The sequence below is a fragment of the Actinomadura sp. GTD37 genome, assembly GCF_041951365.1.
Lineage (GTDB): Bacteria > Actinomycetota > Actinomycetes > Streptosporangiales > Streptosporangiaceae > Spirillospora.
In genome coordinates this window covers 2677957-2792190 of the sequence record NZ_JBGNUS010000001.1, presented here as the reverse complement: position 1 = coordinate 2792190, position 114234 = coordinate 2677957, and the positions used below count along the sequence as shown (strand labels likewise).

Genomic DNA, 114234 nt, shown 5'->3' with positions numbered 1-114234 from the left:
GCTCTCCAGCAGCACCGCGCCCGGGGTCGGGACGAACGCGCCGAGCTCCACCAGGGCCGGGCGCAGGTGGACGTCCACGGCGAGCGCGTGCCGCGGGTCGCTCAGGACCAGCAGCGGCAGCGCCACGGACCCGGTCAGCGCTCCGCCGGGAAGCCGGTCGAGGAAGGTCTTCAGCAGCCCGGAGTAGGTGCCCCGGTGGGACGGGCTCGCCACCACCAGGACGTCGGCCTCGGCGACCATCTCCACCGCCGTCTCCACCACGGCGGAGGCCGAGGCCGAGCCGAGCGGGGCCGCCAGCGCCGACAGGTCGAGGATCTCCTGGTCGGCGGGGCCGACGCGCCCGCCGACGGACTTGGCGGCGAGGGCGGCGGCGGCGCGGGTCTGCGATCGCGGCCGCGGGTCGCCGATCAGCGTGACGATGCGCGGCGTCACCACTGGCCCGCCTCCTCGGTGGCGCGCCGCACCGGGCGGCCGTCCACGAGGTCGTAGCGGTTCATGTGGGCCAGCGGCGGCGAGTAGACGTGCACGCTGACGGCCGGGGCGGACGAGACGTTGCGCACCTCGTGGACGTAGTCGGCCCCGAAGGCGCGGGGGCTGCCGGCCGTCACCGTCCGGACCGCGCTCAGGTCGGCCTCCTCCAGCGCGCCGAGCGCCACGGCGAACGCGCCGCGCGAGCCGCCGTGGTCGTGCAGGCCGGTGCTCTGCCCGGGCAGCCAGCTGATCAGCCAGATCTCCCGGTCGCCGTCGCGGTGCAGCCGTTCGTACCAGCGCCCCTCCGGGCTGAGCCGCACGCGCGGCAGCCACTCGTCGCAGCGTTCCGCCAGGTCGGCCGCCGCCGCGGCCAGTGCGGCGCCGGCGGGGGCGATCGTGCTCGTCGTCATCTGTTCCCTCTCCTGAGTCGTCGGATGCTGCCGCCACGCGTCACTGGGACGGGGCGGGACGACACAGGCCGCTCGCCAGCCGACCCAGATCGACGTGCGGTCGCGTCCACAGAGAGGGCCCCTGGTTCATGCGAACAGCATGGACCCTATTTCCTACTTAGTCAATCGGAATTATTCCAATGGCTGCTCGCCGGCCTGGAGGCCGGGCGGCTCACCGGACGCGCCGTGATCGTGCCCGGCTGAGGCGGTCAGGGGTGCGGCGCGGGCTCCGGGCAGGGGGTCTCCAGGAGCCGCATCTGGGCCACCTGGAGCCGGTCGACGACGAGTTCGGTGAAACGGCGGGTGAGTTCGTAGCCGAGCGCGGGATCGACGGCGCAGAGGGTGCGGATCAGCCTGCCGTCGAACTCGATCGCCCGGACGTCCGTCAGCGCCGTCGCGCCGAAACGCCACCGGTACGGGCGGAAGAGCCAGGACCAGCCGAGGACGGAGCCGGGCCCGAACGTGTCCACGACGACCGGGCCGCGCTCGGGGACGCGGAGATCGAGGGCCACCGATCCGTCCTGGACCAGCCAGAACCGCTCCGCCGGCGCGGACTCGGCGATGATCCGCCGGCCGGCCGGGATCTCGGCGGCGCGGGCGGCGGTCGCCAGCCTGGCCAGGTCGGCGCCCCGCATCCCGCGCAGGAACGCCTGCCGCGCCAGGTCCGCCGCGGTAATGCTGCTCACCGGATTCGCCCCCGATCGTGTGGTCGACGTTCTCCCGCGTCCCATCCCACCCCCTACGTGATCGGCGACACAGGGCCGAAGGGCCCTTGGCGGGGGGACCTCCGCCCGGTCTCCCCCGCGGGCGGGCCGCCCCGCCCGGGGCGGACACCCGATTCGGGACCTTGGTCCCTTCAATGGCGGGACGTCCGATGCGTGTGACCGTGTACGGGTAGCGGGTAACGTCCAGTCCGTCAGCGACGAGGTGAAGGACGATGCCATGACCGGCGAGGCCGGCAAGACGATCCGGGTGTTCCTCTTGGACGACCACGAGGTCGTCCGCCGCGGGGTGGCCGCACTCCTGTCGGCCGAGGACGACATCGAGATCGTGGGCGAGGCCGGGACCGCCGAGCACGCGCTCGCGCGCATCCCCGCCGCGCGTCCCGACGTGGCGGTACTGGACGTCCGGCTCCCCGACGGCGACGGCGTCACCGTCTGCCGCGAACTCCGCTCCCAGATGCCCGACCTTGCCTGCCTCATGCTGACATCCTTCGACGACGAGGACGCCCTCTTCGAAGCCGTCATGGCAGGCGCCTCCGGCTACGTCCTCAAACAGATCCACGGCTCGGACCTGGTCGGCGCCGTCCGCACCGTCGCCACCGGGCAATCCCTGCTCGACCCCCGCTCCACCGCCCGGATGCTCCAACGCCTCCGCGACCGCCAAGAGAAGCAAGACCCCCTCAAGGGCCTCACCGACCAGGAACGCCACATCTTCGACCTCATCGGCGAGGGCCTCACCAACCGGCAGATCGGCGAACGCCTCTTCCTCGCCGAGAAGACCGTCAAGAACTACATCTCCAACATCTTCGCCAAACTCGGCATGAGCCGCCGCACCCAGGCCGCCGCCCTCGCCGCCCAGCTCAAGGCCGGCCGCCGGAACCCCCGCCCCTGAACCGTCCCCGCGCGTCGCGGCCCCGTTCAGGGGCATGGTCCGAAGATCCACGGGACCTCCGGCCCTGGCGACGCCGAGGCGGGCACCGGAGGGTGAAGGCGACAGGAGGCATGGGATGACGACGGCACTCGCGCCCTACCGCAGACCCGCCGAGGACGTCGTGCGCGACCTCGGCGGCGACGCGTCCCGGGGGCTGGCCTCCGCCGAGGCGGCCGCCCGGCTGGAGCGGGAGGGGCCGAACACCCTGCCCGCCGCGCGCGGGCGCGGCCCGGTGCTGCGGTTCCTGCTCCAGTTCAACAGCCCGCTGATCTACGTCCTGCTGGCCGCGGCGCTGGTCACGGGACTGCTCGGCGAGCACGTGGACGCGCTCGTGATCCTCGGCGTGGTGGTCGTGAACGCGATCGTCGGGTTCGTCCAGGAGTCGCGCGCGGAGAAGGCGCTGACCGCGCTGGCGGCGATGGCGCGGACGACGGCGGTGGCCGTCCGGGACGGCGCGCCGGTCGAGGTCCCGGCGGCGGAGCTGGTCCGCGGCGACCTGGTCGCGCTGGAGGCCGGCGACAAGGTCCCGGCCGACCTGCGGCTGCTGCGCACCGACGAGCTGGCGGTGGACGAGTCGGCGCTGACCGGCGAGTCGGCGCCCGTCGCGAAGGACCCGGCGGCGCTGCCCGAGGCGGCGCTCGCCGACCGCACCGGCATGGCGTTCTCCGGGACGCTGGTGACCGCGGGCGCGGGCGCCGGGCTGGTCGTGGCGACCGGCGCGGACACCGAACTCGGCGGCATCAACCGGCTGGTGCAGACGACGGCGGCGGTGCGGACGCCGCTCACCCGCAAGATCGCGCGGTTCAGCGAGGTCGTGACGGTGGCGATCCTGGTGCTGGCCGCGCTCACCTTCGTGATCGGGATCCTGCGCGGCCGGGACGCGACCGAGATGCTGACCGCCGCCGTCGCGCTCGCGGTCGGCGCGATCCCCGAGGGCCTGCCCGCCGTCGTGACGATCACGCTGGCGCTCGGCGTGGCCCGGATGGTGCGGCACGGCGCCATCGTCCGGCGGCTGCCCGCCGTGGAGACGCTCGGCGGCACCACCGTCATCTGCAGCGACAAGACCGGCACGCTCACCCAGAACCAGATGACCGTCACCGCGATCACCGCGGGCGGACGCGACTACACCCTCACCGGCACCGGCTACGCCCCGGACGGCGCGATCGAGCGGGACGGCCGCCCGGTCGCCCTCGCCGACCACCCCGCCCTCCGGGAGACGCTGCTGACCGGGCTCGGCTGCAACGACGCGCGGCTCGCCGCGAAGGACGGCGGCTGGACGATCACCGGCGACCCGACCGAGGGAGCCCTCGTCACCAGCGCCGCCAAGGCCGGGCTCGACCGCGTACCGCCGCGCACCGCCACGCTGCCGTTCAGCTCCGAGCGCCGCTACATGGCGACCCTGCACGAGGACGGCGCCGTCTACGTCAAGGGCCCGGTCGAGCGGCTGCTGGAGCTGTGCGACGACGCCGCCGGACCGGACGGCGCGCCCGTCCCCCTGGACCCGGCCGCCGTCACCGCCCGCGCCGAGGCGTACGGGGCGCGGGCCCTGCGCGTGATGGCCTTCGCCCGCGGGCGCGCCGAGACGCTGGACGAGCTGCCCCGGCTGACGTTCCTCGGCCTCCAGGCCATGCTGGATCCGCCCCGCGAGGACGCCGCGCGCGCCATCCGGACCTGCCACGACGCGGGCATCCAGGTCAAGATGATCACCGGGGACCACGCGGCGACCGCCGCCGCCATCGGCGCCCGCGTCGGCCTTGAGGGCGAGGTCATGACCGGCGCGGACCTCACCGGCGACCTCTCCCCCGAGCGCCTGCACGCCACCACCGTCTTCGCCCGCGTCTCCCCCGAGCAGAAGCTCCGCCTCGTCCAGGCGCTGCAGACGTCCGGGCACGTCATCGCGATGACCGGCGACGGGGTCAACGACGCGCCCGCCCTCAAGCAGGCCGACATCGGCGTGGCCATGGGCCGCACCGGCACCGACGCCGCCAAGGAGTCGGCCGACATGGTGCTCACCGACGACGACTTCACCTCCATCGAGCGGGCCGTCGAGGAGGGGCGCGGCGTCTTCGACAACCTGGTGAAGTTCATCGTGTGGGCGCTGCCGTCCAACATCGGGCTCGGCCTGGTCCTCGTCGCCGCGATCGTCGCCGGAACCGCGCTGCCGATCCTGCCGCTCCAGGTGCTGTGGCTGAACATGACCGCGGTGCTCGTCCTCGGGCTGCCGTTCGCCGTCGAGCCGAAGGACGAGCACATCATGCGCCGCCCGCCGCGCGACCCGGCGCTGCCGCTGCTCACCCGCGCGATGACCGTCCGGATCCTGCTGGTCTCGGGGATCCTGCTCGCCGGCTCCTTCGGCCTCCAGCATTGGGAACGCGCCCACGGCGCGTCCCCGGCGGCCGCGCAGACGATCGTCGTCAACGTGTTCGCGCTGACGCTGCTGACCTACATGTTCAACTGCCTGTCGCTGGACCGGCCGCTGCTGTGGGGCGGCGTCCGCCGCAACCCGTGGGTGGCCGTCAGCGTCGTCGCCCTCGCCGCGCTCCAAGCGTTCTACACGTACACGCCCTTCATGAACGACGTGTTCGGGTCCGCGCCGCTCGGCGGTGCCGCCTGGGCGCGCATCGCGGTCATCGCCGTCGCGTCCTACCTCGTGGTGGAGGCGCTGAAACTCCTCCAGCGCACCCGCTGACGCGGGTCCGGCGACCGGCCGCCGGGCCGCTTCACGTGTCCGAGCCGTCCCGCGGGCCGGTCTCCGCTTCGACGCGGCGGAGGAGTTCGCCGAGGACCTCTTCGGCCTGGGCGGGGTCGAAGTCCTCGCCCAGGCGCTTGCGGACGCCCGCGTCGCTGAGCCGGTGGTGGACGTCCGGGGTCACGTCGTGCCGGGCGAGGCAGTGGCGGGCGCACTCCAGCGCGCACCCGTCGATCGCGATGACCGTGCGTCCGCTGGTGGCCTTGCGGACCAGGCTGCGCACGTCGCCGCCCACCCCCGCGATGCAGGACATCTCGGCGGCGCCGCGCCGGTCGAGCTGGACCGCCAGCCAGTTCGTCATCTGGGCGGCGCTGGAGCAGCCGGAGCACGAGTAGACGAGCGGGCGGTCACGGCGGTCGGTCATGGGATTCCCCTCAGGTGCTGGGCAGTGCGGTGGCGACGAGGACGATGCCGACGGAGCCGATGAGCGAGGCGATCGCCATGGCCCGCGCGAAGGACGGATGCCGGGAACTGGCCCAGCCGTGCACGCCGGCGACCGCGATGACGGCGCCGAACAGCAGCAGCTTCGCCCCGAGGATGCGGCCGTAGCCGGGCTGGACGAGCGACGCCCAGGTCACCCCCTTGTGCCAGGCCATGGCCACGCCCGTGCTGATCTGCACCGGCAGGAAGACGGCGCCGGTGAAGATGCCGAAGCGGCGTCCGACCTCGCGCGCCACCTGGGCGCACTGCTCCCCGGCGAGCATCCGGCGCGCGAGCGGCAGCAGGACCAGGGAGATGGTGAGCTGCCCGCCCACCCACAGCGCCGCCGCCGTCACGTGGAAGAAGCGGATGGCCGACCACCAGGTCATCCGGTCACCTTCAGGATGCCGTGGGCGCCGGATTCGGCGTGGCGCATGTCGTGGTCGACGAACGGATAATGCCCGGGTTCGGGGACGACGGTCTCGACGAAGCCGCCCTGACCCGGTGCCAGGTCGAGGATCTGCGCGCCGCCCGGATCACCCTTGCGCAGCAGATACGCGCCCTCCTTGTAGACCGTGTCGAACTGGGCGCCGACGATATGGAACGCCGTGCCGTCGGACGGGCCCGCGTCCACCACCCACACCCGCACCCGATCACCCGCACGCGCCACCAACGGTGCATGGTCGTAACCGGCGGCGGTCCCGTTGAACATCCACCCGTCCGGACGCCCCTCGCGCATCCTGGCCACCTGCCCCACAGAACCCGGCGCACCCAGATACAACTCGCCCTGCACCAGCACATACTCACGGTCCACGCGGGGCAGATCGGGCGGGTCGATGACGACCGCGCCGTACATACCGTTCGCGATGTGCTGCAACATCGGCATCGTCGAGCAGTGATACAACCACGCCCCCGCATGCTCGGCCGTGAACCGATACGTCAACCGCTCCCCCGGCCCGATCGTCCGCATCGGCACATCCGGCGCCAACGTCGAAGCATGAAAATCAATCCCATGACCCATACCGGCGTCATTGACCAACGTGATCACAAACACGTCCCCGACCCTGCCGCGCAGCACCGGACCCGGCACCGAACCACCGAACGTCCACATCGCCTGCCGCACCCCCGGCGCCACCTCCAACACCCCATCGGCCGCACGCAACTCCACCCGATGCTCCCTACCACCCGGAGCAGGCTTGAGCACCGCGTCATAGGGCTTCCAACCCGGGGAAGGGTGCGCGGACAGATCGAGTTGGCCCGAACCCATCGCCTGGTGGTCCATCGACGGTGACACCGACGGCGCGGCAGACCCCCCGACCGGCTTGATCTGCATCGTCATCCCGGCCGCGCGATGACCCGGCACCGTGCACCAGCCCTCGATCACGCCCCGCACCGAGGGCACCGTCAACGTCGCCGACTCACCCGCGTCCAGCATCGGCGTCGCCTGACCCGACGCCAACCGCAGATCATGACGCATCGCGTCCTTATTGGTCACCCGCAGCACCACCCGCGCGTCCGGCGCCACCTCCACCGTCCCCGGACGGATCCGCATACCGACCAGACTCACCTCCACCACCCGCGCCCCCGACGCCGCCACCGTCTGGGCGGGCGTCCCGGTCTGGCCGCTCGTCGCGTACCCGACCGCGAGCGCGGTCAGCAGGCAGCCGACCAGCACCCCGGCGACGGGCGGGGACGGCCGCAGGGACAGCCGGGCGATCGCGGCGGCGGCGAACCGGGAGGCGCGCGGGCGGAGGAGGGTCACGCTCCCAGGGTTACGGCCGGGCCCGCCGCGCGAGGAGGGTCCAAAGTCCCGGCGGCCCGGACCGAAGGGCCCGTCGTGGCGGTATCGGCGCACGTACCGTCCTTGGTCCCGCCGCCCGCGGGACCTTCGGCCCTGGGGCGGCCGGCCCGGCGGGCGGGAGCCTGTGGAGTACAGCGGCAGCACAAGGAGGTGCGGCATGCTCCATCCGTTCGCCACGCACGTCGGGGTCCGGCGGCTGGTGACCGCGGCGGTCGCGGCGCCGTCCGTGCACAACACCCAGCCCTGGCGGTTCCGGCTCGACGAGGACGCGTCCGTCATGGACCTGCGCGCCGACCTGGACCGCGGGCTCCCGGTCATCGATCCGCGCGGCCGGGCCCTGCATCTCAGCTGCGGCGCCGCCCTGTTCAACCTGCGGCTCGCGATCCGGGTGACCGGGCACCGGCCGGTCGTCACCGCGTTCCCGGACGCCGCGGGCGAGCCGGCGCTGCTGGCGTCCGTCCGGGCGGTGGACGCGGCGATGCCGTCGCCGGGCGAGGCGGAGCTGTACGCGACGATCCCGCACCGGCGCACCAACCGCCGGCCGTTCGGGGCGAAGCGGGTGCCGCAGGTCGTCCGGGACGAGCTGGTGACCGCGGCCCGCGAGGAGGGGGCGGCGCTGAGCCTCCCCGGCCCGCAGACCACGGCGTACCTGCTCGGCCTGATCGCCGCGGCGGACGCGCAACTCGCCGCCGACCCCGCCTACCGCGCCGAGCTGGCCCGCTGGACGCCGGACCGCGCCCGCGGCGACGGCATCCCCTGGTACGCCTTCGGCCCGCGGCCGACCGGGCGGGGGCTGCCGCTGCGCGACTTCGGCCTCGGCGCGCCGGACGCCGGACGCGAGGCCGACGACTTCGACGCCCGCCCGCAGCTCGCCGTCCTGCTCACCCGGGGCGACGGGCCGCCGGACTGGCTGCGCGCCGGGCAGGCGCTGCAGCGGGTCCTGCTCACCGCCGCGCGGCGCGGCGTGTCGGCCTCGCCGCTCTCCCAGCTCCTGGACGCCCGCGCCGCCGGGCCCGCCGAGCCCCGGCCGTACGGCCACATCCAGGCGGTCATCCGGCTCGGCTACGGCCGGCTCGTGCCCGGCACGCCCCGCCGCCCCTTCCCCGAAGTCCTCGAACGCGTCTGACGACCCGCGCAAGAAAGGCGAACGATGCCAACCCTCGTCCAAGAGTTCACCGACGTGTTCCGCACGGAGCACCGCGGTGTCCGCGACCTCCTGCTCGACCTGGTGGAGGCGTTCCGGCTCCGCGACACCGAGCGGGTGCGGGAGCTGGTCGCGGCCGTGGACGCCGCGACCGGCCCGCACTTCCGCTACGAGGAGGAGTCGATGTATCCGCAGCTCGTCGCCATCTTCGGCGCCGAGTACGTGGCCAAGCTGCTCGCCGACCACGACGGCGCGATCCGCAACGTCCAGCGGCTCTACACGCTCACCGGGCACGACCGGCTGACGCCCCGCCAGGCCGAGCGGGGGATCGAGCTGACCCGGCAGATCCTCCCGCACGTCAGCGACTGCGACGGGCTGTCCATCATGGTGGAGACCCTCCCGGAGGACACGGTCGACGCCATCCTGACGACCCGGCGCCACGCCCGCGCCGCCGGCCTGAGCCTGCTGACGTGGGCGGCGACGGCGCGGGAGCGGAATGTCTGAGACGGACACGCCGCGCATCGTCCAGGGCGGCATGGGCGCGGGCGTCTCGGGATGGCGGCTGGCGAGCGCCGTCGCCCGGACGGGACAGCTCGGCGTCGTCTCCGGGGTCGCGCTGGACGCCCTGCTCGCCCGCGGGCTCCAGGCCGGGGACGAGGGCGGGCACCTGCGCCGCGCCCTCGCCCACCTGCCGCTGCCCGGGGTGGCCGAGCGCGTCCTGGAGCGCTACTTCGTCCCCGGCGGGATCGAGCCCGGGGAGCGGTTCCGGCCGGTGCCGAAGCTCGGCCTGCGCCCGAACCGGACCCGCGACGAGCTGACCGTCGCCGGGAACTTCGCCGAGGTCTGGCTCGCCAAGCAGGGCCACGGCGGCCCGGTCGGGATCAACTACCTGGAGAAGATCCAGCTCGCCACACCGGCCGCCGCCTACGGGGCGATGCTGGCGGGCGTCGACTACGTCCTGATGGGCGCGGGCATCCCCACCGAGATCCCCGCCCTGCTGGACTCGCTCGCCGCCGGGTGGCCCGGCCGGGTGACGATCACGGTCGCGGGCGCGGAGGAGGGCCGCGAGTTCTCCTTCGACCCCGCGTCGCTGGCCGGGCCCGGGACGCAGGCGGAGGCGCCCCGGCCCCGGTTCCTGGCGATCGTGTCGTCGTCCGTCCTCGCGATGTACCTGCACCGGTCGCCCGCCACCCGCCCGGACGGGTTCGTGCTGGAGTCCGCGGTCGCGGGCGGGCACAGCGCGCCGCCGCGCGGCCGGCTCCGCCTGGACGACGGCGGCGAGCCGGTCTACGGGCAGCGCGACCGGATCGACCCGGCGAAGGTCGCCGTGCTCGGCCTGCCGTTCTGGGTGGCGGGCGGCCGCGCCCGGCCCGGCACGGTGGCCGAGGCGCGCGCGGCGGGCGCCGCCGGCATCCAGGCCGGCAGCGTGTTCGCGCTGTGCCGGGAGTCCGGCCTCGAACCCGGCATGCGCAAGGAGCTCGTCCAGCGGGCGCTGGACGGCACGCTCCGCGTGCGCAACGACCCGCGCGCCTCGCCGACCGGGTTCCCGTTCAAGGTCGCCGCCCTGCCGGGGACGCTGTCCGAGCCGGACGTCTACGCCGAGCGCCCCCGGCTGTGCGACCTGAGCTACCTGCGGACCCCCTACCTCAAGGAGAACGGGACGGTCGGCTACCGCTGCCCGGCCGAACCCGTCGACGCCTACGTCCGCAAGGGCGGGACCGCCGCGGAGACGGCCGGGCGCCGCTGCCTGTGCAACGCGCTCGTCGCGAACATCGGCCACGGCCAGCACCGCCCGGAAGGCTACGTGGAGCCGCCGCTGCTCACCCTCGGCCAGGACCTCGGCTTCCTGCCCGACCTCGTCCGCGCGACCGGCGGCGACTACTCCGCCGCCGACGCCATCGACTACCTGCTGCGAACGTGAGACCGCCGTGACCGTGAAACAGATCCGCGTGCCCCGCCACGACACCGCCGACCGGCCGTTCATCGTGATCTGGGAGGCGACGCAGGCGTGCCCGCTGGCCTGCCGGCACTGCCGCGCCGAGGCCCGGCCCGACCGGGACGCCGGGGAGCTGAGCACGGCCGAGGCGTTCGACCTCATCGAGCAGGTGGCGGCGTTCGGCAGCCCGCCGCCGCTGTTCGTCATCACCGGCGGCGACCCGTTCCAGCGGCCGGACCTGTTCGACCTCGTCCGGCACGGCGACCGCGTCGGCCTGCCGGTCGCGGTCTCCCCGTCGGGCACGCCGACGCTCACCGAGGCCGCCCTCGCCGGGCTGCGGGACGCGGGCGCGCGGGCCGTCTCGCTCAGCCTGGACGGGTCGGACGCGCGGATCCACGACGACTTCCGCGCCACGCCCGGCGTCTACCGCTGGACGCTGGACGCCTGGCGGGCCGCCCGCGGCCTCGGCCTGAAGGTGCAGATCAACACCACCGTCACCGGGCACAACCTGACCGACCTGCCGGAGATCGTGCGGGTCGTCCAGGAGATGGGGGCGCTCACGTGGAGCGCGTTCCTGCTCGTCCCGACCGGGCGCGGCAAGCTGCTGCCCGGCCTCGACCCGCACCAGGTCGAGGACGTCCTCAACTTCGTCTACGACGCGGGCGCCCACATCCCCGCGCGGACGACCGAGGCCCACCATTTCCGGCGCGTCGCCGTCCAGCGGGAGATCCTGCGGCGGCACGGCGCCGACCATACGGCCGCGCTCGGCCTCGGCCCGCTCTACGCGAGCCTGCGGGACCGGCTCGCCGAGATGGACCTGCCGCTGCGGCGCGCCCGGCGCCCGCCCATGGACGTCGGCTCGGCACGCGGGTTCGTGTTCGTCTCGCACCGCGGAACCGTCCACCCCAGCGGGTTCCTGCCGACGCCCGCGGGGAACGTGCGCGGCGGGCGGCTGCCCGACATCTACCGGACCTCGCCCCTGTTCGTCGGCCTGCGCGACCCCGCCAACCTCACCGGGAAGTGCGGCGCCTGCGAGTTCCGGACGCTCTGCGGCGGATCGCGCTCCCGGGCCACGGCCGTGTCCGGCGATCCCTACGCCGCGGAGCCCTGGTGCTCCTACTCCCCCGGTTCGTTCCCCTACCAGGACGAACTCGCCGCCCACGGCGCCGTCCCGCCCGCGTGAGAACCCGTCCCGCCAGCCGGACATATCCCCTGCGAGCTGGGTAGATGAGGCTTGTCAGGGCTTCCGTTCCAAGGGCTGGACAGTGCACATGTTCGAGATCGAGGACATCCGGGAGTGGCGCGGCCGGACGGTGATCGACGAGTCCGGAAGCAAGATCGGTGAGCTGGAGGCCGTCTACGTCGACACCCTCACCGACGAGCCCGCCTTCGCCACCGTCAAGATGGGCATGCCGATGCGGCAGCGGCTCGTGTTCGCGCCGCTCGACGGGGCGACGGTCGGGCCGGACCACGTGCGGCTCGCCCGCTCGAAGAAGCAGATCAAGAACGCCCCCGCGATCGACACGGACGGGGAGCTCCTCGCCGGCGAGGAGGACGCCGTCTTCGCCCACTACGACCTGGCCTACGAGGCAGCGCCCGACGAGCGCCGGCTCGCACGCCGCTGACCATCGACCCGCCAGGGAGGGACGCGCCGTGGCACTGTTCCTGTTCATCCTGCTCATCGCGGTGGCGCTCGGCATCGTCGGCGTCGTCGTGAAGGGCCTGTTCTACCTGCTGATCATCGGCATCGTGGTGCTGGTCGTCGACCTCGTGCTGAGCGGGATACGGCTCGGCCGCCGCGGCCGGTCCCGCCCCGCACGCTAGGTCGGGCGTTCCGCGCGGCCCGCCTCTCACAGCGCCCGGGGGCGCAGTTAGAGGCGGGCCGCGCCGGGTAGCCCGTAGCGCGACGGCCGGACGTGCCGGCGAGCCATTCGACACCGGGGGGCAGCGATGACCACGCCTGAGGAGAACGCGCCGAAGACCCACGACACCGACCAGGTGGTGGCGAAACCGGGCGGCGACCCGGACCGGGATCCGGATCGGGAGCCCCGGCGGCGCCCGGACGACCGGACCGAGCTCGGCGCGGAACTCGAGGACAAGATGGCCGAGAAGGGCCTGTCCCGGGACGACTTCAGCGAATCCTGAACCCGGCGGGGACCGATCGCCCGGCCCCTCCCCGGCACGTCGCGAGCCCGCGGCCGGCGAGGCCGCGGGCTCGCCCGGTCGCGCGCCCGGACCCGTCCGCGCCGTACACGGGCCCGCCCTCGGATGTTTGCGTTAACCACGTCCGCTGTCAAGAGGTGCACAAGCGAACACCCAGGTTGACGGAGATTCGCCCGACTTTCCGGGTGCGCCGCATTGGGGGCCCGGAGAGTGTTGACGAGCAGGTTGGTAACGCTAACAATCGGTGAACGGGCCCGTCCGGGTGCGGGGTCACGGTTGTGGCGCGGCGGGCGGCGGGCTCTTGACATCGCAGTGTGACCGGTAACAGTGTGTCCCGGGACACCGGCACCACCCCCGAGGTGAGACGTGAAGCGTAGGAAGCTCGTCAGCCTGGCGCTGGGCCTCGGCCTCGCGTTCGGCATGACCGCGTGCGGCTCGACGGAGAAGACCGTCGACAAGGAGAAGGCCGAGAACAAGCCGGCGGCCGGCGCCCTCATCGGCGTCACGATGCCGACCCGCTCGTCCGAGCGCTGGATCCACGACGGCGACAACCTGAAGAAGCAGCTGGAGCAGCTCGGCTACAAGGTCGACCTCCAGTACGCCGAGAACGACATCCCCACCCAGGCCAACCAGATCGACAACCAGATCACCAAGGGCGCCCGGCTGCTGATCGTCGCGTCCATCGACGGCACCGCGCTCACCACGCAGCTGCAGAAGGCCGCCGACAAGGACGTCCCGGTCATCGCCTACGACCGGCTGATCCGCAACTCCCCGAACGTCGACTACTACGCCACCTTCGACAACTACAAGGTCGGCGTGCAGCAGGCGACGTCCCTGCTCGTCGGGCTCGGGCTGAAGAAGCCGGACGGGTCGGAGGGCACGGCGAAGGGCCCCTTCAACATCGAGGTGTTCGCCGGCTCCCCCGACGACAACAACGCGACGTTCTTCTACAACGGCGCGATGGACACCCTCAAGCCCTACCTCGACAAGAAGACCCTCGTCGTCAAGAGCGGCCAGAAGGACTTCAAGACCATCGCCACGCTGCGCTGGGACCCGGAGCGCGCGCAGAAGCGCATGGAGGACCTCCTCACCCGCTCCTACGGCGGCGGGACGAAGGTCCAGGGCGTCCTGTCCCCCTACGACGGCCTGTCGATCGGGATCCTGTCGGCGCTCAAGTCCAGCGGCTACGGGACGCCCGGCCAGCCCTACCCGATCGTGACCGGGCAGGACGCGGAGGTCGCGTCGGTCAAGTCGATCATCGCGGGCGAGCAGTACTCGACCATCTACAAGGACACGCGGCAGCTCGCCTCGGTCACGGTGAAGATGGCCGACGCGGTGCTGAAGGGCGGCAAGCCCGAGGTGAACAACACCAAGGACTACGACAACGGCGAGAAGGTCGTGCCGTCCTACCTGCTCAACCCGGTGATCGTGAACAAGGACAACTACCAGAAGGAACTCGTCGACACCGGCTACTACACCGACGCCCAGCTGAAGTAGCGGACGGACGGACGGGCGGGCGCCGCCGCTCCCCCGCGGAGCGGGGCGCCCGCCGGCCCGGAGGAGGACCATGACCGACGCGATACTGCGCATGCGCGGCATCACCAAGACCTTCCCCGCGGTCAAGGCCCTCCAGGACGTGAACCTGGAGGTGCGGCGGGGCGAGATCCACGCGATCTGCGGCGAGAACGGAGCCGGCAAGTCGACGCTGATGAAGGTGCTGTCCGGGGTGTACCCGCACGGCGACTACAGCGGCGAGATCGAGTTCGAGGGCGAGCCGTGCCGGTTCTCCGGCATCCGCGACAGCGAGCAGCGCGGCATCGTCATCATCCACCAGGAGCTGGCGCTCAGCCCGTACCTGTCGATCGCGGAGAACATCTACCTCGGCAACGAGCGCCGGGGGCGGTTCGGGCTCATCGACTGGAACCGGACGAACGCCGACGCGGCCGAACTGCTGGAGCGGGTCGGGCTGCACGAGAACCCGGTGACGCCGGCGATGGACCTCGGCGTCGGCAAGCAGCAGCTCGTGGAGATCGCGAAGGCGCTGTCGAAGCGGGTGCGGCTGCTCATCCTGGACGAGCCGACCGCCGCGCTGAACGACGCCGACTCCGCGCACCTGCTCGACCTGCTGCGCGGGCTGCGCGACGAGGGCATCACCTGCGTGATCATCTCGCACAAGCTGAACGAGATCCGCGCGATCGCCGACTCCACCACGATCCTGCGCGACGGCCGGACGATCGAGACGCTCGACATGGGCGGCGACGTGTCCGAGGACCGCATCATCTCCGGCATGGTCGGCCGCGACCTGGAGCACCGGTTCCCCGACCGCGTCCCCGCCGTCGGCGAGGAGGTGCTGCGGATCGAGGACTGGACCGTCCACTCCCCCACCCAGCGCGGCCGGGTCGTCGTGGACCGCGCCGCGCTCACCCTGCGCCGCGGCGAGATCGTCGGGCTCGCCGGCCTGATGGGCGCGGGCCGGACGGAACTGGCGATGAGCGTGTTCGGCCGCAGCTACGGCACCGGGATCACCGGCCGGATCTACAAGGACGGCCGGGAGATCTCCGTCCGCACGGTCACCGACGCGATCCGGCACGGGCTCGCGTACGCGACCGAGGACCGCAAGACCTACGGGCTGAACCTCATCGAGGACGTCAAGCGGAACGTCTCCGCGGCCGGGCTGCGCGGCCTCGCCAGGGCCGGCTGGGTGGACGACAACCGCGAGTTCGAGGTCGCCGAGCGGTTCCGCAAGGAGATGAACATCAAGGCGCCGAGCGTCCTGTCGGTGACCGGGCAGCTGAGCGGCGGCAACCAGCAGAAGGTCGTCCTGTCGAAGTGGATCTTCACCGACGCGGACGTGCTGATCCTGGACGAGCCGACCCGCGGCATCGACGTGGGCGCCAAGTACGAGATCTATTCGATCATCAACCGGATGGCCGACCAGGGCCGGGCGGTGCTGGTGATCTCGTCCGAGCTGCCGGAGCTGATCGGGATCTGCGACCGCCTGTACGCGATGGCGGGCGGCCGGATCACCGGCGAGGTGAGCCGCGCGGACGCGACCCCCGAGCGGCTGATGCACTACATGACCCAGACCGAGGAGACCAGAACATGAGCAGCGTGGCGCCGGCCGACCGGGCCGTGTCCCCGCCGCCGGCGGAGAAGCCGGCCCCGCGCCGGGGCCTGCCGGTCAACCTGCGGCAGAGCGGGATCTACATCGCGTTCGGGCTGATCGTGGCGCTGTTCGCGGTGCTCACCGACGGGCAGCTGCTGTCCCCGCAGAACATCTCCAACATCATCGTCCAGAACTCCTACATCCTGATCCTGGCCATCGGCATGATCCTGATCATCATCGGCGGGCACATCGACCTGTCGGTCGGGTCGGTGGTCGCCGTGACGGGCGCGATCGCGGCCGTGCTGATGGTCGAGCACAGCGTGCCGTGGCCGCTCGCGGTGCTGCTGACGATCCTCGCCGGCGCCGCGATCGGCGCGTGGCAGGGCTACTGGATCGCCTACTTCGAGATCCCGGCGTTCATCGTGACGCTGGCCGGGATGCTGGTGTTCCGGGCGCTGACCCTGACCGTCCTCGGCAACCAGGGCATCGGCCCGTTCCCGGACGAGGTGCGGACGATCGCCAACGGCTTCCTGTCCGGCTACCTCGGCAACGTCGCGCTCGGGCCGCTCGGCGGCGCCGACCTGTTCACGCTGCTCGCCGCGCTGGCCCTGGTCGGCGGGTACGTCGGGCTCGGCTGGCGGAACCGGCAGGGGCGCATCGGCTACGGGCAGAAGGTCGAGCCGCTCACCGTGTTCGCGCTGCGGAACGCGCTCGCCGTCGTGGTCGTCATGTTCATGGCCGTGCAGCTCGCCCGGTTCAAGAACATGCCGTGGGTGCTCGTCCTGCTGGGCGTGCTCGTCCTCGGCTCCACGCTGGTGATGAACCGGGCCGTGTTCGGCCGGCACGTGTACGCGCTCGGCGGCAACCCGCTCGCGGCGCGGCTGTCCGGCATCAAGGTGAAGTCGGTGTCGTTCTGGCTGTTCGTGAACATGGGCGTCCTGTCGGCCGTCGCCGGGATCGTGTTCGCCGGACGGCTCAACCAGGCGGGCCCGACCGCCGGGAACATGTTCGAGCTGGACGCGATCGCGGCGGCGTTCATCGGCGGCGCGGCCGTGCAGGGCGGCGTCGGCAAGGTGGTCGGCGCGATCACCGGCGGCCTGATCATGGGCGTGATCAACAACGGGATGTCGCTGCTCGGCGCGCCGAGCGAGCGGGTCATGCTGATCAAGGGCCTGGTGCTGCTGGCGGCGGTCGCGTTCGACATCTGGACGAAGCGGCGCGCCGGGACGTCCCGCTGACCGGGCCGCCGCGGACGGCGGACCCGGTATGTTCCGAGGAGACATGACCGCCACCCCACCGCCGGCCCGGCCCGGGCTCCGCGACGTCGCCCGGCTCGCCGGGGTCTCGCACCAGACCGTGTCGCGGGTGTTCAAGAACCATCCGATGGTCAGCCCGAAGACCCGCGACCGGGTGCTGGCCGCGGCCGCGCAGCTCGACTTCCGGCCGAACGCGGCGGCGCGGGCCCTCGCCACCGGCCGGTCCCGGACGCTCGGCGTGGTCAGCTTCGACACGGCGCTGTTCGGCCCGGCGTCGATCATCGCGGCGATCGAGCGGACCGCCCGCGCCGCCGAGTTCTTCACCAGCGTCGCGAGCCTGGAGTCGCCGGGGCACGGCGCGGTGGCGGGGGCGGTCGACCGGTTCCGCGACCAGGGCGTGGACGGCATCATCATGATCCCCGGGCACGTCCCGCCGGACGAGGCGCTGCGGCACCTGCCCGGCGACCTGCCGACCGTCCTGCTGGGGCCGGCGGCCGCCGTGCCGACCGTGTCCGCCGACCACTACCTGGCGCCCCGCGAGGCGGTCCGGTACCTCCTCGGGCTCGGGCACCGGACCGTCCACCACGTGCCGGGCCCGGCCGACTGGTCGGAGGCGACCGAGCGCACCCGCGGCTGGCGGGACGCCCTCGCCGAGGCCGGCGCCGCCGTCCCGGACTGCGCGCCCGGCGACTGGAGCGCCCGGTCCGGCTACGAGCGCGGCCGGCTGCTCGCCGCCGACGGCGACGTCACGGCGGTGTTCGCGGCGAACGACCAGATCGCGCTGGGCCTGCTGTGGGCGATCCACGAGAGCGGCCGCCGGGTGCCCGACGACGTCAGCGTGATCGGGTTCGACGACATCCCGGAGGCGGCGTTCCTCACCCCGCCGCTCACCACCGTCCGGCAGGACTTCACCGCCCTCGGCCGCCACTGCGTCGAACTGCTGATAGCGCAACTCACGGGCGAGCCCCCGGCATCAGACGACCCGAAACTCGTCCCCAGCCGCCTGGTCATCCGCCGCAGCACCGCCCCCGCCCGTTGACCTGCGGCGTGTTGTTGTTTTGAGGGGCCCCATAACAACAACACGCCGCAGGTCAACGGAGGGCGCGGAGGCGGTGCATGATCGCGCCGTCGGCGAAGTGGTCGTGGAGGCCGCGGTAGATCTCGTAGAGGGCGTCGTAGGCGTCGGCGCGGGCCCGGTCGGGGACGTAGGCGGACGGCACGCGGCGCCCCATCGCGGCGGCGGCCGAGGTGATGTCGGGGTGGGCGCCGGCGGCGACGGCGGCGTGGACGGCGGAGCCGAGCGCCGGGCCCTGCGCCGACCCGATGACCGACAGCGGGCGGCGCAGCACGTCCGCGTACACCTGCATGAGGAAGGCGTTCTTCACCAGGCCGCCCGCGACGACGAACTCCTCGACGGGGACGCCGGACGCCTCGAACGTCTCCACGATCATCCGGGCGCCGAACGCGGTGGCCTCGATCAGCGCCCGGTAGACGTCCTCGGGTTTCGTGGCGAGCGTCTGGCCGACGATCAGGCCGGACAGGTCGTGGTCGACGAGGACCGAGCGGTTCCCGTTGTGCCAGTCGAGCGCGACGAGGCCGTGCCGTCCGACCGGCTGGGCCTCGGCGAGCGCGGTCAAGTGTTCGTGGACGGTCCGCCCCGCGGCGGCGGCGACCTGGTTGTAGTAGGCGGGCACGCAGTTGTCGACGAACCAGCCGAAGATGTCGCCGACGCCGGACTGCCCGGCCTCGTACCCCCACAGGCCGGGCACGATGCCGTCGGCGACGACGCCGCACATGCCGGGGACCTCGGCGAGCAGGCCGGACGACATGACGTGGCAGGTGGACGTCCCCATGATCGCGACCATCTGGCCGGGGCGGACGGCGTCGGCCGCGGCGGCGGTGACGTGCGCGTCGACGTTGCCGACCGCGACGGCGATGCCCGCGGGCAGGCCCGTCCAGGCGGCGGCCTCCGCGGTCAGCGTCCCGGCGAGGCCGCCGAGCGGCGCGAGGTCGTGGCCGAGCTTGGCGGGGAAGCCGGCGAAGCCGGGGTGGAGCGCGCCGAGGAACTCCCGCGACGGGTACCGTCCGTCCTGGTAGATGCCCTTGTACCCGGCCGTGCAGACGTTGCGGGACTCGGCGCCGGTGAGCCGCCAGACGATCCAGTCGGCGGCCTCGATCCAGCGGTCGGCCTCCGCGTACAGCTCCGGGTCCTCTTCGAGCAGCTGCAGGGCCTTCGCGAACTCCCACTCCGAGGAGATCTTGCCGCCGTAGCGGCGCAGCCACGGCTCGCCGCGCTCGGCGGCCAGGGCGTTGATCCGGTCGGCCTGCGGCTGCGCGGCGTGGTGCTTCCACAGCTTCGGCCAGGCGTGCGGACGGTCCGGGTACCGCTCGCAGAGGGGCGTGCCGTCCGCCGTCGCGGGCAGGACGGTGCAGGCGGTGAAGTCGGTGCCGATCCCGATGACCCGCGAGGCCGGGACGCCCGCGACGGCGAGCGCCTTCGGGACGGCGAAGCGCAGCACGTCCACCCAGTCCCCGGGGGCCTGGAGGGCCCAGTCGGGCGGCAGGCCGGCGCCGGACGGCAGCGCCTCGTCGATCACCCCGTGGCCGTACTCGTGGACGCCGTCGCCGAGTTCGGCGCCGTCCCGGACGCGGACGACCACCGCCCGCCCCGACAGCGTGCCGAAGTCGACCCCGACGACGTACCGCTCGTCCGCGCTCATGCGCCTCTCCTCCAGGACCTGCTCGTCACAGACCGCGGGCCAGGCGATGGTACGCCTGGTTCCAGCGGATCTCCTTGGTGAACTGACGCAGCGTGGTGCCGGCGTCGATGGTGAGCAGCTCGACCCCGGCCATCTCGGCGAGGTCGTCCAGCTCGTCCGCGCCGAGCGCCGCGGACAGGACGGTGTGGTGCGGCGCGCCCGCGGTCAGCCACGCCTCGGTGGACGTGCGCAGGTCGGGCAGCGGGCGCCACACCGCGCGGGCGACGGGCAGCCGCGGCAGCGGCTCCGGCGGCGCGACGACCTGGATCTCGTTCGCGACGAGCCGGAACCGGTCGCCCATGTCGGCGAGGCCCGCCACGACCGCGCGGCCGGGTTCGGCGTCGAAGACGAGCCGCACCGGGTCCTCGCGCCCGCCGATGGACAGCGGGTGGATCTCCAGCGACGGGCGCCCGGCCGCGATGGACGGGCAGACCTCCAGCATGTGCGCGCCGAGGATCAGCTCGTTGCCGGGCTCCAGGTGGTAGGTGTAGTCCTCCATGAACGAGGTGCCGCCGGGCAGCCCGGCGGCCGCGGCCTTCAGCGTGCGCAGCAGCGCCGCCGTCTTCCAGTCGCCCTCGCCGCCGAAGCCGTAGCCGTCCGCCATCAGCCGCTGCACGGCGAGGCCGGGCAGCTGCCGCAGCCCGCCGAGGTCCTCGAAGTTCGTGGTGAACGCCTTGAAGCCGCCCTCGCCGAGGAACGTCCGCAGCCCCAGCTCGACGCGGGCGCCGTAGCGCAGCGACGCGTGCCGCTCGCCGCCCGCGCGCAGCGCCGCGGCGACGTCGTAGACGTCCTCGTACTCCTTGACCAGCTCGGTGACGTCGACGTCCGGGACGGCGTCCACCACGTCGACCAGGTCGTTCACGCCGTAGGTGTTGACGGAGACGCCGAACCGGAGCTGCGCCTCGACCTTGTCGCCCTCGGTGACCGCGACGTCCCGCATGTTGTCGCCGAACCGGGCGAGCTTCAGCGTGCGCAGCTCGTGGTGCCCGGCCGCCGCCCGCGCCCACCCGGCGACGCGCGCGCCCACCGCCGGGTCGGCGACGTGCCCGGCGACGGTCTTGCGGGCGACGCCGAGCCGCGACTGGACGTAGCCGAACTCCCGGTCGCCGTGCGCCGCCTGGTTGAGGTTCATGAAGTCCATGTCGATCGAGTGCCAGGGCAGCTCGACGTTCGCCTGCGTGTGCAGGTGCAGGAGCGGCTTGGCCAGCGCGTCCAGGCCGGCGATCCACATCTTCGCCGGGGAGAACGTGTGCATCCACGCGATGAGGCCGATGCAGGAGTCGTCGGCGCTCGCGTCCAGGCACGTCCGGCGGATCGCGTCCGCGTCGGTCAGGACGGGCATCCAGCGGAGCGCGACGGGCAGCGCCTCGCCGAGCCGCGCGGCGATCGCCCCGGACTGCTCGGCGACCTGGCGGAGGGTGTCGGCGCCGTACAGGCCCTGGCTGCCGGTGAGGAACCAGATCTCGCGGTTCGGAAAGCTCATGGTCGGCCCCTCTGCCCGTAGACGTTCTGGTAGCGGTCGTACAGCCGGTCGACGTCGCCGGCGTCCATCGGCAGCGGGTCGCCGAGCTGGCGGGACAGGTGGACGGTGCGGGCGGCGTCCTCGCACATCACGGCCGCCTTGACCGCGGCGCGGGCGTCGGCGCCGATGGTGAACACGCCGTGGTTGCGCATGAGGACGGCCGGGCTGCGGTGCCCGGCGAGCGTCTCGACGATGCCGCGGCCGATGTCGTCGCCGCCGATGAGCGCGAACGGGCCGACCGGGATCTCGCCGCCGAACTCGTCCGCCATCGCCGTCAGCACGCACGGGATCGGCTCGTCGCGCGCCGCCCACGCCGTCGCGTAGGTGGAGTGCGTGTGCACCACTCCCCCGACGTCGGGGCGGTGCCGGTACACGTACGCGTGGGCGAACACGTCGCTGGACGGCCTGAGCGGCGCCTCGCCGATCGGCGCGCCCTCCAGGTCGCACAGCACCATCGACTCGGGGGCGAGGTCGGCGTAGGCGACGCCGCTCGGCTTGATCAGGAAGGCGTCGCCGCTCACCCGGGCGGAGACGTTCCCGGCCGTCCACACGACGAGCCCGCATTCGACGAGCATCCTGTGCAGGTCGGCGAGTTCGGTGCGGAGCGCGGTGTGCTCCGAGCGCCCTCCGGGCGAAGCCCCGGGGGTCTGGGGGTCCGCCCCCAGGGGGGACTCTGTCATGTCCGCTCCTCTGTTAGCGCTAACATCAACGGGACGACGAAGGGGCTCTCCGGTACCGGCGGGGGTCAGGTGCGGCGGCGCACCCCGGTGCTCTCCCGGACGACGAGCTCGGGTTCGACCACGCGGCGGGCGCCGGACGGCTCGGGAACCGGCCGGGAGGCCCCCTCGATCCGGTCCAGCAGCAGGGCGAACGCGCGCCGCCCCACCTCGCCGAAGTTCTGCCGGACGGTGGTCAGCGGCGGCGGGAAGTAGGCGGCCTCGGGGACGTCGTCGAAGCCGACGACGCTGACGTCGCCCGGCACGTCGCGGCCGGCCTCGCGCAGCGCGCGCAGCAGGCCGAGGGCCATCGCGTCGTTGGCCGCGAAAACGGCGGTGACCTCGGGGTCAGCGGCGATCTGCCGGCCGTGCTCGTAGCCGGACCTGGCGCTCCAGTCGCCCGCCGGCATGGCGGGGACGGCGCGGCCCGCGGCCTCCAGCGCGGCGCGCCAGCCGGCCGCGCGGCCGCTCGCGTCCACCCAGTCGGCGGGGCCGCCGAGGTGCACGACGGTGTCGTGCCCGAGGCTGAGCAGGTGCCGGACGGCGCGCTCGGCGCCGTCCCGGTGGTCGACCGCCACGGCGGGGAACGGGACGTCCCCGGCCGCGCCGACCGCGACCAGCGGGGTGTCGGAGGGCAGTTCCCGCAGCCCGTCGGCCGCCGACTGGTGCGGGGCCACCACCATGATCCCGTCGGCGGACTGGGCGCGCAGCCGCTCCACGCCCTCGCCGATCGAGCGCCGGTTCAGCGAGCTGAGGCTGACGATGCTGACGTTGTAGCCGTGCTCGCGGGCGGCCTGCTCGATGCTGAACACCGTGGACGCGGGCCCGTACAGCGTGGTGTCGAAGCTGACCACGCCGAGCACCCCGGACCGGCCGGTGGCGAGCACCCTCGCCGCCGAGTTCGGCCGGTAGTCGAGGGCCTGCACCGCCGCCATCACCCGGGCGCGCGTCTGCGGCCGCACCTTCTCGGGCGTGTTCAGCACGCGCGACACGGTCATCGCCGAGACGCCGGCCATCGCGGCCACGTCCTCCATCACCGCCAGCCGCCGGCCGTCGGGCGCCTCCGGTGATTCGGCGGCCACATCGCCTCCCCGAGCCGAGCCATCACTACGACCCGAATGTTTGCGCTAACTCAGCAGAATGTCAACAGGCGGACGGCGCGCGGCGGCGCCGTCCACCAGTCATCTCTCCAGGCGGCGGACGGCGAGTCCGGCGAGGACGGCCGCGGCGCGCGGGCGTCCGAGACGGCGCCGCGGACCTGGGACGACCCCGGTACCGAGGGCGGGCCGGACGCGCTCGCCGCCCGGCCGCGCGCCGGGCCGCCCCGGGCCGTCGCGCCGCGCCGCCCCTAACCTCTATCGTGGGGTACCGCCCGCGACCGCACCGCCCGATCACGGCCGGGACGAGCCGCGGCGATGCCGCCGGGGGCGAGGCGGGCGCCCGCGGGCGCCGGCCCGCCGAAGAGGACTCCGTGCGAAAGGCCGAGGGTGTGAGTCAGCGACGACCGCGGCCGCCGGGCGACGAGCCGGCGGGCGAGGGGACGGGCGGCGTCCCGGACGATGTCGCGGCCGCCGTGGAGCGGGTGCTGAGCACGACGGCGCTGCTGTGGAGCCGCGCGGAGCAGGGGCTCGAACCCGCGATCTCGCCGATCCAGCTGCGCGCCGTCGAGGCGATCTCGCGCGCCGGGCAGCTGAACCTCGGCGGGCTGGCCGAGGAGCTCGGCGCCATCCCCTCGTCGACGAGCCGGCTGTGCGACCGACTGGAGGCCGCCGGGCTGATCATGCGCGAGCCCGCCCGCGCCGACCGGCGGGAGATCATCGTCCGGCTCAGCGACCAGGGCGAGCAGTTGCACGCGCAGCTGGTCCGGCGGCGGCGCGCGGCCGTGCGGGACGTGCTGGTGCTGCTGTCGCCGGGGTCCCGGGCCCGGCTGATCGACGCGCTGACGGAGTTCGGCCAGGCGTCCGAGCGGCGGGCGCCGGGCGGCGGGCGGGCGGTCGACTCCCGGACGGCCTGACCCCCGCGGATCCCCGTGGTTTCGCCCGGTTTCAGGGCGTCCGTCCACAGCTCGACGTCAAGTATTTGCTATAGGGCAAACTCTTTGACAGTCTTCCCCCTGCGGTCCACGGCCCCCGCCTACGCACAGGCGCGGGACGGCCGCATCATGGAGATGGGGTCGCGATGAGCACGCAGGGCCGCCCGGCCGGGGCTGAGCAGGGCCGTCCGGCCGGGGCCGAGCAGGGGGGACGCGCGGCGGGCGGGCACGGCCCGGCCGGGATCGAGCGGGTGCTGCGGGCGGCGCCCGCGCACGCGGTGCCCGAGGCGCTGGCGGGCGCGATCGTCCGGGAGTACCCGCAGGTCTCGCGGGTCCGGCTGCTGGTGAGCGACTACCACACGCGCGTCCTGCTGCCGGTCGCGCCGCTTCCCGGCGAGGCCGGCTCCGGCGCGGCCCGCTCCGGCGAGGACGACGCGGTCGCCATCCGGCAGAGCACGGCGGGGCGGGCCTACGTCTCCCGCGGCGTCCTGCTCGCCGTGCCCGAGGAGGGCGACGGCGCGGACGGCGGGCCGCGCGACACGACGACCTACATCCCGGTGACCGCGCGCGGCGAGCGGCTCGGCGTCCTCGAAGTGGTCTCGGCCGGGCCCTGGGGCACCCCGGACGCGCTGGCGGAGATCGGCGAGATGCTCGGCACCGCCCTGAAGGTCGCGTGGAACTGGACCGACCGGTACGAGCGGGCCCGGCGCCGCCAGCGCCTCACCCTCGCCGCCGAGCTCCAGTGGCAGCTGCTCCCCGGGCACGCGTGCGCGGACGAGGGGTTCAGCCTCGCCGGGCACCTGGAGCCCGCGTACTCGATCGGCGGGGACAACTTCGACTGGTCCGCCGAGCACGACCATCTGGCGCTGACCGTCACCAACGGGGCGGGCACCGGCATCAGCGCGGCCCTGCTGACCTCGCTGACCGTCGGCGCGCTGCGCAACGCGCGCCGCTCCGGCGCCGACCTCGGCGAGCAGGCGAGCCTGGCGAACGACATGGTGCACGCCCGCTACGGCGGCCGGGAGTTCACCGAGACCCTCGTCATGCGGATCGACGTCGCGAGCGGGACCGTGCACGTCATCGACGCGGGCTCGCCGCGGATCCTGCGGCTGCGCGGCACCGAGGTGACCCGGGTGCCGCTGGAGCAGCAGCTCCCGCTCGGCATGTTCCCCGACACCGAGTACCGCCCGCAGCAGTTCGGCCTCGCCCCCGGCGACCGGCTGGTCATCGTCAGCGACGGCGTCTTCGCCGCGCGGACCGCGCGCGGCGAGTTCGGGACGCTCGTGCTGGAGCAGGCGACCCGGCGCAGCCGCCTGCAGGACGCGGCGGAGGTGCCGCTGACCATCATCAACGAGCTGATCGAGTACCACGAGGGCGCCGGTCTCGCCGACGACGCGGTCGTGGTGTGCCTCGACTGGCACCCCCCGGCGGCCGGGAGGTAATCTCCCGCTTACCGACCCTTCGCCGGTCCCCCCGCGAGCCGAGGAGCCCCCATGCCGGAACTGAGCGCCGCCGATACCGTACGGGCCGCGGACCCGGTCGTCCACGACATCGGCGCGGCGTGGATGCTCGACCCGGCGGTCTCCCGGCACGGCAAGGAACTGGGGTACGCGAACCCGTTCGCGTTCTACGTCGCCGGGCGCGGCGGCGTGCTCGGGGACGTGGACGCCAGCGTCGTGTCGGCGTCGTTCGGCTGGTTCGAGCCCGGCTTCGTCCGGGCCATGTGGGACGAGGGCGTCGCCGTCGCCGGGGCCCGCGAGGCGGCGCGGCGGTACGCGACGGCGTGCACGGCCTGGGCCGAGAAGCGCCTCCCGGACGACCCGCGCCTCTGCGCACTCGCCGAGCGGGCCGCCGCGGCGGCCGAGGGGTCGGCGCTGCCGCTGTTCGCCGGCTGGCGCGCCGAGCCCCTGCCGGACGGCGGCCCCGCCCGGCTGGTGCAGGCGCTGCACGTGCTGCGCGAGCTGCGCGGGGCGCTGCACCTCGTCGCGACGACCGCGGTCGGCCTGACTCCGCTGGAGGCCGTGCTCACCCGCAGCGGGGACGACAGGGCCCGGTTCCTCGCCTGGCAGGGCGACCTGCCCGACTGCACGGAGCTCAAGCCGCTCCTCCTGGAGGCCGACGAGATCACCGACCGCCTCGCGGCCAGGGTGTACGAGCGCGCCCTGACGCCGTCCGAGCGCGCCGAGTTCGCGGACCTGGCGGCGAAGGCGGGCTCGGCCGTCCTCTCCTGACCGGCGCTTCCGGACGGCTTTGTCGCGGCGGGACAAGAGCCGCGCGGAGATTGTGCAAATGGACGACTGTCGTCGGCAGAACGACGGGTTCATTGTTGCCCCATGACCGATCGCCTCCGGAAAAGGAGCACGTGATGGGGCTTCCTGCACTCCCCGCGGCGGTGCTCGCCGCGTCCGCGCTGGTCCTCGGCGCGGTGGCCGGGCCGGTGAGCGCGCGCGAGGCGGACCGGTCCGAGACGCCCGTCCCGTCCGGTTCGCCGGTCACCGACGTCAGCGAGTCGGCGGTGCGGGTCAGGGTGCCGCTGCCGGCCTCCGCCGGCCCGCATCCGGAGACCTGCGACTGGCTGTCGTACCTGCGGTTCCGGCACAAGGACGGGCCCGCCGAGTCGGCGCGGGCCGACCGGATCCTCGTCGCGCAGCCCGGCATCCTGGAGGGCGCGGGCGCGTTCGACAGCGTCGCGCGGAACACGGTGTCGGCGGCGGCGAAGAGCGGGAGGCACATCGAGTTCTGGGCGCTGGACCGGCGGTCCAACTGCCTTGAGGACCCGACCGGGCTCCAGGCCGGGCTCAAGGCGAAGGACGCCCACCTCGCCGTGGACTACTACTACCGGCAGAAGGAGGTGGACGGGCGGAGGTTCGCCGGCTACCAGAGCAACGACCAGGTGAGATGGCTGCAGAACGTCGGCCTGGAGCAGACCGTCCGCGACCAGTACGACCTGATGGTCCACGAGCTCCCCGACCAGGCCGCGCGCAAGCGGACGATGCTGTGCGGCGGCCATTCCCTCGGCGGCGTCCTGACCGGGTTCTTCGCGAAATGGGACTTCGACGGGAACCGCTCCACCACGGACGACGCCGGCTACAACCAGTGCTCCGGCTACTTCGCGCTCGACACCCGGATCTCGACGGGGCTGCCGGGCATGGACGGCCAGATCCCGCAGGAGTGGGTGCCGCTCGTCCAGTTCGGCGCGGGCGCCGTCCAGGCCGGGCTGGACACCGGGGTGATCCCGCGGGCACTGTCGGCCCCGGCGGTGGTCAACACCGAGACGATGAACCTGCTCGGCGTCGCGGGCCTCGCGGCCGGCCTCGACCCGGGCGGCCTCTCCGACCTCGCGACGTACGTCCCGTCCGGGTTCAACCAGGACATGACGTACCGGCTGCTGTTCTCCAAGGACTACCCGACGTTCCTCAAGGGCTCCCCGACGGTCAAGGACTTCCGGTTCAGCAACGCCGCCGCGCTCGGCGGGCTGCTGGACGACAACTCCCAGCCGCTCGCGTTCATGCAGGCCAGCGTCGGCTTCTGGGACGGCGGCAAGATCGTCGACAAGGAGTTCCCGGCGCCGAACAACCTCGACGCGCTCGGGCTCGGCGGGCTGTCCGCGCTGCTCGGCAAGGACAAGAAGGCGATTCCGGACGAGCCGGGCGGCCCCCTGTTCACGTGGCGGAACTACGACCGCGTCGGCGCGCCCGACGACCCGGGCCACACGTCCAAGGACGGCACGCCGTTCACGTCCGCCGGCAAGGAGGTCACCGACATCGCCGAGCTGGCCCGCAGCCTGTCGGAGCACCCGCTCGACTTCACCGAGCACTACTTCCCCACCAAGATGGTCACCGACATCGCGCTGGCGGGCTCGCCCGGCATCGCGGACGACGCCGTCCACGAGGGCGGCATCGCGGCGAACCCGATCCTCAACCTGGAGGCCGGCGACGGCCTCGGGTCCCGCGACCCGCAGCCCGGCGACGTCATCGCGCCCGGCTACCAGCACCTCGACGTGCTGACCGCGTCCGCCGTCCAGAACGGCGGAGGGCCCGAACCGATCTCGACGAACCTCGCCGCCTTCGCCGTCCGCTGACCGCCGCACCCGCCGCCCGCCGCCCTGCCCCCGTGCCGTCCGGAAAGTCGGCCACGGCTTTGTTTTGCGGATCGGGCGGCGGGTAGGTGGACGGCGCGCCAACGGTGAGGGGTGGTGTGACGTGGGCGTTCGCACATGGATCGAGTCGTGGCCCGTCTACCGCCAGTTCACCGGCGACGACCCGCTCGGCCGCGGAGCCGCGGCGAAGAGCGCCGGGACCGAGCGCATCGAGGCGCGGGTGAGCACCGCCGACAAGGTCGTGAAGTCCGTCTGCCCGTACTGCGCGGTCGGCTGCGGGCAGGACGTGTACGTCAAGGACGGCGCGGTCACCCAGATCGAGGGCGACCCCGACTCGCCGGTCAGCCGGGGCCGGCTGTGCCCGAAGGGCTCGGCCAGCCTCCAGCTGACCACCGGTTCGGCCCGCGAGCACCGCGTCCTCTACCGGCGGCCGGGCGGCACGGACTGGGAGCCGCTCGACCTCGGCACGGCGATGGACATGATCGCCGACCGGGTGATCGACGCGCGCCGACGCGGCTGGCAGTGGCATGAGAACAGCCGGCAGGTGCGGCGCACCCTCGGAGTCGCCAGCCTCGGCGGCGCGACGCTCGACAACGAGGAGAACTACCTGATCAAGAAGCTGTTCACCGCGCTCGGCGCGGTGCAGATCGAGAATCAGGCCCGCGTTTGACACTCCTCCACCGTTCCCAGTCTGGGAACCTCGTTCGGACGCGGCGGCGCGACCACCTTCCAGCAGGACCTGCAGAACTCGGACTGCATCGTCATCCAGGGCTCGAACATGGCCGAGTGCCATCCGGTCGGGTTCCAGTGGGTGATGGAGGCGAAGGCGCGCGGCGCGAAACTGATCCACGTGGACCCGCGGTTCACCCGGACCAGCGCGCTCGCGGACGCGCACGTCCCGCTCCGCGCGGGCAGTGACATCGCGTTCCTCGGCGGGATCGTCAACTACGTCCTGGAGAACGACAAGTACTTCCGCGACTACGTGGTGGCCTACACCAACGCGCCGGTGATCCTCGGCGAGGACTTCCGCGACACCGAGGACCTCGACGGCGTGTTCTCCGGCCTGGACCCGGAGAAGCGCAGCTACGACCACACGACGTGGCAGTACGCGGGCATGGAGGTCCAGTCGGCCGCCGGCGATCGCGACATGGAGTACGACGAGCAGCTCGAGTCCGTCGCGGAGGCGGGGCGCGGCGAGGCGCACGGCTCGGGCGGCCCGGCGATCGGCGTCGGCGACCCCGAGCGCGACCCGGACCTGGAGCACCCGCGGTGCGTGTTCCAGGTGCTCAAGCGGCACTACGCGCGCTACACGCCGGAGATGGTCGAGCGGATCTGCGGCGTCCCGCAGGACCAGTTCCTGAAGGTGTGCGAGCTGCTCACCGAGAACTCGGGCCGGGACCGGACGTCCGCGTTCGTCTACTCGGTGGGCTGGACGCAGCACACGGTCGGCGCCCAGTACATCCGGACGGCGGCGATCCTGCAGAGCCTGCTCGGCAACATCGGGCGGCCCGGCGGCGGCATCCTGGCGCTGCGCGGCCACGCGTCCATCCAGGGCTCGACGGACATCCCCACGCTGTTCAACCTGCTGCCCGGCTACATCCCGATGCCGCACGCGCACACCAACGAGGACCTGGACGCGTTCGTCCAGGGCGAGTCGGCGAAGAAGGGCTTCTGGGGCGACATGCGGGCGTACACCGTGAGCCTGCTGAAGTCGTACTGGGGCGACGCGGCGACCGAGGACAACGACTACTGCTTCGACTACCTGCCGCGGCTGACCGGCTCGCACAGCACGTACGAGACGGCGATGGCGCAGATCGACGGCGTGTGCAAGGGCTACTTCCTGATGGGCGAGAACCCGGCCGTCGGGTCCGCCAACGCCAAGATCCAGCGGCTCGGGATGGCGAACCTCGACTGGCTCGTCGTCCGCGACTTCTCGCTGATCGAGTCGGCGACCTGGTGGAAGGACGGCCCGGAGATCGAGTCGGGCGAGATGCGCACCGAGGACGTCGGCACCGAGGTGTTCTTCCTGCCCGCCGCCGCGCACACCGAGAAGGACGGCAGCTTCACCAACACCCAGCGGATGCTCCAGTGGCACCACGCGGCGGTGGAGCCCGCCGGGGACGCGCGCAGCGACCTGTGGTTCATGTACCACCTGGGCCGGATCATCCGGGAGAAGCTCGCCGGGTCCGACGACGAGATGGACCGTCCGGTCCTCGACCTGACGTGGGACTACCCGACGCACGGCCGGCTGGACGAGCCGGACGCGGAGGCGGTGCTCGCCGAGATCAACGGCTTCGACGCCGACGGGAACCCGCTGTCGTCCTACACGCAGCTGAAGGACGACGGGTCGACCAGGTGCGGCTGCTGGATCTACTGCGGCTGCTACGCGGACGGCGTCAACCAGCCCGCCCGCCGCAAGCCCGGCAAGGACCAGAGCTGGGTCGCGCCCGAATGGGGCTGGGCGTGGCCGATGAACCGGCGCATCATCTACAACCGCGCGTCCGCCGACAAGGACGGCAAGCCGTGGAGCGAGCGCAAGGCCTACGTCTGGTGGGACGCGGACGAGGGCACGTGGACGGGCCATGACGTGCCCGACTTCATCGCCGACCGCCCGCCCGACTACAAGCCGCCGCGCGACGCGACGGGCCCGGACGCGCTCGCCGGCGACGACCCGTTCATCATGCAGGCGGACGGGAAGGCGTGGCTGTTCGTCCCGGCCGGGCTGACCGACGGCCCGCTGCCGGCGCACTACGAGCCGCAGGAGTCGCCGTTCACGAACCCGCTGTACGGGCAGCAGTGCAACCCCGTCCGGCACCTGCTGCCGCCGCATCCCGACAACCGGTACGCGCCGAGCGGCGCCGCGCCGGGCGCGGACGTCTACCCGTTCGTGGCGACGACGTACCGGCTCACCGAGCACCACACGGCGGGCGGGATGTCGCGCTGGCAGCCGTACCTGGCCGAGTTGCAGCCGGAGTTCTTCTGCGAGGTGTCGCCGGAGCTCGCGGCCATGCGGGACCTGGCGCACGGCGGCTGGGCGACGATCGTCAGCCCGCGCGCCGTCGTCGAGGCCCGCGTCCTGGTGACCGACCGGATGTCGCCGCTCGTCGTGGCCGGGCGGACGATGCACCAGATCGGCCTGCCCTACCACTGGGGCCCGAACGGCTACAGCACCGGCGACGCCGCGAACGAGCTGCTGCACCTGTCCCTGGACCCGAACACCCACATCCAGGAGGCGAAGGCGCTCACGTGCGACATCCGCCCCGGCCGCCGCCCGCGCGGCGCCGCCGCGGGCGCGCTCGTCCGCCGCTACCGGGAGCGGGCCGGCGTCACCGAGGACACGGGCACCCAGCTTTAGCGGATGACGAGGGGGTGCTCCCCGGCCGGGACCAGTTCGCCGATGACGGGATCGCCGGGGATCTCGCCCGCGACGAGGAGGCCGCCGGACGTCTGCGCGTCGGCGAGGAGGAGGCGGTCCTCCTCGGGCGTGCCGCCGAAGTCGGTGTGCGGCGCCACCCAGTCGAGGTTGCGGCGGGTGCCGCCGCTGACGTACCCGGCGCGCAGGGCCGCGCGGGCGCCGTCCAGGTAGGGGACGGCGGCGGCGTCGACGACGGCGGTCACGCCGGACGCGCGGGCCAGCTTGTAGAGGTGCCCGAGGAGCCCGAACCCGGTCACGTCCGTGGCGCAGACGGCGCCGGCGCCGAGGGCGGCGGCGGACGCGTCCCGGTTCAGCGCGGCCATCGCCGCCACGGCGTGCGGGAAGACCTCGCCGGTCGCCTTGTGCCGGTTGTTCAGGACTCCGATGCCGAGCGGCTTGGTCAGGGTGAGCGGCACGCCGGGCTTTCCGGTGTCGTTGCGGAGCAGGGCGGCGGGGTCGGCGACGCCGGTGACGGCCATGCCGTACTTGGGCTCGGGGTCGTCCACGCTGTGGCCGCCGCCGACGTGGCAGCCCGCCTCGGCGGCGACGTCCAGGCCGCCGCGCAGCACCTCGCGGGCCAGCTCGAACGGCAGGACCTCGCGGGGCCAGGCGAGCAGGTTCACCGCGACGAGCGGGCGGCCGCCGACGGCGTAGACGTCCGACAGCGCGTTCGCGGCGGCGATCCGCCCCCAGTCGTAGGGGTCGTCGACGACCGGGGTGAAGAAGTCGGCGGTGGCGACGGCGGCGAGCCCGCCGCGGGAGCCGGGCAGCCGGACGACGGCGGCGTCGTCGCCGGTGTCCAGGCCGACGATCAGCTCGGCGTTCGGGGCGGCGGGCACGGTGTTCAGGCCCGCGACGATGCTCTCCAGCTCGCCGGGCGGGATCTTGCAGGCGCAGCCTCCGCCGTGCGCGTACTGCGTCAGCCTCTTCGGCGTCGTCCCGGTCATGTCGTCCCCTCTGTGCAGCGCCGCCGGAGGTCGTCCACCCTGGTCGTGTAGCCCTTCTCGTCCAGGTGCTCCAGGAGCGGGACGGCGACGCGGCGGGTGGTGCCGAGCGCGCGGCGCGCCTCGCTCAGCGTGAACGGGCCGCCGAGGCCCGCGAGCAGTGCGGCGGCGCGGGCGTCGTCGCCGGGCAGCAGGACGACGCCGTCGCCGACCTTGAGGAGCGCGCCGGCCGCGGCGGCGGCGGCGAGCATCTTCGGGGTGAGGCCGAGTTCGGCGAGCCGGTTCGCGTCCGGCGCCCGGAACGGCGCCTCGGCCAGGTCGCGGCGGACGGCGTCGACGGCCCGCCGGACGGGCTCCGGCAGTTCGGGCGCGGTCGCCCGGCCGTAGATCCGGCCGTCGCGGCGGTGCAGGCCGCCGGCGAGGGCCTCGACGAGCGCCCGGTCGGGCAGGCCGAGGGCGCGGCGGGCGGCGTCGGCGGGGAGGCCGGGGTCGGCGGGATGCGCGGCGGCGTGCTCCTCGACGGCCGCGCGGAGGCGGTCGCGGAGGTCCGCCCAATGGCCGGGGTCGGCGAGCCAGTCCCCCGCGACCGGCTCGCACGGGACGGGGAAGCCCATCGCGGCCAGCTCCGTCCGGTTGATCAGCTTGCGGCGGCGGAGCTCGGCGGCGCCGTCGGGACGTCCGCCGACGGCGGCCAGCTCGCGGGCCCGCGCCGCCGCCGCGCCGCGCCGCCGGAACGGCTCCGGGCGGACGTCGAGGACCGTGACCCCGGCCGGGACGCGGTGCGCGCCCGGGTCGCGGAGCAGCGCGACGTCGCCGGCCCGCAGCGGCAGCGCCCGCCGCAGCGACAGCCGCGCGGTGTCGTGGCCGAGCGGCCGGACGTGCACCGGCACCGCCGCCGTGCCGACGTGCAGGGTCAGCTCGCGCGGCAGGTCGGCCGCCGGTTCGCCGCGCAGCCGCACGTCGACGACGTCGGCGGCGAGCCAGCGCCCGGGGGCGAGCAGGGCGTCGCCCCGGCCCGGCTCCGCCGCGCCCCCGTGCAGGTTGACGGCGACGCGGGCGACGGCGCCGAGGCGGTCGCGGTCCTCCTTGAGGCTCTGCAGGCCGCGCACGCGGACGAGGTCGCCGCCGGCGGCGAGGCGGTCGCCGACGCTGATCGTCCCGGCGCCGAGCGTCCCGGTGACGACCGTGCCCCGGCCCCGGATCGTGAAGACGCGGTCGATCCAGAGCCGGACGTCGGCGGTCGCGTCGGGGCGGGGAAGGGACGCGGTGAGCCGTTCCAGGGCGGCGCGCAGCCCGTCCAGGCCCTCGCCCGTCGCGCCGCTGACCATGACGGACTCGACCTCGCCGAGCGAGGTGGCCGCGATGCGGGCGAGCGCCTCGTCCCGGACCTGTCCGGCCGCGCCCGCGCCGGCGAGGTCGCGGCGCGTCACGACGAGGACGCCGTGCCGGACGCCGAGCGCGTCCAGCACCGCCAGGTGCTCCTCCGACTGCCGCTGCCACCCCTGGTCGGCGGCCACCACGAACATGACGGCCGGGACGGGCCCGACCCCGGCGAGCATCGTGGTGACGAGCCGCTCGTGCCCGGGGACGTCCACGAACGCGACGCGGTCGCCGCCGGGCAGGGTCGTCCAGGCGAAGCCCAGCTCGATCGTCAGGCCGCGGCGGCGCTCCTCCTCCAGGCGGTCGGGCTCCATCCCGGTGAGGGCGCGGACGAGGGTCGACTTGCCGTGGTCCACGTGCCCGGCCGTGGCGACGACGTGCGTCATCGCGCCGCCGCCCGGACCGCCCCGGCCAGGTCTTCGTCCCGTTCGGGCGGCACGGAGCGCAGGTCGAGCAGGCAGCGGCCGTCCTCGACCCGTCCCATCACGGCCGGGACGCCCCGCCGCAGCCGGGCCGCGCAGGACTCGGGCACCGCGACGGCCGCGCTCGGGAGGACGACGCCGGGCGCGCCGCCGCCGCCGACGGCGGCCTCGCTGGCCACGGCGGCCGCGTCCACCCCGGCGTCCCGCAGCCGGGCGGCGAGCCGCTCGGCTCGCTCCCGCAGCCCGTCGACGCCGGCGCGCAGCCCCTGCTCGGTGGGGGTGCGCGGCCCCCGGACGGTGGCCTCCAGCGCGGCGAGCGTCATCTTGTCGACCCGCAGCGCCCGCGCCAGCGGATGCCGGGCCAGCGCGCGCACCAGGTCGTCCCGGCCGAGGACGAGCCCGCACTGCGGCCCGCCGAGCAGCTTGTCGCCGCTGGCGGTGACGAGGTGCGCGCCCGCCTTGAGCATGGACGCGGCGTCGGGCTCGTCCGGCAGGAGCGGCTCGGGCGCGAGGAGCCCGGAGCCGATGTCGGCGACGACCGGGACCCCGAGCCCGGCCAGTTCGGCGACGTCCGCGCCCCGCGTGAACCCGGTGATGCGGAAGTTCGACGGGTGCACCTTCAGGATGAGGCCGGTCTCGTCGCCGACCGCGGCCGCGTAGTCGTCCGGCGTGGTGCGGTTGGTGGTGCCGACCTCCCGCAGCCGCGCGCCCGCCGCCGCGAGCAGCTCGGGGATCCGGAACCCGTCCCCGATCTCCACCATCTCGCCGCGGCTGATGACGATCTCGCGGCCGGGCGCGAGCGCGGCCGCGGCCAGCACGAGCGCCGCCGCGCCGTTGTTGACGACGTGCGCCGCCTCCGCCTGCGGAACCCGCTCCAGCAGCGCGGCCAGGACGGACCGCCCGCGCTTCGCCCGCCGCCCGGTCTCCAGGTCGAGCTCGACGTCGGTCGCGCCCGACGCGACGGCCACGGCGTCCCGCGCGGCGTCCGACAGGGGCGCCCGCCCCAGGTTCGTGTGCAGCAGGACCCCGGTCGCGTTGATCACGGGACGCAGCCCCGAGGCCGTCGCCGGAAGGGCGGCGACGGCGGCGTCGGCCACCGCGTCCGGCGGGATCTCGCCCGCCCGCGCCCTCCGCTGCGCCGCGACGACGGCCGCCTTCGCCACCCCGCGGCCGAGCCGGGCGGCGGCCTCGGCGAGCCGCGGGTCGGCGAGCAGCACGTCGGTGCGGGCGATCCGCCGCCGCCCGTCCGCCCCCGCGGCGGGCCCGGCTTCGCGATCCATCAGGCGACCTCCGGCAGACTCCGTTACCCGCCAGGATCGCACGCGAACGGCGCCGCGCCGCGCACCGTCGCCGAGCCACAAACGGAAGAGCGATTTGTCCGTTTTCGTCTGTTGGATTCGCCGGGCGTGACAAGGCGGCCGGGCGCCTTGTCACCGATGTGAGTGTCTTGTGTGATGTGGGTTACTTAGCCTGGCTGCCCCGGGTGTCCGGCGCTGGAGGTGACACTTTGACGGAACTGTACGAGACGTCCGCGGAGATAGACGACCTGGCGAGGGAGCCCTGGCGGGACGTCGCGCGCGAGGAGGCGCAGTGGATGCGCCCGCACCTTCCGGCCCTGGCGGACACCATGGTCGAGGGGGTGCTGCGGCACGTCCCCGAGTACGGCCGGCCCGACGACCCCGTCTACACCGAGGTGATCCGGGTCGCGATCACCCGGGGCATGGGGCACTTCGTGCAGATGATCGCCGACCCGGACGCGTCCTGGCAAGAGGTCCACCAGGTCTTCTTCGACATCGGCTACGGCGAGGCGATGGAGGGGCGCTCGCTGGAGCATCTGCAGAACGCGCTGCGGGTCGCGTCCCGGACGGCGTGGCGGTACATGTCGCGGGAGGCCGAGCGGCTGCAGAAGCCCCGCGCGCTGGTGGTCTCGCTGACCGAGGTGAACTTCGCCTACCTGGACCTGCTGGCCTCCGCCGCCGCGCAGGGCTACGCGCGGGCGCGGGAGAAGACGGCGGGCGAGCGGGAGCAGCGGCGCAGCCGGCTGCTCAGCCTCCTGCTGTCGGAGCCGGCGGCGCCGAAGGACGTCGTCGTCGAGCAGGCGAACCTGGCCGGCTGGGCGCTGCCCGAGCGGCTCGCGGTGATCGTGCTGCGCCCGCGCCCCGGCAGCGGCGGCGAGGGCCCGGCCGGGCTGCCGCCGCTCCTGCTGAGCGGCCTCGACCGGGGCCGGCCGTGCCTGGTGATGCCCGATCCGGACCGCCCCGGCGGGACCGACCGGCTCACCGCCCCGCTCGGCGGCTGGACGGGCGCGGTCGGGCCGTCGGTGCCGGCGGACCAGGCCGGCGTCTCGCTGCACTGGGCGCACCGGACGCTCGACCTGATGGCGGCCGGGCGGCTCGCACCGACCGGGCCCGGCCTCGTCCACGCCGACCGGCACATGCCCGACCTGCTGCTCCAGGAGGGCTGGACGCTCGCCGAGGCGGCGGCGCGGCGGCGGCTGGCGCCGCTCACCGCGGTCGGCGCGCACCGCGGCGCCCGGCTCGCGATGACGCTGCTGGAGTGCCTCAAGCACGGCTTCAACGCGACCGACGCGGCCGAGGCGCTGTGCGTGCACCCGCAGACCGTCCGGTACCGGCTCGCGCAGCTCCACGAGCTCTTCGACTACGACATCGAGGACCCGGCGATCCGGCTGGAGCTCATGCTCCTGCTCCCCGTCTGGCTGCGGGACGCCGCGGACGGGGAGCAGGCGTGAGCGTCACTCGTCCCTGGCGCCGGCCTCGGTGACCGGCAGCGTCCCGTCCAGGTGGGCGAGCCGGCACGCGGCGCGGGCGATCTTCCCGCTGCTGGTGCGGAGCAGGCCGCCCGGCTCGATCAGCACGAACTCGTGGACGCGGAGGTCGTGCTGCTGCTTCACCGCCGTCCGCACGGCCTGCGCCACCTCCGCCGGGTCGAGCAGCGCGACCGGCACCCGGCGGTTCCGCTCGGCGATCACGACGAGGCCCTCGGTGTCGCCGGTGTCGACCGACACCGCGCACGTGTACTCGCGGCGGATCGCCTCGTGCGCGCCGGACACGGTGAACTCGATGTCCTGCGGGTAGTGGTTGCGGCCGTCGACGATGACCAGGTCCTTGATCCGGCCGGTGACGAACAGCTCGCCGTCGTGCAGGACGCCGAGGTCGCCGGTGCGCAGCCACGGCCCGCGAGGCAGGTCGCCGACCGTGCCGGACAGCTTCGCCTCGAACGTCTCCTTGGTCGCCTCGGGACGCCCCCAGTAGCCGGCGGCCACGTTCGGGCCGTGCACCCAGATCTCGCCGACCTTCCCGTCCGCGAGCCGCACCCCGCTCTCCGGGTCGACCACGGCGACGTGCTGGCCGTAGGACGTCCCGCAGGCGATCAGCTGGATCGCGCCGGGCGCGTCCGCCGCGCACGGCTCGGCGACGCCGCGGCGGAGCCCCTCGTGGTCGAACGCGACCCGGGTCGGCGTCCGGAACCGGGACGACGCCGACACGTAGACGGTCGCCTCGGCCAGGCCGTAGGCGCACACCTGCGCCTCGGGCCGCAGCCCGCAGTCCTTGAACGCCTCGTAGAAGCCGGTGAGCGTGCTCTCCCGGATCGGCTCCGCGCCGTTCATGAAGACCTGCACGCCGCTCAGGTCGAGGTTCTTCTTCTCCTCCTCGGTGACCTGCGCGGTGAGGTACTCGTAGGCGAAGTTCGGCCCGCCGGTGAACGCGTGCTCCTGCTCGCTGAGCAGCTCCAGCCAGCGGACGGGACGCATGATGAACGCCACCGGGTCCATGATCACGCCCGGGTTGCCGTACACGAGCGGCAGCGCCACCGTGGTGACGAGGCCCATGTCGTGGAACACCGGCAGCCAGTTCACGCCGGACGACTCGCGCGGGATGCCCTCGAACGTCCGCCAGAGCTGCTCGGCGTTCGTCGCGAAGTTGCCGTGCGTGATGATGACGCCGGCCGGGGTCCGGGTCGAGCCGGAGGTGTACTGGAGGTAGGCGACGTCGTCGGGGTCGATCGGCTCCGGCGCCCAGTCGAGCGCCGGGTCCACCCGGTCCGCGACGATGATCTCCGCGGGCGCGCGCACGGACTCGCCGCTCAGGAACGACTCGACGGCCGGCAGCGACGCGCTCGTGGTGATCACGACGTCGGGCTCGGCGTCCTGGTAGACGGCGAGCAGCCGGTCGCCGTGGCCGGGCAGGTCCGGGGAGAACAGCGGGACGCCGATGACGCGGGCGTACATCGCGCCGAGGAACCCGGTGACGTAGTGCAGGTCCTGCGGGGCGAGCAGCGCGACGCGCCGGCCCGGCTCGGTGGCGCGGCGGATCGCGGCGGCGATGGAGCGGGCGCGCCGGTCCAGCTCGCCCCAGGTGACGTCCGTGGCGATGCCGTCCGGGTCCGTCATGTAGTCCATGAACGTGTACGCGCGGTCGCCGGGGAAGTCCTTGGCGAAGCGGGCGAGCCGCTCGATCAGCGGGGTCCGGTCGAGGGCGGGGAGGTCGTTCATGCTGCTTCTCCGGTCTGGGCGGCACCGTTGCCGGTGACACGGCGGGCGGCGAGGCGCTCGTGGTCGGGCCAGCGGACGTCCCAGACCCAGCCGAGCTTCTCGAAGATCCAGATGACGCGGGCGCTGATGTCGAGCTGGCCCCTGAGGACGCCGTGCCGCGCGCAGGTCGGGTCGGCGTGGTGCAGGTTGTGCCAGGACTCCCCGAACGACGGGATCGCCAGCCACCACACGTTGCGGGCCTTGTCGCGGGTCTTGAAGTCCTCCTTGCCGAACACGTGGCAGATCGAGTTGATCGAGAACGTGATGTGCTCGCCGGCGAACACCCGCATCAGGCCCGCCCAGAACAGCGCGGTGAGGGCGCCGTGCCAGGAGAACGTCAGCAGCGCGCCGAGCCCCATCGGGACGAGGAACGTCGAGAGCACGATCACGGCGTACACGGGGTCGAGGGACAGGAACCGGATGTCCCTGTCCCTGAGCAGGTCGGGCGCGTACTTGCTGCGGGACGTCCGGTCCTTGCTGAACAGCCAGCCCATGTGCGCGTGGTACAGCCCCTTCGTGAGGCCCCACACGCCCGGCCCGTACGCCCACGGCGAGTGCGGATCGCCCTCCTGGTCGGAGAACTTGTGGTGGCGGCGGTGGTCGGCGACCCACCGGATGACCGACCCCTGCATCGCCTGCCCGCCGAGGACGGCGAGCGCGATCCGCAGCCACCGCTTGGCCTTGAAGCCGCCGTGCGTGAAATGCCGGTGGTAGCCGACCGTGATGCCGATCGCGTTGAGCGGATACAGGAAGGCGAAGATGGCCACGTCCGTCCAGCCGAGCCCCCAGCCCCACAGGAAGGGGACGGCAGCCAGCACGCCGATGATCGGCGCGGCCACGAACACCACGACCGCGATGCGCTCGGGCAACGGAACGGTGCCGGAGATGTCCGGTTGGGGGGTTCGGCTGCCAACGTCGGCGACGCCCGCTGTCATGTTCGGACTCCTTTGGGGTTTCAGGTGCGGGAGACCCCGCTCGCGGGGTCCGGGCCGCCGGTCGTCCCGGCGACCCGGCCCGCCGGCGGGGGGAATCGGTCAGCAGTCGCCCTGGACGGGCTTGCCCTCGAACCGGTCGCCGAGGAAGTTCGCCACGTCCCCTGCGGCGCCCCAGTCGGTCGACAGGTGCTCGGTCGGGTAGGTGTTCTTCCACGTCGTGTTGATGCCGGCCGCGCAGTACGCCTGCCGGGTGCCGTCCTCGGTCTCGTGCGGGATGATCTCCTCCAGCCAGCCGCGGTACTGGAAGACCGGGAAGCCGATCTTGTACTTGGCGGCCGAGGCCGGGGTGCCGACGTCCACGCCGAGCTTCTGCCGGTCGACGATCTCGCCCCACGTCACGCCGCCCGGTCCCTTGAGCGCGTAGAGCCGCTCCAGGCTCAGCTTGTCGGTGGTGAAGTTCTCGATGCGGGCGCCGAGGAACACCGCGAGCGTCCCGAACAGGCAGTTGGACTTCACGTCCTTGATGGCCTGCGCGCCCTTGTCGTTCATCAGCTCGGTGAACGGCATCTCCGGGTAGGCGGCGTTCAGGCCGATGAGCGCGTCCGCGAGGAAGCCCGCGAAGAAGCTGCCGTTCAGCTGCTTCGCGGTCAGCTTCAGGTCGCCGGGCACGCCGCCCGCCGCCGCGCCGGCCACGTCCAGCTCCGGCGCGTAGGACGCGGCGAGCTGCGCTCCCCACAGGGCGGCGGCGCCGCCCTCGGAGTATCCGGAGATGCCGACCTTGCCGTCGGCCGTGAGCGTGCCGCCGGGGACCTGGCGGGACGTCCGGACGACGTCGAGCAGCGCGTGCCCCGCGTTCGCGCCGATCATGTACGTGTGGACCTGCCCGTCGAGGTACCCGGCGCCGTCGGTGGCGGCGACCGCGTACCCGGCCTTGAGGAACAGCTGCAGGTTCCCGCCCTCGTACATGTCGACGTACTGTCCGGCGAGCTGCTTGGAGAACGCGCACTGGAGGCCGGAGCCGAGCGTCCCGGGGTTGAACGCGACGGTCGGGCGGGAGCCGCCCTTCGTCCAGGCCGCGTCGGGGACCGCGACCGTCCCCGTCACCACGTTCTTCGCGCCCTTGGCGTCCGTCGAGACGTACCGGACCTTCCACGCCTTCATCGGCACGTCGCCGGGGATGTTCGTCAGCTTCGCCGGGCGGCAGGCGAGCAGGTCGCCCGGCTTCCCCGGCACCGTCGCCGGGGGCGCCGCGTAGATCTCGGCGTCGTTGGCGGTGCAGCCCGGCGGCGCGGCCGCCGCCGGCGGCGCCGCGACGGGCACGGCCAGGGCCGCGCCCAGGACGGCGGAGGTGATCACGGCACGGAGACGCATTCTCGCTCCAGGAGTGGACTGGAAACCGAACCCTGACGACTGTGCCGATCATGTCCGCCGCGCGGAATGAACTCTTCTCACATGGTCGGACGCCGTTCTTAGCAACGAACTCAACAACCGTCCTCCAGCCCCCGCCCGCCACCGTCCGACGGACGAGCTCCGCTCGGCGACCGGACCGTCCGGACGGTCCCCTAATGTCGCTTTCATGAGCGAGTCACTCCGGAACGCCGGGCGCACCCGCGCCCCGCGCCCGCGGCTGGTCACCCGGCCGCTGGCGCTGGTGTTCGCGGCCACCTTCACGAGCCTGGCGGGGGTCTTCCTCCTGCTGTCGGTCGTCCCGATGTACGCGGTCGACGGCGGGGCGGGCCGCACCGGCGCGGGACTCGCCACGGGCGCGCTGATGCTGACGACGGTGCTCGCCGAACTCGCGCTGCCCCGCCTGATCGACCGGTTCGGGTACCGGACGGTGCTCGCGGCGGGCACGCTGCTGCTCGCGCTGCCGACACTCGCGCTGCCGCTCTCGTCCGGCACGGCGATGATCGTCCTGACCAGCCTGGTGCGCGGGTTCGGCTTCGGCGTCGCCGTGGTCGTGCCGAACGCGCTGGTGGCGGTGCTCGCCCCGGCGGAGCGGCGCGGCGAGGCGCTCGGCCTGTTCGGCATCACCTCGGGGGCGCCGGCGGTGCTCGCGCTCCCGCTCGGCGTGTGGCTCGCCGACCGGATCGGCTACCCGCCCGTCTTCATCGCGAGCGCGGTCGTCTCGCTCGCCGCGCTCGCGGTGCTGCCGGGCATCCCGGGCCGGGTCGCGGCGGCGTCGCCGCGGCGTCCGCTGGGGGTCGTCGCGGGGCTGCGGTCGCCGGCGCTGCTGCGCCCGGCGTCCGCGTTCGCCGCGACGGCGATGGCCGCGGGCATCCTGATCACGTTCCTGCCGGAGGCGGTGCCGTCCGGCGGCGTCGCGGCGGCGGCGCTGTTCGTCCAGCCGGCCGCCACCACCGCCGCCCGCTGGTGGGCGGGCCGCGCGGGCGACCGGCACGGCGCGGCCCGGCTGCTGATGCCCGCCGTCGCCGCCGCCTCGGCGGGCGTCGCGCTGCTGTTCCTCGTCCCCCACCCGGCGGCCGTGTTCACCTCGATGGCGCTGTTCGGCGCGGGCTTCGGCGTCGCGCAGAACGCGAGCCTGGCGATGATGTACGAGCGGGCGCCCGCGTCCGGCTACGGGACGGTCAGCGCGCTGTGGAACATCGGCTACGACGGCGGCATGGGCGTGGGCGGCGCGGTGTTCGGCGTCGCCGCCGCGCACACCGGCTATCCCGCCGCCTTCGCGCTGACGGCCGCCGTGATCCTGCTGGCGCTGCCGCTGGCGCGCCGCTCCTGAGCGGCCCGGGGCTCAGCCGCCGGACGGGCGGGGCTCGTCCGGCGGCGGGGACGGACGGGCCGTCCCGGCGCCGGCCGGGCCGTCCCGGCGGGGGACGCCGTCCGGGGAGCGGCGGGGCCGCTCGGCGGGCGGGTCGTGTTCGGAGCCCGCGGTCAGGAGGCCGGACGTCTCCAGGTAGTGGCGGCCGCGGGGAGTGAGATCCCACGCGTTGTGCCGCCACTCCTTGCGGCGCCACACGACGCCCGCCGACAGCAGCCTGCGGCCGACGCGGCTGACCTCCGTCTCGTCGGCGCCGAGCTCGGCGGCGAGCTGCTGGTTGGACATGCCCTGCCGGCGGGACACGGCGACGAGGAAGCGCGCCGCGTAGCCGTCGGGCTGCAGGGCGAGCTGGAGGCCGGACGGGAGCCGTTTCAGCGCCCAGTGCACGACGTCGATCAGCCCGAGGATGCGGCCGCGCTGCTCGCGCTGCGGGCCGTCGAGGGCGTCGGCGTCGAGGTGGTGGCGGTGCAGCCATTGCAGCCCGTCCTGGCATTCGGTCAGGGCTGGCTCGTCGGCGCTCAGCGAGGCGTCGGTGATCAGCATGCCGAGCGCCGAGAAGTGGCCGTCGCTGATGACCTTGGCGTGTTCCATGGCGTCGATGAGGCGCCGGATCTCGGTCCGGCGGTCGCGGTCGGCGGATGCGGTGTCGGTGATCGCGTTCACGGCTCACTCCTGGGTCGACGAGCAACGCCGGACACCTCCAGAGTGAGGTCATGCCAAGTGATTGTCAAGTGATCCTGCCGCTCCAGGCGACCACACTCTGTTGCCGACGACACGGTGCGCGACGCCCGGGAGAGTTAGCATCGACGCACCACCCGTAACCGTGCTTGTCAATCCCCCGGGGGCGCTTATGCAGGATCAGTTGGCTGCAGCCGTCTATCCGGCCGAACCAGCTGATCTCTTCGTCCGGCTCTACGACGCGATCTCCGACGACGTGTTCCAGGACTGGACGGCCACGCACTGGTACGAGGACGAGCGGGTGCGGCGGCGCGCGAACGACATCGCCGAGATCGTGCTGGAGCGGGGCGTCCTCGACCCGGGGACGACCGAGCGCATCGTCGCCGGGCGCGGCGACCTCGGGCGGTTCACGATCCTGCTCGGGCTCGACACCGCGCTCGCGCACGCCAGCCCGTACGCCCCCTGCTACGACGCGCCCGCGCTGGCGGCCGTGCTGGTCGCCTACCTGACCGAGGGCAAGTACAACGGGCCGGGGACGACCGGCGCGCTGCTCCCCCGCTGCGCCTTCCCCGGCCGGCCCCGCGGGCTGCGGTCGAAGGCGGAGTTCTTCGGCGTCCACCGCGTCCCGCAGGCGGAATGGGAGCTGCTCGACCACGCCATCCTGCCCGCGGTGCACGACCCGCACTTCAGCCGGGACGAGCCGGTCGCCGTCGGCTGCGCGCCGGTCCTGGAGACCTACGACGACGTCGAGATCGAGTTCGGCGAGCTGGACGGGGCCGCCGTCTACCGGATCCGCCCGATGGACTCCTCCGGGCTGCGCAGCCGGATCAAGGCGATCGTCCGGCGGCTGGACGAGTCCGGCGCGCAGCTCGCCGTGATGCCGGAGGCGTCGCTGTCGGACTCCCTTCTGGAGCACTGGAAGGAGGTCGCGTTCGACACGGCCGCGCGCGACCGCGACCGGCGCCCGCTGCGGTTCATCCTGCTCGGCAGCGGGCCGGTCGGCGGCGGCGACCCGCCGCCCAACCGCGCCGTCCTGCTCGACCGCTGGACGGGGCGGGAACTGCTCGTCCAGGACAAGATGTCCGGGTTCACGCTGGACGCCCCGCAGATGCGGCTGTGGCGGCTGCCGGACGCGCCGGACGCGGGCACCGCCGCCGAGCACATCCGGCCCGGCCGCAGGATCGGCGTGCTCGACTCCTCGCTCGGCAGGCTCGCCGTGCTCATCTGCGAGGACCTCGGACGGTCGATCCGCTGGGACCGCGAGCTGCTGGCCTGCGGGGTGTCGCACCTGCTCGTCCCGATCTTCTCCAAGCCGATCCTGGAGTACCGCTGGGAGGAGCAGGGCGCCGAACGGCAGATCGCGGAGCTCGGGGCCTGGGTGACGGTGTCCAACAGCCTCGCGGTCGGCGCCGCGATCCCGGACGGCGACCTGCCGGGCCCCCGCTACACCTGCCTGGTCGCGGGGCCGAAGAGCCTGCGCCGCACGGGCTACGCGAGCGACCGGCAGTTCGGCGTCGCGCGGACGGGCGCCGAGCTGGGCCGGCTGCCCACGTCCGAACTGCCGCGCGTCTTCCCCGGAGCCGCCTACGACGCCTGGCACGCCCACTGGCGCGACGCGAAGTAGGCCCGCCCACCCGGCGCGGCCCACCCGGTGCGGCCCACCCGGCGCGGCTCACTTCTGCGCGGCTCACCCCGGCGCGGCTCACTCGACGGTGAACGGTTCGGGGCCCGCGGCGCTGCCCGCCGGGGTGTAGACGATCGGGCAGCCGGAGGCCGCGCCCGCCGGGACGGCCGTCCGCAGCAGCGTGTCCGTCACGTCGCTGACCGGCGCGCGGGCGGGGCCGAAGCGGACGGCCGTCGCGGCCGCGAGGCCGCTGCCGCGGACGGTGACGGCCGTGCCGGGCGGGCCGCTCACCGGCTCGACCGCGATGACGCGCGGCGCGAGCGCCTGGTCGCGGCCCGGCTGCGCGGGGGCGAGGAGCGTCCCGAAGACGGTGCGGAGCTTCTCGGCGGTCTCCTGGGAGAACAGCCCGACGAGCGCGGCGATCGCCGCCATCCCGTACGGGTTGATGTCGGCGGCGCCGCCCGCCGGCGAGGTCAGCCCGCCGCGCAGCACCAGGTAGACGATCATCCCGAAGAGCGCCCCGACGAGCGGGAGCAGCAGGTACATCACCAGCCAGCTGCGGCGCAGCGCCCGGTTCCCGACGTACCAGTAGAAGGACCGCAGGACGTGCACGACGCCGCCGAGCGCGCCCGCCGCCATGACGACCACGAACAGGCTCGTCTCGCGGGACACGGTGGGCGACCAGCCCGGCAGGCGGACGGTCGTGCTGAGCGCGGGGATCTCGGTGCGCCCGTCCGGCGCGACGCGCGGGGACGGCGGCCACACCTGGACGAGGACGACCACCAGCACGGCCGTGAGGGCGAGGAGCACGGCCGCGGCCGCCACGACGTCCCTGGTGCGGGCGTATTCGGATCCGACCGGCGACTCGGTCACGGCTCTCCTTTTGTGCGGCTTCGTTCCGGCGTTGCGGGGGGCGCCTCCAGCCGGTTATCCCCGCGCGCCCGCACGGCGTTTCGCAAAGCGGAGGTCGAGCCGCACCCAAGATTGCGACAATCCGTTGCAAATTGGTGGAGTCTTCATTAACGGTTCGCACCCTCGCCGAGGCCGCGCCCTACTCTCCCGCCATGCGCCGAACAGCAGCAGCACTCGCGACCGTCCTGACCGCCGGCCTCGCCGCCGGCGTGCAGCCGGTCGCCGCGGCGGAGCCGCCCGCCTGCGGCACGCCCGCCGACCACCAGATCGCCGACGTCCAGGGCGGCGGGGACGCGAGCCCGCTCGCCGGGCGGACCGTCCGGGTCGAAGGCGTGGTGACCGCGGACTTCCAGCGGTCCGACCAGCTCAAGGGGTTCTTCGTCCAGGACCCGACGCCCGACCGCGACCCGCGCACGTCCGACGGGATCTTCGTCTACTCCACCCGGGAGGCCGCGGTCGGCGACCGCGTCCTCGTGACCGGCCAGGCCGTCGAGTACAACGGGCTCACCGAGCTGTCGCCCGTCTCGGCGGTCGACGTGTGCGGCACGGGGCGGATCGCTCCGGCCCGCGTCCGGCTCCCGCTGGACGGCGCAGCCCAGCGGGAGCGGTACGAGGGCATGCTGCTGCGGTTCCAGCAGCGGCTCACCGCCACCGAGGTCTACCGGCTCGGACGGTACGGGGAGGCCACCGTCTCCGCCGGCGGCCGGCTCTTCCAGCCGACCGACGGGCACGGCTCGACGCAGGCGCGCAACGACGCGCGGAAACTGCTCGTCGACGACGCGTCGAACGTCCAGAACCCGGACGCGATCCCGTACACCGACCCGCGCGTCCTGCGGATCGGCGACTCGGCGCAGGGGCTCACCGGCGTGCTCGACCACGGGTTCGGCGAGTACCGCCTGCAGCCGACCGAGACGGCGCGGTTCGCCCCCGCGAACCCGCGGCCGGACCGGCCCGCGCGCGTCGGCGGCGACGTGCGCGTGGCGAGCTTCAACACGCTGAACTGGTTCACGACGCCGGGCAGGCGCGGCGCCGACACCGCCGCGGAGCAGGAGCGGCAGCTCGCCAAGCTCGCCGCCGCGCTCAAGGGACTGAACGCCGACGTCGTCGGGCTCATGGAGGTCGAGAACAACGGCGACACCGCCGTGGGCGCGCTCGTCGACCGGCTGAACCGGGAGGCCGGCGCCGGGACGTACGCGTGGGTGCGGCACCCGTACCCGGGGACGGACGAGATCCATGTCGCGCTCGTCTACAAGCCGGCGAAGGTCACCCCGGTCGGCGCGGCGCGGTCGTCGCAGGACCCGGTCTTCGACCGCCCGCCGCTGGTGCAGGCGTTCCGGCCCGCGTCCGGCGGGACGGCGTTCACCATGATCGTGAACCACTTCAAGTCGAAGGGCTGCGGCGACGCCGCCGGCCCCGACGCCGACCAGGGCGACGGGCAGGGCTGCTACAACGCCCGCCGCGTCGCGCAGGCGAAGGCGATCGGCGCGATCGCGGACGGCGCCGAGAACCCGCTCGTCGTCGGCGACCTCAACGCCTACGCGGCCGAGGACCCGGTGAAGACGCTCACCGGCGCGGGGCTCGTCTCGCAGACGCCGCGGTTCGTCCGCCCCGGCGACCGGTACAGCTACGTGTTCGACGGGCAGTCGGGCGAGTTGGACCACGCGCTCGCCGGACGGTCCCTGTCGCGGCGCGTGACGGGCGCGACGATCTGGCACGTCAACAGCGACGAGCCGGTGTTCCTCGACTACAACACCGAGTTCAACCCGGCGCGGTTCTACCGGCCGGACGAGTTCCGCTCGTCCGACCACGACCCCGTCCTGCTGGGGCTGAACCTGCGCTGACGCCGACCGGGCCGGCCGCCGGAAACCGGCGGCCGGCCCCTCGCGCACGGCGATCACCACGCGTATGATCCAGATCACATTTCGAGTGATCGGTGCGCTGAGATGACCGAGACCGCCCCCGCCCCCGCCCCCGCCACCCCCGCGCTCGCCTTCGGCATCGGCCCCGACGGGACCTACACCCGCCCCGGGCAGATCGCCGCGTTCATCCTCGGCCTCTTCACGATGGTGGTGTTCGTGCCGCTGGTCGTGGTGGCCGCGCTGCTGTACGCACGCGCCGAGACCCGGTTCGCCGAGGACCCGGCGCGGGCCCGCACCCTCGTGAACTGGTCGTGGGCCTGCGTCGCCGTCCCCGTCGCGCTGGGGGCCGCCGCCTCCGTCGTCGTCGCGGCGGTGCAGCTGCTCGCGTAGCGCCGCCGGGAAGAGGACCGCCGTCCGGCGGGTTGGCACACGGTATGACCGTGCGCTTCTCCGTCCTCGATCTCGCCCCCGTCGTCAGCGGCTCCACGTCCGGCCAGGCGCTGCGCAACACCCTCGACCTGGCCCGGCACGCCGAGCGGCTCGGCTACCACCGGTACTGGCTCGCCGAGCACCACGCGATGCCGGGCATCGCCAGCTCGGCGACGGCCGTGCTGATCGGGCAGGTCGCCGCGGCCACGTCCACGATGCGGGTCGGGTCCGGCGGGATCATGCTGCCGAACCACGCGCCGATGGTCGTCGCCGAGCAGTTCGGGACGCTGGAGGCCCTGTTCCCGGGCCGCATCGACCTCGGGCTCGGCCGCGCGCCCGGCACCGACCAGGCCACCGCGCGGGCGCTGCGCCGCTCCCCCGACGCGCTGTCGGTGGACGACTTCCCCGAGCAGGTCGTCGAGCTGCGCGACTACTTCGGCGCGGCCAGCACGGTGACGCCGGCCGCCGGGAACGAGCCGCCGATCTGGCTGCTCGGATCCAGCGGCTACAGCGCCCGCCTCGCCGGGCTGCTCGGCCTGCCGTTCGCGTTCGCGCACCACTTCAGCGCCCAGAACACCGTGCCCGCGCTGGCGCTGTACCGCGACTCGTTCCGTCCCGGCGCGCTGGACGAGCCGTACTCGATGATCGGCGTCTCGGTCACCGCCGCCGGGACCGACGAGCGGGCGCGCGAGCTGGCCGCCCCGCAGGCGCTCGGCTTCCTGCGGCTGCGGCAGGGCCGCCCGGGGCCGCTGCCGACCCCGGCGGAGACCGCCGCCCACCCGTACACGCCGCTGGAACGGCAGATGATCGACGCGCGGCTGGCCGACCAGGTGATGGGCGGCCCCGAGACCGTCCGCGCGCAGCTCGACGCGCTCATCGAGCGGTCCGCGGTCGACGAGGTCATGGTGGTGACGCAGGTGTTCGACCACGCCGACCGGCTGCGCTCCTACGACATCCTCGCCGACCTCTACAAGGAGGACTTCGCGGCGGACGCCGGCTGACCCCGCGCCCGCGGGGCCGTCCCGGATCACTCCTCGAACGCCTCCGCCAGGACGTCCAGGCCCTCGGCCAGCAGGTCCTCGGGGATGACGAGCGGCGGCAGGAAGCGCAGCACGTTGCCGTAGGTGCCGGTCGTCAGCACGAGCAGGCCGCGCTCGTGGCAGCGCCCCGCGACCCGCGCGGTCAGCTCGGGGTCGGGCTCCTTCGTGCCCGGCCGCACCAGCTCGATCGCGATCATCGCGCCGCGGCCGCGCACGTCCCCGATCGCCGGGTGGACGGCGGCGAGGTCGCGCAGCCGGGGCAGCATGATCTCGCCGATCCGGCGGGCCCGCCCGGCGAGCTTGCCGTCCTCGATCTCCGCCAGCACGGCGAGGGCCGCCTCGCAGGCGAGCGGGTTGCCGCCGTAGGTGCCGCCGAGTCCGCCGCCGTGCACCTTGTCCATGATGTCGGCGCGTCCGGTGACGGCGGCGAGCGGCAGCCCGCCGGCGATGCCCTTCGCGGTCGCGACGATGTCGGGGACGATCTCCTCGTGCTCGCAGGCGAACATGTCGCCGGTGCGCGCGAAGCCCGTCTGCACCTCGTCCGCGATGAACAGGACGCCGTTCGCGCGGCAGAACGCGGCCAGCGCCGGCAGGAACCCCGGCGCGGGCTCGATGAACCCGCCCTCGCCCAGGATCGGCTCGATCAGCACCGCGGCGACGTTCGTCGCGCCGATCTGCTTGGTGATCTGGTCGATCGCCTGCGCCGCCGCCTCCGGCCCGCAGTTCTCCGGGCCGGTCGGCCAGCGGTACGGGTACGCCAGCGGCATCCGGTACACCTCGGGCGCGAACGGGCCGAACCCGTTCTTGTACGGCATGCTCTTCGCGGTCAGCGTCATCGTCAGCAGCGTCCGGCCGTGGTAGCCGTGGTCGAACACCACGACCGCGTCCCGCCCGGTCGCGTACCGCGCGATCTTGACGGCGTTCTCCACGGCCTCCGCGCCGCTGTTGACGAGGAACGACCGCTTCTCGTGGCCGCCGGGCGTGACGCGGTTGAGGTTCTCGCACACCTCCACGTACGACTCGTACGGCGCGACCATGAAGCAGGTGTGGGTGAACCGGTCGGCCTGCGCCTTCACCCGCGCGGCGACCCGCGGGTTCGCGTTGCCGACGCTCGTCACCGCGATGCCGGAGCCGAAGTCGATCAGGGAGTTGCCGTCGGCGTCGACGATCACGCCGCCGTCCGCGTCCGTCACGTACACGGGCAGGACGCTGCCGACGCCCGGCGGCACCGCCGCCACCCGCCGCTCCTGCAGTTCCCGGGAGCGCGGCCCCGGGATCTCGGTCACGACGCGGCGTTCCTGCGGCAGCCTGCCGCCGCTGGCCCCAAGGGCAGAGTCCTGGCTGGTCATGTGCCTGAACATAAGCCGGGCGGCGCATACGATGAACCGTACGGGACGGCGAAATCCGCTCCCCGAGATGGACACTTTGCACAGGGATTGCCGATGCCGCCCATGCTGGCCGCCGTGGCGGCCCTCCCCCAGCTCGGCCTGCGCTCCCGCACCGGGCCGCTGCCGGACGCACCGGTCGTGTGGGTCGCCGTCAGCGAGCTGGAGGACCCGACCCCGTTCCTCGAAGGCGGCGAGCTCGTCCTCACCACCGGCATGCGGCTGACCCCGGCGAACGCCGCCGCGTACGTGTCCCGGCTGGTCGGGCGGGGCGTCACCGGCCTCGGGTTCGCGGTCGGAGTCATCCACGAGACCGTCCCGGCGGAGCTGCTCGCGGCGGCCCGCGACCAGGGGCTCGTCCTGCTGGAGGTGCCGCGGCCCACCCCCTTCATCGCGATCGGCAAGGCCGTGTCGCGGATGCTCGCCGCCGAGTGGTACGAGGACGTCACCCGCGCGTTCGCGGCGCAGCGGGAGCTGACCCGCGCCGCGCTCACCGGGCCCGGCGCGCTCGTCACCCGGCTGGCGCGGCTGCTCGGCGGATGGGCGCTGCTGCTGGACGCGTCCGGGGCCGTCCAGCACGCGGAGCCCGCGAGCGCCCGCGGCCGCGCCGGGGCCCTCGCGTCCGAGCTGGCCCGGCTGCGCCGCCGCTCCGCCGCGAGCGTCTCGCTGGCCGTCCCGGACGGCCACACGGCGGTGCAGCGGATCGGGCTCGGCGGGCGCCCGCGCGGGTTCCTCGCCGTGGGGACCGACGCGCCGCTGCCCCCCGCCGCGCACACGATCGCCGGCGCGGCCGTCGCGCTGCTGACGCTCCAGTCGGAGACCCCGCGCACCGGCCGCGACCTGCGGGCCTCCCTCGCCGCGCTGCTGCTCGGACGTCCCGGCGCGGGGCCTTCGGTGCCGCGCGGGCCGGTCCGCGTCCTGGCCTGCGCGGGCGGGACCGCCGTGCTGGACGCGCTGGAGTCCGACCCGGCGGGGGCGCACTGCCCGGCGCTGCCGCTGGGCGGGCACTGCGCCGTGATCGTCCCGGACGGGGCCGGCGACGCGGTCGAGGCGCTGCTGGCGGGCACCGGCCCGATCGGCGTGAGCGCCCCCGCGTCCGGCGACCTGGCCGCGGCGCTGCGGCAGGCGGAGGAGGCGCTGGCGGCGGCCAGGCAGACGAACCAGGAGGTGCTCCACTACGCCGACCTCCCGGGGCAGGGCCTCCTCGGCCTCCTGGAGCCCGGCCTCGCGCACGCCTTCGCCGACACACTTCTCGCACCGCTCCGGAACGAGGACCTGATCGAGACGGTCCGGGCCTATGTCTCGGCCAACGGGCAGGGGGAGGCGGCGGCCCGCGCGCTGGGCGTCCACCGGCACACCCTCCGCGCGCGGATGCGCAAGGCCACCGAGCTCCTCGGACGCGATCCCGACGATCCGGCCGTCCGCGCCGAGCTGTGGATCGCGCTCGCCGTCACGGCCAACCGGGCCGGCCGGATTGGACACGATGGAGACTCGCAATCGGGTCCCCCGGCACTAGCGTGAACGGCATGAACGTGACCCCATTCTGGCTGGCCGGCCGGCCCGAGACCGGTGACGGTGAGCTGACCGTTACGCATCCCTACGACGGCCGCGTGGTCGGGACGGCGGCCGTCCCGACGCCCGCGCAGGTGGAGGAGGCGATCGCCGCCGCGGACGCGCTGCGCGGGGAGGCCGCGGCGCTGCCCCTGCACGTACGGGCCGAGGCGCTCGCGCACGTGTCCGCGCGGATCGCCGAGCGCGCCGAGGAGATCGCCCGGCTGATCACCGCCGAGAACGGCAAGCCGCTGCTGTGGGCGCGCGGCGAGGTGACCCGCGCGATCTCCACGTTCCGGTTCGCCGCCGAGGAGGCCCGCCGCTTCAGCGCCACCACCCAGCGGCTCGACACCGACCCGGCCGCCGAGGGCCGGATGGCCTACATCACCCGCGTGCCGAAGGGCCCGGTGCTCGGCATCTCGCCGTTCAACTTCCCGCTCAACCTCGCCGCGCACAAGATCGCGCCGGCGATCGCGGCGGGGACGCCGATCGTCCTCAAGCCGGCGCCCGCGACGCCGCTGTCCGCGCTGCTGCTCGGCGAGCTGCTCGCCGAGACCGCCCTGCCCGCCGGGATGTTCTCGATCCTGCCCGTGCCGAACGACCGCGCGCCCGCGCTCGTCGACGACCCGCGCCTGCCGATCGTGTCGTTCACCGGCTCGGTCCCCGTCGGCTGGGCGATCAACGACCGGGCGCCGCGCAAGCACGTCACCCTCGAACTCGGCGGCAACGGCGCGGCCGTCGTCCTGCCGGACGCCGACCTCGACTGGGCCGCCGCGCGCATCGGGCTGTTCGGCAACTACCAGGCCGGGCAGAGCTGCATCGCCGTCCAGCGCGTCTACGTCGACCGGTCCGTGTACGAGGAGTTCGTGCCGAAGCTGGTCGACACGGTCGCCTCGCTCGTCACCGGCGACCCGTGGGACGACAAGACGCAGGTCGGCCCGCTCGTCAGCCGGGAGGCCGCCGAGCGCGTCGAGACCTGGGTGGACGAGGCCGTCGCGGCGGGCGCGAAGGTCCTGACCGGCGGCACCCGGGAGGGCGCCGCGTACGCGCCCACGGTGCTCGCCGGCGTCCCCGCCGACGCCAAGGTCTCCCGCGAGGAGGTCTTCGGGCCGGTCATGCTCGTCCAGCCCGTGGACGGCGTCGACGAGGCGTTCGCCCTCGTCAACGACTCCAAGTTCGGCCTCCAGGCGGGCGTGTTCACGCGGAGCATCGACATCGCGTTCCGCGCGCACCGCGAGCTGGACGTCGGCGGCGTCGTCGTCGGCGACGTCCCGTCCTACCGCGCCGACCAGATGCCGTACGGCGGCGTGAAGGACTCGGGCGTCGGACGCGAGGGCCTGCGGTCGGCGATGGCCGACTACACCGAGGAGAAGGTCATGGTCTTCACCGGCCTGCCGCTCTAGTCCGTCCCGCCCCGGCCCGCGCCGCGCGGCCCTGCGTACAGCCCGGTGCGCAGGGCCCCGGCCGCCTCCGACAGCGCCTCCTGGAACCGCCCGCCGAGCGACCACGTGTTCGCGAACCCGTGGATGAGGTCCTCCTGCCGCCGCAGCGCGACGCGCACCCCGGCCTTCTCCAGCCGGCCCGCGAACTCCTCGCCCTCGTCCCGCAGCGGGTCGAAGCCCGCCGTGACGAGGTACGTCGCCGGGAACCCGGCCAGGTCGGCGGCCAGCATCGGCGACGCCTTCACCTCGGCGCGGCGCTCCTGTGGGCAGTAGTGGTCGGCGAACCAGACCATGTCCGCGTCGGTCAGGTAGAAGCCCTCCGCGAACAGCTCCCGCGACCGCCGCCGCACCGAGAAGTCGGTCGCCGGGTAGAACAGCAGCGCGAAGTCGGGCGTGCGCCCGGCCAGCAGCGCGACGACCGCCGCGAGGTTGCCGCCCGCGCTGTCGCCGCCGACCGCGATGGACGAGGGGTCGGCGCCCAGCTCCGCGGCATGCCCGGCCGCGTACTCGTAGGCGGCGAGCGCGTCGTCGGCCGCCGCCGGGTACGGGTGCTCGGGGGCGAGCCGGTACTCCACCGTCAGCACCCGCACCTCGGCGTGCACCGCCAGATACCGGCAGACCGAGTCGTGGGTGTCGATGTCGCCGATGACCCATCCGCCGCCGTGGTAGAAGACGAGCAGCGGCGACCCCTCCGCGAGCCCGCGGGGCGTGTAGAGCCGGGCCGGCACGCCGCCCGCGTCGACCGTCCGCGCCGCCACCGGACGCGCCGGGACCTTCGGCAGCAGCACCTTCGTCCGCGCGAGCCCGGCCCGCGCCGCCCCGACGCTCGCCCCGCCGAGCCTCCGCTCGCCCTCCAGCCGCATCATCAGCAGCAGCAGCTGCGCGTCCAGCGCCAGCCGCTGCCCGTCCCGGTGCACCGGCGCCCCGGCGATCAGCCGCTTGACCGGCTCCGGCAGCGCGAAGACGCTCCGCAGCATCCGTCCCGCCACCGAGGGGGGCACCATCTCCGCCAACGACGCCATACCGTCCTCCAAGCCCAGGGGGTTCCGCCAACCGTACTCTCCGGTAGCCTCCCGCGCCCCGGCGGCCGCTCAGCCTCCGCCCGCGCGGGGAAGTCGGGTCAGGGCTTGCGGGCCACGGCGGCGTAGCCGGGGACTTCGGCGGGTTCGCCACCGGGGCTGTTGTCGGGCCGCCAGCGGGACATGGAGACCACTCCCGGGTCGAGGAGTTCCAGCCTGTCGAAGAAGCGGGTGACGGCGTCGCGTGTGCGCGGCACCATCGGGTTGGCCGACTTCTCGTTCCAGTCCTGCTGGGCGTCCGCCTGGGCCGTCCGGCCCTCGTCGAAGTCCAGGGTGGCGTGCGTGACCGCCAGATGGCTGCCGGACGGGACGGCGTCCAGCAGCGCGGAGAGGAGGCGCCGGGCCTCGGCGTCGTCGTGGACGAAGTGCATGATGCCCAGCAGCATGATCGCGACGGGCCGGTCGAGGTCGAGCGTCCCGGCGGCCTTGGCCAGGATGTCGCCCGGATCGCGCAGATCGGCGTGGACGTAGTCGCAGGCGCCCTCGGGGGTGCCGCCGAGCAGGGCGCGGGCATGGGTCCGCACCAGGGGATCGTTGTCCACGTAGACGATCCGCGCGCCGGGGGCGACGCGCTGGGCGACCTCATGGGTGTTGTCCATGGTCGGCAGGCCGGCGCCGATGTCGAGGAACTGGCGGACGCCCGCCTCGCCCGCCAGGTGGCGGACGGCCCTGCCGAGGAAGGCGCGGTCGGCGAGGGCGATGTCGGTGATCGGCGGGAACACGGCGCGGAACTGCTCGGCGGCGCGCTGGTCGACCTCGTAGTTGTCCGTGCCGCCGAGGAGGTAGTTCCACACCCGTGCCGAATGCGGCACCGTCGTGTCGATCTCAGGGTGCTCGGCCACGGCAACGCCTCCCGAACCGTCGGTTTTCCGACAACCTAGCGGCCGGGCGGCGGCGGACGTAAGAGGTTTCCACGATGCACTCGGTAGTCAACTTGTGACAAACTGTGGTCCAAAGAGACGAGGCGATAGAGGACGGGAAAGCGAACCATGGCCGAGAAGACCGCGCCGACCGGGCCTTCCGCGAACGTCCGGGGCCTCGCGGGCCGGAAGGCCCCGCGCGAGTGCCGGATCCACCGGGTCGCCGCCTGCACCCTCGTCCTGGTCGGCGCCATGGCGGCGGTCGCGGTCGTCCAGTCGTTCGTCCCCCGCGGGCATCGCGGCAGGCGGCGGCTGCGCCGGACGCGTCCCTGGCACCGCCGGCCGGGCTCCCCCGGAGCGGCCCGGCCGCGCGATGCCGCGGACGAGCCGCGGACGTGACCGGCTTCTAGTCCTTGCGGAGCAGCAGGTGGCCGGCCGGGAAGCGTTCGATCTCGGTCGGGCTCCGCAGCAGCCGGGCGACCTCGGTCAGCCCCGCCCGGCGGCCGAGGTCGGCGACGGAGTCGATCGGCCACCGGTAGGCCCGCACGACCTTGTGGTCGAAGCCCTCCGGTTCGTGCCCGCCGCCGGACTGGAAGCCCAGCAGCAGGTGGCCGCCCGGGGCCAGGACGCGGTGGAACTCGGCGAAGGCGCGCGGGACCTCGGCGGGCTCCAGGTGGATGATCGAGTACCAGGCGAGGACGCCCGCGAGGCCGCCGTCCGGGAGGTCGAGCGCCGTCATGGTGCCCTCCTCGAAGCGCAGGTCCGGGTGGTCGGCGCGGGCCTGGGCGATCATCGCGGGCGACAGGTCGACGCCGGACGCGTCCAGCCCGAGGGAGTGCAGGAACGCCGTCACGTGGCCGGGGCCGCAGCCCAGCTCGGCGACCGGGCCCCGGCCGCGGACGAGATCCGCGAACGCGGTGAGCAGCGCGCGGTCCAGGGGCAGGTCGTCGAGGACGTTGCGGAACATGTCGGCGTACAGCACGGCGACGGCGTCGTAGCCGTCCCGTGTGGCGATCTCGGTCATGGGCCCCGACGTTAGCGGGCGCGGCGGTACCGGGCCTGGCGGGCGGCCGCTCCGCCGGGCGCCAGGCCGGACAGTCCCGCCTCGATCGCGGCGGCGGCGCGGCGGCAGAACGCGGCGGGCTCGTCGGCGGCGTCCGGGCGCTCGTCGACCAGGACGTCCGCGATGCCGTCGCGGAGCAGGTCGGCGGAGCGGACGCCCTGGGACGCGGCCATCTCGTCCGCGCGCGCCGGGGTCCGGTGGACGATCACGGAGGCGCCCTCCGGCGGCAGCGGCGACAGCCAGGCGTGCCGGGCCGCGAGGACCCGGTCCGCGGGCAGCAGCGCCAGCGCCGCGCCGCCGGTGCCCTCGCCGAGGAGCAGGCAGAGCGTCGGCGCGGGCAGCGTGATCAGGTCGGCGAGGCAGCGCGCGATCTCGCCGGCCAGCCCGCCCTCCTCCGCCTCCGCCGACAGGACCGCGCCGGGCGTGTCGACCACGGTGACCAGCGGGAGGCCGAGCTGGGCGGCCAGCCGCATCCCGCGCCGCGCGACCCGCAGCCCGGCCGGGCCGAGCGGGTGGCCGGCGCGCTGGCTGCCGCGGTCCTGGCCGACCAGCACGCACGGCGCCGCGCCGAAGCGGGCGAGGGCGAGCGTGAGTCCGGGGTCGGCCTCCCCCTGCCCGGTGCCCGACAGCGGGGTCACGTCGGCCGCGCCGTGCCGCAGCAGTTCGCGGACGCCCGGACGGTCGGAGCGGCGCGACCGTCCGACCGACTCCCACGCCGGCACGTCCGGCACGTCCGGCACGTCCGGCACGTCGGGCACGTCCTCCGGAGGTCGGGGCACCGGCGCCGAAGGCGGCCTCCCGCACAGGACGTTCAGCGCCCGCGCCGCGACCTCCGCGAGATCGCCGATGCCGACCACGGCGTCCAGCAGGCCCTTCGCGGCGAGGTTCTCGGCGACCTGCACGCCGGGCGGGAACGGCTCCCCGTACAGGCCCTCGTACACGCGCGGGCCGAGGAAGCCGATCAGCGCCCCCGGCTCGGCGGCCGTCACGTGGCCGAGCGACCCCCACGAGGCGAACACCCCGCCGGTCGTGGGATGCCGCAGGTAGACGAGGTACGGCAGCCCGGCGGCGCGGTGCGCGGCCACGGCAGCCGTGATGCGGGCCATCTGGACGAACGCGGCCGTCCCCTCCTGCATGCGGGTGCCGCCCGAGGACGGCGCGGCGAGCAGCGGCAGCCGCTCGGCGGTGGCGCGCTCGACCGCCGCGACGATCCGGTCGGCGGTGGCGAGGCCGATCGAGCCGGCGAGGAAGCGGAACTCCGACACGACGAACGCGACGCGGCGGCCCCGCAGCAGGCCCTCCCCGGTGAGGACGGCCTCGTCGCATCCGCTGCGCTCCCGGGCGGCGGCCAGGTCCCTGCCGTAGGGGGACGCGGGAGGCGGCTCCCCAGCGGGCGGTTCGTCCCAGGACGTCCAGGCGCCCTCGTCCAGCACGCGGCGCAGCAGCTCGCGCGCCCCGACCCGTCCCGCCACGCCGCCCCTTCCGCCGGTCCTCCCAGCATGATGGCCGCAGGGCCGGGACGCCCCGCATCCGGGGGTGGACACTGGGAGGTGCCCGGCAGGAGACCCGGCGGAGAAGGAGGGCACGTGTCCGAGGAGATCTGCTTCGCGTCCGCCCGGGAGCTGGCGCGCCGGATCCGCGCCCGCGAGCTGTCCGCGCGCGAGGTCGTGCGGGCGCACCTGGACCAGATCGAGCGCACGAACCCGCACGTCAACGCCATCGTCACGCTCGTCGCGGAACGGGCGCTGGAGCAGGCGCGCGACGCCGACGAGCGGCTCGCCGGCGGGGCGCCGCCCGGCCCGCTGCACGGCCTGCCCATCGCCCACAAGGACACGCACGCCACCGCCGGCATCCGCACCACGTCCGGATCGCCGATCTTCGCCGACCACGTCCCGGACGAGGACGAGCTGGTCGTCGAGCGGATGCGCGCCGCCGGGGCCATCACCCTCGGCAAGACGAACGTGCCGGAGTTCGCCGCCGGCTCGCACACCTTCAACCCCGTCTTCGGGCTGACCCGCAACCCCTACGACCCGTCCCGCTCGGCGGGCGGCAGCAGCGGCGGCGCGGCGGCGGCGCTGGCCTGCGGGATGCATCCGCTCGCGGACGGCAGCGACATGGGCGGCTCGCTGCGCAACCCCGCGTCGTTCTGCAACGTGGTCGGATTCCGCCCCTCGCCGGGTCGGGTGCCGTCCTGGCCGGTCCCGGCGGGCTGGGCCGCGATGAGCGTGCAGGGCCCGATGGCGCGCGAGGTCGCGGACGCGGCGCTGCTGCTGTCGGTGCTCGCCGGCCCCGACCCGCGCAGCCCCATCGCGCTGGACACGCCCGGCTCGGCGTTCGCCGGCCCGCTCGACCGCGACCTGTCCGGGCTCCGCGTCGCCTGGTCCCCCGACCTCGGCGGGGCGGTCCCCGTCGACCCGGCCGTCACCGGCGTCCTCGAACCGGCCGTCAAGGTGTTCGAGGAGCTGGGCTGCGCGGTCGAGGAGGCGTCCCCCGACCTGTCCGGCGCCGACGAGGTGTTCCGCACGCTGCGGGCCTGGCACTGGGACATCGCCCTGCGCCCCCTCCTGGACGAGCGCCGCGCCGCCGGGAGCGGCTCCGGCCGCGAGGTCAAGGCGTCCCTCGCGGAGAACATCGACGCCGGACGCACCCTGACCGGCGCCGACCTCGGACGGGCCGAGACCCTGCACACCGCCCTGTTCCACCGCGTCCGGGAGTTCTTCGAGCGGTACGACGCGCTGCTCCTGCCGGTCAGCCAGGTGCCGCCGTTCGACGCCGCGATCGAGTACCCGGCCGAGGTCGCCGGGCGCCCCATGCCCGACTACCTGGAGTGGATGCGGTCGTGCTTCCTCGTCTCGGCGACCGGCAGCCCCGCGCTGTCGGTGCCGGCCGGGTTCACCTCCGAGGAGCACGGCGGGCTTCCGGTCGGGTTGCAGATCGTCGGGCCGCACCGCGCGGACTTCGCCGTCCTGCAGATCGGGCACGCGTTCGAGCAGGCGACCCGGCACGCGGCGCGCCGCCCTCCGCTGGCCGCGCCGTAGCGCGCTACGGCGCGTCCCGCGGGATGCGCAGGACGAACCGGGCGCCCCGGTCGCTGTCCGCGACGACGAGCGTCCCGCCGTGCGCGCCGGCGATGTCCCGGGAGATCGTCAGCCCGAGGCCGGTGCCGGCGGCGTCCCGCGCCCGGCCCTCGGGCAGCCGCTGGAACCGCCGGAAGACGCGCTCGCGGTCCTCCGGCGCGATGCCCGGCCCGTCGTCGCGGACCTCCAGCACGGCCTCCCGCCCCTCCGCCGCCACCGTCACCCAGATCCGCGACGCCGCGTGCCGCTCCGCGTTGTCCAGCAGGTTCGTCAGCACCCGCGTCAGGTGGCGCGGGGCGACCCGCGCCGTGACGCCCGCGGCGGCGTCGACCTCGACCGGGACGCGCCGCACCCGCCGGCCCGCCTCCGCGCGCACCAGCTCGCCGAGGTCGACGCGCTCCCGCTCGACGTGCACCCCGGCGCCCAGCCTCGCCAGAATGAGCAGGTCGCCGACGATCCCCTGCAGCCGGTCGGCGTCCCCGAGCGCCGCCCGCGCGACCGCCGGCCAGTCCTCGTCCTCCGGATGCTCCAGCGCCACCTCCAGCTGGGCGCGCAGCCCGGTCAGCGGGCTGCGCAGCTCGTGCGAGACGTCCGCGACGAAGGCGCGCTGCCGGGACAGCACGTCCGCGAGCCGGTCCAGCGTCACGTTCACCGACTCGGCCAGGTCCGACACCTCGTCGTTCGGGCCCGGGACGGTGACCCGGCGGTCGGACTCGCCGCCGGTGATCTGCGCCAGCTCGGCGCTCATCACCCGCACCGGCCGCAGCGCCCGGCGCACCGCCCGCGACACGATCCAGCCGACCGCGGCCGTCGCGGCGAGCGCCAGCATCACGAGCAGCCCGATGAACGCGCCCCGGTACTGCGTGAACTCGTTGATGGGCGCGCCCGCGTACACGATCCGCACGCCCTCGCGGGTCACCAGCTTCTCCGAGACGAGGTACACGTTGGCGTTGCCCTGCACCTTGACGGTGCGGTACTCCCGCCGGCCCACCGTCCGCGGCTCCGGCACGCTCAGCGGGCCGCGCCCGTGCAGGGACTCGCTCGCCGCCAGCACCTCGCCCTCCCCGCTGACGACCTGGAGCAGGGTGAAATCGGGGTCCAGGACGGCCAGCGACCCGCGCGGGTCGGTCTCGGTGACGATCGTGGCCAGGTCCGCGACGACGAGCGTCCCCTGGTCGTGCAGTCCCTCGAACACCGTGCTCCGGACGGCCTGGTAGAAGAGCACCATGCCGACGACGAGGAGCACGCCGGTGAGGAGGGTCGCGGCGGCCGTCACGCGGGTCCGCACCGACCAGCGGGACGGCGACAGCAGGTCCCCGAAGATCCGCACCCCGGCGCCCCTCCCCCTGACCGGCTCGCACACGCCGGGGGGTTGACGCAGCAGAGGTCTTACCAGGTCATTGCCCTGCGAAACCTTCACCGCGGACCGGACCGGCGCCCGTGCGGACGGCGCCTCCCACCCCTGGGGAGCCGTCCGCACGGGCACCGCCTTCGGTGCCGCCAGCCGCCCGTTGCCCGTGCGCCGAGGAGGATCGCGGGGGCCGGGTCGTGCTGCCGAACTGCTCCCCACTCTGCACTCCTCCGGTGCACGCGGTGCTACATCGGCGTGACAATCGCGTTTCCGGACTTCCTGCAGGAACCGGCCATAATCTGCCGCCGAACGGGGATTGGACGGACAGGAGATACCAGAGGGAGCCGGGAACGCCCCATGGACGGAGACATCAGGCCGCTCGAACCCGCCGACCCGCGCCAGGTCGCGGGGCATACGCTGCTGGGCCGGCTCGGGTCGGGCGGCATGGGGACGGTCTACCTCGGCGCCGACCCCGTGTCCGGCGGGCGCGTCGCGGTGAAGACGATCCACCCGCACCTGGCCGGCGACCCCGTCTACCGCCGCCGGTTCAAGGACGAGGCGTACCTCGCGAGCCGGGTCGCGTCGTTCTGCACCGCCCGGGTCCTCGCGCACGGCGAGGAGAACGGCCGCCCCTATCTCGTCACCGACTACGTCGGCGGCATCTCGCTGCACGACCGGCTCGTCTGCGAGGGGCCGCTGCCGCCCGCCGACCTGCACGGCGTCTCGGTCGGCGTCGCGTCCGCGCTCGCCGCCATCCACGCCGCGGGGCTGGTGCACCGCGACCTGAAGCCCGCCAACGTGATGCTCACGCTGTCCGGCTGCCGCGTCATCGACTTCGGCATCGCCAGCGGCCGGGACTCCCCGAACGCGGCCGCGGCCTCCGGCAAGGTCTTCGGCACGCCCGGCTGGATGGCGCCGGAGGTGCTCGTCGGCGGGCCCGCGACCCCGGCCGCCGACATCTTCGCCTGGGGGTGCCTCATCGCCCACGCCGGGACGGGCCAGATGCCGATCGGCGGCGACCCGGCGACGCTCCGCACCGGCGACCCCGACCTGGACGGGCTGCCGGAATCGCTCGTCCCCGCCGTCCGGTCGGCGCTCGCGGCCGACCCCGCCGACCGTCCGAGCGCGTCCGACCTGCTGCTCGCCCTCGTCGAGCAGCCGCAGCCGCACGTCGGCGAATGGCCGGAGGCGGACCCTGCGCCGCGTCCGCGCCGGGCCCGGCCGGGACGGGCGGGCCGTCCGCCGCCCACCGACCGGGAGGGGGCCGACACCAAGGCGTTCACACCGCCCGGCATGGCCGGCGCCAGGTCGTCCACCCGGACCCGGCTGCTCGCGGGCGCGGGCGCCGCCGCCGGCACCATCCTGATCGGCGCCATCATCGCCGGGCTCACGCAGGGGAAGAGCGACGCGCCGCCGAGGCCGTCCACGCCCGTCCCGTCGACGCCGTCGGCGTCGCCCGCGTCGCCGAAACGGGCGAGCGTCATCAAGCCGGGCACGGCCAAGCGGCCGCCGGCGAAGTCGCACAAGGTGAAGCACAAACCGAAGCACGGCAAGCACAAAGGCAGGCACAAGCGCGGCTGAGGCTGCGCCGGGCGACCGGACGGCGGGTCAGGTGCGTCAGGTGCGCCAGATCAGCACGAGCGCGCAGTCGTCGTCACGGGTCGCGGCCATCGTCTCGACCAGTTCCCGCGCGCCGCGCCCGAAGCCCTGCGGGACGAGCCGCTCCGCCTCGCCGAGCAGCCGGTCGATCCCCGCGTCCAGGTCGCTGCCGGGCGACTCCACCAGCCCGTCGGTGTAGAGGAGCAGCGCGTCGCCGGGCCGCAGCGTGCCGCGCTCCGGGACGCAGTTCAGGTCGGGCACCACGCCGAGCACCACGCCCTTGGCGGAGCTGACCCGCCACTCGCCGCTGCTCGCGTCGAACTGGACCGCCGGCGGATGGCCCGCCGACTCGACCGTGAACTCCCCCGTCTTCAGGTCGACGACGACGTGCACGGCCGTGACGAAGCCCTCGTCCCAGCGCTGGCGCTGCAGGTAGACGTTGCAGGCGGGCAGGAACCGGTCGGTCTGGATCGATCCAAGGAGGCCGCCGAAGGCGCCCGACAGCATCAGCGCCCGCGTTCCGGCGTCGGTGCCCTTGCCGGAGACGTCGACGAGGGCCACCTCCAGGCTGTCGCCGTCGAAGGACGACACCACGAAGTCGCCGCCGAAGGACGAGCCGCCTGCCTGGAGCATCACGACCTGCGATTCCCAGCCGTCCGGCAGTTCGGGCATCTCGCCCTGCCGGCGCAGCCGGTCGCGCAGCTCCAGCAGCATCGAGTCGCCGCGCAGGCCCTGCACGCCGAGCTGCTGGCGGGTGCGGGCCAGGGTCAGCGCGAGCACCGCGGTGATGGTCAGCGTGGCGATCATGCCGGGGCCGATGGCGGCCACGTCCTGCCAGGCGTTGTAGGCCGTCATCGCGACGACGACGCCGAGCAGCGCGACCAGGCTGCGCACCTTCAGCAGCAGCCCGCCGCCGAGCACGACCAGGACCAGCGCGCCGGACGGGGCCAGGCCGCGCGACTCGCTGGTGGTGGCGAGCCCGATCGCGATCGCGAGGACCGCGAGGACGGCGAAGACGTACCGCTCCCTGGTCAGCTTGCCCTGCCTGGCCCACCGGTACAGCGCCACGAGCAGGGGAATCCTGCGCAGCACGGCGCGCACCCGCGGCGGAAGGAGCTGCACCAGTCGTTGAAGCATGACTCCGGCACTGTATCGAGCAATCACCCCGGCCGGTCGGTATCCGGGGCAGCCATGACCCCTTGCAACGGTCCAGCTTCGTTTTATATGGGTATGTGTCACCAACGGGACACATGGTGTCCTGGGGAGAACGGTGTCGCGGTGAGAGGAGACGGCGCATGGTCCAGCCCGGCATGCGGATCACGGTGGACGCGGCGATGCGTGCGCGGGACGTGTCCCGTCCCCGCCCCGACGGCGAGGAACCGCCCGCCGCCGCGCCCGCCCCGGGCAAGGCCGCCGAACCCGCCAAGCGCACCAAGGCCGCCAAGAACGAGCGGCGCCGCCAGGACAAGCGCGGCGCCGCCGCCCGCAAGCCGCCGGAGAACGGTCTCTGACCCGGCCGGGGCCGGTCAGCCCTCGCGCGGCAGCGGGGGGAGTTCGCCGGTGTGCTCGTAGGCGCTGAGCATCCTGATCCGGCGGGTGTGGCGCGGTTCCTTGGAGTAGGCCGTCCCGACGAACAGTTCCAGGAACCGCGTCGCGGCGGCCAGGTCGTGCTGGCGGGCGCCCAGCGCGATGACGTTGGCGTCGTTGTGCTCGCGGGCGAGCTTCGCGGTGTCCTCGTTCCAGACCAGCGCGGCCCGCACGCCCTTGACCTTGTTGGCCGCGATCGCCTCGCCGTTGCCGGACCCGCCGATCACGACGCCGAGCGTCCCCGGTTCGGCGGCCGTGCGCTGCGCGGCCCGCAGGACGAACGGCGGGTAGTCGTCCACGGCGTCGTAGACGAACGCGCCGCAGTCGACGGCCTCGTGCCCGCTCTCCTTCAGCCAGGAGACCAGGTGCTCCTTCAGTTCGAAGCCGGCATGGTCGGATCCAAGAAACACGCGCATGCGCCGATTCTCGCAGGCCGGTGGGCGTCGTGCGCGCGGGGGTCGGGCCGCCGGTGTCGGGCCGCGGGTCAGGCGCCCTCGCCGTCCCGCTTGCGGTCGATGACCGTCCGGTCGTCGAGGCCGAGGCCGTCGTCCTCCGGCGTGTCACCCTTGGGCGCGTCGTCCTTGGGCTCGTCGTTAGGCGCGTCGTTCTGGGGCGCGGCGTCCTCGGGCGCGTCCTGCCCGGCCTCGGCCGGTGCTTCGGCGGGCGCTTGAGGCGCCTGCTCGGGCGGCGGCGCGGACGCCTGCTGCGGGACGGGCGGCGCCTGCTGCGGCATCGGCGCGGCGCCGAACTGCTGCGGCGCGGCCTGCTGCGGCGGGTACGGCTGCGGCGCGGGCTGCTGGGGCATGCCGCCCCATGCCTGCTGCTGAGGCTGCCCCTGCGGCGGCACATACGGGACGCCCTGTTGCATCGGCTGCGGCTGCATCGGCTGCTGCATCGGCTGCCCGTAGGACGGCTGCTGCATCGGCATGCCGGGCTGCGGCTGCCCGTACTGGCCGGGCTGCTGGACGTACTGCCCCGGCTGCCCGACCTGGCCGGGCTGCTGCGCCGCCGCGCCGCGGGGGCGGCCCACGAAGTAGCCCAGCAGCATGCCGAACCCCGCGAGCCAGCCGTAGGCGAAGCCGAAACTCGCTCCGTGGGTGAGCGAGTTGAAGACGAACGAGCCGCTGTCGCTGGTGATGTCCAGCACCAAGCGCATCAACACGCCCACCACGAACCCCGCGATGCCCGCCGCGACGGTCGTGGCCCACCAGCCGGTCACGACCGCGCCGATCGCGCCGCGCTCGGGGTCGACGGCGCGGGCGCCCGCCACCGCGAGCAGGATCAGCAGGACGAAGAACAGCACGAGGCCGATGTCCAGCACCACGACGTACTTCCAGAGGCCCTCGCCGGGAGTCAGCCGCCACGCCGGGAAGAGCAGCCAGTAGAGCGGCGGTGCGATGCCCTCGTCCCAGTGGAGCCCGCTGTCGTTGATCGCGTCGACGACCCACTGGTTGCCCAGGAGGATCGAGATGAGGGCGATGGGAACCACCGCGCCGCCCGCCATGACCAGCATCCGCCGCATCGTCATGGCGGGCAGAGTAGTGGGCATCGCTGCCCGCCGGTAGGCCCGGTATCACCCCGGGTAAGCGGCCCGCGCGGCGGGCGGGAAGCGGAAGTCGGGATCGACCTGCGCTTCGAGGTCCTCGCCGGCGGCGCGGCTGGCCCAGCTGCGCGCGTTCTTCACGTGGAACTCGACGGCCTGGCGCTGGAACCTGTCCCAGTCCTTGACGCGGCCGTCGACCTCGGCGCGCATCCGGTCGAGGGCGGCGGTGTTGTCGTCCTCCAGCACGACGCCGTGCCGGCCCTGCTCCAGCGCCCGGACGGCGGCGGACTGGCCGAGCCACGTCAGCAGGTCGTCGCCGACGTGCTCGCGCAGGTAGGCGACGTCCTCCTCGCCCTGGACCTTGTTGCCGACGACCCGGATCGCGACGTCGTAGTCGCGCGCGTACTCGGTGTACTGCCGGTAGACGCCGACGCCCTTCCGGGTGGGCTCGGCGACCAGGAACATGAGGTCGAACCGGGTGAACAGCCCGGACGCGAACGTGTCGGCGCCGGCGGTCATGTCGACGACGACGTACTCGCCCGGCCCGTCCACGAGGTGGTTGAGGTAGAGCTCCACCGCGCCGGTCTTGGAGTGGTAGCACGCGACGCCGAGGTCGTCGTCGTTGAACGGGCCGGTGGCGAGGAGCGTGACGCCGTCCACCTCCTGGCCGGCCTCGTGGAACGGGTCGTCGCCGCGGAACCGCAGCAGCCGCGAGCCGGCGCCGGGCGGGGTCGTCTTGGCCATCGCGGCCGCGGACGAGATGCGGGGGTTGTCGCCGCGCAGGTGCTCCTTGATCTCGGTGAGCCGGTCGCCCAGCGCGGGGACCTTGGCGGCGCGGGCCTCGTCCAGGCCGAGCGCCACGCCGAGGTGCTGGTTGATGTCGGCGTCGATGGCCACCACCGGCAGCCCGCGCCCGGCCAGGTGCCGGACGAACAGCGACGACAGGGTGGTCTTGCCGCTGCCGCCCTTGCCGACGAACGCAACCTTCACGAATGCCTCATTTCGGATATGAAAACCGTTACCAGTGTCGGTACGTCCGAGTCTTGCGAAGGGCGGACGGCGAGGCAAGCGGAACGGCCGAAGAGGCGGCGAATCGGAACCGAGAACCGGGGAATCAGCGGACGGCGGCGGCCGGGTCGAACCCGAACGGCAGTTCCAGGCGGTGCTCGGCCAGGAGGCCGGCGTCCGTGAGCAGGTCCCGGGTGGGACGGTCGGCCGTGATGACGCCGCCGGAGAGGATCACCGAGCGCGGGCACAGCTCCGCCGCGTACGGGAGGTCGTGCGTGACCATCAGGACCGTCACGTCCAGGCTCAGCAGGATCTCGGCCAGCTCGCGGCGGCTCGCCGGGTCCAGGTTCGAGGACGGCTCGTCCAGCACGAGGATCTCCGGCTCCATCGCCAGGACGGTGGCCACGGCGACGCGGCGGCGCTGCCCGAAGCTGAGGTGCTGCGGCGGGCGGTCGGCGACGTCCAGCATGCCGACGCGGGACAGCGCGTCCCGGACCCGGCGGTCCAGCTCGGCGCCGCGCAGGCCGAGGTTGGCGGGACCGAACGCCACGTCCTCCCGGACGGTCGGCATGAACAGCTGGTCGTCGGGGTCCTGGAAGACGATGCCGACGCGGCGGCGGATCTCCCGCAGCGCCTTCTTGTCCTTCGGGTCGACCGCGAGGCCGCCGACCCTGACCTCGCCCAAGCCGCCGTGCAGGATGCCGTTCAGGTGCAGGACGAGCGTGGTCTTCCCGGCGCCGTTCGGCCCCAGCAGCGCGACCCGCTCGCCGCGCCCGATCGTGAGGTCGACGCCGAAGAGGGCCTGCGTGCCGTCCGGATAGGCGTACGCGAGACCCCGCACTTCCAGCGAAGGCGTCATGGAACCATCCAAGCAGCCAGGGCGACGAGGGCGGCGGCCGAGGGCAGCGCGGCGGCGGCCGTCCACTGCGCGGCCGTCGCGCCGACGTCGTGCATCACCGGCATCCGGCCGTCGTAGCCCCGGCTCACCATGGCCAGGTGGACGCGCTCGCCCCGCTCGTAGGAGCGCAGGAACAGCGCGCCGACCGACCTGGCGAGCACGCCCGTCGCCCGGATGTCGCGCGCCTCGAAGCCGCGGGACGCGCGCGCCACCCGCATCCGCCCGAGCTCCGCCGTGACGACGTCGCCGTACCGCAGCATGAACGTGGCGATCTGCGTGATGAGCTGCGGCATCCGCAGCCGCTCGATGCCGAGGAGCAGCAGCCGCGGCTCGGTGGTCGCGGCGAGCAGGATCGACGCGACGACGCCGAGCGTGCCCTTGGCGAGGATGTTCCAGGCGCCCCACAGCCCGCTCTCGCTGAGCCGCAGCCCCAGCACGGCGATCTTCTCCCCCTCGGCGACGAAGGGCAGGAGGAACGCGAACGCGACGAACGGCACCTCGATGACGACCCGCCGCGCGACCGTCCGGAACGGGACCCGGGCGGCCGCCGTGACGGCCGCGAGCAGCAGCGCGTACACGCCGAACGCCCAGAGCCGCTCGCGCGGCGTGGCGACGACGAGCAGCACGAACGCCAGGACGGCGACGAGCTTGCACTGCGGCGGCAGCCGGTGCACCGGCGACGCGCCCGGCACGTAGAGCCGGTGCGCGTGCCCCGCGCCCATCAGCCCTTCCGCGCGGGCTCGGGCGGCGCCTCCGCGCCCTGCTCCGGAGCCGTCCCGGACGGCCCGGCGCCGCGCCGCCGGACGCCCCAGAACAGCCCGCCGCCGACCAGCAGGACGGCGCCGACGCCGACGACCCCGGACAGCCCGCCCGACAGCCGGGCGTTCTCGACGCCCTTGACGCCGTAGTCGCCGAACGGGGAGTCCTTGAGCGAGTGGTCCTTCTCCTCGGCGCTGATGCCCTTGTCCTCCGCGACCTTCTCCAGGCCGTCGGGGTTGCCGGAGGCGTAGTAGCTGACGATCCCCGCGAGGACGAGCGAGACGAGCAGGAACCCGATGAAGAAGCGCTTCGTGGTCATGGGAGTTCCTCCTCAGGCGCGGGACGGCTCGGCCGGGCCGTCCGCCTTCTGCTCGGCGGCGGTGCGCAGCTCCAGCGGCTTCAGCAGCCCGCGCGCCCCGTGGACGAGGTCGGGGCGGACGGCGAGCACGCTCGACACGGTCACGGCGGTGATCAGCGCCTCGCCGATCCCGATCAGCACGTGGACGCCGATCATGGCGGTGGCGACCTTGCCGATCGACACGTCCGCCGTCCCGCCGACCGCGTAGACGGCCGTGAACGCGACGGCCGCGGCGGGCACGGAGACGACGGCGGCGACGAACGCGGCCCCCGACACCGACGCCCGCGTCTTGGGCAGCACCCGCAGCAGCAGCCGGAACAGCCCGTAGCCCACGACGACCGTGACGAGGGACATCGTGGTGATGTTGACGCCCAGCGCGGTCAGGCCGCCGTCCGCGAACAGGAGCGCCTGCATGAGCAGGACGACCGAGACGCACAGGACGCCTGTGTACGGCCCCACGAGGATCGCCGCGAGCGTCCCGCCGAGCAGGTGCCCACTCGTCCCGGACGCGACCGGGAAGTTGAGCATCTGCGCGGCGAACACGAACGCGGCGGTCAGCCCGGCGAGCGGCGCGGTGCGGTCGTCCAGCTCCCGCCGCGCTCCGCGGAGCGCGATCCCGACCCCGGCCACCGCGACCGCGCCGGCCGCGATGGACACCGGGGCGTCGATGAAACCATCCGGTACGTGCACGTCCTCACCATCCCTGCCTGTTTTGACCAGCGAGACCAGTTTGGCGGCACATACCTAGTAGTTGCAACATGCTCGCAATAGCAAGCCTCATGTCACCGGGACGCCACCCGGCGGGCCGGCCGCGGCCCCGGCCGGGTCAGTCGAAGATCGGGTCGGCCGTCCGGGTCCGCTTGAGCTCGAAGAACCCGGGCGTGCTCGCGACCGCGACGACGCCGTCGAAGAGCTTGGCGGCGGCCTCGCCGCGTGGGATCGGGGAGACGACGGGGCCGAAGAAGGCGCTGCCCTCCACCTCGATGACCGGGGTGCCGACCTCCTGGCCGACGCGGTCGATGCCGTCCTGGTGGGACGCGCGCACCGCCTCGTCGTAGGCGGTGGAGCCGGCGGCGTCGGCGAGCGCCGGGTCCAGGCCCGCCGCGGTCAGCGCCTCCTCGTAGTAGGCGCGGTCGAACTTCTGCTTCTCGTGGTGGCGGCGCGTGCCGAGCTCGGTGTAGAGGCGTCCGAGCACCTCGGCGCCGTACTTCTGCTCGGCGGCGATGCACACGCGCACCGGCCCCCACGCCTCGGCGAGCATCTGCCGGTACTCGTCCGGGATGTCCTTGTCCTCGTTGAGGACGGCCAGGCTCATCACGTGCCAGCGCACCTGGATCGGGCGCAGCTTCTCCACCTCCAGGATCCAGCGGGACGTGATCCACGCCCAGGGGCACAGTGGGTCGAACCAGAAGTCCACCGGCGTAGGTGCGTTCTCAGTCAACGTCGCCTCCAAGAGAGTGAAAGGGCATGCCTTAGAGCGACAACCGGGACGCCCCCGTCCCGATTCCCGCGGCGCCGGGGCCCGCCGAAGCCCATGCCTTAGGCCGTGGCGGACGGACCGGGACGGCGTCCGGTTGGTAGACATGACTACATCAAGCGAATAGGCCGACCAAGGAGTACATGTGGCAGGCAACCTCACGCGCGACGAGGCGCGGGAACGGGCCCGGCTGCTCACCGTGGAGTCGTACACGGTGGAACTGGACCTCACGACGGGCGCGGAGAGGTTCGCGTCGACCACCGTGGTCAGGTTCGGCAGCGCCGAGACCGGCGCGGACACGTTCATCGACCTGCACGGCGCCGTCGTGCGGGAGGTGACGCTGAACGGCAAGGCCCTCGACCCGTCGTCCTATGACGCCGGGAAGGGGCGCGTCCCGCTGCCCGGCCTCGCGGCCGAGAACGAACTCCGGGTCGTGGCCGACTGCGAGTACTCGCGGTCCGGTGAGGGCCTGCACCGGTTCGTCGACCCCGTGGACGACAGCGTGTACCTCTACACGCAGTTCGAGACGGCGGACGCGCACCGCATGTACACGTGCTTCGACCAGCCCGACCTGAAGGCCGTCTTCGAGCTGACGGTCAGGGCGCCGGAGGACTGGCAGGTCGTCACCAACGAGCCGGCCGAGTCCGCCGGCGGCGGGACGTGGCACTTCCTCCCCACCCCGCAGATCTCCACCTACATCACCGCGCTCATCGCCGGGCCGTACCACGTCGTCCGGGACGAGTACCGCCGCGACGACGGCACCGTCATCCCGCTCGGCGTGTACTGCCGCACGTCGCTGGCCGACCACCTCGACGCCCCCGCGATCGTGGACGTGACCCGGCAGGGCTTCGGCTACTTCGAGGAGGTCTTCGGCCGCCCGTACCCGTTCGCCAAGTACGACCAGCTGTTCGTCCCCGAGTTCAACGCGGGCGCGATGGAGAACGCGGGCGCCGTCACCTTCCTGGAGGACTACGTCTTCCGGTCGCGGGTCACCGACGCGGCCTACGAGCGGCGCGCCGAGACGATCCTGCACGAGATGGCGCACATGTGGTTCGGCGACCTCGTCACCATGCGCTGGTGGGACGACCTGTGGCTGAACGAGTCGTTCGCCACGTACATGAGCGTCCTGTGCCAGGCCGAGGCCACCAAGTGGAAGGGCTCGTGGACGACGTTCGCGAACCTGGAGAAGGCGTGGGCGTACCGGCAGGACCAGCTGCCGTCCACGCACCCGATCGCCGCCGACATCCCCGACATCCGCGCGGTGGAGGTCAACTTCGACGGGATCACCTACGCCAAGGGCGCGTCCGTCCTGAAGCAGCTCGTGGCCTACGTCGGCCTCGACAACTTCCTGGAGGGCGTGCGGCGCTACTTCGACCAGCACGCCTGGGGCAACACCGTCCTGGCGGACCTGCTGGGCGCGCTGGAGGAGAGGTCCGGGCGCGACCTGGCGTCGTGGTCGAAGGAGTGGCTGGAGACGGCCGGCGTCAACACGATGCGGCCCGCGTACGAGGTCGACGGCGACGGGAACTTCACGTCGTTCGCCGTCTTGCAGGAGGCCAAGCCCGACTACCCGACGCTGCGCTCGCACCGCCTCGCGATCGGGCTCTACGACCTGACCGGCGGCGGGCTCGTCCGGCGGGAGCGGGTCGAGCTGGACGTCGTCGGCGCCCGCACCGAGGTGCCGCAGCTCGTCGGCCGGAAGAGGCCCGACCTCGTCCTGGTCAACGACGACGACCTCACCTACGCCAAGATCCGGCTGGACGAGCACTCGCAGAAGACGCTGATCGAGCACATCGGCGACATCAGGGAGAGCCTGCCGCGCGCGCTGTGCTGGTCGTCGGCGTGGGACATGACGCGCGACGCCGAGATGGCCACCCGCGACTACGTCCGGCTCGTCGCCAAGGGCATCCGCGGCGTCACCGACATCTCGGTCACGCAGACGCTGCTGCGGCAGGCGCGCACCGCCGTCCAGCAGTACGCGGACCCGGCCTGGCGCGAGGAGGGCCTCGCCCTGCTCGCCGGGACGCTGTCGGAGCTGGCGCGCGAGGCCGAGCCCGGCTCGGACCTCCAGCTCGCCTACACGCAGGCGTTCACCGCGTCGGCCGTGTCCGACGAGCACCTGGCGTTCGTCCAGGGCCTGCTGGACGGCTCGCAGACGCTCGTCGGCCTCACCGTCGACACCGACCTGCGCTGGTCACTGCTGCGCCGGCTCGTCGTCACCGGGCGGGCGGGCGAGGCCGAGATCGACGCCGAGCACGAGCGGGACCGCACCGCCGCCGGAGAGCGGCACGCCGCCGCGTGCAAGGCCGCCGTGCCGACCGCGGCGGCGAAGGCGGCCGCGTGGGAGCGGATCGTGTCCGGCGACCTGCCGAACGCCGTCTACCGGTCGACGCTCGGCGGATTCGTCGAGCCCGACCAGGCGGAGCTGCTGCTCCCCTACGTCGACCGGTACTTCGCCGAGGTGGGGCGCGTCTGGAAGGAGTGGAGCAGCGACATGTCGCAGACGTTCGCCGAGGTCGCCTACCCGTTCCTGGTGATCGAGCAGTCCACGATCGACCGGACCGAGTCCTACATCGCCGAGCAGGACCCGCCGGCCGCCCTCGCCCGGCTGCTGTCGGAGGGACGCGACGGCGTCGCCCGCGCGCTGCGCGCCCGCGCGAAGGACGCCGCGTCCTCCTGACGCCTGTCTCCTGACGCCCTGTCCAACCTCCCCGTGGCCGTGCGATCGTGGCATGGTCACGGGGCGGGCGGGGGCTGGAGGACGGTCGCCGAGCGGAGCCCGACCTTTGAATGGCGGCGGGCGGGGGCTGGAGGACGGTATGGAGACGGCCGGAGACGTGCTCACGGCACTGGCGCGGCGCTACGCGTTCGGCGACCTGGAGGCGCTGATCACGCAGGGCGCGCTGGCCGCGGACGGCCGCTCGACGGCGGTCGCGGCGCTGTGCGCGTTCGGGCAGCGCGTCCTCGACCTCGACGCCGAGGACTTCGGCATGCCCGAGGCGGTCGGCGAGGTCCCGCGCGACCTCCTCGACCGGGCCCGCGCCAGCCGGATGCCGCAGGCGGCCCGGGAGCGTCCGCGCGGCGCGCTGGCCAGCCTGCGTCCCGCGTACTCCCTCCTGCTGGAGGTCATCGCGGTCCGCTGGTACCGCCGCGACATGGCGGCGCTGGTCGCCGCCGTGCACATCGCGAGCGAGTACCTGCCGATGCTGGCCTGGGAGGGCGTGCTCGGCCACGCCGGCGACCCGGCCCTCATCGGCGCGTCGGTGAGCGGCGAGGGCAGCCGGTTCGGGGTGCCCGTCGAGCCGGGGACGGCCCGCATGTGCGACCACACGCGTCCGGAGCGCTCCGCCTGCGAGCGGACGCTCCGCGTCGCGAAGGAGCCGGGGCCCGGCTGGCGCGCCTACCTGGACCGGCAGCACAGCCAGGTCGCGTCCGCCCTCGGCGACTGCGCCGCCCGGTGCCGCACGCCCTGCACGGTCATGACCCGCCTGGACGGCCTGGTGCGCGCCGACCTCGCCGACCGGTGCCGGCTGGCCGCCGACTTCACCGACGGCGCGCTCGTCAAGCTCCGCCACGCGGCCCCGGTCGGCCACGGTTTCGGCGTCCCGTCGCCGGAGGAGGTCCAGACGGCGTGGACGCGCGCCCGCAAGTCGCTGTCCCACCACCCGCTGGGCCACAAGGCGCTGGCGGGCGCGGGCGGCGACCCCTACCCGCTGCCCGGCCTGCCCGCGCTGTTCTCGGCCATCGCCGACGCCGACCTGCGCCCCGACACGCTTCTGCACGACGTGACCAAGCGCATCACGGCCACGCTCGCCTGACGGCACCGGCCCGGAGGTCGTCGAGGAGGACGGGCCGGCCCCCCGCGTCCGCCAGCGGGACGCGCCAGTTCGGGTACTCGTCGACGGTTCCCGGCTGGTTCTGGGTGCGGCGCTCGCCCACGGCGTCGGCCAGGGAGATGCCGGTGAGCCGGGCCGGGGTGCGGGCCAGGAAGGCGTGCAGGGCGTCCACGATCTGCTCGTCGTAGGCGGTGGAGCCTTCTGCCAGCGCCTTCATGACCTCGGCGGGCGGGTCCGGCAGCAGATCCTCCGCGTGGAGGAGCGCCAGCCAGTCGTTCAGCCGGCGGCGGTGGTCGGCCTCCTCGTCGGCGCGGGGGCGGGTCAGCAGGCCCAGCCGGTCGCGGAGGGCGATGTGGTCGCCGTGGACGAATCCGATGATCGGCGGCATGTCGTGGGTGCCGACCGTCGCCAGGGAGAGTTCGCGCCACTCGGCCGGGGGCTTCGGACGTCCCTCGGCGCCGCGTTCGAACCACAGCAGGGACGTGCCGAGGATGCCGCGGTCGGCCAGGCCGTCCCGGAACCCGGACTCGACGGTGCCGAGGTCCTCGCCCACCACGACGGCGCCCGCGCGTTCCGCCTCCCAGGCGAGGCAGCCGAGGAGCGCGTCGCGGTCGTAGCGGACGTAGGTCCCGTCCGCGGGCGAGCCGCCCTCGGGGACCCACCACAGCCGCGACACCTGCATCGCGTGGTCGAGGCGCAGCCCGCCGCCGTGCCGGAACGCCGTGGCCAGCATCTCCCGGAACGGGACGTAGGCGGCGCCGGCGAGGCGGTGCGGGTGCCAGGGCGGCTGGCCCCAGTCCTGGCCGCGCTGGTTGAACTCGTCCGGCGGGGCCCCGACGCTCATGCCGGGCGCGAACAGGTCCCGGTAGATCCACGCGTCGGCGCTGCCGTGCGCGACCCCGACCGCGAGGTCGTGGACGATCCCGACCGGCATCCCGGCGTCGCGTGCGGCCCGCTGCGCGGCCGTGAGCTGGCCGTCCAGCCGCCATTGCAGCCACGCGTGGAAGTCGACGCGGCCGGCGAGGCGGGCCGCCTCGTCCGCGACGGCACGGCTCCCGGCGTCGTGCAGCGCGGCGGGCCAGCGGCGCCAGTCCGGGCCGTGCTTCTCGGTGAGCGCGCACCAGGTCGCGAACGCGGTGAGCGCCGTCCCCTCGCGGGCGCGGAACGCCGCGTAGCCGCGCTCCGCCTCGGTGCCGCGCGGGAGGCGGTGGAGGGATTCGAGGGCCTGGAGCTTGGCCGTCCAGACCGCGTCCCGGTCGATGGCGCCGCCGGGGACGCGCAGCGGCCCGGCGAGCGCGGACAGGCGAGCGCGGTCCTCGGCGGGCAGCGCCGCGTACTCGGGCAGGTCCTCGACGCGCAGGTAGATCGGGGCGGCGAAGCGGCGGCTCATCGGCGAGTACGGCGACGGGCCGACCGGCGGGACGGGCTCGGCCGCGTGCAGCGGGTTGATCAGCGTGAAGCCGGCGCCCAGCTCGCGCGCGCTCCAGGCGGCGAGGCCGGCGAGGTCGCGCAGGTCGCCGATCCCCCACGAGGCGCGGGAGCGCACCGAGTACAGCTGGACGGTGAACCCCCACAGGCGGTCCGGTGCGCGCAGCCGGCGCGGGGCGACCAGCAGCGGCGCGCTCTCGGAGCCCGCGTGGAGCCGGTGCCAGCCGGCCGGAAGCTCGGCCCGGTCCAGGGCCGCGGGGACGGTCTCGCCGGTCGCCAGCTCGACGCTCGCGTCCGCGAGGGCGGGAAGGGCGGGAAGGGGATCGCCCTGCCGGACGACGACGACCGGCGGCAGCGCGCGGCCGGGTCCGCGGGCGCGTTCCAGCTCCGCCGCGACGGCGGCCGGAGTCGACGCGTCGACCCCGAGCGCCGCCAGGACGGCGACGAGCGTGTCCGGCGGGACCGCCGCCTCCCGGCCGCGCCAGTCGGTGTACCGGGTCGCGACCCCGTGCCGTCCGGCCAGCCTGATCAGTCCGTCGTCGCCCACGCCTGCACCATGCCCGGTACGGACGGGGTCACGCCGTCCAGATCTCCGGCTTGCGGCCGATCCAGGGGCGGGCCTCCTCCAGCTGCGCGGACAGCGAGATCAGCGTGCCCTCGCCGCCGAGGCGCCCCGCCAGCATGACCCCGATCGGCAGGCCGTCGCCGTTCCAGTGCAGGGGGACGTTCACCGCCGGCTGCCCCGAGACGTTGTAGACCGCGCAGAACGGGGTGAACTGGGTCTGCCGCCAGAAGTTCTCCGCAGGCTCCTGCTCGTGGAAGTGGCCGACGGGGACGGGCGGCATCGCGAGCGTCGGATGCAGGATGGCGTCGAACTCGTCCATCAGCGGGAACCCCGCCCGCAGCGCCCCCTGCAGCGCGGCGTGCGCCTGGAACAGCCGCGGCGCCGAGGTCGCCTCGCCCTGGCTCCGGAGCCAGCGGGTCAGCGGCTGCATCAGGTGCTCGCTCTCCTCCGGGACGGGCGTCATCGTCGCCATCACGCCCCAGAGCGTCGCGAAGTGCGGAAGCAGGTCGGCGCCGAGCACCTGCGGCAGTTCCACGACCTCGTGGCCGAGCTCCTCCAGCAGCGCCGAGGCGTCGTCGTAGGCGGCGGCGCAGTCCGGGTGGACCTCGACCCCCGGCACCGGCGACTCCATGCTCCGCGCGATGCGCAGCCGGCCCGGCGCCCGGTCGGCGTGGCCGAGGAACGGCCCGTCCGCCTGCGGCGCCCGGTAGAGGTCGCCGGGCATGTGGCCGGCCATCACGTCCAGCAGCAGGGCCGCGTCGCGGACGGTCCGCGCGATCGGGCCGTTCGTGGCCAGGCCGAACAGGTCGGGGACGATCGGGCCCGAGGAGACCCGGCCGCGGGTCGGCTTGATCCCGAACAGCCCGCACACGCTGCTCGGGATCCGGATCGAGCCGCCGCCGTCGCTGCCCTGCGCGACCGGCGCCAGCCCGGCCGCGACGGCCGCCGCCGCGCCGCCGCTGGAACCGCCGGCCGACCTGGTGAGGTCCCAGGGCGTCCGGGCCGGAGGCGCGACGTCACTCTCCGTGTAGCAGGGCAGGCCGAACTCGGGCGTCGCCGTCTTGCCCAGCAGCACGGACCCCGCTTGCGACAGCTTTGTCACCACGTTGTCGTCCGCGAACCCGGTCATACCGGAGAAGACGGCCGAGCCGAAGGTCATCCGGACGCCGTTCACCATGTTCAGGTCCTTGATCGGGACCGGGACGCCGTGCAGCGGCGGCAGGTCCGCCGGGTCCGCCGCGTCCAGCACCGCCTTCGCGGCCCGCCGGGCCTCCTCGCGGGCCCGTTCGGCGGTGACCGTCACGTAGGCGCCGACCTGCTCGTTCAGCCGTTCGATGCGGTCCAGGTAGTGGTCGGTGAGCTCGACCGGAGATACGTCGCGGGCGCGGACGGCCGCGGCCATCCGGGTGGCGCTGAGGTCATGGGTTTGTGTCACGAACCGGAACGGTAGACGCCGTGTGCGCGGGCATCAAAGAGGGCAAGGAGGATAAGGCGGAGAAAGGAGAAGAGTATCGGCCCACCCGTCCGTCGCGTAAGTTACTCACTGACCCGATGGCGACAAAACTATTAACCCCGCATGACTAGTCGCCGACCGGCCGGATGATTACTCTGCGCACGGAGGATCATGCCCCCGATGGGAAAGGGATACGGAGCGTCACTTATGGCGATCATGGAGCGGGGCAACACGCAGGGAGCCAGGGGCCAGCCCGCGGCCCAGTCCGAGGAGAGGCGGCCGGAGGAAGCACCGTCGGAGGAAGCCCGTGAGCACCACCACCAGGCTCCGGTGAAGGAGCGTCCCGACGAGGACCCCGGCGAGCGCACCGCCGCGGCGATGCTCGACGACCCCCAGGTCCGCCGCTGGATGTGGCGGGCCGGCGCGGCCGCCGGCGCCGGCGTCCTGGCCGCGGTCCTGCTCAGCTGGCGGATCGGCGCCGCCGTCGCGATCCTCGTGGTCGTCGGCGACCTCGTCCGCAGCTCGCGCAGGAGCTCGTCCGTCACCGCCTGGCAGAAGTCCTCGGCCGCCGAGCGGCGCACCGAGAAGCAGCTGAAGTCCCTCCAGCGCAACGGGTACCTCGTGCTCCACGCACGGGCCGTCCCCCGCGACGACGAGGGCGTCAGCGACGGGCGGATCGACCACCTGGTGATCGGGCCGAGCGGCGTCTACGCCATCGACTCCGAGAAGTGGGACAAGCGCCTCCCCGTGCGCACCATGTCCCACCTCAAGCTCTTCCACGGCCCCTTCAACAAGAAGGACCGGCTGGACGAGGCGCGCTGGGAGGCGCAGATGGCGAGCAGCATCCTCGCCGAGCAGGTCGGCTTCGAGGTGCCGGTGCAGCCCTCCGTGGCCATCTACGGCCCGTCCATCCCGTGGAAGGTCATGCGGGTGCGGGACGTCGACGTCTACGCGGGCAACCGGGCGCGCGCCTACCTGCGGCGCCGTCCGAAGATCCTCACCGACGGCGACGTGCAGCGCATCTTCCAGGCGGCAGAGAGCGCCCTGCCGCCGAAGTACCCCGACTGAGGCCGAGGGCGGCCCTGCTTCCCCGGGCCGCCCGCCCCAAAGAGGCCGCGAGGCCCCGAAGGGCTCAACGGCGAGCCCCACCCGGGATGCCGCCTTGCCGGAAGATCCGCCGCACCGGACGTGACCGCCGGGACGCCCGCGTCCCGGCTTTTTCAATGCCGTCCCTACGGTTGGTAGCATCGGGGGTCACGGGCCGGCCCGCGCGCGACCTCCGCTGAGCCGGCGGCAGCGCCGCGATCCGCCGCTGCGGGATCCGCTCCCAGAACACGGCTCGGCACGTCACACGTTGGAGAGGTCTCTATGCCACCGCTCAAGTCACGGACGGTCACGCACGGCAGGAACATGGCGGGCGCCCGCGCCCTCATGCGCGCCACCGGCGTCCAGCGCGAGGACTTCGGCAAGCCGATCGTCGCGGTGGCCAACAGCTTCACCCAGTTCGTGCCCGGCCACGTCCACCTGGACGAGGTCGCCAAGGTCGTCGCGGGCGCGGTCCGCGAGGCCGGCGGCGTGCCCCGCGAGTTCAACACGATCGCCGTCGACGACGGCATCGCGATGGGCCACGGCGGCATGCTGTACTCGCTGCCGTCCCGCGAGCTGATCGCCGACGCCGTCGAGTACATGGTCAACGCGCACTGCGCCGACGCCCTGGTCTGCGTCTCCAACTGCGACAAGATCACCCCGGGGATGCTGCTGGCCGCGATGCGGCTCAACATCCCGACCGTGTTCGTCTCCGGCGGCCCGATGGAGGCCGGCAAGCCGGTCGAGGGCGTCATGGGCGGCAACAAGCTCGACCTGATCGACCCGATGATCGCCTCCGCCGACGAGTCCATCGCCGACGCCAAGCTCGCCGAGATGGAGGAGAGCGCCTGCCCGACCTGCGGGTCCTGCTCCGGCATGTTCACCGCCAACTCGATGAACTGCCTCACCGAGGCGATCGGGCTGGCGCTGCCCGGCAACGGCACCGTCCTCGCCACCCACACCGCCCGCCGCCGCCTCTACGAGGACGCCGGCCGCACCGTGGTCGAGGTCGCCAAGCGCTACTACGACGGCGACGACGAGTCCGTCCTGCCGCTGAACATCGCCACCCGCGAGGCGTTCGAGAACGCGATGGTGCTGGACGTCGCCATGGGCGGCTCCACCAACACGATCCTGCACCTGCTCGCCGCCGCGACCGAGGCCGGCGCCGACTTCGGCCTCGACGACATCGACGCCGTCTCCCGCCGCGTGCCCTGCATCTGCAAGCTCGCCCCCGCGCTGGCCACCTACCACGTCGAGGACTGCCACCGCGCCGGCGGCATCCCCGCCCTCCTCGGCGAACTGCACCGCGCCGGGCTGCTGCACTCGGACGCGCACTCGATCCACAGCTCGTCCATCGGCGAGTTCGTCGCCAAGTGGGACGTCCGGTCCCCCGACGTCCTGCCCGAGGCCGTCGAGCTGTTCCACGCGGCCCCCGGCGGCGTCCGCAGCACCTCGGCGTTCTCGCAGAGCGCGCGCTGGGAGTCGCTCGACCTCGACCGCGAGAACGGCTGCATCCGCTCCGCCGAGCACGCCTACACCGCCGACGGCGGCCTCGCCGTCCTGCGCGGCAACATCGCCCCCGACGGCGCGATCGTGAAGACCGCGGGCGTCGAGGAGGAGCTCTGGACCTTCACCGGCCCGGCCGTCGTGTTCGAGAGCCAGGACGACGCGGCCGAGGGCATCCTCGGCGGCAAGGTCGAGGCGGGCGACGTCGTCGTGATCCGCTACGAGGGCCCGAGGGGCGGCCCCGGCATGCAGGAGATGCTGTACCCGACGAGCTTCCTCAAGGGCCGCGGGCTCGGCAAGGCGTGCGCGCTGATCACCGACGGCCGGTTCTCCGGCGGGACGTCCGGCCTGTCCATCGGGCACGCCTCCCCGGAGGCGGCGGGCGGCGGCGTCATCGCCCTCGTCGAGGACGGCGACCGCATCGTGATCGACATCCCGAACCGCGTCCTCGAACTGGACGTCCCGGCCGACGAGCTGGAGATCCGCCGCGAGAAGCTGCTCGCCGACCTCGGCGGCTACCGCCCCCGCGACCGGCACCGCCCGGTCAGCGCCGCGCTGCGCGCCTACGCGGCGATGGCGACGTCCGCCTCGACCGGCGCCGCCCGCGACGTCTCCCTGCTCGACCGCCTCAACGGCCTCGACGGCTGAGCATTACCCACCAGGTAATCGCCGCCGTTCCCTCCCGTGGGCAAGATGGTGCGTGCCGGGCGAGAGCCCGGCCCCACTATCGAAAAGGAAACGTGCGATGACCGCCTACGCCCTTGCCCACCTGCACCCGCAGCCGCCCCTGCACGACGACGTCTTCACCTACATCGAGCGCATCCAAGGCACCATGGACCCGTTCGGCGGCCGGTTCCTCGTCCACGGGACCAACCCCGAGGTGGTCGAGGGCCCGCTCGACGGCGGCTACGTCCTGATCGAGTTCCCCGACATGGACAAGGCCCGCGCCTGGTACGAGTCGGACGCCTACCGGGCGATCCTCGCCATGCGCACCGACAACATCGAGGGGACCACCGTCTTCCTTCAGGGCGTCCCGCCGGACTACGACGCCGCCGCGACCGGCCGCGCCATGCGCGCCGCCCAGAACGGCTAGGAGCAGCACCCTCCGCCGCAGCAGCCGCCGCCCCCGGCGGGCTTCGGCGGAGGCGCCGTGGCGCGGGACGTCCCGGTGACGGCGATCGTCGAAAGCAGCTTGACCGTGTCGTCGTGCCCGTCCGGGCACGGCGCCGGATCGGACGCGTTGATCATCGGCCGGGAGACCTCAAAGGTCGACCCGCAGGCGCGGCAGCGATAGTCATAACGAGGCACGCCCCCAGGATAGGCCCCGGGTTAAGCAGCGGGCTCGGTGACGTAGGCCGCCCATTGGGGGTCGCCGTCGTGGACCAGCCCGATGAGGCGCCAGTGGGCGCCGCGAGGGACGGCGGGAGTGATGCTGAGCGTCCACCCCAGTTCGGACAGGAGTCGGTCGGCCTTGCGGTGGTTGCACGGCATGCAGGAGGCGACGCAGTTCTCCCACACGTGCTTGCCGCCGCGGCTGCGCGGATGGACGTGGTCGATCGTCTCGGCACGGCGCCCGCAGTAGACGCAGCGGAAGTTGTCGCGGCGCATCAGCGCTGCGCGGGTCAGCGGGACCCGGGTGCGGAACGGGATGCGGACGTAGCGGCGCAGCCGGATGACGGACGGCACCTCGATCGTCATGGTGGCCGAATGCAGCACCGCGCCCGAGGTGTCATGGTGGACGATCTCGGCCTTCTCCCGGAGCACGAGGCAGACCGCCCGCCGCAGCGGAAGCGTGGTGAGTGGTTCGTACGTCGCGTTCAGGAGGAGGACGTGCCGCATCAGACGGCCTCCGCCGGGTTCTGCCGTTCGTTCGCCTCGGCGGGCGCGGCGGACCGCGCCCCGGACCGAGGCCCGATTATCGTCTCCGGTTCCTGCGCTGTCGCCATGAGGACCTCCCCAGGGGCGAACCCGACCTTCATCAGTGTGGCGTCTGACGGAGCCCGTCCGCTACCCCAATAGTCCCCCTTCGGAGCCCGGATCGAACGCAAGGGCGCGTTCGGGGCGGGTCGGAGCGTCCGGGACGTGCAGGCCGTAAGGCCCAATACAGTGCATTCATGACGCCGTATCCGCCCGCGCAGCGCCAGGACATCGTCGAGGACATCCACGGCCACCGGGTCGCCGACCCGTACCGGTGGCTGGAGGACGCCGGGAGCGACGCGACCGAGGAGTGGCTCGCGGCGCAGGACCGGCTCTTCCACAAGGCCGTGGACGCGCTGCCGGGCCGGGCCTGGCTGCGCGCGCGGCTCGGCGAGCTGCTCGGCGCGGGCAGCGTCGGCTCCCCCGTGTGGCGGGGCGAGCGGCGGTTCTTCACCCGCCGCGCCGCCGACCAGGAGCATCCCGTCCTCTACACGGCCGGCCCGGACGGCGCCGAACGCGTCCTCGTCGACCCGACGGCCCTCGACCCGGGCGGGACGACGACGCTCGACGGCTGGCAGCCCGACAAGGAGGGCCGCCTCCTCGCCTACAAGATCTCCACGGGCGGGGACGAGGAGTCCCTGCTGTTCGTCATGGACGTCGCGACCGGCGAGCGCGTCGAGGGGCCGATCGACCGGGCGCGCTACTCCGCCGTCGCCTGGCTGCCGGGCGGGGAGGCGTACTACTACACCCGCCGGCTGCCCGCGCGGGACGTCCCGGAGGGCGAGGAGCAGTACCACCGCCGCGTCTACCTGCACCGCGTCGGCGCCGAGCCCGACACCGACGACGTGCTGGTCTTCGGCGACGGGATGGACAAGACCAACTACTACGGCGTCGGGGTCAGCCGGGACGGGCGCTGGCTGACGATCTCGTCGTCGCAGGGCACGGCGCCGCGCAACGACCTGTGGATCGCGGACCTGTCCGCGTCCCCGGCGGAGGCGCCCGAGCTGCGCGTCGTGCAGGAGGGCGTCGACGCCGGAACCGGCCTGCACGTCGGGCGGGACGGCCGCGCCTACATCTTCACCGACCGGGACGCGCCCCGCTCCCGGCTCTGCGTCGCCGACCCGTCCGACCCGTCCTACGAGCGGTGGCGGGACCTCGTCCCCGAGGACCCGGAGGCCGTCCTCACCGACTTCGCGATCCTCGACGGCCTGGACCGCCCGGTGCTGCTGGCCGGGTGGACGCGGCACGCGATCAGCGAGATCACCGTCCACGACCTGGAGACCGGCGAGCGCGTCGGGGACGTCCCGGCGCCGGGGCTCGGCTCGATCGGCGGGATCGTCGAGCGGCCCGAGGGCGGGCACGAGGCGTGGTTCGGCTACACCGACAACGTCACGCCGTCCTCGGTGATGCGCTACGACGCGCGCACCGGCGAGACGACGCTGTGGGCGTCCGCGCCGGGCACGGTCGCCGTCCCCGAGATCGAGACGCGCCAGGTCGTCTACACCTCGCGGGACGGGACCGAGGTGCGGATGCTGGTCGCGTCCCGGCCGGGCCTGTCCGGCCCGCGGCCGGCGATCCTGTACGGGTACGGCGGCTTCAACATCCCGCTGACGCCGTCCTACTCGGCGAGCGTCCTGGCCTGGGTGGAGGCGGGCGGCGTCTACGCGGTCGCGAACCTGCGCGGCGGGTCCGAGGAGGGCGAGGAGTGGCACCGCGCGGGCATGCGGGAGCGCAAGCAGAACGTGTTCGACGACTTCCACGCCGCCGCCGAGAAGCTCATCGCGGACGGGCTGACCACGCCCGGCCGGCTCGCGATCTCGGGCGGCTCGAACGGCGGCCTGCTCGTCGGCGCGGCCCTCACCCAGCGTCCCGACCTCTACCGGGCGGTGGTGTGCTCGGCCCCGCTGCTCGACATGGTGCGCTATGAGAGGTTCGGCCTGGGCCAGACCTGGAACGACGAGTACGGGACGGCGGACGACCCCGAGGAGTTCGGCTGGCTGATCGGCTACTCCCCGTACCACCACGTCCACGCGGGCACCGCGTACCCGGCCGTGCTGTTCACGACGTTCGGCAGCGACACCCGGGTGGATCCGCTGCACGCCCGCAAGCTGTGCGCCGCCCTCCAGCACGCGACCGCCTCGGACGCGCCGGTCCTGCTGCGCGACGAGGCCGAGGTCGGCCACGCCGCCCGCTCGGTGAGCCGCTCGGTGGACCTCATGACCGACACCCTCACGTTCATGGCCGCGCAGACCGGGCTGGCCTTCCCCGACGACGAATTGACTCGTGGTCTAATAGCGGGATGAGCGAGGCGACGATGCGGACGACCGGCGAACGGGTCCTCGACCTGCTCCGCGACCCGCCCGAGGCGCCCGACCTGTCGGCCGGCTACCTCGACCTGCTCGGGCCGCCCGCGAAGCCGTCCCTCGCCCAGTCCGCGATGGAGTCGGCCTTCCTGCCGCGGATCTACGAGAAGGTCTGGCGCCCCATCGGCTTCAACGCGGCCAAGGGCTGGCCCTTCGGCCCCGGCACCGCCGCGGAGCACGCGATGGCCCGCGACTGGCTCGGCCTGACCTCCCGTCCCCCCGCGACGGTGCTGGACGTGGCCTGCGGCCCCGGCAACGTCACCCGCGCGCTCGCCGCGGGCGTCGCGCCGAACGGCCTGGTCGTCGGGCTGGACGCGTCCGAGACCATGCTGGCCCAGGCCGTCGGCGACCCCGCCGGCAACACCTCCTACGTCCGCGGCGACGCCGTCGACCTGCCGTTCCGCGACGGCGTGTTCGACGCCGTCTGCTGCCTCGGGGCCCTCTACCTGTTCGACGACCCCTGGACGGCCCTGGACGGCATGACCCGCGTCCTCAAGCCCGGCGGACGCCTGGTCATCCTCACGTCCCGCCGCCCGACGCCGCTGCCCAGCGCCCGGATCGCCGGCGCGCTGATCCGCCGCACCACCGGCTTCACCGTCTTCGGCGACCGCGAAGTGACCCGGGCCCTCACCGCCCGGGGCTTCACCGGCGTCCGCCACCGCCGCTACCCGCTGATGCAAATGGTCGGCGGCCGGCGCCCCTAGCGGACCACGAGGCGCCGGCGGCGGGCCGGAGGCAACGCGGCCCGGGGTCAGCGCAGGAGTTTCTCTATGTAGATGTTGACGATGCCGCCTATCGTCTCGCGGCGGGTCTCCCGCCAGCCGAACCTGCGGTAGAGCGCCAGCGCCGGGGCCTGCAACTCGGTGGTGTCGCCGCGCAGGACGCGGTAGCCGTACTCGGCGGCGCGCTCCTCCAGGGCCCCGACGACGGCGGCGCCGTAGCCGCGCCGCTGGACGGCGGGCAGCACGCGCAGCCGGACCATCTCGACGGCGTCCAGGTTCGGGGCGCCGGGAGCGTAGCCGCCGAACGCGCGGGCGTGGCCGCCGGGGATGAGGTCGGCGCGGCGCAGGCCGCCCATCGCGACGATGCGGCCGTCGAGCTCGCCGACGAGGAACTCGCCGTCGTTGCGGAGATAGATGTCCTCCATCCGGAAGAAGTCGTGGTCGTAGTAGACGCCGTCGCCGGGGCGCAGGCCGACCTGGGCGAGGCCCTCGCGGTGCAGGGCGAGGACGACGCCGTGGTCGGCGGCGTGGTAGCGGCGGATCCGCAGCTCTCGGAAGCTCCATACGGGGGGCTCGTCCTGGAGCCGGACGAGGTGGCCCTGCGAGAAGGTGCTGCCCATGCGAGGTCAGACCTGCTCGGCCGGGGGGACGGAGACGGGGCTCTTGATCGAGGGGCCCGCGAGCGCCTCGTAGAAGTCCTTCAGGCCCGCGATCTCGCCGTGCTTGGCCGACACCGCCGCGCCGATCTGGCGGGCGCGGTGCACGAGGATGTCGGACCGGTGGTCGGACGGCAGGTCGTGGATGGCCTCCCGGCCGGCCGTCAGCGCGGCGGCGGGGTGGCCCGCGTGGAGTTTGCACATCGCGCGGTCGAGGCGGACCAGGGTCAGGTCGACGCGGTCGGTGGGCGAGTAGAGGGTGAGGGCGTGGCTGAGCACCTCGTCGCCGTGCTTGTGGTCGCCGAGGTTGGTGAACGTGTCGCCCTCGTAGAAGGCCATCTGCCGGTCGGTGAACCCGAACACCAGGTCGCCGGTGTCGGTCTTGGAGAGCTGGTCGAACACCGAGCGTCCGCGGACGAGGGCCCGGCGGGCGCTGGGGGCCGCGTCACCGCGTCCGCGCATCGCGAGCATGCCGAGCGCGCGGGCCTCCACGGCGGGGGCCATGGCGGCGGCGACGCCGGGCGTCCGGCCGGCGAGGTCCTGGGCTTTGCGGGCCAGGTGCAGCGCCTCGCGCGGGTCGCCGTAGTACATCGGCACGAGGGACTCGCGGACGGTCACCCAGGCGCGCAGCTGCCGGTCGCCGGTCTCGTCGGCGGCGGTGCGCGCCGTCCGGAAGAACGAGCGGGCCAGCCGGTGGTCGCCCAGATTGATCATGATCAGACCGGACAGCCCGGACAGCTGCGCGGCGATCCGGCACAGCCGCTCCTGGAGCTCGACCGGCTGCCGCTTGTCGCACATGCGGCGCACCTCGCTGAAGTCCAGCAGGACGTCGCAGAGCATCCGCAGCGAAGGAGTCGCCTGGTACTGCCGGCCGTAGCCGTAGGTCGTCTCCTCCCACTGGTCGAGCATCGTCGGCGAGACGGTCGCGCCGACGAGCGTGTCGTCCATCTTGCGGCGCAGGTTGTCGACGGCCCCAAGGAACTGGCCGTCGAGCGCCACGCCCGCTCCGGCCAGCAGTTGCAGAAGGGTCCTACGAAGCACGATGTCCTCCTCTCCCACATCAATGGTCAGTGGGCCCTCGGCGCGGTCGAGGCCCCGTAAGTCGCTGACGGTCGTCCAGGGGCGTTCCTCGGCCCGGGGGACGATCGCCCCGACGAGCGCGTCGGGGCCCGGTACCGCGCGCCGCTCGGCGGCGCGCGGCTGGGGGACGCCCGGGGAGCCCGTGCGGACCGCGTGCCCGCGGCCGCAGATGCAGGGGCTCTGGTAGTCGAGCGCGTCGGGCTCCACCCGGTACACGGCGCAGAGGTAGTGCAGGTACTCGGGGCCGGGTCGCTTGTACCCGCTCTCGTAGGCCGACAGCAGCGTCTCCCCGAGCCGGGGCGCCGGCTTTCCGTCGACCTCGTAGAGCGCCCTGACCTGCGCGACGATGTCGGACAGCGCGACACCGTGGGCGAGGCGGTGCGCCTTGACCCGGCTGGTGCCGAACAACGGGCCGCACTGCTCGTGGATCTCCTGCGCGATCTGGACCGGGCCGTGGCCCCGGGCCAGGGCGCGCGCGCGGATCCGGCGGGCGACGTCCGTTTCTTTCCGAGGGGGATCCGACATCGACTCCGGCCTCCTCACCGTCGTGCCGGGACGCCGTCGCCGCGGGGCGGGCGGACGTCCCTGCCACGGCGACCGGTCACTTGATGGCCACGACAGATAATCTCTCGCGCACGCAGCGTAACCCCCGCCACAGGGGCGGCCAAGCGGTTTCGGAGAAGACGCGGCGGCCGGGAGGCGTCTCATCCCCCGTGGGTAGAGATTCTTCCTCCGCAGGAGGGGCCCCTTCCTCTGAGGTGGGGTAATCCGGTACTTCGCCGTACGGCCGACCCCTTGACCCGCCAGTGTGAGAGTTGCAATTCTCGCCGCGAGTGACCGGACGGATCCAGAGAGTCGATCATCCGCCCAGGTCCCGGCAACGCCCGGTGCTCGCCCATGGAGGGGGTGTGAAGGTGGTCAGCGACAGACGCGTCGGCTACCTCGAGGAGCTGGAGCACGAACTCGACACGCAGGGGCTCGTCGCCCGCGTCGTCCGGACCCGCTCGGGGCCGGCCTTCCTGCGCGTCGTGAACCCGGAGGCCGCGAGCCTCGCGGAGGACGTCACCTGCGCGCCCGCTCCCGAGACGAAGGACCACTACTTCTGGTGGTCGTGGGGAGAGCGCATGCACCGGGTGGACGACGTGGGCGGCGCCGCGATGAAGCTGGCGCACGTCCTGCAGCCGCTCCGCCGCGGCAGGGGCGGCCGCCCCTGACCCGTCCCCTCCGCAGAGCACCCGACGAGCTCTCCCTCTCCCGGCAGGAGCTCCCGCCCCTGAGACCGGGCGTGTCCCGCGGGCCGTGGCTGGAAAGGCGCGGCAGCCGCGATCCGCGGGGCACGCTCGCCGGAACAGTCCCTCCCCGGCCTGGTCACGGCGCCCCGTCCGCGGCGTACGATCCGGTCGGAGCCGTCCCCTACGATCGGGTCGTACCTGCCGCGGGTCCACGGTGAGGTGCCGAGGCACCACAATGGCCGGGGAGGGTCTGCACCATGCCGTTCATCGTGTCGTCACTCGCCGCCCCGCTCGCGGCGCCGTCCGCCGCACGGCTCGCGGCCGAGCGCGTCCTGCCCTGGGCCGACAAGGGGTCCCCGGAGTCGGCCTGCGGCGACCCGACGCCCACCACGGCGTGCCGCCTGGTCTGGAACGTCTCGCACAACACCGGCTTCACCAAGTTCTTCGCGACGTGGCTGGACCGGCCGCTCACCACGCTGCTGCTGATCATCATCACCTTCGTGGTCGCGCTGATCGTGAAGAACATCGCGCACCGGATGATCACCAAGGTCACGCTGCGGATGGCCGAGGGCACGATGTCGGAGCGGTCCCGCGAACGGTCCCGCGCGGTCTTCGAGGGCAGCCCCGTCCTGCTGAACAAGCGGCGGGCGCAGCGGGCGCAGACGCTCGGCTCGGTGCTGCGCTCCATCGCGTCCGTCCTCATCCTGGGGACGGCGCTGTTCAGCATCCTCGGCTCGCTCGGCCTCAACCTCGCCCCGATCCTGGCCAGCGCGAGCGTCATCGGCGTCGCGGTCGGCTTCGGCGCGCAGAACATCGTCAAGGACCTCCTCGCGGGGCTGTTCATGCTCCTGGAGGACCAGTACGGCGTCGGCGACTTCATCGACGTCGGCACCGCCAAGGGGACGGTCGAGGCCGTCACGCTGCGGGTCACCCGGATGCGGGACGTCAACGGCATCGTCTGGTACGTCCCCAACGGCGAGATCAAGAAGGTCGGGAACGAGTCGCAGAACTGGGGCCGCGCCGTCCTCGACATCCCCGTCGACATCAACGAGGACACCGAGAAGGTCAAGGAGATCCTGCAGGCGACCGCCGACGAGATGGCCGCGGACGAGTCGTGGAAGGCCCTCGTCCTGGAGGAGCCGTCGGTGTGGGGCGTGCAGGCCCTCGCCGGTGACGCGATCGTGATCAGGGTCGTGCTGAAGACCGCGCCGGGCCGGCAGGGCGACATCGCCCGTGAGCTGCGCGAACGCGTCAAGCGGTCGTTCGACCGGGCGGGCGTCACGGTGGCCACCCCCGCGCCGTAGCCGATCAAGGTGAGGATCGGGACGCGACTCACATATGGTGGGGAGCGCTATGGCTGAACAGGTGACTTTCTACGAGGCCGTCGGCGGTGAGGACACCTTCCATCGGCTGGTGCACCGCTTCTACGAGGGCGTCGCCGGCGACCCCGACCTCCGCGCCCTCTATCCGGAGGAGGATCTCGGTCCCGCCGAGGAGCGGCTGCGGATGTTCCTGATCCAGTACTGGGGCGGTCCGAACACCTACAGCCAGCGGCGGGGGCATCCGCGGCTGCGGATGCGGCACGTTCCGTTCGTCATCGACGAGGCCCAGCGGGACGCCTGGCTGCGGCACATGCGGGTCGCGGTGGAGGAGCTGGAGCTGCCCGAGCCGCTGGAGAAGCAGCTCTGGGACTACTTCACGATGGCGGCGCGCAGCCTGGTGAACGCTCCCTCGTGATCGCCGCACGCGTCCGCCGCGGCTGACGGCGATCTGCGACCGCCGCACGTGACCGGTCCGCCGTAAATCGGGTAGATCGCCGTGTATGACGCGAATCCCGTGGTGGCGCAACGCCGTCGTGTACGAGGTCTACGTCCGCAGCTTCGCCGACTCCGACGGGAACGGCGAGGGCGACCTCCAGGGGATCCGGTCGCGGCTCGGCCATCTGCGCGACCTCGGCGTGGACGCGCTGTGGCTCACCCCGTTCTACACGTCCCCGCTGGCGGACGGCGGCTACGACGTGGCCGACTACCGCGACGTCGACCCCCGGTTCGGCACGCTCGGCGACTTCGACGCCCTCGTCGCGGACGTCCACGCGCACGGGCTGCGGCTGATCGTCGACATCGTGCCGAACCACTCGTCCGACCGGCATCGCTGGTTCCGCGAGGCGCTGGCCGCGCCGCCCGGATCGCCCGAGCGCTCCCGCTACATCTTCCGTTCCGGGAGGCCGGGGGGACGTTCCGGCGAGGAGCTCCCGCCGAACGACTGGCCGTCGGCGTTCGGCGGCCCGGCGTGGACGCGGGTGGACGACGGCGAGTGGTACCTCCACCTCTACGCGCGCGAGCAGCCGGACTTCAACTGGCGCAACCCGGAGGTCCGGCAGGAGTTCGAGGGGATCCTGCGGTTCTGGCTCGACCGCGGCGTGGACGGCTTCCGCATCGACGTGGCCGCGGGGCTGTTCAAGGACGAGTCGTTCCGCGACCTCGGGGGCCGGGACCGGCGGGTCCTGGACGGCCCCATCTACAACCGTCCAGAGGTCCACGAGGTGTACCGCAGGTGGCGGCAGATCCTGGACGGTTACGACGGCGACCGCATGGCCATAGGCGAGGTGTGGACGGACGGCCCCGAAGATCTCGCGCTCTACCTGCGCTCGGACGAACTGCACCAGGTCTTCCAGTTCGACTTGCAGCTGGCGCCGTGGTCGGCGACGGCGTTCCGCGACGTGATCACCGCCGCGGTCAAGGCCGTCGCGCCAACCGGAGCCGCTCCGACGTGGGTGCTGTCCAGTCACGACTCCATCCGCCATGTGACCCGGTACGAGCGGCCGGAAGGCGTCCCTGGGATCGAACGTGCCCGAGCCAGGGCCGCCCTACTGCTGCTCTTGGCGCTCCCCGGGTCGGCGTATCTGTACCAGGGTGAAGAACTCGGCCTGCCGGAGGTGACGGACCTTCCGGACGAGGCCCGGCAAGACCCGATCTGGGAGCGCACCAACGGGGAGCTCGCCGGACGGGACGGCTGCCGCGTCCCGCTGCCGTGGTCGGGCGACGCGGAACCGTACGGGTTCTCCCCCGCCGGCGTCCGGCCGTGGCTGCCGATGCCGCCGGATTGGGCGTCCATGACGGCGGAGGCGCAGGAGTCCGACCCGTCCTCGATGCTGGCCCTGTACCGCGACGCGCTGGCGCTGCGGCGCCGCCTGGTGGACGGCCTGCCGGAGGACGTGGAGTGGCTCGACTCCCCCGACACGGCGCTCTTCCTGCGGCGCGGCCCGCTCACCTGCGTGCTCAACTGCGGCGAGAACCCGGTACGGCTGCCGTCCGGCTCACCGCTGCTGACCAGCGCCCCGCTCTACGGCGACCTGCTCCCCGGCAACACCGCGGCCTGGCTCACGACCCCTGAGTGACCCGTCCGCAAGCGCGCGCGGGACGGAGGGGTGTGCGGAAACAGCGGCGCGGTGCGCCGGCCGTGCCAGGGATCAGTGCACGGGCCGGCACACCGCGGCCTTCTCGAACGGCTGTCTCCGGCTACAGCGGGGGACGCTGGAGCTGGAGCGGGTCGTCGGCGCGCGGGGCCGACTTGAAGGTCTGGACGCCGGCTTCGACGCCTCCCCAGCGCCGAACGTCCGCGATCGCCTCGGCCTGCTCGCCGGCGGGCAGCTTGGCGATGAGGCGGGCGCTGTGGTTCATGCCGGGCGCGACGTAGACGGCGGAGTCGCGGCTGCCCCTGCCCAGCGTGAACGGCTCGGCGCCCCACGGGTCGTTGGAACCGTACAGGAACAGCATGTGCTCGGAGTCGTGGCGCACCCAGCGGTCGATGTCGCGCATGGCGCGGCCGCGGTCGAACCGCATCGGGATGTCACGCGGGACGTAGGTGCGCGGCTGGTAGCTGCTCTCGTAGCGCAGCAGCGGCCGCAGGTGCTCGAACTTCGGCGCCGGCCAGCCCAGCTGCGTGCCCGCCTGGTAGTAGTACGGGACGTACGGCGCGAGGCCCTGGTCGCTGTAGAACGACAGGCCGGAGACGGCGTCGAGCGTCTGGTAGATCTCGTCGTCGGAGGCGTCCGCCGCCGGCAGGGACGCGCAGTCCGACTGCAGGCTGTACTGCCAGAACGCCCACTCGTAGTCCATCACCGAGTTCTCGAACGCGCGGTCCTGGGTGCGCAGGATGTCGAACGTCAGGCCCTGCTCGTCCGCCGCGGCCTTGAAGCGCTGGAGCATGGCGGGGCGGCGCTTGAGGAATTCGCGCGCGAGCGCCTTCACGTGGGCGCGGCATTCGGGGTCGTCGCCGACCGTCTTGAAGAACGCGTCATAGGCGCGGTCGTCGCTGTTGTCGACGTCGTTGGGCGCGACGTAGACGACGCTGCCGTCGACGTCGTTCGGGTAGAAGCGCTTGTGGTAGACGGCCGTCATGCCGCCCTTGCTCGCGCCCGTCGAGATCCACTTGCCCTGGTAGACGGTCTTGAGCGCGCGGATCAGGCGGTGCTCGTCGGTGGCGGCCTGCCAGATCGTGTCCTTCTTCCAGTCCGTCGGCTCGGGACGGGACGGGGTGAAGTAGCGGTACTCGACCGAGATCTGGTTGCCGTCGACCAGCGCCGTCGGCTCGGCGGTGAACATCACTTCCGGCGTGTCGTAGCCGCTGGTGTAGAGCACCATGGGCTTGTCCGCCGCCTTGTGCTGCAGCATGATGCGCTGCTCGAACCACTGCCCCCGCGGGTTGCGGTGGTCGACGGGCTGCCGGTACTCCAGCCAGAACCAGCGGGAGCCGGGGATCGTCGAGGTCTTCTCCGTCACCTGCATGCCGGGGATCGCCTTGAGCCGGGCCAGGACGTCGCCGGTCTGGGCCGCACCCGCCTGCGCCGTGATCGCCGCCTGCGCCGCCGTGGCGCCAGCCCCGGTCATTCCCGCGGCGAGCAGCAGTGCCATCGCTCCTCGTGAGACGCGCCGCATTGTGCCCCTTTCACGTGGGTTCTCCACATTCGCGTCGCGACACTAGAGGGAGAAGAGGGCCCCGAACGGATTGCTGTGTTGCTTGTTACCCATCCGTGACACCTCAGTTGTCGCCTCGGCTGTCACCGTTCCGGACGGGACGCGGAACGCTCGTCCGGCGGGGTGAGGGACACCCCGTCGTCCCATGGGGCCAGGCATTCGAAAATGTGCTCGTCGTACCAGCGTCCGTCCACGTGAATGTGGCGGCGGGACGTCCCGACGGTCGTGAAACCGTTGTTTCGCAGGACGCGCTGGGACGCATGGTTGTCGACCCTCGTGAACGCATCGACGCGATGCAGGCGCAGCTCGCGGAACGCCACGTCCAGCGCCTGCTTGAGCGCCTCTGTCGCGACACCATGGCCGGCGTGCGCGCGCGCCACCCAGTAGCCGACGAAGCAGCTCTGGAGGGGGCCGCGCAGGACGTTGTTGAGCGTGATCCGTCCGGCGATCTCACCGTCGACCAGGATGACGCCCGGCCACATCTCCCCCGCCTCGTACGACTCGACCAGGCCGTGCAGGTTGTCGCGCTGGCCGTCGGCGGTGAAGTACGACTCGTCCCGCTCCGGTTCCCAGGGACGCAGGTACTCGCGGTTCGCCCGGATCAGTGCCGCGAGCGCCTCCGCGTCCGCCGTCTGGACGACGCGCAGCCGCACGCCGGGCTCGCTCCGGTCCAGTGCGGGCGGCGCCCCGGCCGGCGCCGTCATGCGGTGGGCAGCACGTAGCGCCCGATGAACTCGCGCTCCTCCGGGGTGAAGCGCCGCAGCCGGTTCGCCGCGACGTCGAACGCGACGAGCGTGGAGGTCGCCTCCGCGTACACGTTCTCGTCGTCCCGCACCTCGTAGGCGAGCTTGAACGAGGCGGCACGGGCCTCGGTCACCCACGTCTCGACCCGGATCGGGTAGACGGTCGGCAGCAGCGGCAGCCGGTAGTCGATCTCGTGCCGCGAGATCACCATGCCGCGGACGGGCTCGTCGCCCTTGCGCACCGGGTCGCCGTGGAACATCTCCAGGCGCGCGTCCTCCAGGTAGCCGAGGAACTTGACGTTGTTCACGTGGCCCTGGGAGTCGATGTCGCCGAACCGGATGCTGAACTCGTAGACGTGGCGGTACTCGGCCTGAGGCGTCCGCTGCATGTCCTCGCCTGGGGGTCTGGGAACCGGGGTCGGCCCGATGTTACCCGCAGGCGATTCAGTCCCGGTCGAGGCAGGGTCGTTTCCGGTCGAACGTCCAACCGGGGATCAGGTACCGCATGGCGGCGGCGTCGTCGCGGTCGCCCAGCCCGTGCCGGACGTACAGCCGGTGCGCCTCCTCCAGCCGCTCCTCGTCGATCTCGACGCCGAGGCCGGGCTCCTCCGGGAGGCCGATCCCGCCGCCGGTGATCCGCAGCGGGTCCTTGGTGAGGCGCTGGCCGTCCTGCCAGATCCAGTGCGTGTCGATCGCGGTGATCTCCCCGGGCGCGGCGGCGGCGGCGTGCGTGAACATCGCCAGCGACACGTCGAAGTGGTTGTTGGAGTGCGAGCCCCAGGTCAGGCCCCACGCCTCGCAGAGCTGCGCCACCCGCACCGAGCCGCGCATCGTCCAGAAGTGCGGGTCGGCGAGCGGGATGTCCACCGCGTCGAGCCGGATCGCGTGGCCCAGCTCGCGCCAGTCGGTCGCGATCATGTTGGTGGCGGTGCGCAGGCCGGTCGCACGGCGGAACTCCGCCATCGTCTCGCGTCCGGAATAGCCCAGTTCGGCGCCGCACGGGTCCTCGGCGTAGGCGAGGACGTCCTTCAGCCCGTTCCCGATCCGGACCGCCTCGGCCAGCGACCACGCGCCGTTCGGGTCGAGGTTGATCCGGGCGTCCGGGAACCGCTCGGCGAGCGCCCGCACCGCCTCGGCCTCCTCGTCGCCCTTGAGCACGCCGCCCTTGAGCTTGAAATCGGCGAACCCGTACCGCTCCTGAGCGGCCTCCGCCTGCCGGACGATCGCGTCCGGCGTCATGGCCTCCTCGTGCCGCACCCTGAGCCAGCCGTCCGCGTCCCTGGGCGGCTCCTGGTACGGAAGGTCCGTCTTGTTCCGGTCGCCGACGTAGAACAGGTAGCCGAGCATCGGGATCGTCCGGCGCTGGACGCCGTCGCCGAGCAGCGCCGCCACCGGCACGCCGAGGAACCGGCCCATCAGGTCGAGCAGCGCCGACTCGATCGCGGTCAGCGCGTGGACGGTGATCCGGGTGTCGTGCGTCAGCGGGCCGCGTCCGCCCGCGTCCAGGTGTCCGAACGCGGCGCGGACGGCGTTCAGGATCTCGTCCGACCGGCCGACCGGCCTGCCGACGACCAGCTCCCGGGCGTCCTCCAGCGTCCTGCGGATGCCCTCGCCGCCGGGCACCTCGCCGACGCCCGTGCCGCCGGACGAGTCGGTGAGCAGCAGCACGTTCCGGGTGAAGAACGGGCCGTGCGCGCCGCCCAGGTTGAGCAGCATGCTGTCGTGCCCGGCGACGGGCACGACCCGCATCCCGGTGACGACCGGCGTGCTCATCGCGGCACCCCCTGGTAGGCGATCGGCCGCTGGAACCGCTCGACGGCCAGGCTGCCAACGGACGTCGAGCGCGCGTCCGACGTCGCCGGGAACGGCCCGCCGTGGACCATCGCGTGCCCGACCCTGACCCCGGTCGGCCAGCCGTCCCACACGATCCGGCCGGCCAGGCGCTCCAGGACGGGCAGCAGCCGCGCCGCGTCGTCCCCCCGGCCGTGGATCGTCGCGGTCAGCTGGCCCTCCAGGCCGCGCGCCACGTCGACGACCTGGTCGAGGTCGTCGCAGCGGACCACCAGCGAGCAGGCGCCGAAGATCTCCTCTTGCAGGTCGGGGCCGAAGTCGGCGGCGTCCACGACCGCGAGCGCGGCCCGGCAGCCGGCCGCCGCGTCCGGCTCCCGCCCGCGGGCGACGATCTCCACGCCCGGACGGCCTTCGAGCCGCTCGACGCCCCGCGCGTACGCGTCCGCGATGCCGGGCGTGAGCATCGGCGCGCCCGGGTCGGCTTCGAGCGCCTCGGCCGCCGCGTCCAGGAACGCGTCGAGCTGCGCCCCTTTGACCGCGAACACCAGCCCGGGGTTGGTGCAGAACTGCCCGGCGCCGAGCGTCACCGACCCGACGAACCCCTCCGCGAGTTCGCCGCCGCGCGCGGCCACGGCGTCCGGGAGGAGGAACACCGGGTTGACGCTGCTCATCTCCGCGTAGACCGGGATCGGACGCGGCCGGTTCGCCGCCGCCCCGGCTATCGCCAGGCCAGCCCCGCGCGATCCCGTGAACCCGACCGCCCGAACGCGCGGGTCGGTGACGAGCGCGATGCCGAGCGTGGGGCCGTCCCCGTAGAGCATCGAGAACACGCCCTCGGGCAGGCCCGCCTCCTGGACGGCCTCCGACACCGCCCGGCCGACCAGCTCGCACGTCCCCGGGTGGGCGTCGTGCGCCTTCGCGATGACCGGGCAGCCCGCCGCCAGCGCCGACGCGGTGTCCCCGCCCGCCACGGAGAACGCGAACGGGAAGTTGCTCGCGCCGAAGACCGCGACCGGGCCGAGCGCCACCCGTCCCTGCCGGATCTCGGGCCCGCCGTCGCCGGCCGGGTCCACGCTGAGGATCGGCCGACCCTCTCCGCCGGTGGCGAGCGGGCCGGCGCGCGTTTGGCCCTCGCGAAGGTCGGCGGCGAAGAGCCGGAGCTGCCCCGTGGTGCGCCCCACCTCGCCGGTCAGCCTGGCCTCGGGAAGCCCGGTCTCGGACACCGCACGCCGGACGAGGACGCCGGTGAGCTCGTCGAGCCTGCCCGCGATCGCCTCAAGGAACGCGGCGCGCCGCTCGGCCGTGGTCGCGCGGTAGGCGTCGAACGCCTCGTCCGCCAGAGCGCAGGCGCGCTCCACGTCGCCGCGGTCGCCGTAGCGGTACTCGGGGCCGAAGCCGTCACCGGTGCGGGGATCGACGGCGGTGATCGCCCGCCCCGTGCCGGCGACGCGGTCGAAGCCGATCACCATGCGTCCGGTGAGCTGCACCAAGGCCGTCCCTCCTCCATATGGTCCGAATCGGACGATAGGAGACGGATCGATACCTGTCCAACACGAAAAACGCATCGTTCGATGCGCGCGAGGTATCAGTCGCTCCGCGCGAACGGATCGGTGACCGTCCCGGACGGGACCGCGGCCGAGGCGTTCCTGAGCAGCGCGACGAACTCCGCCAGGCAGGTGATGCACCGCGCCGCGTGGCGGCTCAGCTCGCGGATCCGCTCGTCGCTGAGCACCTCGTTCACCGGGGCGAGGTCGCGGACGTGGGTGCACCGGACGGCGTCCGGGGACGGCGGCGAGGGCTCCCGCCCGCAGGCGAAACCGGCCAGCATCTCGTCGATCCGGTCGGCGGCCTCGGGGTAGCCCGCGGCGTAGGCCTCCGCGTACGCCTGCGCGGCCTCGGTGACCAGGTGCAGTTCCTCCCGGCCGTAGGATCCGGCGAGCCCGTCGAGCGTCCGGCCGAGGCGGAGCGCGGCGTCCGCGTGGTCGTTGCCGGCCGCGATCCGGTACCAGCGGGCGGCCTCGCCCAGGTTCCCGTCCGCCTCGTGGCGGCGCCCCAGCTCGTACGCGGCCCGGTCGAGTTCGAGCGACTCGACGAACGACGCGTGCCGGGCCCGCTCGATGTCGTCGGTCCGCCGCCGCCGGAACTCCTCGTCCAGGTCCCGGAGCCCGACGGCGAACTCCGCCTCGGGCATGCGCGCGATGGCCGACGCCTCGGTGGCGAGGACAGCGTCCAGCGTCATGCCCGCTCGACCTCCGCCTCCAGGACCAGCCCCGCCAGCCGCCTGCGCGCCCGCTCCACATGCGTCGCGGCGGCGGCCTCGCTCACGTCCAGGATCGCCGCGACGTCCGGCATCGGGAACTCCAGCAGGCAGCGCAGCGCGACGGCCTCGCGCTGGCGGCGCGGAAGGCTCTGGACCGCCGCCATCAGCCCCGTCCCGGCGTCGCCGTCGACCATCTCGTCCAGCGACGTGCACTGCTCGCGCGCCTTCGCCTGCCAGCGCCGCAGCATGGTCGTCGCGACCCGGAACAGCCAGATGCCCGGCCGCTCGCAGGTGACCAGCTCGTCCCAGCCGCCGCGCGCGGCGAGCATGCTCTCCCGCGCGACGTCCTCGACCCACCGCCCGTCGGCCGTCTGGGCGCGCAGGAACCCGGTGAGCCGCGGCATCCAGTGCCGGTAGAACACGGGGAACGACGTCAACGTCTCCCGCTCGACGTTCACCGCACCGCCCGACACACGAGAGACCACAAAAGCTCCTTGAAAGACACGACGCCGACTTTCCCTCAAGTCTTACGCAAAGGAGCCCCACCGGAGCTCACATCTCCAACATCAACCCCCGAAACCGGCCCACCCGTGATCGATTACAGCAATGACCAAGAGGTCACCATCCACCCCTGATCTCCCAGGTCAAGATCACCGTAGAATTGAAACCAGTCGAACCAGACATTCCACCCGAACATAATTCGCCTCAACCGACCGCTTAACCAACACGGCAATCCTGACACGCGCCCCGCATCCGGTAGACCATAACCGCCGCCCCGATCATTGATCAACGCGCGCACCCATACGCCCAGCTCAGACAAGCCCCCAAAAAAGGCCGCACGGGCTCCGCGAGATCACCATCGATGTCCGCACCGACGAGCCGGACCTCCCGGTTCGTCGCGGCCACGGAGCCCCCCCCACCGACCCCAGCACCACCGGTCCGCTCACACGCCCGGCCACACCGCACGGCGGACCAATCGCACATCTGCCCCGCACGTGGGGCAGGCGAAGCTACTCGCAGACGCAGCAGCCACACGAACGCGACCAGACCACACCACCGGCAGAGCGACCACGCGGCCGGGCCCGCAGAGCCGACCGACCGGACACACGCTGCACAGGCACGCACCGCACGAACCCGGTCAGACCACACCACCGGCCGATCGATCGCGCCGCCGGAGACGCTCCGGAGGCAGACACTTGCGGCCACCTGAGTATCGTCCTGCCGCGCGGCTGACGGGCTGATCGCACGACCGGGCGCACGCGGACGCGCGGGTTGACGATCGCGCGGAGATGCGGCGGGCGCGTGACCATGATCGACCCCCGCACGGTCGGCGTATCGAGCGCGCGGGTCGGCGGAGGGGCGGTGGCCGCGTGATCTGAGGGGATCACGCGGCCGCCGTCCGGGTCAGTCGCGGGTCAGTTTGCGGTGGGTCACACGGTGGGGGCGGGCGGCGTCGGCGCCGAGCCGCTCGATCTTGTTCTTCTCGTAGTCGGCGAAGTTGCCCTCGAACCAGAACCAGTTCGAGCCCTCTTCCCACGCGAGGATGTGGGTGGCGATGCGGTCCAGGAACCAGCGGTCGTGCGAAGTGATCACGGCGCAGCCGGGGAATTCGAGGAGCGCGTTCTCCAGGCTGGACAGGGTCTCGGTGTCCAGGTCGTTGGTCGGCTCGTCCAGCAGGAGGACATTGCCGCCCAGCTTGAGGGTCAGCGCCAGGTTGAGGCGGTTGCGCTCGCCGCCGGAGAGGACGCCCGCGGGCTTCTGCTGGTCGGGGCCCTTGAAGCCGAACGCCGCGACGTAGGCGCGGGACGGCATCTCGACCTGGCCGACGTTGATGTGGTCGAGGCCGTCGGAGACGACCTCCCACACGGTCTTCTTGGGTTCGATGCCACCGCGGCCCTGGTCGACGTAGGAGACCTTGACGGTCTCGCCGACCCGCAGTTCGCCCGCGTCGGGCTTCTCCTCGCCGACGATCATGCGGAAGAGCGTGGTCTTGCCGACGCCGTTCGGGCCGATGACGCCGACGATGCCGTTCGGGGGGAGCGTGAACGACAGGTTGTCCATCAGGACGCGGTCTTCGAAGCCCTTCGTGAGCTTGTTCGCGACGATCACCGTGTTGCCGAGGCGCGGGCCCGGCGGGATCTGGATCTCCTCGAAGTCCAGCTTGCGGGTCTGGGCGGCCTCGGCGGCCATCTCCTCGTACCGCTCCAGGCGGGCCTTGCTCTTGGTCTGCCGCGCCTTCGGGTTCGAGCGGACCCACTCCAGCTCGTCCTGGAGGCGCTTCTTGCGCTTGGCGTCCTTGTTGCCCTCGACCTTGAGGCGCTCGGCCTTCTTCTCCAGGTAGACGGAGTAGTTGCCCTCGTAGGGGTAGCAGCGGCCCCGGTCGAGCTCCAGGATCCAGGTGGCGACGTTGTCGAGGAAGTACCGGTCGTGGGTGACGGCCAGGACGGTGCCCTCGTACTTGGCGAGGAACTGCTCCAGCCACTGCACGCTCTCCGCGTCCAGGTGGTTGGTGGGCTCGTCCAGCAGCAGGAGGTCGGGGGCTTCGAGCAGGAGCTTGCACAGCGCGACGCGCCGGCGCTCACCGCCCGACAGCTTCGTGACGTCGGCGTCCGGCGCCGGGCAGCGCAGCGCGTCCATGGCCTGTTCGAGCTGGCTGTCGAGGTCCCACGCGTTGCGGTGGTCGAGCTGCTCCTGGAGCTTGCCCATCTCCTCCATCAGCTCGTCGGAGTAGTCGGTCGCCATCTTCTCGGCGATCTCGTTGAACCGGTCGACCATCTGCTTGGTCTCGGCGACGCCCTCCTGCACGTTCCCGAGGACGTCCTTCTCCTCGTTGAGCGGGGGCTCCTGCTGCAGCATGCCGACGGTGAAGCCCGGCATGAGGCGCGCGTCGCCGTTGGAGGGCTGTTCCAGACCGGCCATCATCCGCAGCAGGGTCGACTTACCGGTGCCGTTCGGCCCCAGGACGCCGATCTTCGCGCCCGGGAGGAAGTGCAGGGTGACGTCGTCGAGGACGACCTTGTCGCCATGCGCCTTGCGCACACGCTGCATCGTGTAGATGTACTCGGCCATATCGTCAAGCCTAGAGGGTCTCGGGCACCGCTTCGTCGCGTCCGGCCGCGCCGGGCTCGCCGCGTGTCCCTCGCGGGCGCGCACCGGACGGCTCGGCCGCTCCCCATACCCGAAGACGCCCCCCGGAACAGGCCCGGATCGACGGGCCCGCGGACTCAGCCGCCGGCCCGAATCGACGGGCTGCGGGCTCAGCCGCCGGACGTCTTGGGGCCCTCCAGCGCCGGGAGGCAGACTCGGTCGCGGCCGGACGACTTGGCGCGGTACAGGGCCAGATCGGCCGCGGCGAGGAGTTCCAGGAGGTCCTGGCCGTGGGTGCGGAACAAGGCGACGCCGACGGACACCGTGACGGTGACCGTGCCCTCCTCGGCCGGTACCGCGAGCCTGCGGACCCGGCCGCGGAGGCGTTCGGCGACGCGGCACGCCTCGACGGTGTCGGCGCCCGGCAGCAGGACCACGAACTCCTCCCCGCCGAACCTGCCCACCACGTCGTAGTCGCGCAACTGGTGGCACAGGGTGCTGGCCACCCCCACCAGGACCTGATCGCCGATCAGGTGGCCGTGGGTGTCGTTGACCCGCTTGAAGTGGTCGATGTCGATCAGGAGCAGGGCGACGGCGTCGTGGGTGCGCTGCGCCCTGGACAGCTCGGTGTCGGCCTCCCGCTGCCACGCCGCCGCGTTCAGCAGGCCGGTCTTGGCGTCCGTGCGCGCGGCGGCCTGCAACTGCTGGTGCATCAGGCTGCGCTGCAGCAGCATCACCGGGGGCAGCGCCAGAAGCAGCAGGCCCATCGACAGGGCGCTGGTGATCGCCACGATGATGCCGACGCAGAGTTCGACCACGTCCAGCAGCAGGCTCTCGCGGGTCCACAGGACGTCCCGCCAGCGGCTCTCGGGGTTCGCCGCGTGCGCCGCGACCGCGACGATCGCCGCGTTCACCACCGTGAACAGCGCCGCGCACCCGACGGCGGCCGGGATGCCCGGGTAGGCGTCGACGACCCACTGCGGCGCCCCCGCCAGCGGCTCGGGCACCACCAGGTGGAACACCACGGACGCGCACGCGCCCGCGATCCCGAGTGCGGCGGCGACCACGGCCCGCCGGTAGATCAGCGTGCGGCGCACGCGGAACTGCAGCAGCGCCTGCACCGGCACCGGGATCAGCAGGGCGTACACCGGCGGCAGCAGCAGCGCGACCGGCAGCCACCAGGCCGACAGCAGGTCGCGGGCGACGCCGGCCGGCATGCCGAGCCGGCGGGTCGCCTCGATGCACATCGCCCCGCAGGCCAGCAGGGCGGCGAACGCCAACAGGTCGTCGACCCGGAACGGGGTGCCGATCAGCCCCGCGACGGTGAGCCCGAGGTGGACGGCGACGACCACCGGCACGTACACCACGAGCAGGGACGGGCGCCCCAGCTTGACCCGGCGCCCGGGCCTGCCGACCAGCTCCCCACCACGGTCCTCGGCGGACGACTGCACTGCCGTCATCCTTCCCCCTTACACGCATCACGTTGTGTAACACGATAGTTGCAACGTGTGCGGAACGGGCGTGAAACAGGTACGTTCGGGAAGGCACATGCGGGTGACCGTTCCGGCCACCGGCATCAGGGCCCGCTGAATCGCGGTGCTCAGCACATCCTGAGGGGGATATCCACCATGCGCGGCATTTCCTGGATCTGACCAGGCCGCAGAACCCCGACGGTGCGGGGGCGCCGACCGGCGACCACGCCGGCCACGCCCCCGCTCCCCCGCTCCCCCTCACGCCATCCCGCGACCACACCCCACTCCCAGGTCGTCCGCCGGATCGGCCGGGAACGGACGGCCTTTGGCCGCCTCTCTGGCCTGCTTCGTGAGTCAGCCCGGACGCGGTGACGGTGGCTGCGCGGCTCGGGGCTCGCCCTCGACCCGCGACAAAAAGCCGAAGGCCGGGGCCTTGATCTTCCGGGGTCAGGCGGCCTTGGGTTCGTCCTCTTCGGCGGGGGCGGCCAGCGCCCATTGGTCGGCGGCGTCGCGGGCGAGTTGGCGGTCTTCGTCGGTGAGGGGGCCGCTGCGCTGGGCGGGGCGGAAGTCGATGGTGCCCCGGTTCAGGTCGGGGCCCAGGGTGGTGGCTTCGACCTCGGCGGAGAAGCGCCACTGGTCGTCGCGCTCGTACTGGCGTATTCGGAGGCGGCCGGTCAGCAGGACCGGGGTGCCGCGCCGGAGTTCGGACGCGTTGACGTTCTCGGCGAGGTTGCGCCAGCAGTTGACGGTCAGGAACAGGGCCTCTTCGTCCTGCCACTGGTTGGCCTGCCGGTCGAAGCGCCGGGGTGTGCAGCCGACCCGCAACGACAGGAAGGGCGTTCCGTTGGCCGTCACGGCGTAGCGGGGCTCCGCGGCGACCCAGCCGGTGATGGTGACATGTGCCTCGTTCACTGCGACCTCCGTTGTCTCGCTTACGCGGTCAACGGTGACGCAGCGGCGCCCCGCCCGGCAGGGGGTCGCGGAATTGTGGATAACTCAGCCGAGGGCGACGTCGACGTCCTGGCGGAAGCGGGTGTAGACGTCCAGATCGTCCTCGATGGGTTCGACGACCTTCTCGAACGCGACGCGCTCGATCCCCTGCCGCATGTGGTGCTCCATCTTGTCGCCGTGTTTGGCGGACGACAGCGCGACCAGGTTGCGGCAGGCGGACGCGGTGAGCCACCCCATCCCGAGCGTGCAGACGACCAGGACGGCGACGTACGGGATCAGCCCCGCCTGGCCGATGAGGCCGCCCGGGTCGTCGCCGCCCGCGCCGAGCAGGCCGTAGGCGACGAGGAAGCCGATCCACACGACGCTGAGGACGGCGACCAGGACGAGGAAGTACTGCCAGGTCTTGACCAGCCACCACCAGCGCGGCACCGCGTTGAAGGTGGGCAGGGCGTCCTTGAGCGACTCGCCGAGCGATTCGGGGATCTCGGTCGCGTGGGAGCGGGCCGCCGCGCGGACGGAGCGCCCCCAGTGGGTCGGGAGTTCGGGGGTCAGGCCCTCGGTGACGCCCTGGAGCGCGTTGTCGACGTCGCCCTGCTGGGCGCCGATCGGGCCGGTGAAGGCGTTGCGGAGCTCCTCGCGCAGCTCGGTGAGGCGCATCCGGCGCAGCGGGTCCGAGCGGAGCCGGTTGACGATGGCGGTGACGGGCCAGCCGACGAAGTCGGCGGCGCGCAGCTCGTAGGCGCTCTCCATGGCCTCGGCGACGGCGGGCGCGCCCGCGGCGTCGGTCAGGGCCTGGATCAGCTCGGCGCGGTGGCCCTCGTCGACGGTGGTGGGCGGCTCGGCGTCGAAGCGGTAGGCGGTGAACCGCTCGGCGACCCGGTCGACGTCGGCGGACAGCCGCTCGGTGCGGGCGCGGCGGGCCGCGACGGTGTCGACGAGGACGTCGCGGAAGCCGTGCACGCCGTCCTCGGCGACGGCGGAGGTCGTCACGATCCGCGGGTCGGCGAGGCCCTCGGCCTCCAGGAGGCGGCGCAGGTCGGCGACGCAGTCGTCGATCTCGTGCGGGGCGAGCCGGTCGACCTGGTTGAGGACGATCAGGGTGACGCCGTTGTGCCGGGCGAACGGGACGATGTAGTTGCGGTGCAGGGCGGCGTCGGCGTACTTCTGCGGGTCGACGACCCAGACGAGGAGGTCGGCGATGGTGACGAACCGGTCGACCTCGGCGCGGTGGACGGCCTGGATCGAGTCGTGGTCGGGCAGGTCGATCAGGACGAGGCCCTGCATGCCGGTGTCGGCGCGCTCCAGGTCGAGGGCGCTGGCCCGGGCGTAGCGGTGCCGCTTGTCGACGTCGAGCCAGTCGAGCAGCGGCCCGGCGCCGTCCAGCCCCCAGACGCAGGAGTGCGCCTGGGACGTCATCGGGCGGCGCAGCCCGGTGGGCGAGAGTTCGAGCCCGCAGATGGCGTTGAACAGGGAGGACTTGCCGCTGCCGGTGCCGCCGGCGAGGGTCACCACGGTGTGGTCGCCGGACAGCCGCAGCCGCTGGCCGGCCCGGTCGAGCAACGCCCCGGCGTCGTCCAGGACGGGCTGGTCGAGCCGCCCGAAGCCGGCCTGGACGAGCCGTTCGAGGGCGCCCAGCCGGTCGACCAGGGCGGGCGGGCCGGTGGGCGCGGCGGCGGCGGGGGCGGGCTCGCCGAGGGTCGGGAACCCGCCGGTTCCCGCCGGCGAGTTCGCGGGGATGGCCGAGGTGGTCATCGGGCAACCTCGAGGTTGTAGGTGGCCTGGTACAGCTGGACGGGGACGGTCTCGTCCGGGATGCCCGCCGAGTCGAGCACCTGCCCGAACCGGATGGCCTCCTCGTCGAACAGCATCCCGATGCGGCTGCGCAGGTCGGCGCGGGCCTTGGCGCCCATGCCGCGCAGCGACTCGGCGCCGAACAGCGCCTTCAGCAGCCGCTGCGGGACGGCGCTGTTGCCGCCCTCGACGGCCACGTCGGAGGTGCCGTAGCCGAGCAGGCCGATCGTCAGGACGAGCGAGACCGCCTCGGTGTCGAACGAGACGAGCTTCGCGACCGAGCGCTTGGTGACGCCCTCGGTGCGGATCAGCTCCTGGACGTGGTCCTGCCAGGAGCTGACGGCGCGGGTGACGCGGCGGGACAGCTCCGGGGAGACGTGCGCGAGGTCGGCGTCCGTCCCGGCGAGGACCTGCCGCCCGGCCGGGTGGGCGCGCCAGCGCGCGATGACGTCCTCGGCGCCGTGCTCGGCGGACGCCATGATCAGCGATTCGAGCCCGCTGCGCAGCGCCGCCTTGAGCGCGCGGACGCGGACGGGGCTGCGCCGGCCCGCGCGCCGCCCGCCGGCCCGGCCGCGCCGGGACCGCTGGACGTGCAGGGCCTTCAGCAGGTCGCCGGTGCCGGCGAAGTCCTGCCAGCGGGCGAGCACCTCGCCGCGCAGCAGCGAGCCGTTGCGGGTGGCCTCGTCCAGTTCGGCGAGGGCGGTGCCGTACCCGGACTCGACCTCGCGGGCCAGCTCGCCGCGCCGCTCGACCTGCGCCTCGACCTGCCGGGCCAGCTCGGGGACGCGGGTGCGGAGGCTGTCCAGGACGGAGGCGAGGGTGTCGCTGACGACGATCTCGCGGTCATCGGCGTCCTCGGCGACGCCGGTGAGCCAGTCGCGGATGTTCTCGACGGTCTCCTCGGGGAGCCGGCTGTTCTCGATGCGGGTCTCGGGGATGGTGAAGCGCTGCGCGTCGCCGACCTCGTGCTCGTCCAGCATCTCGCCGAAGTGCTCGACGACCTCCTCGCCGGCGCCGTCCGGGACGCGGGACAGGATGACGCCGATCGTGGCGCCGTTCTCCTTGGCGCGCTGGAGCATCTGCCACACCTGGGCGTCGGCGTAGCGGGCCGCGGTGGTGACGCACAGCCAGAGGTCGGCGGCGGCCATGAGCTTGGTGGCGAACTCGTAGTGGTCTTCGAAGACGGAGTCGAAGTCGGGGCTGTCGAGGAGGGCGAGGCCGGGCGGGAGGACGTCGCTGCCGATGATGACCAGCTGGTCGCCGGCGATGGCGTCGGGCGCGGGGCCGCGGACCCTGCCCATGCCGGGCAGCATGGGCCCCTCCATGAACCACTCCGTGTGGTCGGGGTGGCAGACCAGGATGGGGCTGCTGGTCGTCGGGCGCAGCACGCCGGTGGCGCTCACCCGGGAGCCGACGAGCGTGTTGACCAGTGTGGACTTGCCCGCGCCCGTCGACCCGCCGAGCACCACGAGCAGGGGGGTGCCCGCGGCCTGGATGCGCGGGAGGACGTAGTCCTCCAGCTGGCCGCGCAGCTCGTCGCGGGCCTCGCGGGCCTCCTCGACGCCGGGGACGTCCAGCAGCAGGTCGAACGCGCCGAGCTGCTCGCGCAGCGCGGTCAGCGCCCGGATCAGCTCGCCCTGCCGGACGGTCGCGCCGCCGGTCGCGCCGCCGGTGCGCGGGGCGCGCCGCCGGCCGCTCCTGGCCTTGCCGGACGCGGCGGTCTTCTCGGGGGGGTCGGGGGTCGTCTCGGGGGTGTCTGGGGTGTCCTTGTCGGGCACGGCGTCCCTCTCGGGCATGGCGTCCTGGCCGGGTGCGGAGTCTGCGATCCCGCGTCCCTGGCCGGCGGCCTCTTCGTCGTGGACCGCGCTTCGCTCTGCCGGGGGTGTCACGGATCCCGTCCCATGTCCGCTCGAATCGTGTCGATCTCTCGTGCCACGGTCACCACGTCGCCGACGACCACGATCGCCGGGGGCCGGACCTCACCGGCGGCCATCGCGCCGGCCACCGTGCCCAGCGTCGCCGTCAGCGCCCGCTGGCCGGGCAGAGTGCCGTCCTGCACCACGGCCACCGGCGTGTCGGACGGTCGACCATAGCGCATGAGGGCCGCCGCGATGAGTTCCATCCGCTCCACCGCCATGAGCAACACGATCGTGCCGTTCGCGGCGCCCAGCGACGCCCAGTCGACGGTCGAGTCGGGGTGGCCGGGCGGGACGTGCGCGGAGACGACGTGGAACTCCTGCGACACGCCCCGGTGGGTGACCGGGATGCCCGCGGCGGACGGCACGGCGACCGCGCTGGTGACGCCGGGGACGACCGTGACCGGGACGCCGTTGCGGGCGCAGTGCAGGGCCTCCTCGCCGCCCCGCCCGAACACGAACGGGTCGCCGCCCTTGAGCCGGACGACGAAACGGCCCGCCTTCGCGTGCTCGACCAGGTACTCGTTGATGCGGTCCTGGGCGACCGTCCGCCCGTAGGGGATCTTGGCGGCGTCGATCACCTCGACGTCGGCGGCCAGCTCGTCCAGCAGGCCGCCGGGGGCGAGCCGGTCGGCGACGACGACGTCGGCCATGGCGAGCAGCTGCCGCCCGCGCACGGTGATCAGGCCGGGGTCGCCGGGACCGCCGCCGACGAGCGCGACGCCGGCGGGCTTGCGCCGGGAGTGCCGGGATTCGAGGGCGCCGTCGCGGAGCCCCGCCACCACGGCGTCGCGGATGCCGGCCGCGCGCCGGGGGTCGCCGCCGAGCAGGACGCCGACGGTCGCGTCGCCCGCGTGCCCGCTCGCGGGCGTCCAGGCCGGGGACGACTCGGCGTCGTCGGCGCGGACCGCCCAGATCCGCGCGGCGTCGGCCTCCGCGACCACGTCCCCGTTGACCTCGGCGTCGTCGGTGACGGCCTGCACCAGCCAGGCGCCCGCGCAGTCGCCGCGCTCGTAGCGCCGCCGGCGCCAGGTGATCCGGCCGCGTTCGGCGAGGCCCTGCAAGGCGGCGGTGACGTCGGGCGAGACCAGGACGACGTCGGCGCCCGCGTCCAGCAGCGCGGGCACGCGGCGCTGGGCGACCCGGCCCCCGCCGACGACGAGGACGCGTCGCCCGCCGAGTCGCAGGCCAAGCAGGTACGGGGGCACGTGACGGTTCTCTCGGTCGGTGGCGGTGGGCGGCTGACGTGCGGTTGCTCGCGGTCGGGACCTTGCGGACGACGGTGACCGGCAAGTGTCTTTGTGGAATAAAGGTACTCGGGTTATGGAGTCCGTGGAGAGGGGCTCGGCCCAGTCGATAGCCGAGCGGACTCAACCCGTGATCACGTTGTTACGGCCGTCCGGATCCGTCCTCTCCGGACCCGCCGGACTTGTCGCTCACGCCCGCCGAGTCGAACGTGGCGACCTCGTGCAGGACCCGGACCGCGCCCTGGACCAGCGGCAACGCCAGCAGCGCGCCGGTCCCCTCGCCGAGCCGGAGCTCCAGGTCGACGAGCGGGCGCAGGCCGAGGGCCCGCACGGCGGCGGCGTGGCCGGGCTCGGCCGAGCGGTGCCCGGCGACGCATCCGCCGAGCGCGTCCGGGCACAGCGCGGCCGCGACCAGGGCCGCGGCGCCCGCGATCACCCCGTCGAGGACGACCGGGACGCGCAGCGCGGCCGCGCCGAGGACGAAGCCGGCGATCGCGGCGTGCTCCAGCCCGCCGACCGCCGCGAGGACCTCCATCGGGGGCCTGCCGTGCCCGGCCGCGAGCCCGTGCCGGGCGAGGGCCGCCCGGACGACCTCGACCTTGTGCGCGTGGGTGGCGTCGTCGATGCCGGTGCCGCGGCCGGTGACGTCCTCCGGCGGCAGCCCGGTGAACGCGGCGATCAGCGCGGCGGACGCCGTGGTGTTGGCGATCCCCATGTCCCCGGTGATCAGGCACCGCGCGCCCTGGGCCGCCAGCTCGCGCGCGACCTCGATGCCGGTCCCGACGGCGCGGCGGGCCTCGTCGGCGGTCATCGCGGGCCCGGCCGTCATGTCCGCCGTGCCGGGGGCGATCTTGCGCTGGAGAAGGCGGGGCGCGGTGTCCGGCCCGGTCGCGTCCAGTTCGGTGGCGACGCCGACGTCGACCACGCTGACCCGGGCGCCGACCTGGGCGGCGAAGGCGTTGACCACGGCGCCGCCGGCCAGGAAGTTGGCCACCATCTGCGCCGTGACCTCTTGCGGCCACGGGGTGACGCCCTGGGCGTGGACGCCGTGGTCGGCGGCGAACACGGCGACGGCGGCGGGCTCGGGCAGCGGCGGCGGGCACTGCCCGGCCAGCCCGGCGAGCCTGACCGACACCTCCTCCAGGACGCCGAGGGAGCCGGGCGGCTTGGTGAGCCGCGCCTGGTGGTCGCGGGCGTCCCGCATGGCGGCCTCGTCCAGCGGGCGGACGGCGGCGATGGTCTCGTCGATCAGGTCCACAGAATCCTTTCGGGGGTCAGATACCGAGTTCACCGAGCACTTCCAGCAGCCGGTCATTGGACGGGCGGTCGCGCACGGCGATGCGCAGCCAGTCGGAGCCGAGCCCTGGGAACGTGTCGCCGCGCCTGACGGCGTACCCGCGCTGCCTTAGCAGGGCCCTGATGCCGAGGGCGTCCGGCACGCACAGGCACAGGAACGACGCTCGCGCTTCGGGGACGACGTAGAGGCCGCGTCCGCTCAGTTCCGCGGAGAGCCGGTCGCGTTCGCTGCCGAGTTCGACGGCCCATGCCTCCGCCTCGGCGACGGCCTCGGGTGCGGAGCACGCTTCGACGGCGACGAGCGCGGGCGTGGACACCGCCCAGAGCGGCTGCGCTTCTGTGAGCCGTCCCACCAAGTGGGGGTCGGCCAGGATGTAGCCCGCGCGGAGCCCGGCGAGCCCCCATGTCTTGGTCAGCGAACGGACGACCACGACGCCGGTGGGGAGGCGGCTGGCGAGGGACTCCGGTTCGCCTGGGACGCAGTCCATGAACGCCTCGTCCACGACGACCGTCCGGCCGGGCCTGGCGAGGCCGGCGACCGCCTCGGCCGGATGCAGCACCGAGGTGGGGTTGGTCGGGTTGCCGACCACGACGAGGTCGGCGTCCTCCGGGACGAGCCCCGGATCGAGGGTGAAGTCCTTGCTGAGGATCATCCGCTCCACCTCGTGCCCGGCGGCCCGCAGCGCGGCCTCGGGCTCGGTGAACTGCGGATGCACGACCACCGCCCGGCGCGGCGCGAGGACCCGCGCGAGCAGGACGAACGCCTCCGCGGCGCCGGCGGTCAGCAGCACCTCCTCGACGGACCTGCCGTGCCGCCGCGCGACCGCCCGGCGGGCCCGGCGCGGGTCGGGGTAGGCGGCGAGGTCGGCGACGGACGCCCGGATCCGCGCGGCGAGCCACTCGGGGGGCGTGCTCGTCCGGACGTTGACGGCGAAGTCGGCGAGCCCTCCGCCGACCTCCGCGTCCCCGTGATGGCGCAGGTCGACGTTCATGGGCGGCCCGCCTCGTAGTGCCCGGCCTCGTACTGCCCGGCCTCGTACCGCTCCGGCTCGTAGTACAGGAGCGCGTTGACGGCCGCGGCCGCGACCGCGGACCCGCCCTTCTCCGACACGTTGCTGAGCTGCGGCAGCCCGCTGGCGCGCAGCGCCTCCTTGGCCTCGCAGGCGCCGACGAAGCCGACCGGCATGCCGATGACCAGCGACGGGCCGACCCGGCGCGCGATGATCTCGAAGATGGCCTCGGGGGCGGAGCCGACCACCCAGACCGCGCCCGGCCCGACCTCGGAGTACGACAGCCGGACGGCGGCGGCGGACCGGGTGATGCCGGCGGCGCGCGCCATCCGGGCGGCGGCCGGGTCGGCGGCGTGGCAGATGGTCTCGCGGGCGGTGATCCCCGCGGCGACCATGCCCTCGTCGGTGACGATCGGAGCCCCGCCGCGCAGCGCGGCCCAGCCCTGGTTGAGGGACTCCTCCCGGGTCAGCAGGTCCACCGCGTACTCCAGGTCGGCGGTGGCGTGGATCACCCGCTCGGCGACGGCCCGCCACAGCGGGGGCATCGGGGACAGGTCGACGCGGGACCGCAGGATCTCATACGACCGAACCTCGATCGGGTGGGGCTGACGGACGGTCAACTGCGCTCCTCCAGTGCTCCGGATGCTTGCCTCCGGACGGGTTACCAGGGTTTCACGCCTTGCGGTGAGGTACGTCCGGGCTGGGAGGTAGGTCCGGCTCGCCGGGTAGGGCCGGAATCGTCTCAATGGGACGGTTCGCCAGGGACGTCCGCCGTACCGGGGCCGGGGCGTTCCGTTCGCCCCAGACGACGGCCACCGGGTCTCCGGGCCGTTCCGGCGGGTTCAGCCGGGCGGCCTGGAGCTGGACGGCATCGGGGGTGTAGCCCTGCTCGTCCAGGATGTCCAGTATGACCTGTGCGTCGGCGGGCGCCGCGACGGCGACGATCCGGGCCGGCTTGAGCGCGGCGCACGCCCGGACGTCCTCCGGCCCGCCCCGCCCGAGGAACACGGCGTCGGGCCGGGGCAGATGGCCGGCGCTCGACCTGATGTCCCCGGACGCCATCGCGACCTTGACCCCGTGCAGGCGGACGTTCTGCCGGACGCGCTCGCAGGCCGCGTAGTCGCGGTCGACGGCGACCACGGCCGCCCCGAAGCGCGCGCACTCGATGCCCACCGAGCCGTCGCCGGACTCCACGTCCCACACCATGTCGCCGACCCCGGGGCCGAGCCTGGCCAGGACGAAGGCCCGGACGTCCGGACGCGGGCCGGGGCCGACGCCGAACGCGTCCGCGGGCAGCGCCCACCCGGCCGGAGCCCGCACAGGCCCCGAGACCCAGCCCGCTTCACCCAGGGCGTGGCGGTTGTCGAGGACGAGCACCACATCGGGGTCGTTCCACGGACGGGTGGTGGCCTCCGCCGGACGGACGTAGACGACCCGCTCCCTGGGCCCGCCCAGGTCCTCGCAGACAACGAACGAACGCGGAGTGACCGGGAACAGCGCGCGCGCCAGCTCGGCCGGGCCCGCCCCGGGCCCGGTCAGCACGGCCACCTTCGGATGGGCGCGGCACGCGTTCACGGCCTGTCTCAGATGCCCGTCCCTGGCGGACACGACGAGAGCGTCCTCCCAGGGCAGATCGGCCTGAGCGAAAGCCCGCGCCACCAAGGGCGTCGCAGGGAAGGACTCCGGCGCGTGCCCCTGTTCGAGGAGTTCGCGCATGATGCCGAAGTGGCCCGGGTCTCCGTCCACGAGGAGCACGACGTCCTGCTCGGTGACATCGACCCCTTGCAGCGCCTCCACCGGATCCGCTGTGGCGACGCGGCGGACGTCCGGCGGCAGGGGGAGGCCCTCCAGCAGCCGAGCCTCACCCACTACCAGCGCGGCGCCCTCAAGCGCCGCGCCGGCCGCCGCGGAGAGCGGCGAACCATCGCAGCCGACGACCGTGAGCATCGTCGCTACCCGCTCACCGGGCCATCCGGCCGTACACGCCGATCATGCGCTCGCCGGCCGCGTCCAGCAGGACGACCTGGGCGGCGAGCGGGCTGCCCGGCGCGCCGGCGGCCTCGGCGGCGAGGCGCTCCAGCTCCCCCGCCGTACGGCGGCACAGCTCCCGCCCGCACGGGCCGAGCCTGCCCGCGGCCTCCCACAGCGCGTAGGCGTCGCGGACCGTCGCCGCCCGCGACACCTCGCCGGCCAGCGCGACCCCGCAGTCCATGTCGAGCGTGATCGACTCCAGCGGGCCCGGCGCGCCGCCCAGCACGGCGACCTGCTCGGCCATGCCCGCGACCAGGACGATCTGCGCGACCCCGTCCTTGACCGCGGCCGCGACCGTCTCGCGGACCGGCGGGGCGCCGGCCGGGACGAAGCACGCCTCCGGCTCCTTCGGCAGCATCCTGCGGGCGGCCTCGCGGGCGCCCTCCCCGTACATCACGAGCGTCTGGCCCGTAGCGGTCACTGGTACCGTCCCTCCTCGTCGCCGGCGACGAGCCTCGCGGAGGCGCCGCCCGGATGCGGCCGCGGCACGCCGCGCGGCGGCGGATCGGTCGCGATCCGGCTGAAGACGATCATGTCGCGGCTGATCCCCCCGGAGTCGCGCTCGGCGCCGCGTGCGACGCCCTCGCGCAGGTAGCCGGCCTTCTCGGCGACGCGGATCGAGGCGCGGTTGGTGACCATCGCGCGGAGTTCCACCCGGTGCAGCCCGCGATCGTGCAGCGCCCACTCGGACACCAGGCCCAGTGCCTCGGTGGCGTAGCCGCGCCCGCGCGCGCTTGGCCGCATCCCGTAGCCGACCTCGGACGTCAGATGCGTCCAGTCCACCTTGAACAGGCCGATGGTGCCGACGAGGTCGCCCGTGTACCGCTCCGTCACCGCGAGATGGACGCCCAGGCCGAAATGCTGGATCCGGTGGACGCCCTCCCGGAGGAACCACGCGATGGGCTCGGCCTCCAGGGCGGTCGGGAAGTTGGGCGGCAGGAAGTCCTCCCGGGCGCGGATCACCTCGATCAGCACGGCGGCGTCGTCCAGGCAGAACGGGCGGAGGACGAGCCGCTCGCCCACCAGGCGCACGGTCCCCTCGAAGGCGGTCACGCGCCCTCCCCTCACGCCGCCCGCACAGCGCGGGCCGCCCGCACAGAATAGGCTGTCGCGGTGAGCTACCAGCGCCTGTCCCCGGACGAACGGCGTGCCCAGATCCTGGACGTCGCCCGGCGGATGTTCACCGAGCTGCCGTACTCCGAGGTGTCCACGGCCGCCATCGCGCGGGAGACCGGCGTCCAGCGCGGCCTGATCCACTACTACTTCGGGACGAAGCGGGAGCTGTTCCTCAAGGTCGTCCACGGGCTGACGGCGTCCGCCGCGATGCAGGTCCCCCCGCCGGACGGCCGGCTGACGCTGCCCGAGTCCGTCGAGCTGCTGGTGAACCTCTTCCTGGACACCGCCGAGCGGAACGCGACGACCTGGTTCGCGGCGCTGGACGCCGAGGGCTTCGGCCAGGACCCGGAGCTCCTGCGGATCGTCAACCGGTTCAAGGACGAGGCGGTCAAGCACATGCTGGCCATCCTGCGGGTGCCGG

At 73.6% G+C, this 114234-nt stretch carries 102 protein-coding genes (2 of these 102 cut by a window edge); 43 read left to right on the top strand and 59 right to left on the bottom strand.

The genetic code is table 11. From position 1 onward, the window contains the following. The 4 genes from ACA511_RS13645 to ACA511_RS13630 form a co-directional block, all read right to left on the bottom strand. A protein-coding gene (locus ACA511_RS13645) for an NAD(P)H-dependent oxidoreductase (RefSeq protein ID WP_375024565.1) crosses the window boundary here: on the bottom strand, window positions 1-432 show its 5' portion. Its footprint begins 96 nt before the window's first position; only the first 432 of its 528 coding nucleotides appear in the window; the start codon lies at window positions 430-432; its stop codon lies off the left edge, out of view. Then, the gene (locus tag ACA511_RS13640) at window positions 429-881 is read right to left on the bottom strand and encodes a cysteine dioxygenase family protein (RefSeq protein ID WP_375024564.1); all 453 of its coding nucleotides are present in this window, start codon (window positions 879-881) and stop codon (window positions 429-431) included. Before ACA511_RS13640 ends, ACA511_RS13645 begins: the two co-directional genes overlap by 4 nt. Window positions 882-921: 40 nt before the next feature. Then, entirely contained in the window at window positions 922-1011 is a 90-nt protein-coding gene (locus tag ACA511_RS13635) for a putative leader peptide (RefSeq protein WP_375024563.1), read from the bottom strand. Between the two features lie 118 nt (window positions 1012-1129). Next, window positions 1130-1606: a cyclic nucleotide-binding domain-containing protein gene (locus ACA511_RS13630; RefSeq protein WP_375024562.1), complete on the bottom strand. Its 477-nt coding sequence runs from the start codon at window positions 1604-1606 to the stop codon at window positions 1130-1132. Between the two features lie 256 nt (window positions 1607-1862). Here ACA511_RS13630 and ACA511_RS13625 point away from each other — a divergent pair, with 256 nt between their 5' ends. Together ACA511_RS13625 and ACA511_RS13620 are read left to right on the top strand one after the other, a co-directional pair. After that, complete coding sequence (locus tag ACA511_RS13625; RefSeq protein ID WP_375024561.1) at window positions 1863-2534, top strand: response regulator; 672 nt, start codon at window positions 1863-1865, stop codon at window positions 2532-2534. A gap of 115 nt (window positions 2535-2649) precedes the next feature. Next, window positions 2650-5262, top strand: coding sequence for a cation-translocating P-type ATPase (locus tag ACA511_RS13620; RefSeq protein ID WP_375024560.1), 2613 nt, complete (start codon window positions 2650-2652; stop codon window positions 5260-5262). A 31-nt stretch (window positions 5263-5293) separates the two neighbouring features. Here the strand turns inward: ACA511_RS13620 and ACA511_RS13615 are convergent, their stop codons facing one another. Genes ACA511_RS13615 through ACA511_RS13605 form a run of 3 tightly spaced genes read right to left on the bottom strand, consistent with a single transcriptional unit; the run spans window position 5294 to window position 7504 of the window. Beyond that, window positions 5294-5686, bottom strand: a complete 393-nt coding sequence (locus tag ACA511_RS13615; RefSeq protein WP_375024559.1) for a putative zinc-binding protein — start codon at window positions 5684-5686, stop codon at window positions 5294-5296. A gap of 10 nt (window positions 5687-5696) precedes the next feature. After that, window positions 5697-6131: a hypothetical protein gene (locus ACA511_RS13610; protein ID WP_375024558.1), complete on the bottom strand. Its 435-nt coding sequence runs from the start codon at window positions 6129-6131 to the stop codon at window positions 5697-5699. Next, window positions 6128-7504 carry a multicopper oxidase domain-containing protein gene (locus ACA511_RS13605; RefSeq protein WP_375024557.1) on the bottom strand — a complete coding sequence of 459 codons (1377 nt, stop codon included), beginning with the start codon at window positions 7502-7504 and terminating at the stop codon, window positions 6128-6130. The genes ACA511_RS13610 and ACA511_RS13605 overlap by 4 nt, the downstream gene beginning before the upstream one ends. Window positions 7505-7700: 196 nt before the next feature. Here ACA511_RS13605 and ACA511_RS13600 point away from each other — a divergent pair, with 196 nt between their 5' ends. The 11 genes from ACA511_RS13600 (at window position 7701) to ACA511_RS13550 (ending at window position 18187) form a co-directional block, all read left to right on the top strand. Then, on the top strand, window positions 7701-8669 hold the full coding sequence (locus ACA511_RS13600; protein WP_375024556.1) for an Acg family FMN-binding oxidoreductase: 969 nt from the start codon (window positions 7701-7703) through the stop codon (window positions 8667-8669). Between the two features lie 24 nt (window positions 8670-8693). Next, window positions 8694-9191 carry a hemerythrin domain-containing protein gene (locus tag ACA511_RS13595; protein ID WP_375024555.1) on the top strand — a complete coding sequence of 166 codons (498 nt, stop codon included), beginning with the start codon at window positions 8694-8696 and terminating at the stop codon, window positions 9189-9191. Next, a complete protein-coding gene (locus tag ACA511_RS13590; protein ID WP_375024554.1) occupies window positions 9184-10608 on the top strand; it encodes a nitronate monooxygenase in 1425 nt (474 codons plus the stop codon). The genes ACA511_RS13595 and ACA511_RS13590 overlap by 8 nt, the downstream gene beginning before the upstream one ends. A 7-nt stretch (window positions 10609-10615) precedes the next feature. After that, window positions 10616-11806, top strand: coding sequence for a TIGR04053 family radical SAM/SPASM domain-containing protein (locus ACA511_RS13585; protein ID WP_375024553.1), 1191 nt, complete (start codon window positions 10616-10618; stop codon window positions 11804-11806). 88 nt (window positions 11807-11894) lie between these two features. Continuing rightward, a complete protein-coding gene (locus ACA511_RS13580) occupies window positions 11895-12248 on the top strand; it encodes a PRC-barrel domain-containing protein (RefSeq protein WP_375024552.1) in 354 nt (117 codons plus the stop codon). A gap of 28 nt (window positions 12249-12276) precedes the next feature. Then, entirely contained in the window at window positions 12277-12447 is a 171-nt protein-coding gene (locus ACA511_RS13575; RefSeq protein WP_375024550.1) for a hypothetical protein, read from the top strand. Window positions 12448-12573: 126 nt separating this feature from the next. Further along, complete coding sequence (locus tag ACA511_RS13570; RefSeq protein WP_375024549.1) at window positions 12574-12768, top strand: hypothetical protein; 195 nt, start codon at window positions 12574-12576, stop codon at window positions 12766-12768. A gap of 438 nt (window positions 12769-13206) precedes the next feature. After that, window positions 13207-14283, top strand: coding sequence for a multiple monosaccharide ABC transporter substrate-binding protein (gene chvE / locus ACA511_RS13565; protein WP_375024733.1), 1077 nt, complete (start codon window positions 13207-13209; stop codon window positions 14281-14283). Between the two features lie 70 nt (window positions 14284-14353). Then, the gene (gene mmsA / locus ACA511_RS13560; protein ID WP_375024548.1) at window positions 14354-15892 is read left to right on the top strand and encodes a multiple monosaccharide ABC transporter ATP-binding protein; all 1539 of its coding nucleotides are present in this window, start codon (window positions 14354-14356) and stop codon (window positions 15890-15892) included. Beyond that, window positions 15889-17130, top strand: a complete 1242-nt coding sequence (mmsB, locus tag ACA511_RS13555; RefSeq protein WP_375024547.1) for a multiple monosaccharide ABC transporter permease — start codon at window positions 15889-15891, stop codon at window positions 17128-17130. Before mmsA ends, mmsB begins: the two co-directional genes overlap by 4 nt. A gap of 43 nt (window positions 17131-17173) precedes the next feature. Continuing rightward, on the top strand, window positions 17174-18187 hold the full coding sequence (locus ACA511_RS13550; protein ID WP_375024546.1) for a LacI family DNA-binding transcriptional regulator: 1014 nt from the start codon (window positions 17174-17176) through the stop codon (window positions 18185-18187). A 52-nt stretch (window positions 18188-18239) separates the two neighbouring features. Here the strand turns inward: ACA511_RS13550 and araB are convergent, their stop codons facing one another. From araB to ACA511_RS13530, 4 genes are all read right to left on the bottom strand, one after another. Further along, complete coding sequence (araB, locus tag ACA511_RS13545; RefSeq protein ID WP_375024545.1) at window positions 18240-19868, bottom strand: ribulokinase; 1629 nt, start codon at window positions 19866-19868, stop codon at window positions 18240-18242. Between the two features lie 25 nt (window positions 19869-19893). Next, the gene (araA, locus tag ACA511_RS13540) at window positions 19894-21390 is read right to left on the bottom strand and encodes an L-arabinose isomerase (protein ID WP_375024543.1); all 1497 of its coding nucleotides are present in this window, start codon (window positions 21388-21390) and stop codon (window positions 19894-19896) included. Further along, on the bottom strand, window positions 21387-22109 hold the full coding sequence (locus ACA511_RS13535; RefSeq protein WP_375024542.1) for an L-ribulose-5-phosphate 4-epimerase: 723 nt from the start codon (window positions 22107-22109) through the stop codon (window positions 21387-21389). Before ACA511_RS13535 ends, araA begins: the two co-directional genes overlap by 4 nt. A gap of 65 nt (window positions 22110-22174) precedes the next feature. Then, the gene (locus ACA511_RS13530; protein WP_375024732.1) at window positions 22175-23179 is read right to left on the bottom strand and encodes a LacI family DNA-binding transcriptional regulator; all 1005 of its coding nucleotides are present in this window, start codon (window positions 23177-23179) and stop codon (window positions 22175-22177) included. A gap of 84 nt (window positions 23180-23263) precedes the next feature. Here ACA511_RS13530 and ACA511_RS13525 point away from each other — a divergent pair, with 84 nt between their 5' ends. From ACA511_RS13525 to fdh, 6 genes are all read left to right on the top strand, one after another. Then, window positions 23264-23497, top strand: a complete 234-nt coding sequence (locus ACA511_RS13525) for a hypothetical protein (protein ID WP_375024541.1) — start codon at window positions 23264-23266, stop codon at window positions 23495-23497. A 137-nt stretch (window positions 23498-23634) separates the two neighbouring features. Next, entirely contained in the window at window positions 23635-24159 is a 525-nt protein-coding gene (locus tag ACA511_RS13520) for a MarR family winged helix-turn-helix transcriptional regulator (RefSeq protein ID WP_375024540.1), read from the top strand. 164 nt (window positions 24160-24323) lie between these two features. Then, the gene (locus ACA511_RS13515; RefSeq protein WP_375024539.1) at window positions 24324-25619 is read left to right on the top strand and encodes a PP2C family protein-serine/threonine phosphatase; all 1296 of its coding nucleotides are present in this window, start codon (window positions 24324-24326) and stop codon (window positions 25617-25619) included. Window positions 25620-25670: 51 nt separating this feature from the next. Beyond that, the gene (locus ACA511_RS13510) at window positions 25671-26408 is read left to right on the top strand and encodes a hypothetical protein (protein WP_375024538.1); all 738 of its coding nucleotides are present in this window, start codon (window positions 25671-25673) and stop codon (window positions 26406-26408) included. A gap of 134 nt (window positions 26409-26542) precedes the next feature. Next, window positions 26543-28258, top strand: a complete 1716-nt coding sequence (locus tag ACA511_RS13505; RefSeq protein WP_375024537.1) for a hypothetical protein — start codon at window positions 26543-26545, stop codon at window positions 28256-28258. Between the two features lie 121 nt (window positions 28259-28379). Further along, a complete protein-coding gene (gene fdh, locus ACA511_RS13500; RefSeq protein ID WP_375024536.1) occupies window positions 28380-31631 on the top strand; it encodes a formate dehydrogenase in 3252 nt (1083 codons plus the stop codon). Here fdh and selD read toward each other — a convergent pair. Genes selD through selA form a run of 3 tightly spaced genes read right to left on the bottom strand, consistent with a single transcriptional unit; the run spans window position 31628 to window position 35717 of the window. Further along, window positions 31628-32638 (bottom strand): selenide, water dikinase SelD, encoded by a 1011-nt coding sequence (selD, locus tag ACA511_RS13495; protein ID WP_375024535.1) that lies wholly within the window; start codon window positions 32636-32638, stop codon window positions 31628-31630. The two genes, fdh and selD, sit on opposite strands and share 4 nt — an antisense overlap. Beyond that, window positions 32635-34401: a SelB C-terminal domain-containing protein gene (locus tag ACA511_RS13490; protein WP_375024534.1), complete on the bottom strand. Its 1767-nt coding sequence runs from the start codon at window positions 34399-34401 to the stop codon at window positions 32635-32637. The genes selD and ACA511_RS13490 overlap by 4 nt, the downstream gene beginning before the upstream one ends. After that, window positions 34398-35717 (bottom strand): L-seryl-tRNA(Sec) selenium transferase, encoded by a 1320-nt coding sequence (gene selA, locus ACA511_RS13485; protein WP_375024533.1) that lies wholly within the window; start codon window positions 35715-35717, stop codon window positions 34398-34400. The genes ACA511_RS13490 and selA overlap by 4 nt, the downstream gene beginning before the upstream one ends. A gap of 227 nt (window positions 35718-35944) precedes the next feature. Here selA and ACA511_RS13480 point away from each other — a divergent pair, with 227 nt between their 5' ends. Next, on the top strand, window positions 35945-37186 hold the full coding sequence (locus ACA511_RS13480; RefSeq protein WP_375024532.1) for a helix-turn-helix domain-containing protein: 1242 nt from the start codon (window positions 35945-35947) through the stop codon (window positions 37184-37186). A gap of 3 nt (window positions 37187-37189) precedes the next feature. Here ACA511_RS13480 and ACA511_RS13475 read toward each other — a convergent pair whose 3' ends face one another. The 3 genes from ACA511_RS13475 to ACA511_RS13465 all read right to left on the bottom strand — a co-directional run bounded on the left by ACA511_RS13475 (window position 37190) and on the right by ACA511_RS13465 (window position 41295). Continuing rightward, on the bottom strand, window positions 37190-38950 hold the full coding sequence (locus ACA511_RS13475) for a fatty acyl-AMP ligase (RefSeq protein WP_375024531.1): 1761 nt from the start codon (window positions 38948-38950) through the stop codon (window positions 37190-37192). Beyond that, a complete protein-coding gene (locus ACA511_RS13470) occupies window positions 38947-39924 on the bottom strand; it encodes an acyl-CoA desaturase (protein ID WP_375024530.1) in 978 nt (325 codons plus the stop codon). The genes ACA511_RS13475 and ACA511_RS13470 overlap by 4 nt, the downstream gene beginning before the upstream one ends. Window positions 39925-40023: 99 nt before the next feature. Further along, window positions 40024-41295, bottom strand: coding sequence for a lipase family protein (locus ACA511_RS13465; RefSeq protein ID WP_375024529.1), 1272 nt, complete (start codon window positions 41293-41295; stop codon window positions 40024-40026). A gap of 205 nt (window positions 41296-41500) precedes the next feature. On the opposite strand from ACA511_RS13465, the gene ACA511_RS13460 reads away from it, so the two are divergent. Further along, window positions 41501-42664, top strand: coding sequence for an MFS transporter (locus ACA511_RS13460; RefSeq protein ID WP_375024528.1), 1164 nt, complete (start codon window positions 41501-41503; stop codon window positions 42662-42664). Window positions 42665-42676: 12 nt separating this feature from the next. On the opposite strand, the gene ACA511_RS13455 is transcribed toward ACA511_RS13460, so the two are convergent. Continuing rightward, the gene (locus ACA511_RS13455; RefSeq protein WP_375024527.1) at window positions 42677-43366 is read right to left on the bottom strand and encodes a hypothetical protein; all 690 of its coding nucleotides are present in this window, start codon (window positions 43364-43366) and stop codon (window positions 42677-42679) included. Window positions 43367-43565: 199 nt separating this feature from the next. Here ACA511_RS13455 and ACA511_RS13450 point away from each other — a divergent pair, with 199 nt between their 5' ends. Then, window positions 43566-45005: a hypothetical protein gene (locus ACA511_RS13450; RefSeq protein WP_375024526.1), complete on the top strand. Its 1440-nt coding sequence runs from the start codon at window positions 43566-43568 to the stop codon at window positions 45003-45005. 78 nt (window positions 45006-45083) lie between these two features. Here ACA511_RS13450 and ACA511_RS13445 read toward each other — a convergent pair whose 3' ends face one another. After that, entirely contained in the window at window positions 45084-45878 is a 795-nt protein-coding gene (locus tag ACA511_RS13445) for an IPT/TIG domain-containing protein (protein ID WP_375024525.1), read from the bottom strand. Between the two features lie 191 nt (window positions 45879-46069). On the opposite strand from ACA511_RS13445, the gene ACA511_RS13440 reads away from it, so the two are divergent. From ACA511_RS13440 to ACA511_RS13430, 3 genes are all read left to right on the top strand, one after another. Continuing rightward, window positions 46070-47758, top strand: coding sequence for an ExeM/NucH family extracellular endonuclease (locus ACA511_RS13440; RefSeq protein ID WP_375024524.1), 1689 nt, complete (start codon window positions 46070-46072; stop codon window positions 47756-47758). Window positions 47759-47860: 102 nt separating this feature from the next. Continuing rightward, a complete protein-coding gene (locus ACA511_RS13435) occupies window positions 47861-48166 on the top strand; it encodes a hypothetical protein (RefSeq protein WP_375024523.1) in 306 nt (101 codons plus the stop codon). 44 nt (window positions 48167-48210) lie between these two features. Beyond that, on the top strand, window positions 48211-49206 hold the full coding sequence (locus ACA511_RS13430) for an LLM class flavin-dependent oxidoreductase (RefSeq protein WP_375024522.1): 996 nt from the start codon (window positions 48211-48213) through the stop codon (window positions 49204-49206). 26 nt (window positions 49207-49232) lie between these two features. On the opposite strand, the gene gabT is transcribed toward ACA511_RS13430, so the two are convergent. Next, window positions 49233-50594, bottom strand: a complete 1362-nt coding sequence (gene gabT / locus ACA511_RS13425; RefSeq protein ID WP_375024521.1) for a 4-aminobutyrate--2-oxoglutarate transaminase — start codon at window positions 50592-50594, stop codon at window positions 49233-49235. Window positions 50595-50687: 93 nt separating this feature from the next. Here gabT and ACA511_RS13420 point away from each other — a divergent pair, with 93 nt between their 5' ends. Together ACA511_RS13420 and ACA511_RS13415 are read left to right on the top strand one after the other, a co-directional pair. Next, a complete protein-coding gene (locus ACA511_RS13420; RefSeq protein WP_375024520.1) occupies window positions 50688-52151 on the top strand; it encodes a PucR family transcriptional regulator in 1464 nt (487 codons plus the stop codon). Window positions 52152-52156: 5 nt separating this feature from the next. Further along, complete coding sequence (locus tag ACA511_RS13415; RefSeq protein ID WP_375024519.1) at window positions 52157-53584, top strand: aldehyde dehydrogenase family protein; 1428 nt, start codon at window positions 52157-52159, stop codon at window positions 53582-53584. Here ACA511_RS13415 and ACA511_RS13410 read toward each other — a convergent pair. Continuing rightward, on the bottom strand, window positions 53581-54645 hold the full coding sequence (locus ACA511_RS13410) for an alpha/beta hydrolase (protein ID WP_375024517.1): 1065 nt from the start codon (window positions 54643-54645) through the stop codon (window positions 53581-53583). The two genes, ACA511_RS13415 and ACA511_RS13410, sit on opposite strands and share 4 nt — an antisense overlap. Before the next feature lie 98 nt (window positions 54646-54743). After that, a complete protein-coding gene (locus tag ACA511_RS13405) occupies window positions 54744-55544 on the bottom strand; it encodes an SAM-dependent methyltransferase (protein WP_375024516.1) in 801 nt (266 codons plus the stop codon). Window positions 55545-55691: 147 nt separating this feature from the next. On the opposite strand from ACA511_RS13405, the gene ACA511_RS13400 reads away from it, so the two are divergent. Continuing rightward, window positions 55692-55961 carry a hypothetical protein gene (locus tag ACA511_RS13400; RefSeq protein ID WP_375024514.1) on the top strand — a complete coding sequence of 90 codons (270 nt, stop codon included), beginning with the start codon at window positions 55692-55694 and terminating at the stop codon, window positions 55959-55961. Between the two features lie 7 nt (window positions 55962-55968). Here the strand turns inward: ACA511_RS13400 and ACA511_RS13395 are convergent, their stop codons facing one another. Next, window positions 55969-56586, bottom strand: a complete 618-nt coding sequence (locus ACA511_RS13395; RefSeq protein WP_375024513.1) for a class I SAM-dependent methyltransferase — start codon at window positions 56584-56586, stop codon at window positions 55969-55971. A gap of 11 nt (window positions 56587-56597) precedes the next feature. After that, window positions 56598-58097, bottom strand: a complete 1500-nt coding sequence (locus ACA511_RS13390; protein WP_375024512.1) for a carboxyl transferase domain-containing protein — start codon at window positions 58095-58097, stop codon at window positions 56598-56600. Between the two features lie 114 nt (window positions 58098-58211). On the opposite strand from ACA511_RS13390, the gene ACA511_RS13385 reads away from it, so the two are divergent. Further along, window positions 58212-59663 (top strand): amidase, encoded by a 1452-nt coding sequence (locus ACA511_RS13385; protein ID WP_375024511.1) that lies wholly within the window; start codon window positions 58212-58214, stop codon window positions 59661-59663. Window positions 59664-59667: 4 nt separating this feature from the next. On the opposite strand, the gene ACA511_RS13380 is transcribed toward ACA511_RS13385, so the two are convergent. Further along, entirely contained in the window at window positions 59668-61032 is a 1365-nt protein-coding gene (locus ACA511_RS13380; protein WP_375024509.1) for a sensor histidine kinase, read from the bottom strand. Window positions 61033-61410: 378 nt separating this feature from the next. Between ACA511_RS13380 and ACA511_RS13375 the strand changes: the two genes are divergently transcribed. After that, entirely contained in the window at window positions 61411-62634 is a 1224-nt protein-coding gene (locus ACA511_RS13375; protein WP_375024508.1) for a serine/threonine-protein kinase, read from the top strand. 36 nt (window positions 62635-62670) lie between these two features. On the opposite strand, the gene ACA511_RS13370 is transcribed toward ACA511_RS13375, so the two are convergent. Next, window positions 62671-63789: a PP2C family protein-serine/threonine phosphatase gene (locus ACA511_RS13370; protein ID WP_375024507.1), complete on the bottom strand. Its 1119-nt coding sequence runs from the start codon at window positions 63787-63789 to the stop codon at window positions 62671-62673. Window positions 63790-63947: 158 nt separating this feature from the next. Between ACA511_RS13370 and ACA511_RS13365 the strand changes: the two genes are divergently transcribed. Beyond that, on the top strand, window positions 63948-64163 hold the full coding sequence (locus ACA511_RS13365) for a hypothetical protein (protein WP_375024506.1): 216 nt from the start codon (window positions 63948-63950) through the stop codon (window positions 64161-64163). A 15-nt stretch (window positions 64164-64178) separates the two neighbouring features. Here ACA511_RS13365 and ACA511_RS13360 read toward each other — a convergent pair whose 3' ends face one another. The 8 genes from ACA511_RS13360 to ACA511_RS13325 form a co-directional block, all read right to left on the bottom strand. Continuing rightward, window positions 64179-64655, bottom strand: a complete 477-nt coding sequence (locus ACA511_RS13360; RefSeq protein ID WP_375024505.1) for a ribose-5-phosphate isomerase — start codon at window positions 64653-64655, stop codon at window positions 64179-64181. Between the two features lie 68 nt (window positions 64656-64723). After that, complete coding sequence (locus tag ACA511_RS13355) at window positions 64724-65767, bottom strand: hypothetical protein (protein WP_375024504.1); 1044 nt, start codon at window positions 65765-65767, stop codon at window positions 64724-64726. 45 nt (window positions 65768-65812) lie between these two features. Continuing rightward, on the bottom strand, window positions 65813-66772 hold the full coding sequence (locus ACA511_RS13350) for an ATP-binding protein (protein WP_375024503.1): 960 nt from the start codon (window positions 66770-66772) through the stop codon (window positions 65813-65815). Window positions 66773-66896: 124 nt separating this feature from the next. Further along, window positions 66897-67649: an energy-coupling factor ABC transporter ATP-binding protein gene (locus tag ACA511_RS13345; protein ID WP_375024502.1), complete on the bottom strand. Its 753-nt coding sequence runs from the start codon at window positions 67647-67649 to the stop codon at window positions 66897-66899. Continuing rightward, complete coding sequence (gene cbiQ / locus ACA511_RS13340) at window positions 67646-68410, bottom strand: cobalt ECF transporter T component CbiQ (RefSeq protein ID WP_375024501.1); 765 nt, start codon at window positions 68408-68410, stop codon at window positions 67646-67648. The genes ACA511_RS13345 and cbiQ overlap by 4 nt, the downstream gene beginning before the upstream one ends. Continuing rightward, entirely contained in the window at window positions 68410-68766 is a 357-nt protein-coding gene (locus ACA511_RS13335; protein ID WP_375024500.1) for a PDGLE domain-containing protein, read from the bottom strand. Before ACA511_RS13335 ends, cbiQ begins: the two co-directional genes overlap by 1 nt. A 12-nt stretch (window positions 68767-68778) precedes the next feature. After that, entirely contained in the window at window positions 68779-69495 is a 717-nt protein-coding gene (locus ACA511_RS13330; RefSeq protein WP_375024499.1) for an energy-coupling factor ABC transporter permease, read from the bottom strand. Window positions 69496-69631: 136 nt separating this feature from the next. Then, window positions 69632-70246: a DsbA family protein gene (locus ACA511_RS13325; protein ID WP_375024498.1), complete on the bottom strand. Its 615-nt coding sequence runs from the start codon at window positions 70244-70246 to the stop codon at window positions 69632-69634. Window positions 70247-70427: 181 nt separating this feature from the next. Here ACA511_RS13325 and pepN point away from each other — a divergent pair, with 181 nt between their 5' ends. Beyond that, the gene (pepN, locus tag ACA511_RS13320; protein ID WP_375024497.1) at window positions 70428-72962 is read left to right on the top strand and encodes an aminopeptidase N; all 2535 of its coding nucleotides are present in this window, start codon (window positions 70428-70430) and stop codon (window positions 72960-72962) included. 139 nt (window positions 72963-73101) lie between these two features. After that, window positions 73102-74100, top strand: coding sequence for a hypothetical protein (locus ACA511_RS13315; protein ID WP_375024496.1), 999 nt, complete (start codon window positions 73102-73104; stop codon window positions 74098-74100). On the opposite strand, the gene malQ is transcribed toward ACA511_RS13315, so the two are convergent. Together malQ and ACA511_RS13305 are read right to left on the bottom strand one after the other, a co-directional pair. Beyond that, window positions 74081-76093, bottom strand: coding sequence for a 4-alpha-glucanotransferase (gene malQ / locus ACA511_RS13310; protein ID WP_375024494.1), 2013 nt, complete (start codon window positions 76091-76093; stop codon window positions 74081-74083). The genes ACA511_RS13315 and malQ overlap by 20 nt on opposite strands. A 28-nt stretch (window positions 76094-76121) precedes the next feature. Continuing rightward, the gene (locus tag ACA511_RS13305) at window positions 76122-77546 is read right to left on the bottom strand and encodes an amidase (protein WP_375024493.1); all 1425 of its coding nucleotides are present in this window, start codon (window positions 77544-77546) and stop codon (window positions 76122-76124) included. Window positions 77547-77771: 225 nt separating this feature from the next. Here ACA511_RS13305 and ACA511_RS13300 point away from each other — a divergent pair, with 225 nt between their 5' ends. From ACA511_RS13300 to ACA511_RS13290, 3 genes are all read left to right on the top strand, one after another. Further along, the gene (locus tag ACA511_RS13300; RefSeq protein ID WP_375024492.1) at window positions 77772-78632 is read left to right on the top strand and encodes a nuclease-related domain-containing protein; all 861 of its coding nucleotides are present in this window, start codon (window positions 77772-77774) and stop codon (window positions 78630-78632) included. A gap of 300 nt (window positions 78633-78932) precedes the next feature. Further along, window positions 78933-80804 (top strand): dihydroxy-acid dehydratase, encoded by a 1872-nt coding sequence (ilvD, locus tag ACA511_RS13295; RefSeq protein ID WP_375024491.1) that lies wholly within the window; start codon window positions 78933-78935, stop codon window positions 80802-80804. Between the two features lie 97 nt (window positions 80805-80901). Continuing rightward, window positions 80902-81249 (top strand): DUF1330 domain-containing protein, encoded by a 348-nt coding sequence (locus tag ACA511_RS13290; RefSeq protein WP_375024490.1) that lies wholly within the window; start codon window positions 80902-80904, stop codon window positions 81247-81249. Here the strand turns inward: ACA511_RS13290 and ACA511_RS13285 are convergent. Together ACA511_RS13285 and ACA511_RS13280 are read right to left on the bottom strand one after the other, a co-directional pair. Then, on the bottom strand, window positions 81246-81464 hold the full coding sequence (locus ACA511_RS13285; RefSeq protein WP_371941426.1) for a zinc ribbon domain-containing protein: 219 nt from the start codon (window positions 81462-81464) through the stop codon (window positions 81246-81248). The genes ACA511_RS13290 and ACA511_RS13285 overlap by 4 nt on opposite strands. Window positions 81465-81485: 21 nt before the next feature. Continuing rightward, window positions 81486-81995, bottom strand: a complete 510-nt coding sequence (locus ACA511_RS13280; RefSeq protein WP_375024488.1) for an HNH endonuclease — start codon at window positions 81993-81995, stop codon at window positions 81486-81488. A gap of 275 nt (window positions 81996-82270) precedes the next feature. Here ACA511_RS13280 and ACA511_RS13275 point away from each other — a divergent pair, with 275 nt between their 5' ends. Then, window positions 82271-84376: a prolyl oligopeptidase family protein gene (locus ACA511_RS13275; protein ID WP_375024487.1), complete on the top strand. Its 2106-nt coding sequence runs from the start codon at window positions 82271-82273 to the stop codon at window positions 84374-84376. Continuing rightward, entirely contained in the window at window positions 84373-85140 is a 768-nt protein-coding gene (locus ACA511_RS13270; protein ID WP_375024486.1) for a class I SAM-dependent methyltransferase, read from the top strand. Before ACA511_RS13275 ends, ACA511_RS13270 begins: the two co-directional genes overlap by 4 nt. Before the next feature lie 47 nt (window positions 85141-85187). Here the strand turns inward: ACA511_RS13270 and ACA511_RS13265 are convergent, their stop codons facing one another. Both ACA511_RS13265 and ACA511_RS13260 read right to left on the bottom strand, forming a co-directional pair. Next, entirely contained in the window at window positions 85188-85778 is a 591-nt protein-coding gene (locus tag ACA511_RS13265; RefSeq protein WP_375024484.1) for a GNAT family N-acetyltransferase, read from the bottom strand. A gap of 6 nt (window positions 85779-85784) precedes the next feature. Beyond that, complete coding sequence (locus ACA511_RS13260; protein ID WP_375024483.1) at window positions 85785-87419, bottom strand: XRE family transcriptional regulator; 1635 nt, start codon at window positions 87417-87419, stop codon at window positions 85785-85787. 389 nt (window positions 87420-87808) lie between these two features. Between ACA511_RS13260 and ACA511_RS13255 the strand changes: the two genes are divergently transcribed. The 4 genes from ACA511_RS13255 to ACA511_RS13240 all read left to right on the top strand — a co-directional run bounded on the left by ACA511_RS13255 (window position 87809) and on the right by ACA511_RS13240 (window position 91523). Then, entirely contained in the window at window positions 87809-88108 is a 300-nt protein-coding gene (locus tag ACA511_RS13255) for a hypothetical protein (RefSeq protein ID WP_375024482.1), read from the top strand. Between the two features lie 275 nt (window positions 88109-88383). Beyond that, on the top strand, window positions 88384-89430 hold the full coding sequence (locus ACA511_RS13250) for a mechanosensitive ion channel family protein (protein ID WP_375024481.1): 1047 nt from the start codon (window positions 88384-88386) through the stop codon (window positions 89428-89430). A gap of 49 nt (window positions 89431-89479) precedes the next feature. Beyond that, a complete protein-coding gene (locus ACA511_RS13245) occupies window positions 89480-89863 on the top strand; it encodes a globin (protein WP_375024480.1) in 384 nt (127 codons plus the stop codon). An 85-nt stretch (window positions 89864-89948) separates the two neighbouring features. Then, window positions 89949-91523, top strand: a complete 1575-nt coding sequence (locus ACA511_RS13240) for a glycoside hydrolase family 13 protein (RefSeq protein WP_375024479.1) — start codon at window positions 89949-89951, stop codon at window positions 91521-91523. Window positions 91524-91644: 121 nt separating this feature from the next. On the opposite strand, the gene ACA511_RS13235 is transcribed toward ACA511_RS13240, so the two are convergent. From ACA511_RS13235 to ACA511_RS13145, 19 genes are all read right to left on the bottom strand, one after another. After that, window positions 91645-93039: a S28 family serine protease gene (locus ACA511_RS13235; RefSeq protein ID WP_375024477.1), complete on the bottom strand. Its 1395-nt coding sequence runs from the start codon at window positions 93037-93039 to the stop codon at window positions 91645-91647. A gap of 146 nt (window positions 93040-93185) precedes the next feature. Continuing rightward, entirely contained in the window at window positions 93186-93806 is a 621-nt protein-coding gene (locus tag ACA511_RS13230) for a GNAT family N-acetyltransferase (protein WP_375024476.1), read from the bottom strand. Beyond that, a complete protein-coding gene (locus tag ACA511_RS13225; protein ID WP_375024475.1) occupies window positions 93803-94234 on the bottom strand; it encodes an acyl-CoA thioesterase in 432 nt (143 codons plus the stop codon). Before ACA511_RS13225 ends, ACA511_RS13230 begins: the two co-directional genes overlap by 4 nt. A 55-nt stretch (window positions 94235-94289) precedes the next feature. Further along, window positions 94290-95618, bottom strand: coding sequence for an enolase C-terminal domain-like protein (locus ACA511_RS13220; protein ID WP_375024473.1), 1329 nt, complete (start codon window positions 95616-95618; stop codon window positions 94290-94292). Beyond that, window positions 95615-97123, bottom strand: coding sequence for an aldehyde dehydrogenase (NADP(+)) (locus ACA511_RS13215; RefSeq protein ID WP_375024731.1), 1509 nt, complete (start codon window positions 97121-97123; stop codon window positions 95615-95617). The genes ACA511_RS13220 and ACA511_RS13215 overlap by 4 nt, the downstream gene beginning before the upstream one ends. Window positions 97124-97221: 98 nt before the next feature. Further along, complete coding sequence (locus tag ACA511_RS13210; RefSeq protein ID WP_375024471.1) at window positions 97222-97875, bottom strand: hypothetical protein; 654 nt, start codon at window positions 97873-97875, stop codon at window positions 97222-97224. Then, window positions 97872-98381: an RNA polymerase sigma factor gene (locus tag ACA511_RS13205; protein ID WP_375024470.1), complete on the bottom strand. Its 510-nt coding sequence runs from the start codon at window positions 98379-98381 to the stop codon at window positions 97872-97874. Before ACA511_RS13205 ends, ACA511_RS13210 begins: the two co-directional genes overlap by 4 nt. A 919-nt stretch (window positions 98382-99300) precedes the next feature. Next, a complete protein-coding gene (ettA, locus tag ACA511_RS13200; RefSeq protein ID WP_375024469.1) occupies window positions 99301-100965 on the bottom strand; it encodes an energy-dependent translational throttle protein EttA in 1665 nt (554 codons plus the stop codon). 188 nt (window positions 100966-101153) lie between these two features. Continuing rightward, the gene (locus tag ACA511_RS13195) at window positions 101154-102443 is read right to left on the bottom strand and encodes a GGDEF domain-containing protein (RefSeq protein WP_375024468.1); all 1290 of its coding nucleotides are present in this window, start codon (window positions 102441-102443) and stop codon (window positions 101154-101156) included. Window positions 102444-102902: 459 nt separating this feature from the next. Next, complete coding sequence (locus tag ACA511_RS13190; protein ID WP_375024467.1) at window positions 102903-103367, bottom strand: single-stranded DNA-binding protein; 465 nt, start codon at window positions 103365-103367, stop codon at window positions 102903-102905. Window positions 103368-103451: 84 nt separating this feature from the next. Further along, a complete protein-coding gene (locus tag ACA511_RS13185; protein ID WP_375024466.1) occupies window positions 103452-105158 on the bottom strand; it encodes a GTPase family protein in 1707 nt (568 codons plus the stop codon). Continuing rightward, a complete protein-coding gene (locus ACA511_RS13180) occupies window positions 105155-106993 on the bottom strand; it encodes an AAA family ATPase (protein WP_375024465.1) in 1839 nt (612 codons plus the stop codon). Before ACA511_RS13180 ends, ACA511_RS13185 begins: the two co-directional genes overlap by 4 nt. Window positions 106994-107082: 89 nt before the next feature. Then, the gene (gene cobA, locus ACA511_RS13175; protein ID WP_375024463.1) at window positions 107083-108321 is read right to left on the bottom strand and encodes a uroporphyrinogen-III C-methyltransferase; all 1239 of its coding nucleotides are present in this window, start codon (window positions 108319-108321) and stop codon (window positions 107083-107085) included. A 181-nt stretch (window positions 108322-108502) separates the two neighbouring features. Beyond that, window positions 108503-109618: a nicotinate-nucleotide--dimethylbenzimidazole phosphoribosyltransferase gene (cobT, locus tag ACA511_RS13170; protein ID WP_375024462.1), complete on the bottom strand. Its 1116-nt coding sequence runs from the start codon at window positions 109616-109618 to the stop codon at window positions 108503-108505. Window positions 109619-109634: 16 nt separating this feature from the next. After that, a complete protein-coding gene (gene cobC / locus ACA511_RS13165; RefSeq protein WP_375024461.1) occupies window positions 109635-110648 on the bottom strand; it encodes an Rv2231c family pyridoxal phosphate-dependent protein CobC in 1014 nt (337 codons plus the stop codon). Beyond that, complete coding sequence (locus ACA511_RS13160) at window positions 110645-111286, bottom strand: precorrin-8X methylmutase (protein ID WP_375024459.1); 642 nt, start codon at window positions 111284-111286, stop codon at window positions 110645-110647. The genes cobC and ACA511_RS13160 overlap by 4 nt, the downstream gene beginning before the upstream one ends. A gap of 52 nt (window positions 111287-111338) precedes the next feature. After that, window positions 111339-112613, bottom strand: coding sequence for a precorrin-6Y C5,15-methyltransferase (decarboxylating) subunit CbiT (locus ACA511_RS13155; RefSeq protein ID WP_375024458.1), 1275 nt, complete (start codon window positions 112611-112613; stop codon window positions 111339-111341). 13 nt (window positions 112614-112626) lie between these two features. Then, window positions 112627-113118, bottom strand: coding sequence for a hypothetical protein (locus tag ACA511_RS13150; protein WP_375024457.1), 492 nt, complete (start codon window positions 113116-113118; stop codon window positions 112627-112629). Beyond that, window positions 113115-113750 carry a GNAT family N-acetyltransferase gene (locus ACA511_RS13145; protein WP_375024455.1) on the bottom strand — a complete coding sequence of 212 codons (636 nt, stop codon included), beginning with the start codon at window positions 113748-113750 and terminating at the stop codon, window positions 113115-113117. The genes ACA511_RS13150 and ACA511_RS13145 overlap by 4 nt, the downstream gene beginning before the upstream one ends. Window positions 113751-113810: 60 nt before the next feature. Between ACA511_RS13145 and ACA511_RS13140 the strand changes: the two genes are divergently transcribed. Further along, window positions 113811-114234, top strand: partial view of a TetR/AcrR family transcriptional regulator gene (locus ACA511_RS13140; RefSeq protein WP_375024454.1) — the 5' portion only. The gene runs 173 nt beyond the window's last position; the window shows 424 of its 597 coding nt (coding positions 1-424); the start codon lies at window positions 113811-113813; its stop codon lies beyond the right edge, outside the window.

What these genes read in the sequence shown, in the direction of transcription:
- ACA511_RS13640 (WP_375024564.1), bottom strand. Translation starts at nt 881, where the DNA reads ATGACGACGAGCACGATCGCCCCCGCCGGCGCCGCACTGGCCGCGGCG.
- ACA511_RS13635 (WP_375024563.1), bottom strand. Translation starts at nt 1,011, where the DNA reads ATGAACCAGGGGCCCTCTCTGTGGACGCGACCGCACGTCGATCTGGGT.
- ACA511_RS13625 (WP_375024561.1), top strand. Translation starts at nt 1,863, where the DNA reads ATGACCGGCGAGGCCGGCAAGACGATCCGGGTGTTCCTCTTGGACGAC.
- ACA511_RS13620 (WP_375024560.1), top strand. Translation starts at nt 2,650, where the DNA reads ATGACGACGGCACTCGCGCCCTACCGCAGACCCGCCGAGGACGTCGTG.
- ACA511_RS13615 (WP_375024559.1), bottom strand. Translation starts at nt 5,686, where the DNA reads ATGACCGACCGCCGTGACCGCCCGCTCGTCTACTCGTGCTCCGGCTGC.
- ACA511_RS13610 (WP_375024558.1), bottom strand. Translation starts at nt 6,131, where the DNA reads ATGACCTGGTGGTCGGCCATCCGCTTCTTCCACGTGACGGCGGCGGCG.
- ACA511_RS13600 (WP_375024556.1), top strand. Translation starts at nt 7,701, where the DNA reads ATGCTCCATCCGTTCGCCACGCACGTCGGGGTCCGGCGGCTGGTGACC.
- ACA511_RS13595 (WP_375024555.1), top strand. Translation starts at nt 8,694, where the DNA reads ATGCCAACCCTCGTCCAAGAGTTCACCGACGTGTTCCGCACGGAGCAC.
- ACA511_RS13590 (WP_375024554.1), top strand. Translation starts at nt 9,184, where the DNA reads ATGTCTGAGACGGACACGCCGCGCATCGTCCAGGGCGGCATGGGCGCG.
- ACA511_RS13580 (WP_375024552.1), top strand. Translation starts at nt 11,895, where the DNA reads ATGTTCGAGATCGAGGACATCCGGGAGTGGCGCGGCCGGACGGTGATC.
- ACA511_RS13570 (WP_375024549.1), top strand. Translation starts at nt 12,574, where the DNA reads ATGACCACGCCTGAGGAGAACGCGCCGAAGACCCACGACACCGACCAG.
- chvE (WP_375024733.1), top strand. Translation starts at nt 13,207, where the DNA reads ATGACCGCGTGCGGCTCGACGGAGAAGACCGTCGACAAGGAGAAGGCC.
- mmsA (WP_375024548.1), top strand. Translation starts at nt 14,354, where the DNA reads ATGACCGACGCGATACTGCGCATGCGCGGCATCACCAAGACCTTCCCC.
- mmsB (WP_375024547.1), top strand. Translation starts at nt 15,889, where the DNA reads ATGAGCAGCGTGGCGCCGGCCGACCGGGCCGTGTCCCCGCCGCCGGCG.
- ACA511_RS13550 (WP_375024546.1), top strand. Translation starts at nt 17,174, where the DNA reads ATGACCGCCACCCCACCGCCGGCCCGGCCCGGGCTCCGCGACGTCGCC.
- araB (WP_375024545.1), bottom strand. Translation starts at nt 19,868, where the DNA reads ATGAGCGCGGACGAGCGGTACGTCGTCGGGGTCGACTTCGGCACGCTG.
- araA (WP_375024543.1), bottom strand. Translation starts at nt 21,390, where the DNA reads ATGAGCTTTCCGAACCGCGAGATCTGGTTCCTCACCGGCAGCCAGGGC.
- ACA511_RS13535 (WP_375024542.1), bottom strand. Translation starts at nt 22,109, where the DNA reads ATGACAGAGTCCCCCCTGGGGGCGGACCCCCAGACCCCCGGGGCTTCG.
- ACA511_RS13530 (WP_375024732.1), bottom strand. Translation starts at nt 23,179, where the DNA reads ATGGAGGACGTGGCCGCGATGGCCGGCGTCTCGGCGATGACCGTGTCG.
- ACA511_RS13525 (WP_375024541.1), top strand. Translation starts at nt 23,264, where the DNA reads ATGTTTGCGCTAACTCAGCAGAATGTCAACAGGCGGACGGCGCGCGGC.
- ACA511_RS13515 (WP_375024539.1), top strand. Translation starts at nt 24,324, where the DNA reads ATGAGCACGCAGGGCCGCCCGGCCGGGGCTGAGCAGGGCCGTCCGGCC.
- ACA511_RS13510 (WP_375024538.1), top strand. Translation starts at nt 25,671, where the DNA reads ATGCCGGAACTGAGCGCCGCCGATACCGTACGGGCCGCGGACCCGGTC.
- ACA511_RS13505 (WP_375024537.1), top strand. Translation starts at nt 26,543, where the DNA reads ATGGGGCTTCCTGCACTCCCCGCGGCGGTGCTCGCCGCGTCCGCGCTG.
- selD (WP_375024535.1), bottom strand. Translation starts at nt 32,638, where the DNA reads ATGACCGGGACGACGCCGAAGAGGCTGACGCAGTACGCGCACGGCGGA.
- ACA511_RS13490 (WP_375024534.1), bottom strand. Translation starts at nt 34,401, where the DNA reads ATGACGCACGTCGTCGCCACGGCCGGGCACGTGGACCACGGCAAGTCG.
- selA (WP_375024533.1), bottom strand. Translation starts at nt 35,717, where the DNA reads ATGGATCGCGAAGCCGGGCCCGCCGCGGGGGCGGACGGGCGGCGGCGG.
- ACA511_RS13475 (WP_375024531.1), bottom strand. Translation starts at nt 38,950, where the DNA reads ATGAACGACCTCCCCGCCCTCGACCGGACCCCGCTGATCGAGCGGCTC.
- ACA511_RS13470 (WP_375024530.1), bottom strand. Translation starts at nt 39,924, where the DNA reads ATGACAGCGGGCGTCGCCGACGTTGGCAGCCGAACCCCCCAACCGGAC.
- ACA511_RS13465 (WP_375024529.1), bottom strand. Translation starts at nt 41,295, where the DNA reads ATGCGTCTCCGTGCCGTGATCACCTCCGCCGTCCTGGGCGCGGCCCTG.
- ACA511_RS13460 (WP_375024528.1), top strand. Translation starts at nt 41,501, where the DNA reads ATGAGCGAGTCACTCCGGAACGCCGGGCGCACCCGCGCCCCGCGCCCG.
- ACA511_RS13440 (WP_375024524.1), top strand. Translation starts at nt 46,070, where the DNA reads ATGCGCCGAACAGCAGCAGCACTCGCGACCGTCCTGACCGCCGGCCTC.
- ACA511_RS13435 (WP_375024523.1), top strand. Translation starts at nt 47,861, where the DNA reads ATGACCGAGACCGCCCCCGCCCCCGCCCCCGCCACCCCCGCGCTCGCC.
- ACA511_RS13430 (WP_375024522.1), top strand. Translation starts at nt 48,211, where the DNA reads ATGACCGTGCGCTTCTCCGTCCTCGATCTCGCCCCCGTCGTCAGCGGC.
- gabT (WP_375024521.1), bottom strand. Translation starts at nt 50,594, where the DNA reads ATGACCAGCCAGGACTCTGCCCTTGGGGCCAGCGGCGGCAGGCTGCCG.
- ACA511_RS13420 (WP_375024520.1), top strand. Translation starts at nt 50,688, where the DNA reads ATGCCGCCCATGCTGGCCGCCGTGGCGGCCCTCCCCCAGCTCGGCCTG.
- ACA511_RS13415 (WP_375024519.1), top strand. Translation starts at nt 52,157, where the DNA reads ATGAACGTGACCCCATTCTGGCTGGCCGGCCGGCCCGAGACCGGTGAC.
- ACA511_RS13410 (WP_375024517.1), bottom strand. Translation starts at nt 54,645, where the DNA reads ATGGCGTCGTTGGCGGAGATGGTGCCCCCCTCGGTGGCGGGACGGATG.
- ACA511_RS13400 (WP_375024514.1), top strand. Translation starts at nt 55,692, where the DNA reads ATGGCCGAGAAGACCGCGCCGACCGGGCCTTCCGCGAACGTCCGGGGC.
- ACA511_RS13395 (WP_375024513.1), bottom strand. Translation starts at nt 56,586, where the DNA reads ATGACCGAGATCGCCACACGGGACGGCTACGACGCCGTCGCCGTGCTG.
- ACA511_RS13375 (WP_375024508.1), top strand. Translation starts at nt 61,411, where the DNA reads ATGGACGGAGACATCAGGCCGCTCGAACCCGCCGACCCGCGCCAGGTC.
- ACA511_RS13370 (WP_375024507.1), bottom strand. Translation starts at nt 63,789, where the DNA reads ATGCTTCAACGACTGGTGCAGCTCCTTCCGCCGCGGGTGCGCGCCGTG.
- ACA511_RS13365 (WP_375024506.1), top strand. Translation starts at nt 63,948, where the DNA reads ATGGTCCAGCCCGGCATGCGGATCACGGTGGACGCGGCGATGCGTGCG.
- ACA511_RS13360 (WP_375024505.1), bottom strand. Translation starts at nt 64,655, where the DNA reads ATGCGCGTGTTTCTTGGATCCGACCATGCCGGCTTCGAACTGAAGGAG.
- ACA511_RS13355 (WP_375024504.1), bottom strand. Translation starts at nt 65,767, where the DNA reads ATGACGATGCGGCGGATGCTGGTCATGGCGGGCGGCGCGGTGGTTCCC.
- ACA511_RS13345 (WP_375024502.1), bottom strand. Translation starts at nt 67,649, where the DNA reads ATGACGCCTTCGCTGGAAGTGCGGGGTCTCGCGTACGCCTATCCGGAC.
- cbiQ (WP_375024501.1), bottom strand. Translation starts at nt 68,410, where the DNA reads ATGGGCGCGGGGCACGCGCACCGGCTCTACGTGCCGGGCGCGTCGCCG.
- ACA511_RS13335 (WP_375024500.1), bottom strand. Translation starts at nt 68,766, where the DNA reads ATGACCACGAAGCGCTTCTTCATCGGGTTCCTGCTCGTCTCGCTCGTC.
- ACA511_RS13315 (WP_375024496.1), top strand. Translation starts at nt 73,102, where the DNA reads ATGGAGACGGCCGGAGACGTGCTCACGGCACTGGCGCGGCGCTACGCG.
- ACA511_RS13300 (WP_375024492.1), top strand. Translation starts at nt 77,772, where the DNA reads ATGGCGATCATGGAGCGGGGCAACACGCAGGGAGCCAGGGGCCAGCCC.
- ilvD (WP_375024491.1), top strand. Translation starts at nt 78,933, where the DNA reads ATGCCACCGCTCAAGTCACGGACGGTCACGCACGGCAGGAACATGGCG.
- ACA511_RS13290 (WP_375024490.1), top strand. Translation starts at nt 80,902, where the DNA reads ATGACCGCCTACGCCCTTGCCCACCTGCACCCGCAGCCGCCCCTGCAC.
- ACA511_RS13280 (WP_375024488.1), bottom strand. Translation starts at nt 81,995, where the DNA reads ATGCGGCACGTCCTCCTCCTGAACGCGACGTACGAACCACTCACCACG.
- ACA511_RS13275 (WP_375024487.1), top strand. Translation starts at nt 82,271, where the DNA reads ATGACGCCGTATCCGCCCGCGCAGCGCCAGGACATCGTCGAGGACATC.
- ACA511_RS13270 (WP_375024486.1), top strand. Translation starts at nt 84,373, where the DNA reads ATGAGCGAGGCGACGATGCGGACGACCGGCGAACGGGTCCTCGACCTG.
- ACA511_RS13265 (WP_375024484.1), bottom strand. Translation starts at nt 85,778, where the DNA reads ATGGGCAGCACCTTCTCGCAGGGCCACCTCGTCCGGCTCCAGGACGAG.
- ACA511_RS13260 (WP_375024483.1), bottom strand. Translation starts at nt 87,419, where the DNA reads ATGTCGGATCCCCCTCGGAAAGAAACGGACGTCGCCCGCCGGATCCGC.
- ACA511_RS13250 (WP_375024481.1), top strand. Translation starts at nt 88,384, where the DNA reads ATGCCGTTCATCGTGTCGTCACTCGCCGCCCCGCTCGCGGCGCCGTCC.
- ACA511_RS13245 (WP_375024480.1), top strand. Translation starts at nt 89,480, where the DNA reads ATGGCTGAACAGGTGACTTTCTACGAGGCCGTCGGCGGTGAGGACACC.
- ACA511_RS13240 (WP_375024479.1), top strand. Translation starts at nt 89,949, where the DNA reads ATGACGCGAATCCCGTGGTGGCGCAACGCCGTCGTGTACGAGGTCTAC.
- ACA511_RS13235 (WP_375024477.1), bottom strand. Translation starts at nt 93,039, where the DNA reads ATGGCACTGCTGCTCGCCGCGGGAATGACCGGGGCTGGCGCCACGGCG.
- ACA511_RS13230 (WP_375024476.1), bottom strand. Translation starts at nt 93,806, where the DNA reads ATGACGGCGCCGGCCGGGGCGCCGCCCGCACTGGACCGGAGCGAGCCC.
- ACA511_RS13225 (WP_375024475.1), bottom strand. Translation starts at nt 94,234, where the DNA reads ATGCAGCGGACGCCTCAGGCCGAGTACCGCCACGTCTACGAGTTCAGC.
- ACA511_RS13220 (WP_375024473.1), bottom strand. Translation starts at nt 95,618, where the DNA reads ATGAGCACGCCGGTCGTCACCGGGATGCGGGTCGTGCCCGTCGCCGGG.
- ACA511_RS13210 (WP_375024471.1), bottom strand. Translation starts at nt 97,875, where the DNA reads ATGACGCTGGACGCTGTCCTCGCCACCGAGGCGTCGGCCATCGCGCGC.
- ettA (WP_375024469.1), bottom strand. Translation starts at nt 100,965, where the DNA reads ATGGCCGAGTACATCTACACGATGCAGCGTGTGCGCAAGGCGCATGGC.
- ACA511_RS13195 (WP_375024468.1), bottom strand. Translation starts at nt 102,443, where the DNA reads ATGACGGCAGTGCAGTCGTCCGCCGAGGACCGTGGTGGGGAGCTGGTC.
- ACA511_RS13185 (WP_375024466.1), bottom strand. Translation starts at nt 105,158, where the DNA reads ATGACCACCTCGGCCATCCCCGCGAACTCGCCGGCGGGAACCGGCGGG.
- ACA511_RS13180 (WP_375024465.1), bottom strand. Translation starts at nt 106,993, where the DNA reads ATGCCCGAGAGGGACGCCGTGCCCGACAAGGACACCCCAGACACCCCC.
- cobC (WP_375024461.1), bottom strand. Translation starts at nt 110,648, where the DNA reads ATGAACGTCGACCTGCGCCATCACGGGGACGCGGAGGTCGGCGGAGGG.
- ACA511_RS13155 (WP_375024458.1), bottom strand. Translation starts at nt 112,613, where the DNA reads ATGCTCACGGTCGTCGGCTGCGATGGTTCGCCGCTCTCCGCGGCGGCC.